General features: G+C 34.9%; 89 protein-coding genes and 3 pseudogenes (2 of these 92 only partly in view). 39 read left to right on the top strand and 53 right to left on the bottom strand.

The window, feature by feature from the left end; translation table 11 throughout:
- A protein-coding gene (locus tag BW942_RS01265; RefSeq protein ID WP_001157561.1) for a 1-acyl-sn-glycerol-3-phosphate acyltransferase crosses the window boundary here: on the bottom strand, positions 1-764 show its 5' portion. Its footprint begins 382 nt before the window's first position; only the first 764 of its 1,146 coding nucleotides appear in the window; it begins with the start codon at positions 762-764; its stop codon lies beyond the left edge, outside the window.
- Positions 765-814: 50 nt separating this feature from the next.
- Positions 815-1,954, bottom strand: a complete 1,140-nt coding sequence (gene alr, locus BW942_RS01260) for an alanine racemase (protein WP_001982425.1) — start codon at positions 1,952-1,954, stop codon at positions 815-817.
- A 113-nt stretch (positions 1,955-2,067) separates the two neighbouring features.
- Between alr and BW942_RS01255 the strand changes: the two genes are divergently transcribed.
- The 6 genes and pseudogenes from BW942_RS01255 to BW942_RS20700 all read left to right on the top strand — a co-directional run.
- Positions 2,068-2,556: a DUF2505 family protein gene (locus BW942_RS01255; protein WP_000875950.1), complete on the top strand. Its 489-nt coding sequence runs from the start codon at positions 2,068-2,070 to the stop codon at positions 2,554-2,556.
- Between the two features lie 466 nt (positions 2,557-3,022).
- Complete coding sequence (gene speD, locus BW942_RS01250; protein WP_000992621.1) at positions 3,023-3,409, top strand: adenosylmethionine decarboxylase; 387 nt, start codon at positions 3,023-3,025, stop codon at positions 3,407-3,409.
- A 99-nt stretch (positions 3,410-3,508) separates the two neighbouring features.
- The gene (locus tag BW942_RS01245) at positions 3,509-4,375 is read left to right on the top strand and encodes an S-adenosylmethionine decarboxylase (RefSeq protein WP_000054152.1); all 867 of its coding nucleotides are present in this window, start codon (positions 3,509-3,511) and stop codon (positions 4,373-4,375) included.
- 9 nt (positions 4,376-4,384) lie between these two features.
- Complete coding sequence (speE, locus tag BW942_RS01240) at positions 4,385-5,227, top strand: polyamine aminopropyltransferase (protein ID WP_000424716.1); 843 nt, start codon at positions 4,385-4,387, stop codon at positions 5,225-5,227.
- A 23-nt stretch (positions 5,228-5,250) separates the two neighbouring features.
- Positions 5,251-6,066, top strand: coding sequence for an orotidine-5'-phosphate decarboxylase (gene pyrF / locus BW942_RS01235; RefSeq protein ID WP_002080039.1), 816 nt, complete (start codon positions 5,251-5,253; stop codon positions 6,064-6,066).
- A gap of 88 nt (positions 6,067-6,154) precedes the next feature.
- Positions 6,155-6,267 (top strand): annotated as a pseudogene (locus BW942_RS20700) (IS982 family transposase); the annotation flags it as partial.
- A gap of 30 nt (positions 6,268-6,297) precedes the next feature.
- Here BW942_RS20700 and BW942_RS01230 read toward each other — a convergent pair.
- Positions 6,298-7,485, bottom strand: coding sequence for an Lcl C-terminal domain-containing protein (locus BW942_RS01230; RefSeq protein WP_002084639.1), 1,188 nt, complete (start codon positions 7,483-7,485; stop codon positions 6,298-6,300).
- Between the two features lie 752 nt (positions 7,486-8,237).
- On the opposite strand from BW942_RS01230, the gene BW942_RS01225 reads away from it, so the two are divergent.
- From BW942_RS01225 to BW942_RS22195, 3 genes are all read left to right on the top strand, one after another.
- Positions 8,238-8,696 (top strand): YqaA family protein, encoded by a 459-nt coding sequence (locus BW942_RS01225; protein WP_000393936.1) that lies wholly within the window; start codon positions 8,238-8,240, stop codon positions 8,694-8,696.
- Positions 8,697-9,125: 429 nt separating this feature from the next.
- Complete coding sequence (locus tag BW942_RS01220) at positions 9,126-9,620, top strand: DUF2062 domain-containing protein (protein WP_001009545.1); 495 nt, start codon at positions 9,126-9,128, stop codon at positions 9,618-9,620.
- 109 nt (positions 9,621-9,729) lie between these two features.
- Positions 9,730-10,044, top strand: a complete 315-nt coding sequence (locus BW942_RS22195; RefSeq protein ID WP_000577097.1) for a hypothetical protein — start codon at positions 9,730-9,732, stop codon at positions 10,042-10,044.
- 605 nt (positions 10,045-10,649) lie between these two features.
- Here the strand turns inward: BW942_RS22195 and BW942_RS01210 are convergent.
- The 5 genes from BW942_RS01210 to BW942_RS01190 all read right to left on the bottom strand — a co-directional run bounded on the left by BW942_RS01210 (position 10,650) and on the right by BW942_RS01190 (position 14,361).
- Positions 10,650-11,423 (bottom strand): hypothetical protein, encoded by a 774-nt coding sequence (locus BW942_RS01210; protein WP_001031000.1) that lies wholly within the window; start codon positions 11,421-11,423, stop codon positions 10,650-10,652.
- Entirely contained in the window at positions 11,416-11,622 is a 207-nt protein-coding gene (locus BW942_RS01205) for a hypothetical protein (RefSeq protein ID WP_000266284.1), read from the bottom strand. The genes BW942_RS01210 and BW942_RS01205 overlap by 8 nt, the downstream gene beginning before the upstream one ends.
- A gap of 54 nt (positions 11,623-11,676) precedes the next feature.
- Positions 11,677-12,306, bottom strand: coding sequence for a hypothetical protein (locus tag BW942_RS01200; RefSeq protein WP_000779912.1), 630 nt, complete (start codon positions 12,304-12,306; stop codon positions 11,677-11,679).
- Positions 12,290-13,387 carry a KamA family radical SAM protein gene (locus BW942_RS01195; RefSeq protein ID WP_000103002.1) on the bottom strand — a complete coding sequence of 366 codons (1,098 nt, stop codon included), beginning with the start codon at positions 13,385-13,387 and terminating at the stop codon, positions 12,290-12,292. The genes BW942_RS01200 and BW942_RS01195 overlap by 17 nt, the downstream gene beginning before the upstream one ends.
- A 74-nt stretch (positions 13,388-13,461) precedes the next feature.
- Positions 13,462-14,361 carry a phosphate ABC transporter substrate-binding protein gene (locus tag BW942_RS01190; protein ID WP_000768212.1) on the bottom strand — a complete coding sequence of 300 codons (900 nt, stop codon included), beginning with the start codon at positions 14,359-14,361 and terminating at the stop codon, positions 13,462-13,464.
- A gap of 1,855 nt (positions 14,362-16,216) precedes the next feature.
- On the opposite strand from BW942_RS01190, the gene efp reads away from it, so the two are divergent.
- Genes efp through BW942_RS01160 form a run of 4 tightly spaced genes read left to right on the top strand, consistent with a single transcriptional unit; the run spans position 16,217 to position 18,801 of the window.
- On the top strand, positions 16,217-16,783 hold the full coding sequence (efp, locus tag BW942_RS01175; protein WP_000172195.1) for an elongation factor P: 567 nt from the start codon (positions 16,217-16,219) through the stop codon (positions 16,781-16,783).
- Between the two features lie 22 nt (positions 16,784-16,805).
- Complete coding sequence (locus BW942_RS01170) at positions 16,806-17,339, top strand: 1,2-dihydroxy-3-keto-5-methylthiopentene dioxygenase (RefSeq protein ID WP_000201440.1); 534 nt, start codon at positions 16,806-16,808, stop codon at positions 17,337-17,339.
- Between the two features lies 1 nt (position 17,340).
- Positions 17,341-18,090, top strand: coding sequence for a methylthioribulose 1-phosphate dehydratase (gene mtnB, locus BW942_RS01165; RefSeq protein WP_000111953.1), 750 nt, complete (start codon positions 17,341-17,343; stop codon positions 18,088-18,090).
- A gap of 12 nt (positions 18,091-18,102) precedes the next feature.
- Positions 18,103-18,801: an SDR family NAD(P)-dependent oxidoreductase gene (locus BW942_RS01160; protein WP_000093663.1), complete on the top strand. Its 699-nt coding sequence runs from the start codon at positions 18,103-18,105 to the stop codon at positions 18,799-18,801.
- Positions 18,802-18,804: 3 nt separating this feature from the next.
- Here the strand turns inward: BW942_RS01160 and BW942_RS01155 are convergent, their stop codons facing one another.
- The 20 genes from BW942_RS01155 to BW942_RS01060 form a co-directional block, all read right to left on the bottom strand.
- A complete protein-coding gene (locus BW942_RS01155) occupies positions 18,805-21,066 on the bottom strand; it encodes a histidine kinase N-terminal 7TM domain-containing protein (protein ID WP_229309473.1) in 2,262 nt (753 codons plus the stop codon).
- A gap of 54 nt (positions 21,067-21,120) precedes the next feature.
- Entirely contained in the window at positions 21,121-21,348 is a 228-nt protein-coding gene (locus BW942_RS21640; RefSeq protein WP_001052991.1) for a hypothetical protein, read from the bottom strand.
- A gap of 227 nt (positions 21,349-21,575) precedes the next feature.
- Entirely contained in the window at positions 21,576-21,923 is a 348-nt protein-coding gene (locus BW942_RS01150) for an LB_289 family protein (protein ID WP_001972568.1), read from the bottom strand.
- 217 nt (positions 21,924-22,140) lie between these two features.
- A complete protein-coding gene (locus BW942_RS01145; protein ID WP_001972581.1) occupies positions 22,141-22,572 on the bottom strand; it encodes an acyl-CoA thioesterase in 432 nt (143 codons plus the stop codon).
- A gap of 5 nt (positions 22,573-22,577) precedes the next feature.
- The gene (locus BW942_RS01140) at positions 22,578-23,306 is read right to left on the bottom strand and encodes a Yip1 family protein (protein WP_000033181.1); all 729 of its coding nucleotides are present in this window, start codon (positions 23,304-23,306) and stop codon (positions 22,578-22,580) included.
- A gap of 335 nt (positions 23,307-23,641) precedes the next feature.
- A complete protein-coding gene (locus BW942_RS01135) occupies positions 23,642-25,243 on the bottom strand; it encodes an FMN-binding glutamate synthase family protein (protein WP_001181593.1) in 1,602 nt (533 codons plus the stop codon).
- 62 nt (positions 25,244-25,305) lie between these two features.
- On the bottom strand, positions 25,306-26,100 hold the full coding sequence (locus BW942_RS01130; RefSeq protein ID WP_000667237.1) for a UDP-2,3-diacylglucosamine diphosphatase: 795 nt from the start codon (positions 26,098-26,100) through the stop codon (positions 25,306-25,308).
- A gap of 1,172 nt (positions 26,101-27,272) precedes the next feature.
- Positions 27,273-27,923, bottom strand: coding sequence for an energy transducer TonB (locus tag BW942_RS01120; protein WP_000776116.1), 651 nt, complete (start codon positions 27,921-27,923; stop codon positions 27,273-27,275).
- A 9-nt stretch (positions 27,924-27,932) separates the two neighbouring features.
- The gene (locus BW942_RS01115; protein WP_000919048.1) at positions 27,933-28,337 is read right to left on the bottom strand and encodes an ExbD/TolR family protein; all 405 of its coding nucleotides are present in this window, start codon (positions 28,335-28,337) and stop codon (positions 27,933-27,935) included.
- Between the two features lie 88 nt (positions 28,338-28,425).
- Complete coding sequence (locus BW942_RS01110) at positions 28,426-29,040, bottom strand: MotA/TolQ/ExbB proton channel family protein (protein ID WP_000177702.1); 615 nt, start codon at positions 29,038-29,040, stop codon at positions 28,426-28,428.
- A 78-nt stretch (positions 29,041-29,118) separates the two neighbouring features.
- Positions 29,119-29,634, bottom strand: coding sequence for a hypothetical protein (locus BW942_RS01105; RefSeq protein WP_000740026.1), 516 nt, complete (start codon positions 29,632-29,634; stop codon positions 29,119-29,121).
- The gene (locus BW942_RS01100; protein ID WP_000790264.1) at positions 29,634-32,294 is read right to left on the bottom strand and encodes a TonB-dependent receptor plug domain-containing protein; all 2,661 of its coding nucleotides are present in this window, start codon (positions 32,292-32,294) and stop codon (positions 29,634-29,636) included. The genes BW942_RS01105 and BW942_RS01100 overlap by 1 nt, the downstream gene beginning before the upstream one ends.
- Positions 32,295-32,302: 8 nt before the next feature.
- Positions 32,303-32,752: a hypothetical protein gene (locus tag BW942_RS01095; protein ID WP_000922522.1), complete on the bottom strand. Its 450-nt coding sequence runs from the start codon at positions 32,750-32,752 to the stop codon at positions 32,303-32,305.
- 1 nt (position 32,753) lies between these two features.
- Entirely contained in the window at positions 32,754-33,443 is a 690-nt protein-coding gene (locus BW942_RS01090) for a hypothetical protein (RefSeq protein ID WP_000477913.1), read from the bottom strand.
- Complete coding sequence (locus BW942_RS01085) at positions 33,359-33,628, bottom strand: hypothetical protein (protein WP_001982438.1); 270 nt, start codon at positions 33,626-33,628, stop codon at positions 33,359-33,361. The genes BW942_RS01090 and BW942_RS01085 overlap by 85 nt, the downstream gene beginning before the upstream one ends.
- Positions 33,600-33,977 carry an LIC20211 family lipoprotein gene (locus BW942_RS01080; RefSeq protein ID WP_000689175.1) on the bottom strand — a complete coding sequence of 126 codons (378 nt, stop codon included), beginning with the start codon at positions 33,975-33,977 and terminating at the stop codon, positions 33,600-33,602. Before BW942_RS01080 ends, BW942_RS01085 begins: the two co-directional genes overlap by 29 nt.
- A 1,091-nt stretch (positions 33,978-35,068) precedes the next feature.
- Positions 35,069-36,124: a methylmalonyl Co-A mutase-associated GTPase MeaB gene (gene meaB, locus BW942_RS01075; RefSeq protein WP_000094317.1), complete on the bottom strand. Its 1,056-nt coding sequence runs from the start codon at positions 36,122-36,124 to the stop codon at positions 35,069-35,071.
- Between the two features lie 12 nt (positions 36,125-36,136).
- Positions 36,137-38,335, bottom strand: a complete 2,199-nt coding sequence (gene scpA / locus BW942_RS01070) for a methylmalonyl-CoA mutase (protein WP_000828548.1) — start codon at positions 38,333-38,335, stop codon at positions 36,137-36,139.
- Positions 38,332-40,212 (bottom strand): methylmalonyl-CoA mutase family protein, encoded by a 1,881-nt coding sequence (locus tag BW942_RS01065; RefSeq protein WP_000013232.1) that lies wholly within the window; start codon positions 40,210-40,212, stop codon positions 38,332-38,334. Before BW942_RS01065 ends, scpA begins: the two co-directional genes overlap by 4 nt.
- Positions 40,213-40,303: 91 nt before the next feature.
- Positions 40,304-41,284 carry a TerC family protein gene (locus tag BW942_RS01060; protein WP_000345464.1) on the bottom strand — a complete coding sequence of 327 codons (981 nt, stop codon included), beginning with the start codon at positions 41,282-41,284 and terminating at the stop codon, positions 40,304-40,306.
- 87 nt (positions 41,285-41,371) lie between these two features.
- Between BW942_RS01060 and BW942_RS01055 the strand changes: the two genes are divergently transcribed.
- From BW942_RS01055 to BW942_RS01035, 4 genes are all read left to right on the top strand, one after another.
- Positions 41,372-41,998, top strand: a complete 627-nt coding sequence (locus tag BW942_RS01055; protein ID WP_000600787.1) for a lysoplasmalogenase — start codon at positions 41,372-41,374, stop codon at positions 41,996-41,998.
- Positions 41,999-42,060: 62 nt separating this feature from the next.
- On the top strand, positions 42,061-42,930 hold the full coding sequence (locus BW942_RS01050; protein WP_001022430.1) for a ferritin-like domain-containing protein: 870 nt from the start codon (positions 42,061-42,063) through the stop codon (positions 42,928-42,930).
- A 10-nt stretch (positions 42,931-42,940) separates the two neighbouring features.
- Positions 42,941-44,092 (top strand): aminotransferase class V-fold PLP-dependent enzyme, encoded by a 1,152-nt coding sequence (locus BW942_RS01045; RefSeq protein WP_001190664.1) that lies wholly within the window; start codon positions 42,941-42,943, stop codon positions 44,090-44,092.
- A gap of 891 nt (positions 44,093-44,983) precedes the next feature.
- Positions 44,984-45,934: a bile acid:sodium symporter family protein gene (locus BW942_RS01035; RefSeq protein ID WP_000448522.1), complete on the top strand. Its 951-nt coding sequence runs from the start codon at positions 44,984-44,986 to the stop codon at positions 45,932-45,934.
- Between the two features lie 567 nt (positions 45,935-46,501).
- Here the strand turns inward: BW942_RS01035 and BW942_RS01030 are convergent.
- Together BW942_RS01030 and BW942_RS01025 are read right to left on the bottom strand one after the other, a co-directional pair.
- Positions 46,502-47,620, bottom strand: a complete 1,119-nt coding sequence (locus tag BW942_RS01030; protein ID WP_011172450.1) for an alpha/beta hydrolase — start codon at positions 47,618-47,620, stop codon at positions 46,502-46,504.
- 782 nt (positions 47,621-48,402) lie between these two features.
- Positions 48,403-49,320, bottom strand: a complete 918-nt coding sequence (locus tag BW942_RS01025) for an esterase/lipase family protein (protein ID WP_000722918.1) — start codon at positions 49,318-49,320, stop codon at positions 48,403-48,405.
- Positions 49,321-49,371: 51 nt separating this feature from the next.
- On the opposite strand from BW942_RS01025, the gene BW942_RS01020 reads away from it, so the two are divergent.
- The 3 genes from BW942_RS01020 to BW942_RS01010 all read left to right on the top strand — a co-directional run bounded on the left by BW942_RS01020 (position 49,372) and on the right by BW942_RS01010 (position 52,643).
- Positions 49,372-49,779: a G protein-coupled receptor family protein gene (locus tag BW942_RS01020; protein WP_000850434.1), complete on the top strand. Its 408-nt coding sequence runs from the start codon at positions 49,372-49,374 to the stop codon at positions 49,777-49,779.
- The gene (locus tag BW942_RS01015; RefSeq protein ID WP_000377734.1) at positions 49,767-51,185 is read left to right on the top strand and encodes a UTP--glucose-1-phosphate uridylyltransferase; all 1,419 of its coding nucleotides are present in this window, start codon (positions 49,767-49,769) and stop codon (positions 51,183-51,185) included. Before BW942_RS01020 ends, BW942_RS01015 begins: the two co-directional genes overlap by 13 nt.
- Positions 51,186-51,290: 105 nt before the next feature.
- Entirely contained in the window at positions 51,291-52,643 is a 1,353-nt protein-coding gene (locus BW942_RS01010; protein ID WP_000214763.1) for an EAL domain-containing protein, read from the top strand.
- Positions 52,644-53,303: 660 nt separating this feature from the next.
- On the opposite strand, the gene BW942_RS01005 is transcribed toward BW942_RS01010, so the two are convergent.
- The 3 genes from BW942_RS01005 to BW942_RS00995 form a co-directional block, all read right to left on the bottom strand.
- Positions 53,304-55,703 (bottom strand): C1 family peptidase, encoded by a 2,400-nt coding sequence (locus tag BW942_RS01005; RefSeq protein WP_001221434.1) that lies wholly within the window; start codon positions 55,701-55,703, stop codon positions 53,304-53,306.
- Positions 55,704-55,715: 12 nt separating this feature from the next.
- The gene (locus BW942_RS01000; RefSeq protein ID WP_001049247.1) at positions 55,716-56,174 is read right to left on the bottom strand and encodes an LIC_20196 family exoprotein; all 459 of its coding nucleotides are present in this window, start codon (positions 56,172-56,174) and stop codon (positions 55,716-55,718) included.
- A gap of 328 nt (positions 56,175-56,502) precedes the next feature.
- A complete protein-coding gene (locus tag BW942_RS00995) occupies positions 56,503-57,792 on the bottom strand; it encodes an acetyl-CoA hydrolase/transferase family protein (RefSeq protein WP_001211392.1) in 1,290 nt (429 codons plus the stop codon).
- 512 nt (positions 57,793-58,304) lie between these two features.
- Here BW942_RS00995 and BW942_RS00990 point away from each other — a divergent pair.
- From BW942_RS00990 to BW942_RS00970, 4 genes and pseudogenes are all read left to right on the top strand, one after another.
- Positions 58,305-59,506 (top strand): annotated as a pseudogene (locus BW942_RS00990) (MFS transporter).
- 590 nt (positions 59,507-60,096) lie between these two features.
- Positions 60,097-60,975 carry a patatin-like phospholipase family protein gene (locus BW942_RS00980; RefSeq protein WP_000816747.1) on the top strand — a complete coding sequence of 293 codons (879 nt, stop codon included), beginning with the start codon at positions 60,097-60,099 and terminating at the stop codon, positions 60,973-60,975.
- 127 nt (positions 60,976-61,102) lie between these two features.
- Complete coding sequence (locus tag BW942_RS00975; RefSeq protein ID WP_000391771.1) at positions 61,103-63,067, top strand: glycoside hydrolase family 5 protein; 1,965 nt, start codon at positions 61,103-61,105, stop codon at positions 63,065-63,067.
- Positions 63,064-63,345, top strand: a complete 282-nt coding sequence (locus BW942_RS00970) for a TIGR04454 family lipoprotein (protein WP_000757100.1) — start codon at positions 63,064-63,066, stop codon at positions 63,343-63,345. The genes BW942_RS00975 and BW942_RS00970 overlap by 4 nt, the downstream gene beginning before the upstream one ends.
- Before the next feature lie 247 nt (positions 63,346-63,592).
- On the opposite strand, the gene BW942_RS00965 is transcribed toward BW942_RS00970, so the two are convergent.
- Together BW942_RS00965 and BW942_RS00955 are read right to left on the bottom strand one after the other, a co-directional pair.
- Positions 63,593-65,050, bottom strand: a complete 1,458-nt coding sequence (locus tag BW942_RS00965) for a CsgG/HfaB family protein (RefSeq protein WP_000925584.1) — start codon at positions 65,048-65,050, stop codon at positions 63,593-63,595.
- 263 nt (positions 65,051-65,313) lie between these two features.
- Positions 65,314-65,685, bottom strand: coding sequence for a hypothetical protein (locus BW942_RS00955; RefSeq protein ID WP_000491588.1), 372 nt, complete (start codon positions 65,683-65,685; stop codon positions 65,314-65,316).
- A 406-nt stretch (positions 65,686-66,091) separates the two neighbouring features.
- Between BW942_RS00955 and BW942_RS00950 the strand changes: the two genes are divergently transcribed.
- From BW942_RS00950 to BW942_RS00935, 4 genes are all read left to right on the top strand, one after another.
- Positions 66,092-67,480 (top strand): high affinity choline transporter 1, encoded by a 1,389-nt coding sequence (locus BW942_RS00950; RefSeq protein WP_000879800.1) that lies wholly within the window; start codon positions 66,092-66,094, stop codon positions 67,478-67,480.
- Between the two features lie 880 nt (positions 67,481-68,360).
- The gene (locus BW942_RS00945; RefSeq protein ID WP_001134756.1) at positions 68,361-69,365 is read left to right on the top strand and encodes a patatin-like phospholipase family protein; all 1,005 of its coding nucleotides are present in this window, start codon (positions 68,361-68,363) and stop codon (positions 69,363-69,365) included.
- Positions 69,366-69,647: 282 nt separating this feature from the next.
- The gene (locus tag BW942_RS00940; protein WP_001068355.1) at positions 69,648-70,055 is read left to right on the top strand and encodes a hypothetical protein; all 408 of its coding nucleotides are present in this window, start codon (positions 69,648-69,650) and stop codon (positions 70,053-70,055) included.
- A gap of 42 nt (positions 70,056-70,097) precedes the next feature.
- Positions 70,098-70,799 carry a FecR family protein gene (locus tag BW942_RS00935; protein ID WP_000723989.1) on the top strand — a complete coding sequence of 234 codons (702 nt, stop codon included), beginning with the start codon at positions 70,098-70,100 and terminating at the stop codon, positions 70,797-70,799.
- A 482-nt stretch (positions 70,800-71,281) separates the two neighbouring features.
- On the opposite strand, the gene BW942_RS00930 is transcribed toward BW942_RS00935, so the two are convergent.
- Complete coding sequence (locus tag BW942_RS00930) at positions 71,282-73,807, bottom strand: ATP-binding protein (RefSeq protein ID WP_000597511.1); 2,526 nt, start codon at positions 73,805-73,807, stop codon at positions 71,282-71,284.
- A gap of 531 nt (positions 73,808-74,338) precedes the next feature.
- On the opposite strand from BW942_RS00930, the gene BW942_RS00925 reads away from it, so the two are divergent.
- The gene (locus BW942_RS00925) at positions 74,339-75,913 is read left to right on the top strand and encodes a sensor domain-containing diguanylate cyclase (protein ID WP_001103844.1); all 1,575 of its coding nucleotides are present in this window, start codon (positions 74,339-74,341) and stop codon (positions 75,911-75,913) included.
- Between the two features lie 13 nt (positions 75,914-75,926).
- Here the strand turns inward: BW942_RS00925 and BW942_RS22190 are convergent.
- Positions 75,927-76,116: pseudogene (locus BW942_RS22190) on the bottom strand (hypothetical protein).
- Positions 76,117-76,207: 91 nt separating this feature from the next.
- Here BW942_RS22190 and BW942_RS00915 point away from each other — a divergent pair.
- The 3 genes from BW942_RS00915 (at position 76,208) to BW942_RS00900 (ending at position 81,951) form a co-directional block, all read left to right on the top strand.
- Positions 76,208-77,890 (top strand): sensor domain-containing diguanylate cyclase, encoded by a 1,683-nt coding sequence (locus tag BW942_RS00915; RefSeq protein WP_000739835.1) that lies wholly within the window; start codon positions 76,208-76,210, stop codon positions 77,888-77,890.
- A gap of 465 nt (positions 77,891-78,355) precedes the next feature.
- On the top strand, positions 78,356-80,074 hold the full coding sequence (locus BW942_RS00910; protein WP_000528391.1) for an EAL domain-containing protein: 1,719 nt from the start codon (positions 78,356-78,358) through the stop codon (positions 80,072-80,074).
- 1,475 nt (positions 80,075-81,549) lie between these two features.
- On the top strand, positions 81,550-81,951 hold the full coding sequence (locus BW942_RS00900) for a hypothetical protein (RefSeq protein ID WP_001070548.1): 402 nt from the start codon (positions 81,550-81,552) through the stop codon (positions 81,949-81,951).
- A gap of 1,909 nt (positions 81,952-83,860) precedes the next feature.
- Here BW942_RS00900 and BW942_RS00895 read toward each other — a convergent pair.
- The 3 genes from BW942_RS00895 to BW942_RS00880 all read right to left on the bottom strand — a co-directional run bounded on the left by BW942_RS00895 (position 83,861) and on the right by BW942_RS00880 (position 88,888).
- The gene (locus BW942_RS00895; protein ID WP_000995307.1) at positions 83,861-85,084 is read right to left on the bottom strand and encodes a helix-turn-helix domain-containing protein; all 1,224 of its coding nucleotides are present in this window, start codon (positions 85,082-85,084) and stop codon (positions 83,861-83,863) included.
- Between the two features lie 1,115 nt (positions 85,085-86,199).
- A complete protein-coding gene (locus tag BW942_RS00885) occupies positions 86,200-86,727 on the bottom strand; it encodes an Lcl C-terminal domain-containing protein (protein WP_000252094.1) in 528 nt (175 codons plus the stop codon).
- A 106-nt stretch (positions 86,728-86,833) separates the two neighbouring features.
- Positions 86,834-88,888 (bottom strand): putative Ig domain-containing protein, encoded by a 2,055-nt coding sequence (locus tag BW942_RS00880; protein WP_000791241.1) that lies wholly within the window; start codon positions 88,886-88,888, stop codon positions 86,834-86,836.
- A gap of 2,099 nt (positions 88,889-90,987) precedes the next feature.
- On the opposite strand from BW942_RS00880, the gene rpmG reads away from it, so the two are divergent.
- The 3 genes from rpmG (at position 90,988) to BW942_RS00865 (ending at position 95,029) form a co-directional block, all read left to right on the top strand.
- The gene (rpmG, locus tag BW942_RS00875; protein ID WP_001206796.1) at positions 90,988-91,152 is read left to right on the top strand and encodes a 50S ribosomal protein L33; all 165 of its coding nucleotides are present in this window, start codon (positions 90,988-90,990) and stop codon (positions 91,150-91,152) included.
- 17 nt (positions 91,153-91,169) lie between these two features.
- A complete protein-coding gene (locus BW942_RS00870) occupies positions 91,170-91,622 on the top strand; it encodes a TraR/DksA family transcriptional regulator (protein WP_000125527.1) in 453 nt (150 codons plus the stop codon).
- Between the two features lie 1,364 nt (positions 91,623-92,986).
- Positions 92,987-95,029: a hypothetical protein gene (locus BW942_RS00865; RefSeq protein WP_223809832.1), complete on the top strand. Its 2,043-nt coding sequence runs from the start codon at positions 92,987-92,989 to the stop codon at positions 95,027-95,029.
- Here BW942_RS00865 and BW942_RS00860 read toward each other — a convergent pair.
- The 3 genes from BW942_RS00860 to BW942_RS00850 all read right to left on the bottom strand — a co-directional run bounded on the left by BW942_RS00860 (position 95,012) and on the right by BW942_RS00850 (position 99,433).
- Complete coding sequence (locus BW942_RS00860; protein ID WP_000928216.1) at positions 95,012-96,403, bottom strand: PrsW family glutamic-type intramembrane protease; 1,392 nt, start codon at positions 96,401-96,403, stop codon at positions 95,012-95,014. The two genes, BW942_RS00865 and BW942_RS00860, sit on opposite strands and share 18 nt — an antisense overlap.
- A 44-nt stretch (positions 96,404-96,447) precedes the next feature.
- On the bottom strand, positions 96,448-98,544 hold the full coding sequence (locus BW942_RS00855; RefSeq protein WP_000721945.1) for an LruC domain-containing protein: 2,097 nt from the start codon (positions 98,542-98,544) through the stop codon (positions 96,448-96,450).
- A gap of 139 nt (positions 98,545-98,683) precedes the next feature.
- Positions 98,684-99,433 (bottom strand): ubiquinone/menaquinone biosynthesis methyltransferase, encoded by a 750-nt coding sequence (locus BW942_RS00850; RefSeq protein WP_000012765.1) that lies wholly within the window; start codon positions 99,431-99,433, stop codon positions 98,684-98,686.
- Between the two features lie 612 nt (positions 99,434-100,045).
- Here BW942_RS00850 and BW942_RS00840 point away from each other — a divergent pair.
- Both BW942_RS00840 and BW942_RS00835 read left to right on the top strand, forming a co-directional pair.
- Positions 100,046-100,573: a MotA/TolQ/ExbB proton channel family protein gene (locus BW942_RS00840; RefSeq protein WP_000453428.1), complete on the top strand. Its 528-nt coding sequence runs from the start codon at positions 100,046-100,048 to the stop codon at positions 100,571-100,573.
- Entirely contained in the window at positions 100,570-100,983 is a 414-nt protein-coding gene (locus tag BW942_RS00835; protein WP_000739913.1) for an ExbD/TolR family protein, read from the top strand. The genes BW942_RS00840 and BW942_RS00835 overlap by 4 nt, the downstream gene beginning before the upstream one ends.
- Positions 100,984-101,759: 776 nt before the next feature.
- Here the strand turns inward: BW942_RS00835 and BW942_RS00825 are convergent.
- The 9 genes from BW942_RS00825 to BW942_RS00780 form a co-directional block, all read right to left on the bottom strand.
- The gene (locus BW942_RS00825; RefSeq protein ID WP_001004759.1) at positions 101,760-102,104 is read right to left on the bottom strand and encodes a nucleotide pyrophosphohydrolase; all 345 of its coding nucleotides are present in this window, start codon (positions 102,102-102,104) and stop codon (positions 101,760-101,762) included.
- Positions 102,101-103,168: a DUF1574 domain-containing protein gene (locus BW942_RS00820; RefSeq protein ID WP_001982901.1), complete on the bottom strand. Its 1,068-nt coding sequence runs from the start codon at positions 103,166-103,168 to the stop codon at positions 102,101-102,103. Before BW942_RS00820 ends, BW942_RS00825 begins: the two co-directional genes overlap by 4 nt.
- Before the next feature lie 9 nt (positions 103,169-103,177).
- The gene (locus BW942_RS00815; protein WP_000578203.1) at positions 103,178-104,575 is read right to left on the bottom strand and encodes an MBOAT family O-acyltransferase; all 1,398 of its coding nucleotides are present in this window, start codon (positions 104,573-104,575) and stop codon (positions 103,178-103,180) included.
- A complete protein-coding gene (locus BW942_RS00810) occupies positions 104,572-105,732 on the bottom strand; it encodes an SGNH/GDSL hydrolase family protein (RefSeq protein WP_000666150.1) in 1,161 nt (386 codons plus the stop codon). Before BW942_RS00810 ends, BW942_RS00815 begins: the two co-directional genes overlap by 4 nt.
- Positions 105,733-105,746: 14 nt before the next feature.
- Complete coding sequence (locus BW942_RS00805; RefSeq protein ID WP_000898540.1) at positions 105,747-107,159, bottom strand: MBOAT family O-acyltransferase; 1,413 nt, start codon at positions 107,157-107,159, stop codon at positions 105,747-105,749.
- Positions 107,160-107,230: 71 nt separating this feature from the next.
- Positions 107,231-108,616, bottom strand: a complete 1,386-nt coding sequence (locus BW942_RS00800) for a hypothetical protein (protein ID WP_000632699.1) — start codon at positions 108,614-108,616, stop codon at positions 107,231-107,233.
- A 432-nt stretch (positions 108,617-109,048) separates the two neighbouring features.
- Positions 109,049-109,621: an LIC20162 family protein gene (locus tag BW942_RS00790; protein WP_000812265.1), complete on the bottom strand. Its 573-nt coding sequence runs from the start codon at positions 109,619-109,621 to the stop codon at positions 109,049-109,051.
- A 4-nt stretch (positions 109,622-109,625) separates the two neighbouring features.
- Positions 109,626-110,768: a glycosyltransferase family 4 protein gene (locus tag BW942_RS00785; protein WP_001122447.1), complete on the bottom strand. Its 1,143-nt coding sequence runs from the start codon at positions 110,766-110,768 to the stop codon at positions 109,626-109,628.
- A gap of 19 nt (positions 110,769-110,787) precedes the next feature.
- On the bottom strand, positions 110,788-112,233 hold the full coding sequence (locus BW942_RS00780) for a glycosyltransferase family 87 protein (RefSeq protein ID WP_001095794.1): 1,446 nt from the start codon (positions 112,231-112,233) through the stop codon (positions 110,788-110,790).
- A 195-nt stretch (positions 112,234-112,428) separates the two neighbouring features.
- On the opposite strand from BW942_RS00780, the gene queA reads away from it, so the two are divergent.
- Together queA and BW942_RS00770 are read left to right on the top strand one after the other, a co-directional pair.
- On the top strand, positions 112,429-113,487 hold the full coding sequence (gene queA / locus BW942_RS00775; RefSeq protein ID WP_000897626.1) for a tRNA preQ1(34) S-adenosylmethionine ribosyltransferase-isomerase QueA: 1,059 nt from the start codon (positions 112,429-112,431) through the stop codon (positions 113,485-113,487).
- Positions 113,488-113,512: 25 nt separating this feature from the next.
- The gene (locus tag BW942_RS00770) at positions 113,513-115,135 is read left to right on the top strand and encodes an AAA family ATPase (protein WP_000595826.1); all 1,623 of its coding nucleotides are present in this window, start codon (positions 113,513-113,515) and stop codon (positions 115,133-115,135) included.
- A gap of 11 nt (positions 115,136-115,146) precedes the next feature.
- On the opposite strand, the gene BW942_RS21350 is transcribed toward BW942_RS00770, so the two are convergent.
- Positions 115,147-115,343, bottom strand: partial view of a hypothetical protein gene (locus tag BW942_RS21350; RefSeq protein ID WP_001017780.1) — the 3' portion only. It continues 79 nt past the right edge of the window; the window shows 197 of its 276 coding nt (coding positions 80-276); the start codon falls outside the window, past its right edge; the stop codon is at positions 115,147-115,149.

Here is a 115,343-nt window from a genome sequence, read left to right as displayed (position 1 = left end):
TTTTTTCCTAATCTTTCTTTTACTATGCTAATTACCTCGTCGCTATTTATATTTTCGGGGATTTCAAAATTTTCTCCGTAAGCGATGTGGAGTTGTGTTTTTTTTGCAGAGATATAATCGTATGTAAGGGTGAACGAAATAAAATGAACGTCTTTAATTTTTGTGCGAATAAAATAGACCCCTTTTTTGATCTGATTCAGATAACCGTCATGGTTGTAGGTTCCTTCCGGAAATAAAAAAAGATTTCTACCGGAAGAGACTCTCTCGATTAAAGAGCTCCATTCTTGATCAACCATGTTTCTGAGTTCTCCGCTTTTTAGAAGTTCTCTAGCGTTGTCGCGAAATGGACGTTTGACGGGGAAACATCCGATGTATTTTAAGAAAATCGGAATTAGATTTGTTTTATCAATCATTCCTAAAATCAGTTTTAAAGTACCTTTAGGCCTAAATTCTTTGACTAAAAAATCTTTTTTAAGTATGTCTTCTCTTGCGGGAATTGCAAATTTAATTTTAGGTTGAACCACTCTATGGATTACTGAGAGAGCGGGAACATCCCCTTCTTCAACGTGATTTCCCATAATGACGGTAGGATAGGGAGCTCGTAGAATTTTATCATGATTGTTTTGAGAAAAGTATTCTTCGATAGAATCAAAAAAAATACCCGTAGTTTTATATACTATACCGATCAACCAGTTATAAGTATTTGTGGAATGAACGATTTGAGTCGTACCCGAATTTTTGTCGATAACTGAGTTCTCTTGCATGCAACCCTTGTAATTTTGGAATACAAGATAAACTAAGAAAGGAATCGTTTCTAGTCTACTACAATCCTGGGAATAGATTCGCTGATTCTGGTCATGACCTCGTAGTTAATGGTATGAGTTCTATCTGCTAAATCGTCTGCGGTGATAGATTCTTCTCCGTCTTGTCCTATAATCGTAACAATACTACCTACTTCCGCGCCAGGAATATGAGTAACGTCTAACATAGTCATATTCATACAAATACGACCGATAATTCGGGCTTTTTTACCAAGAACCAACATATCACCGTTGCTAGAAAGTTTTCGATCCAGACCTTCGTAATAACCAACAGGAACGATAGCAACTTTTGTAGGATACGAAGTTTGAAATGTGGAGCCGTAACCGATATAACTGTCTGCAGGATGATATTGGATATGAACGATTCTGGATTTCCAAGAAAGAATGGGGTTTAGTTGAAAGTTTTTATTTCCAGTAAGGTTTAAAGAGAGTCTGGTCTGAATACTAGGCCAAAGACCATACAAAGAGATACCGATTCGTACCATATCAAAATGAGCATTTGGAAACAACATCGTAGAAGCTGAGGCGCAGGCATGTCGGATTAAATGATTATAACCAAAGGACTTAGCAAGAAAAATTGCTTCTTCGAACTTTTGAGTCTGCATAAGAGAATATTTATGTTCTAATACGTCTTCCGTACTAGCAAAATGGGTGCAGATACCGCCAAGTGTAATTCCTACGTTCTTCAATTCGCTTAACGTCTGTTTTAAAGTTTCTCCGTGACTCCCTAACCTACCCATACCGGTATCAATTTTGAGATGAAGTTTAGGAGCGGGTAAAAAGGAAGAAAGTATACGAGCTGTTTCCGGTCTTGAAAAAACGATCCAGAAATTGGGATCAGATAACACGTTCTTTCTTTTTTCTGGATTTTGAATTTCTCCCATAATCAAAATTGGAATTTTAGAATCGATGTTACGGATAAGAAGCGCTTCTTCGATTGAGTTGACTCCGATGCGTGAAATCCCCGCTTCAATACAAAGTCTGGTCATAGGTTCGATACCGTGACCGTATGCGTTGGATTTTAAAATCGCGGTCAATGTAGAGTTGGGACGTAAAATGGATCGAAAGTTATCTAAATTGTTACTCAGAGAACGTTTCGAAATTTCAATCCAGGAAGAATAGGTATCTTTCATTGAACTACTACCAGAATTAATGTCTTGCAAATTCTTCCTATAGTTTTTTATTAACTGGATTGAAAAACAAAACGTTCCGGAAGGAATGTGCGAGAACTTATCAAGAGGTCCGGATGAAATATAAGGTAGTTCAACAATTTCCCGTCCCGTTGCAAAATCTGTTAAAAGCGAGAGAGGATCGATATAAATATTTAGATAAGTTTCCGGAATTAAAAAACGTAGAACTTATAGAAGAGAAAAAAGAAGGTAACTTAGTCTATCAAAAACGCAAAGTAAAACTTGCAGAGTCCATGCCAAAGGTGCTTGCAACACTATTGTCCGATCCATCTTTATTAGAAAATTCAACATTCAATTTAGAAACCAATACTCACGAGTTCACTTTAGCTCCTCCAGGAAACGAAAATATACTGAAGATCAGCGGGGTTTCCGTTTATAAGGAGTTAGGCCCTGACAAATCCGAAAGAAGTTACGATGTAGAAGTGAAGTCGGGAGTGTTTTTAATGGGCGCAGCGATTGAAGCGGTTATTGAAGAAGTACATAAACATTCTTTGGAAAAAGATAGGAATTCCATATCTGAATTTTTAAAATCATATCAAAGTTAAAAACACCAAGGTTTTGATCCGTTAAAACAGGGCGATTGCTCCCAAAATTTCATTGTAATCAAGGCTAACGACCTGAAATGCAATTATGAAAAGGTTTCCTTGAATTCTTTTGAGATGGGTTTTAACAAGATGAAACTTGAAACTAAAAAGAATCAAATTGGGTTTCTATAAAAGATCTTTAAGAATAAAATAAAAAGTGTTTCAAGAGGAAGCGAATATAAGAATCTCTTAAAGGTTATCATTGGGATACGTGAAGTAAAACCAATCACAAAGATTCGTTTTAGTCTTATGAAAGGTAGTTTGCATTACTTCCTTATAGAAGGTTTTTTCCTTCTTTTTGTAGGATTCTAGATCTAAATGAAGTCCAAAAAAATAAAATAAAATTTACAGTCAGAGTTGACAAAAAAATATAGTGAAAATCATTCTCGATTCTTAATCTAAATGTTCTTCTGGAGGTGTCTAGGAGTTGAACGCATTGGGAAAACATGTAATCGCCGAATTTTATGAATGCGATTATGAAACCATTAACAACCACGAATTAGTTGAGGACATCATGTTAAAGTCCGTTGACCTGTCAGGTGCCACGACGATTAAGTCGGTTTTTCATAGGTTCAGTCCGTATGGAGTGAGCGGCGTGGTTGTTGTTAGTGAATCCCATTTTGCGATTCATACCTGGCCCGAATACGGTTATTGTGCCGTGGACGTATTTACCTGTGGGGATCTCATTGATAATCAGGCTGCCCTGGATTATCTAAAAGAGAAATTTGGCTCGAAAAACGTTTCCGTTGTGGAAATGAAACGTGGTGTACTGAACTTAGGCGTAGACCTTCATCACAAGCCAGTTGGGAATTAAAGTCTCCACCCATAAATCCAAAATTATGATAAGCGGATCTATTTCTTCGCTTTTAGGCGGAGAGCACCCTTATTTTATAAACTTAGAGAGGTAAAGACGATGAGTCTGAAAACCAGAGAAACACAAAAATTAGTTACCCGTTTTTCTTATCTCAGAAATTCTCTTGAGATTCAAACTACCGATTCAGGAGAAACGTATCTCTCTACAAGAGAACCTATTCCTGTTGGAGAAGTTGTAGCCGTATGGGGAGGTAAGGCGGTTCATAAAGATGAACTGGCTGGCCTTTCTGGGTTATCTACTCCGCATCGTGTCAATCGAGACTTTTATTTAGTTTCTCCTTTGCACGATGATGGTATCGATTCGATCCATCTGATTCGACAAAAAGAGGATGCGAATTGTGGTTACCAGGGAGATATTACTTTGGTGGCACTAAGAGACATTGCTGCAGGAGAAGAGGTTTCTTTTCATCCTGCGATGCATTCTCCGGAGCTTGCGCTTTCAAAAGGAAAGAATTCAGACGCTTTTCGTACTCGATTTTATAAACATTTTCCGACCTATATCCAATCTCAGATAGATTCTAACGAAGAATTGAAAGTGCATCCTGCTTTTGTAGAAGGGGCTTGGGGACTTTTGACTTCGATTGATCTTGAATCTTGTAATCCTGCTTTAATTCGGGATGCAGATGCGATCAGACGTTATGTTTTGGAACTTTGCGATCTTATAGAGATGAAACGTTTTGGTGAAACTGTAGTAGTTCATTTCGGAGAAGATGAAAGAGTCGCAGGATATTCGATGTTTCAGTTAATTGAAACGTCTTGTATTTCGGCTCATTTTGCGAATGAGACGAATACTTCTTATATAGATATTTTCTCTTGTAAGTGTTATGATCCAAAGGTAGCTGCTGAGTTTACCCGTAAATTTTTTCAAGGTGATGCCATGAGACTCACCGTGACTAACCGTTTCTAAGGAAAGTTGATGGAACTTTGGTTAGACGAAGCATTAGAACTTAAAAACGGACGTGCGCTTAAAATCAAGGTAAAGGAGTTCCTGCATTCAAGGACCACTCCTTTTCAAAAAATAGACGTATTCGAATCTGTTGGTTTCGGAAGAATGTTCACTCTAGATGGAGTAGTCATGATGACCGAAGCGGATGAATTTGCGTATCATGAGATGATCGTTCATGTTCCTATGATGAGTCATCCAAATCCGGAAAAGGTTTTGGTGATTGGAGGTGGGGACGGAGGAACGGTTCGCGAGGTTCTCAAACACCCTTCGGTAAAAGAAGTTCATCTTTGTGAAATTGATAAGGGTGTAATCGATGTATGTTACGAGTATTTTCCTGAAATCGCAAACGCGATGAAAGATCCTCGCGTAAAACACGCCTATGAAGACGGGGCTAAATACGTAAAAGATTATCAGAATTATTTCGATTGTATCATGGTAGATTCTTCTGATCCGGTTGGTCCTGCAGAGGTTCTTTTTAAAAGACCATTCTATGAAACTATGGCTAACTGTTTAAAAGAAGGCGGAATTTGCACGACTCAAGGGGAAAGCTTTTACTATCACGGGTCGATTATTCGCGAACTATTTAATTTTATTCCAGAGATTTTTAAACATTGTGGTTACTACTACACAGTAGTTCCGACCTATCCTTCTGGGATCATTGGATTTACCTACTGTTCCAAAGGTCCTGATCCGTACACTGTAGTTCCTGATCCCCAAAGAGTTCCGCAGGGATTAAAGTATTATTCTGCAGAAATGCACAAAGCGGCGTTTGTACTTCCACAATTTGCGCAGAAACATATCGTTCGAAAATAAAATTTCTGTATTTGGGAGGGAAAATGAATTTCCAAAGTAAATTCCTAACCCGAAGCCAATCTTTAAAGTCTCTTCTTTGTGTTGGATTGGACCCTGACTTTGACAAACTCCCCGAAATTGTTAAACGAAGTCCAGAGCCACTTGTACAGTTTTGCAAGGAAATTATAAATGCAACCGCTTCCTACGCAGTTGCGTACAAACCGAATATCGCGTTTTTTGAAGTATTTGGCTCTTCCGGAATCAGACAGTTCGAAAAAGTAATTGGACATCTCAAAAGTAATTACCCTCAGATTCCGATCGTAGCTGACGTCAAACGAGGGGATCTAGACAATACTGCGAGACAATACGCGAAATATTATTTTGGAGATTTGCAGGTGGATAGCCTGACACTTTCTCCTTATATGGGTTTGGATTCGATTCGCCCTTTTTTAGAATATCAAGATTATCTTATATTCTGGCTTTGTTTAACTTCTAATCCTGATTCGGCTCAATTTCAAAAAAAAAGATTTTCCGAAACGGGACGTACTCTTTACGAAGAGGTTGTTTACGTAGCTAACTTGGTCGCTATCTCAAATTTAGGATTTGTTGTAGGTGCAACCAGTCCTTCCGAATTGGAAACACTTCGAACACAAAACCCGAATCGGATCTTTTTAATACCTGGTTTTGGCGCTCAGGGTGCAAAACTAGAAAATCTTTTACCAGTATGTGGACGTAACTCGTTGATTAATTCTTCGAGGGGGATTCATTTTGCATCTAACGGATCGGATTTTGCAGCACGTGCAGGCCAAGAAGCCGAAAAGATTCATAAGATGATGCAGACTCATTTTATTGGATTATAATATTCTTCGAAAGTTTTTAAAATTAGAGTCTGTTCTAAAATTACCGATCTATTATATGATTTCTTCAGATGTTTAAGGAAAAGCTTTTAATTGGGCCGTTAACCTATTAAGCAGTTAAGTTGTATTTTCCTTTTTTCCAAAAAACCTTCTTTGAATTTAAGATCTAAAGACAATTTCCAACTTTTAACTTCTTTAGGCTAAATTCACGTTAACTTATAAACAATAGCAAGATCAGAAGGTAGTTACACAACGGGCATGCAGATTACCAGACTTATCTGATGTAGCAACTATACCATTTCCAAAAGCGACAGCTATAGCTAAACTTTTATTGCTATCATATGTAGTAGAGGTCCAATATCCTGAAGGATTGGGTGTGTTTGGAAAAAAAGTAGTATCGATTGTGGGCAAAATCGGATTAGGGTCACTATAATCTATGATACTTAAAAGTTCGTTTATATTCGGTAACCTCCAAACTCTTCCCGGCACTAAAACTTTACCATTGCAGTTACCACGCGCCTGATTCCAATCTAAGCTCCCTATACCTCCAAACATACATCCTACTCCTCCTTGTCCTTCTGAACATTGAGCCCAAAGAAGTCCAGTATTTAGGTCTCGAATTGTCCCATCTCCTTGATCTACAAAAGAAGTTGCAGGCATCGCGTTTCCGGAAACACAACGCAAATAAATAGAGGTTGCTTGTGCTGTGCTAAGAATCCTTACGTCCATAGGTGGTGCAACTGAAAAGTCTATCGCCCAATTGTTGCCTGCTGCCCTAGCATCTATTGTGCTAGTCATATAAGGCCTTCCGGTAAATGTCCTAGAAGGAAAAAAAGCATTCTCAATATGAGGATTATTTGTGTAGTGAACGATAGATGCTAATTCTCTTACTGTAGGGATTCTCCAATTGGTTCTGCCAGCATATCCTTCTCCACTGTTGAGAGTATTCAACTCGGTACAACTTCCAGAAAGTCCTGCATTCGCATTTGCCCAGTTAATTGGAGCCGCAACACTACCAGAACAGTCTGAACCAGTCTGGCCTTGTGCACAGGCCTTCCAAGTAAGTCCATGCAAAGGATCGAATATAGTATAATCGGAAGTAAATTTACAGTGTTGGGTCGGTCCTACAAAACTGCGAGCATTTGGAACATTATTAAAATCTCCATCAGCGCCTGGCAGCCACAGTGCACAAGTTTGAACGGTTCCAGCTCCATTCCAACAAAGAGTTTGGCCAGTATCAAAGATTGCCCCTGGATTAAAAGGACCAGCAGGAGCAGGGCATTGGGAGTTATTTCCCTGATTTTCAGTAGAATTTACATTTTGCAAATACTGTAATATAAAGTAGGGCGGATCAAGAACGGCGGGGGACTTTATACAAAAACTGAAAAAAAGTAGGGCTATAAAAATAAAATACTTATACATAACTTTGTTTAATTGTCTATTTATTAAAGCTGGAAGAGTTCGAAAAATAGGATTCACTTTATAGTATGATCTATTTTTTTATTCATTCAGTTCAGATTTCTAAGATAAGTATTTTATTTTTAGGCTTATAAGATACGAAATTTAAAATTCAAAATTTTCAGATTATATTTTGATTTTGTAGTAAGTAGATTTTTGAAAACTAAAAGTGAATTTTAAGAAACTGTTTAAGTGTTTTTTATGAAAATTGGCCGTTTTTTGCTAAACCCTATACAATAGTAGAATACTGTAGGTTTGAAACAAATTCCGTTTAAAAGCAGAGATTTTAGTATTAGAGTTGTTGAAAAATTAATTCTCTATCTTGTTTCTGTTTCATGAAATGCTCGATTGAAGCAGTTTGCTAATTGCCGCTATAGAATTTTTCAATAATTCTATTTTATAGTTTTGAGTCGTAACTTGATTAAGCCAAGTTAATCTCTATCGTCTTCTAAAAAGACAATATTGGTTCCAAAACATTGAACGTTTTTAAATTAAGTATTTAACAATTGAAAGTACTTACGAACCTAAACTTATGTTCTTGTTCACAGTTAAATTTTTAAGAACAGACTTTTGAATTCGTATTCAATAAAAACTACTGCAGATGATATATTTGGTTTTTATTCTTCTATACAAGTATCTGTCGATAGAATTTTGATTCAAATCAAAGAGTTGGTAAATTACGAAATATTCAACTGTAAGTTGAAAGGATAGTTGTTTTGGAGTTTGAAGGAAATATTTGGAGAATTTTTTCTGAACTGATTGCCATGTATGGCGGTGTTGGTCTTGCGTTCGTCTCTTTTGTGTCGGCGACCATTCTTCCGTTTAGCTCCGAAGCTGCTTTGGTTCTTGCACTTGTTTCAGGACTCCCTACTTATGAGGCAGTTGTTTGGGCTTCATTTGGAAATTGTACCGCTTGTATCGTGAATTATTTTCTTGGTTATAGTTCGGAAACTCTTGTTCATAAAAAGCTGGAATCTTCATCAACGTTTCAAAGTCTGTATCAAAAAATAAAAATTTTTGGTTGGCCGGTTTTATTATTATCCTTTTTACCCGTTGTAGGTGATCCTATCACTATTCTTTCGGGTTTTTTTAGACAAAGATTATGGTTATTTGTAAGTATTGTGTTTACTTTACGAATTGTTCGTTACATTCTTTTAGCCATTCTTTTTGAATAGATCATAAAAGTTTGAATTTGGTGTTTCTGAAAAATTTATTTTACAACTGAAAAATAAAAAGAAATATGGAAACTCTTACAAATTTCGATTTTACAAAAATTTTTGTGATTCTTTTAAATTCACGTTATTTTAAATCGACTTGCGTATTTATGATCTGTAATTTAAACGAAGATATTACTTTTCCTTTATGTAGTTGTAGCTTTTATATATATACTATTTGATTCGTTTTATTATTCATAACTATATAATAAAGTACTTAATATTTTATATGGAGCTAGGGTTTTGTGTTAAAATTAACGGTACTCAATTTTATAGAGATCAGTATTAATTCCTAATTATATAGACCGTAATTTTGGAACAAATCTTAGTTTAAAAGCAAACCTTTCTTTGAATATTCTACTATATGGTTTTTGAGTCAGAGGCGGACATTTGAATTTTAAATTTTTTCGAATCCTAAAAGTTTTTTCTCCAAGAAATATAATCGAAGTTCTTAAAAAAGAACTGAAATCTGGAATTACTCCGGAAAAAATTTCATTAAGTATCGTTATTGGTGCAGGAATGGGTGTGTTTCCTTTAATTGGTACGACTATGGCTCTTTGTGGAATTTTAGGCGTGTTGTTTCGACTCAATCCGGTTGCAATTCAGTTGGCGAATTATCTCGTTTATCCTTTACAAATTATTTTGATCTTTCCGTTTTTAAAAACAGGTTCTATTGTTACCTCTACTCCTTTGGATTTAAGTTGGGCGGAACGTATTTCTTTGGATAACGTTTCCGTAATTGCGAAAGGAATATTCGATGTTGCTGCCTTTGCGGTATTAGGTTGGTTGATTTGGGTTCCGAGTGCTTCTATTGTTCTTTATTTTCTTCTTTTACCGTTTTTGAAAAAGATAAGTAAATTATTTTATTCTAAAAAAATTCAGTAAACTTCTATTAAATAAATTTTTTTGTAAAAACAAGATGCAGGAACCCTGTGTTTTTGATTTTTAGAGACAAACAATTCAATAGAATTTTTGAAAAAATCCATATCTACAAATGATTTTTCCCATTCGTTTTAATGAAAAAAACAGAAGAAAATTAATTTTTCAACAATCTAGCAAAAAGAGCATAAATAAGTTTCTAAAATTGCTAGTTCAATGTTATTCACGCGAATTCGTGGAGAAAATCTTGGTGAATAAGAAACTCAATACTACTTTTGATGAATTACATATAATAATTACTTTCGCATTAATTATATCAATCTCGCGTTATTCAAACATAACGTTCAAAAAATTCCATAAAGATAGTGTCATTTACTCAACGTGGGTTCGGTGTAATGAATTCATTTTTCTGATAAAAGTTGGAATTTGAACTTTACAGATCGATTCTTAAAATGTGGGAACTACCACATGAATATTCTTAGGTTAGAAAATTTATTTTAAATTTTAATACGGACAAATGCGACGTAATTTGTAGGAACTACTGCAAACTTAAATTTTACAGTGAAATTTTAAAATGTAGGAACTCATACTTTTAGAAAATTCTTTTTCATTTTTTACGCCAAACTCACGTTACTTACAATCTTTCTTTTGGTTCGAGGAGGGTCTGATTATTACGGCAAAGATACTAAAACTATTTATAGGTAAAATCAATAGAGTTGTTGAAAAATTCCATAGTGACGATTAACAAAACTGCTTCAATTGCCGGTTTCCATAAAATAGAAACAGATGGAGAATTAATTTTTCAACAATTCTATTATAAAGCCTTGTTTCAGTGCAAAATACTAGGTATTTTTTATAAAATTCTGGGTAGGTAAATTCACATTAGTTGAGTTATGAATTTTATCTGTCTTCCGTTTTGGTTTTTAGAAATAAGCAAAAATTTTTAATTTGGTAGTATATTTATATTCCCGAATATATTGTATTTATAATATATTTAGAAACAGTGGTGAAAAATAAAGAATTAAATCTTTGGTTCTAATAATTCAATTTAAGAATTTTAATTTCTTTTTCTTCAAACCGAATTGTGTCTTTGAGATTTTGAAATCTCTCTGCGGAAAAGGGATTTTGATGATTTCGGATTTCAGTTTTTAATTTTAAAATTTCTTCATATAGATTCAAAATTTCTAAAATATTTTCGTCTGCTTCCTTGTAGTAAAGTCCGCGTATCATAGCAATGAGTCGGGTGGGCACATCCGCGTAAACGATTTCTATCCAACTTAAGTCTTCTATCTCTTTGAAAACCCAACTTTGAAGATAAAGAGCAATCAGTCTTTCCATTCTTAGGATTTCTTCTTTTGTGTTTCTAGGAGAAATACTTTTGTAAAAACGGTATCTCTTTTTTAAATGTTTTACTCCGGTAATTGAATCTATTGTCTGAGTTTTGAGTTTTGCCCATTCTCGAGTAAGAAGAGGAAAGGAAGTTTTTCCAAAAAAGGGTTCTCCCAATTCGCATAAATGGGCCGCAGAAGGTTCGAAAACACGAAGTCTTGCCAAAAAAGAATCTATATCCGCAGTAACGAGTTGAACTGGAGCAATTTCTTCTAAAGGACTTAGGATTGCGTTGATTTCTCTTAAAAACGTACTCTTCAATTGATCACTTGGATCTGCCAAAAGAAAAAAGTTAAAATCGGACGAATCCTTAAAATCTCCTCTTTGTCTAGATCCATAAAAAAGAATTTCGAACGGTTTTAGGGAAAATACGGTTTGTAGATTTTGTTTGATCGACTCCATCTTTCCCTCTTTATTCAAAAAATAATTTCATTCTCGAAAGATTTTCTAGAATCGCTTCGTAAGCTTTATCTCTTTCCGTAGGGCTACGAAACGGCAGGGATTTGATATGGTTTAGATCGTTGTAAATGATCTCTATCGAATTGGAAGATTGGTTTTTTTTGATCGTGGATATATAATCCAGGTTGATGATTTCTGAATCTCCCAGTTTCAACCACATACTAGATCCTTGCAAAGGATAGAATACGGATCTGTACGGAATTGGTCAAGAAGACTAAAAAATTCTGAGCCCTTTACGGATATTTTCATGAAATTCTTTTCCAAGTAAGACAGGATTTTTTCCCGAATCGTTTTTAAAGTCCGTTTCAAACACAAAAATAAAGGATTCTTTTTGCCATTCCCATCGAATATAACAACTTTCATTATGAGTTCCGGTTAAAACGCTAGCCCTTGAGTCGTTTGGCATGGAAAAATATTGATATTGTTTGTTTTGAAGTGAATTCAATTCTTCTGCGGTTAAAATATGTTTGAAATCGATCTGATTGTCTTCCGTATAAGAGGATGCTTTGATCCTTCCAAATTGATTTTCAGAAGAACGGATCGTAAAATCGTAAAATAGACCTCTTGCAAATAGTTTCCCTGTTTCGTGTAAGATGATTCCTTCGGAAGTGTCATAGACCACGTCGTAATTAAGTCTTAGGTATCTAGGTGTTTCAATGGAGGAAGAAGCCCCTTGACTTTCCGGTGTTTTACAAACAAATAAAAATCCAAATAACAAAAACGACGAGATAAGTCGTTTGAAAAATAGGAAATAAATTTCTTTTGAATAAAGTAAGAATGGACTCAATATTTTTGCGTCTTGAAACACGCAGTAAAATTGATTTCGCTTAATAACTAATTTCATAAAGTTCATCCTGATAATTTCGAAATATATAAGAATGATCTGTTTTTTCCGCCAAATAAGAAGTGGGAAGAGGAACCTTACCTCCACCACCGGTCAAATCCACTACATACAAAGGAACCGATAGTCCGGAAATTCTCCCACGTATCTGTTTCATAATTTCCACACCTTTTTCTATCTCGACGCGAAAACTTCCGCTTCCCCATACCTCGTCACACTGATGTAGGTAATAAGGTTTGATTCCGATTGCGGTAAGTCCGTAAAACAGTTCCTTTAACGTTTCGGCGGAATCATTGATTCCCTTTAAAAGAACTCCTTGGTTCAAAACCATCGTGTTCCCTTCTTGAATAAGAAGAGAGATCCTTTCTCGAACAAGAGGGGTAATTTCTTTTGGATGATTAAAATGAGTGACTATATAAATTGGAAAGTGTCTTTTGAGAACAGCGCATAACGAAGAATCGATTCTCATTGGAAGAGTTACTGGGTATCTGGAATGAATTCTAACTTGATTGATATGTGGAATAGATTTTAATTCTTTTAGAAGATAATCCAACTTATCGTCAGAAAGATTCAAGGGATCTCCACCCGAAAGGATCACTTCTTTGATTTCTTTGTGAGACCAAAAATAATCTAAAGCCTGGTCCCAGTCTTCTTGGCCGGGAGTATGGGAAGATTTGCTAACTTTTCTTTTGCGAGTACAGAATCTACAATAAACCGCACATACATGGGAAAGATACCAAAGAACTCGATCCGGATATCTATGTGTGACTCCTTTGACCGGCATAAATGTTTCTTCGGATAGTGGGTCTTGTTTTTCAAAACCGTTACGAATCAACTCTTCTTGGTGTGGAACGATTTGAAGTCGGATTGGACAATTTGGATCTTTTGGGGCTGCGAGGCCGAGATAATATGGCGTGACGGAAAATTCAAAAAATTGAGAGCAGGCTTCGAAAGAGAGAATTTCTTTTTCCGAAAGTTCAAGAAATTCGGACAGGTGGGTTCGTGTTTTGATTCTGTTTTGAATCTGCCATTTCCAATTCAGCCATTTTGAAGTAGTTTCTAAACTGGATGAAAACGTAGACATGAAAAATTGACTCCGAATTTGATTCTACTAAAACCATCCTAGTATCGTTCGGAGAGTCAACTACGAACCGGATTCTACTTTTTGACTTCTACTTCTACGGTTGGGAGTGTTCCTCTTAAATATCCACTTTTTAGAATTGTCTTTTGTCCTTCTTCGCCCGTAACATACGTAATGAAGTCGTCTATTTTTTGACCGTGGTCGGAAAGATAAAATAAATAAAGTCCTCTGGAAAGTTCATACTTTCGATTATACACGTTTTCTATGCTAGGTACTACAAAAGGATCTTTACCGGAAAGAGAATATTCTAGAGCGCGTACTCTGCCTTTGTTTTCAAAAAGAGCGCTCCCCATTCCCATAAAACCGATCGCGTTTGGATTGGAATCAATTTCCGCTGCCATTGAGTCGTTATCTGAGACGATTTTAGCCATTTTTGAATATATTACATTTTTCCTTGTCTCAAAATTTTTACTTCCTAAGTCTTTTTGTTTGAGAACGTGGGTTTCAAAATAGGATGCGGTTCCAGATTTATCGTTTCTAATGATCACGTCTATTTTTCCGGGTTTACCTCCGATCTTGGACCAATCTGAAATTTCTCCCGAAAAAATTTTAGAAGCGATTTCCAAACTGATTTTACGGATCGGATTGGATGGATGAACGATGATGGCAATTCCATCATAGGCTATGGTAAGTGATTCAAACTTGCCTTTGGAATCAAATTCTTTGAGCTCTGTTTCGGTAAGTGGTCTACTGGCTGCAGCAATATCAGTTTTACCTTGAAATAATTTTTCAATACCTTCGATCGATCCACCACCTTGAACTACTACTTGGATTCCGGATTTCTTTCGAGTATATTCCAAGCCGATCATCTGAAGCATTACGTGCATCGTTTCCGAACCCGTGACGGTGATTGTTTCTTTGGGTTTACAATTTCCTATAAGAATAATTGCAACTAGGATTATAAACTTGAGTTTCATACTTTACGTTCCTGTGGGAAGTTGTCGGGGATACTGTTCTCGGTAGTAAAAAAGTCCATTACAATTCGAGTTTGAATTATTACAAATTCATACATTAGAATCTATGAGTTCTGTTTTAGGTAAATTCTGGCGCATTTTGAAAAAGTAAATTTTAATAGGGTTGTGCTTTTAGTTTTTATCTACGAATTGAACTATCGATAACTATGTAAAAAAGTACCAATGGTTTGACTCAGACCGGTTTTTGCGATAAAGATTTGTAGTATCTATTTATTACATAGATTTTAGTAAAAATAAATTTTTCGATATTTCAATTTGCTAAGTTTAACTTCAATTGCTTTCGTGTCTGATGAAATCAAACTTGTTCCAATTCCTACAGATTTTTTTAGACGTGGTAGTTTCCTACATTTTCAAAAGGGATTTGTAAAATTCAAATTTTATATTACTCAGAGCTATGTAATAAAATACCGATTTTTTTACATTGAAAACAGTTCTGCGATCAAATTGAATGATCTCAGTTTTATAAAAATTGGTAGTTTCCACAAATTCGATTCGTATTACGGATGTTACACATTCCAATCGTTCTAAAAATAAAGAAGCATGTGGGAGAAAATCACTCTAAAATTTAAAGACAACCAACCATATTTCATAAAGAATTTTTGCATGAAACATGTTCAATGACAATTATTCAATTAAAGAGTTCGTCCCAAATCCTATCGAACGATCCGATTGAGTTTCACAAAAATCTGGGAATTACTACGAAAATTGAACGAGATTAGAACTGCTCGAAAGTTACCAAATGCGACCTAATTTGTAGGAACTACTGCATTTGATTAAAAATTTTTAAAGAATCGGGTAAAACTCTTTGAGGTCTTAAGGCAAGCTCTAAAACTCATTTTATAAGATTCCCAGATTTAAATAGGCTAATTCAAGTTTTTTACTCAGAACTATGTAATAAAGTATCTAATAGAATTGTTGAAAAATGAATTTTCCATCTTGTTTCTGTTTCATGGAATGGTCGATTGAAGTAATTCTACTAATCGCTGCTATGGAATTTTTCAACAACTTTAATACTCTTGGTTGAAATAGGTTGGTAATAAAGATTTACGGTGTTTAATTTTATAAACATCAGTAAAAAAACGATTTTACAGACAAACAGTAAATCAACGTGAGTTTGACGTAAGGAACTCATGATTTTGAAAAAAGCTGAAATCTGAACTTTACAAATCGATTCTTTAAATGTAGGAACTACCACAATTTATAACAATTAAATCTGTCGCATTTAAGTGCGGGAACTATACTACAAATCACAATTTTACGAACAAATTTTAAAATTGTAGGAATTTATACTTTTAGAAAATTTTTTCTTACACTGAATGCACGTTAAATCAGTAAACGACTTCTGTGAGAATACCACCAGAAGGTTGAAGGGTAATTTTCTGAGAAGAGCAGCCGCTATTTTAGGATTTTATTATATTCTGAAAATTCATTTTGTGCTTATTTCTACGAAACAGGTCTCTCTGAAAACTTAGTATTTCACTCCTCTGAGGTTTTTTAAGTTCAAAATAATAGTCAGGTTGTTTCTTGAATTTCTCTGCGTGTTATTTGCACTGGATTGATGTCTGTACTGGGAGGGATGATAAATAGGCTATGTATTTTAAATATAAGACAGCTCGGAATTTTGGTTTGGCGGAATCTAGGATTCTTAAAGGTTTCGCTGTCCTCGTCGATTAATTCAGTGCCAGACTCTTTTAATTCAACATCTCGCTTTCTATGGGGCGCTCGACGGGTTCTTTTTCTTGACAATGGGTTCGTTTCTAAAGAAATAGAAGGAGGTAAATTATTCGTAGGAAATTCCATGACTCTTGGTATCACAGAAGTAAAAAAAGGTATGGTTCTCAAAGTAGAAGGGGATCTTTATTCGGTAGTTAAAACCGAGTTCGTAAACCCTGGAAAGGGATCTGCTTTTATCAGAACAAAACTCAAGAACCTCACCAGAAATAGTTCTATCGAACGTACTTTCAAAGCTGCAGAGAAATTAGAAAGTGTTGAGTTAGAAAAAAGAAATATGACCATCTGCTACACCGAAGGGGATGATATCATCTTCATGGACTCTAACGATTTCGAACAAATGCCGGTGTCTAAAGAATATGTAGAAGATATTCTTCCTTTCTTAAAAGAAGAAACACCTATGGAAGTTACATTCTACGAAGGAAAACCGATCGGAGTAATCCCACCAAATTTTTCCATTTTAGAAGTAACTTATGCAGAAGAAGGTCTGAAAGGAGATACTTCTGGTACGGCTCAAAAAAGAATTACTGTAGAAACCGGTGGAGAAATAAACGTTCCTATTTTTGTAAAACAAGGGGACGTTATCAAAATTGATCTGCGGGATCTCACCTATGTAGAAAGAGTCAGTAAATAACGTTCGTGGAGAATTATCTATTATGGCAACGATAGTAAGACAAAATGGTCTGACGCCAATTCAGGAAACAAATGAAGTAAAATCTTTTCTCAAGGAGAGAGGGATTGACTATGATCATTGGAAGGTGCCGCATAACGCGTCAAATCTGACAGATAAGGAAGTTTTGGTAGATACGGAAAAGGAAGAACTATTAAAAAAACTGGATGATCGATTTGAAACTCTAAAAGCAAAAGAGGGTTATCAATCTAGGGACTTGATCGTATTACATCCGAATGTTTCCGGATTGAATGAAATGCTCGCGAAGTTTGATAAAGTTCACTATCACACTGACGAAGAAGTTAGATACATCGTGGATGGATCGGGAGTTTTTGGCTTTGCATTTAAGGATGAAAAATTTTTAGTTCACGTATACAAGGACGATTTCATTTCCGTTCCAAGAAATACAAATCATTGGTTTTATCTGGATGATAAAAAAAGAATCAAAGCGGTTCGTTACTTTCAAGATATGAGCGGTTGGGTACCAAACTACGTGGAAGAAACCAATTCCCTGGACTGATATGTCCGTTAAAAAACAATTGGAAAGGCTCTCTGAATTGGGGGCATACTACCATAAAAACGGATGGATGCCTGGAACTGCCGGAAACTTATCCATTCGAATTCCCGAAGAATCCGGGTTCTGGGTCAGCGGAAGTGGGTTGGATAAAGACCTTCTCAACAAACGCAATTTTCTTTATGTCGATTTAGAATCGGGCAAACCGGTAGATTCCAAAAATGTAAAGGCGACTAAAGGACTAAAACCCAGCGCGGAAACCTCAATCCATAGGGCCGTATATCGAGCGTTAGACGAGGTTGGTTGTGGTTTACACGTTCATACTCTTGAATCGAATCTAATTTGTGCAAATACTTCTAAAAACGAACCAATTGCTTTATTTGAACTCCCGGCGATCGAAATTTTAAAAGCATACGGAATTTGGGAGGAAAATCCAAAGGTTTATGTTCCCATAATATATAATTTTCCGAATGTACAGGATATTTCCGATTGTTTGGAAAAATATCTAAAGGAATACAGGCCACACGTTCCATTTTGTATCATCGAAAAACACGGGATTACCGTTTGGGGTAAAGATGCGGTTCAGGCGAATCGAAATCTAGAAGCGACAGATTTTATTCTCAAATACATGACCTCTTGGAAAAGTTTTTCGTATTCGGGTGAACCGAGAAAACTTTCTGTTAGTGATGTATTGGAACAAGATCGTCGAGAGATATTTTCCGTCGAATTTCCGGTATATCCGGCTACTTTTTATTAAGCGGAGAATTTTTTGTCTTCTGAACAAGAAAACAAACTCATTCTCGTAGCCGGTGCAGGTTCGGGGATTGGAAAATCTGTATTAGAAAATCTGAATTTACTAAATCAGGCTGCAATCGGAGTTTCTAGGACCGGAGTGGTTTGGAAAACGAGTGAAGGGTTTCAATCCGGAAAGAATTTTCAATGTAATCTTTCCAGACAATCCGAGGTTCTTGAATTTGTAGAAGTTTTAAAAAAGCAAGTATCCTACTTAGGAGGGGTCTACTTTACTTTTGGGAGTGGGCTTTTTAAGTCCATAGAACAAATCGCATTAGAAGAATGGAATGCACATTTCGTTCTCAACCTAAATTCTCTATTTTTACTTACAAAGGAAATTCTTCCATTATTAAGATCTGGTTCCTTTTTATGTTATCTGTCTTCCACGGCGGGTTACCAAGGTTTTCCGAACTCGATTGCGTATTGTGCCAGCCGTCACGCGATTGCAGGTTTTGCAAAGGCTCTTCGAGAAGAATTAAAATCCAAGGGGATTCGAGTTATTACAGTCTATCCCGGAGCGGTTTATACGGATATATGGAAGGGTAGGGAAGGATTTGATCAGGACGATATGATTCCAGTGGATGATTTTGGAAAGTGGCTTGCAACGTTGTCTATTTTGCCGGATGTGGTATATCCGGATGAAATTAGACTGCTTCCTCGTAAAGGAATTTTATAATATTCATGTATTATTATTTTTTAATGGAATTCCTACTTTAAATACAGTTCTACCTGGAATAGAATCAAATGAGATTGTGCCGTTATGTTTTTCAACTACTTTAAGACAAATGTCCAAACCGAGACCGCTTCCTTCGCCTGGGGGTTTTGTGGTAAAAAAAGGATTAAAAATTTTGTCTCGAATCGATTCTGGAATACCTGGACCCGAGTCTTCTACTAAAATAACGGCAAAGTTATCTTCTTTATATCCCTGGATTTTTAGTTTACCGGAGTAAGTCATCGCCTGTACAGCGTTCATGATTAGATTTGTCCAAAGATGTAAAAGATCGTCTCGATAAATAGGAACGGGAGGTAGGTCTTCAAATTCTACGGAAAGTTCAACGCCGTGGCGGAATAAATTTTGGTAGAGTGTTAAAACGGTTTCTACATTTTCGCGTAAATTAGAATCTTCTAATACACTATTATTATCAAAATGTGCAAAACTTTTTAAGGCGTATAAAATTTTAGAAGATCTTTCCACTGCGGTCTGAATCGTTTGAGAGTTTCTTTCCGGTCCTAAAAGATTAGTGATCAATTCTAAAATGGAAACGGCTTCTTTATGTTTTAGAAGATCTATGTATTCTTTTTCTTTTCCATAAAGACCACATTCAAATGCGGCTTCGCAGAGTTCATTGGGAGCGGAAACAAATCCAAGATCTTCCAGATTTGCTCTAATTTCTTTAATGCGTTTTCTTCTTTCAATACCCAAAATCAAATCAGAATGTTGACCCGCGATTTCTATAATATCTATGATTTGGTTTCTGATTTTCTCAGAAAGTTTTCTTAAAAGTTGAAAATAGTCTTTAGATTTCTCTCGAAAAGATTTGGTATAATATTGAATGTTTTGATTTGAAGCTTGGATTGCACCTAACGGATTATTGATTTCGTGCGCGATTCCGGACACGAGTTGACCCAAGTCAGCGAGTTTTGCAGTTTGAACGAGTTGGGCTTGAGTTTTTTTAAGAGTCTCGATGATTTTTTCCAGTTCTTTTTTTTGATCTTCGATCATCTGATTCTTTTTAGTGATTTCTTCGTTTGCGGATTTTAAATTTGCAATTTCATTTTCCGCGTTGTAGACGTCGGTTAGATCTGCACCTGCAGATATGATATAATTCGTATTGGAATGATCGTCCTTAATTTCTCTGTTTTCCCATAGGATTACTTTACGTTCTTTGAATTTACTAATCCACTGCTCTTGAGCCTTAGGAATAAAATTGCTTCGAATCATTTTAAAATATTTTTTCTTAACGAATTCTCTTTTTCTAGGTTCAACAAAAATTTCCCAAAAAGTATGCCCGTGAACTTCTTTAAAACGATAGCCAAATGCGTTTTCACATGCTTTATTGAATCTGAGAATTCTTCCTTCTCTATCGAGTGCTAAAAAAAGAACCCGAGTGGAATCTAAAATCATATTCAAAAAGTTTTTTTCTTCGATTGCTCTTACTTCACCTAACTTGCGTTCTGTGATATTTCGTAGAGTGAGTATCCAAAAATCACTTGGTGTAGATCGATTGGAGAAATTCTTAAGAATTACTTCGTAATATCTAAGTTCTCCATTCATAAAAAGTCTAAGATCCGGAATGGAATCGATTTCCTTTAGTTTGTACTTTTCAATCAGGTAATCCAACTCCGGATAAATTTCTTTTAGGGTAACACCTGTAAAATTAAGTCGATTTAGAAATAACGCAACAGATGCTTCGTTGTAATCTAAAATCAAATTATTTTTGTCTAATATTAAAATTCCGTCTTGGATGAGATTAAAAACTTTATCCCTTGCGACAGGAATCAAATCCATCATCTTAAAATAAAAAATTCCGTATGCCCAAACGAGGGAAGTTATACAACCGGTAATTGGGAATACGTCCAGATGAGGATTGATGAACGGAAAAAGACCCGTAACCGTCATCAGTCCTCCTAAAAATGGAAATAAGATTCCGATTAAAAGCATAAACATTTGTGCTCTTTTAAAACCGTTAAAAGTTAAAAATTTCCAAATTAGAATCGTTATGACGATCGTTTGAATCAAAAGATAATAAGAAACTGAAAATTTCATCCAAGGACCGAAATCGTATGTGAGAACTTTCCAAGAAGTATTTGCAAGAAACTGAATGTTTTTACGTATTAATTCTGATTTGTATCCAGACCAGATAACAAATTCGTTTGAAATTGGAAATAGTAAAATAAAAAAGATTAAGGAAAGTCGATAAACAAAAGTGAGTCTAAGAATTAAAAAAGAAATGCCGATGATGGTGATGTCTCTTCCGATAAATTGAAAATTGTCTCAAAAAAGAATCCATTTTTCATTTCGCGAAACGATTTCGAAAAAGCTTCCAAATGAGTACAAAGCGAGTCCGGTAACAACGAGTAGAAATTCCTTACTTCCTTGAACCCTTCGATTTTTATACGCTATTAGCGAATTAATTCCAAAAACTATAAAAGAAAAACCAGAATAAAAAGCGAAAGCAGACCAGACGAGTTCCATGTTTTCATGTAGAGGTGGTAGATTCATTATCGCTATCGTTCGAGGTTCGATTTTTTGAATAAGTTTGTAGAGTAAGCGAAAATGATTGAAGTGAAAAGTAGAAAAATGAAGTCGTTTTAAAAATTAAAGTTTTTATTTTGTTTTTTAGATTATTTGAATGATTTTAAAGCAGAGGGTATAGTTGTAAAAAAATATAATATGTCGATTCTGTGAAATTGCAAGCGAGTAAAGTTGTTTATAGGAAGAAATCGGGATTAAACCTCGATTTCTTCCTCTGTTTCTTCGTTCATTAATTCTTTAAGTTCATTATACGCTTTTTCTTTTTCTTGAACCCCAGTTTTTTTGATGGCTTTTCGAAGTACATTTTCCCATTGTTTTGCAGGAAGATTTGCTTGAATATCTTCTAAAAGTTCTAAAACTGCGATGTCGTCTCCCGTATTGAAGATTTCCGTAGCGTCATAACGAAAAAGTGCCGAAAGTTCGTCGATATAAACCCCAACACTATTTCCTTTGCCGGAGGCTAATCTCTTTTCTTGAAGCTGAACCTTTTTTTCTGCTTTGCGGAGATCTCTTTCTCTTCTTTCCAGTTCGGTGCGTTTCATAGAAAAACCCTCAAGTATAGCTAATAAGCCAGTTTTTTCCGAGGACTTTTGATGTATAGGAGATTCCCCAAAAGCTCCCAGCATAAAATGTAAAAATACGATTACTCTCTTATTTATAGACGGGGCAAACGATCGTTTTAATAATAAGATACTTTCTTAACGTCTAAATTATAGGTTACTAGAGTCGTTATAGAGAAAATATTTTTAGTTGGAATCTTTAAGGAAAAATTTTTCTAAATCCATTTGGAAGAGCGCCTAATTTTCGAGTTGTATAATCCATAAATACAATTCCAGTCTTAGCTTCACAAATTACTCTGCCGTTGGCAGGACCGTCTGCGTGAGTCATTCTGTAGAAAATGTCACAACCTTTTGGATTGAAGTCGCCAGCGGTAATTTCTACTCGGACCTTATCTCGAAAAAATGCTTCTGCTTTATAAACAACTGCAATATCCGTCATGATGATTCCTAGTCCCTCTACATTGAGTTCGTTGTAATTATGTTCTAGAAAAAATCTAGCTCTTGCTTCGTGAAGTAAAGAGATTACTCTATCGTGGGCAAGATGATCGGCGAAGTTGACGTCGTAGATTCTTACGTCTAGATCTACAGACCAGATGAATTGATTTGGAAGTTCTAATTGAATTCTCGCCATGACTGTCATTCCTTTGTGTTTTTTGCTTTTTCCATTGCTTTTTGAATGATTCCTTCAACTGCTTCTGTTTCGGGTTCTATTTGAGATTGTTCTTCTTTTATAATTGGCTTATAGGAATTGATACCCTCTATAACCTTGTGGTTTTTTACGTATAAGTCCATTTTAGAATATTGAAGATACAATAGAATGAGTACAAATCCTGAAAGAATTGCCGCAGTTCTTTTGATGGGTGCTTGTAGATAACAAGTAAGAGCTAAATAAAATAAAAAAGGAATGTATGCAGTAAAAACAATTCCAATTCCAAGCCCAAGATACAAGTGAACATATCCTCCAAAACTTTGAAAAAATAATGCGGCCCAGAATGTGCTAAAGATTGCAGTGCTAGCTCTAAAATTTTTTTTCCAGTTGGTATTTCCTCCGCAGATCCAAGAAAAAAACATATAAATAAAACCTAAAATAGGAAAAACGATAATACTAGAAATTAAATACGCCAAGGGCATTTCTAAAAATAACAAAGTTAAAGGAGGATTTAAAAATTCTTTCGGAGTAAACAATGTCATTCCCAAGACAGCAACTATGTATAAAAACCCCATATATACTAAACAACGAAGGTATAGGGAAATTAGAGATTCTTCAGGAGTTTTAGAAAGATTTTTAAAATAGAAAGTTGGTTTTATCAAAACGTCTCTGGCTTCTTCGATTGTGTTTGTAAAAGAAAAGGAAAACTTGGACATGGATTTGTACGTTTCACACAGGTTTTTTTCTAGAAATCAATGTGGCAAGAGGAAAAGAAATTCAAGCTCCTAAATTGAGTTTAGAATTCATCTTAGAAGCACTTCGTTTTAAATATCACTGAAGTCTTTTTTAAAAACATTTTTGAAATGAGACTTTTCTTTAATCATCTTTTTCTACAAAATTATATTAGAGTTGTTAAAAAATTAATTTTTCATCTTGTTTCTGTTTCATAAAATGTTTAATCAAAGCAGTTTTGTAAATCAAGCGCTATGGAATTTTTCAACAACTCTATTGTATGTCCCGGTTGATAATTAAATTTTTAAAATGCAGAAACTCATACAGTTTTAGGATGTTCTTGTTTAGTAGTGCCTTGCATATATTCTTCCAAATAAGTATGATCCGTATAGTCCAACATTTTCGTAAAATGAACGTGATCTCTTTCATAACCTAAAATCGTTTCTAAGGTTTTAAAAATATTGAGTCCTGCACTAATTTCAATATCACTTCCTCTAAATTGAAGTGGGTGCTCGTATCCTGCTGCGTGTGTGACTGAAAGTACTTCTTTTCTGAGTCCTTTAATATAATTCGCGTTTCGCTCCGCTTTGAGTTCGATGTCTAGGCCAGCTTGTAGCCAGCGATTTTGGGTTGCGACTCCTGCCGGACAATGATCCGTATGACAACGTTGTGCTTGAATACAACCGATGGACATCATTGCTTCTCTTGCGACGTTGATCAAGTCACAACCCATTGCAAAGGCTACGATAGCTCTATCAGGAAATCCTAATTTACCACTTCCGATCCAAGCCATTCTTTCCGAAAGTTTTTCCTTTTGAAAGATCTGATAGACTCTTGCAAAACCTACTTTAAAAGGAAGAGAAACGTGATCTGCAAAAGCGAGAGGTGCGGCTCCGGTTCCACCTTCTCCGCCGTCGATCGTGATAAAGTCCGGGCCCTTGTTGGTTTGTTTCATCCTTTCGGCAAGTTCGTTCCAGAAATGGATTTCACCAATGGCGCTTTTAATCCCAACTGGAAGGCCGCTTGCGAAATGAAGTCTTTCGATAAAGTCGATCAGTTCGTTTACGTTTCCGAATTCAGAATGTGCGTTAGGAGAAACACAGTCTTTTCCTATGGGAACTCCTCGAATACTCGCGATTTGTTTTGTGACTTTTTTGCCGGGAAGAATTCCACCTTTACCCGGTTTGGCGCCTTGGGAAAGTTTTATTTCTATCATCCTTATTTGAGGATTCTCTTGGATTTTCTGACCAAACACTTCTAAAGAAAAATTTCCTTTTTCGTCTCTTGCGCCAAAGTATCCAGTTCCGATCTGCCAAACGATGTCTCCGCCTAACTTGTGATAGGGGCTAATTCCACCTTCGCCCGTATTTTGATAACAATGAGCCATCATCGCTCCTTTGTTAAGAGCGGAGACTGCGTTTTTTCCGAGAGATCCGTAGGACATAGCAGAAATATTTACGACGGAAGGAGGGCGAAACGGTTTTTTACGGTTATGAAATTCACCAATGACCTTAAGACAAGGAATCATGGAAGTATCGTTTTTAAGATGTTTTACTTTCGACTCCGGAAAAGGAAACGCGCTGTGTTTGATAATTGGGTAACCCGCTTCGTATAAAAGTTCCGTTGTTCCGAAACCGAAGTTATTATTCTGTTTTTTGGCGGTCGCATAAACCCAGGAACGTTCTGCTCGATTGAAAGGCATTTCCTCCTTATCGTTTGCAACCCAATATTGTCTGAGTTCGGGGCCGATCGTTTCAAATATATATCTGATTCTACCCACGAGAGGAAAGTTATGTTTGATTGCGTGTCTTCTTTGAAAGATGTCGTGTAGAAGCGCAAAAAAAAGATAAGTTCCAATTGTATAAAACAAGGAATACCAAGGATGTTCCGAAATAAATTGCAAGATCATAGAATTTTGCATCCGGTAATTCTGCACCTTTGGAAAGTGTTTCGCAAGAAATATTTTTATCAAAGAAAAGATTCTTATTTGTGTTTGTAGACGAACTCTTTAGAAAATTCTCCCCGTTTATTCATTTTGGCTCCGATAAAACGTGAACCGTCCTGTATGACAAAACTATTACTTTTTACCCAATCACCCGTATTGATGATTTTTAAATGAGGAACACATAGGAAGTCATGAGTATGTCCGGAAATTAAAACACGATTTCCTTGGTGTGTGATTTTTGAAAGTCGTTTGTAGTATCCTAGAATTTCTTCCGGTGTATTTGGATCCTGTCTATTTAGATGTTTTTGGTAAAAAGCTTCCGAAAAACGAAAAAGGTTTGGAATGAGTAGCGCAATTGTATGCAAAAAACGTAATAGAAAAATAGAACCGATCCATGTGAAACGGTTGTACTGTCCTTGATGTCCGTGAACGGCAATCAGTAGATCGTTTTCCGTTTTTTCGCATATGTTCCAGTTTCTTTCTTTAAGATATTTCTGGATTTTAGGAGGTAGATTCATTAAATACGAAGTGGAGTCATGATTTCCGACTATGTAAATTTTATTTCCACCAAACGCGGATAAGTTGTCTAATCTATCGAAAAGTTTATTGAATTTTTTTTTACTTCTTTTGAGTCTACGAGAAGCGCTAAAGAACCAATTTTCTATAATATCTCCCACGAGGTAGACGTTCTTGAAACGGACGTTTCTCTGATTTAAATGATCTAAAAATTGAAAAAGTTCTTTGTGTTTGTGGGATTTTATTTTTTTGTTGAGAAGGTAGTGAACATCCGAAAGAAAAATTCCATCATAAATTTTGTTCTTTTCAAATTTCATCAGTAGATCACTTTAAAATCAATCTGAATCGGAAAAGGACTTTAGTCAAACGATTCCGTATTTTACTTTAATCTTTTTAAAAATTGAATTTGAGTAGAATTTTTCGAAATGACAAAAATCATTTGTAACAGAAAATACAGATCTCTCTTCTGTAAAATCCAAAGTAGTTTATTTTAAAAAATTAAAATATTTCTACTCTAACAAAAAGTGTATGAGTTTTCGTAGATTACGTTTTTGATGATTTTATTTAGAATACTACAAAAGTGTATCAAAAATTTCCTACTGAAATAGTGTCGTTGCCTTGGTATTTTTATTCATCAAAATTTCCTTATGATGAGTGTATTTTAAAAGTCAAAAAGTAAGCTTTACGATTCTATAAAATTGAATACCGTAAATTTTTCTCGCAAGACACTCGGAACTTGTCTTAAAATCTCAAAGCGTGGGAACTATTACAAAGATTTGACGAGATTAGAATTACGTGAAAGTTTGCAAATTGCCAAATACAACCTAATTTGTAGGAACTACTGCAAACTTAAATTTTACAGTAAAATTTTCAAAATGTAGGAACTCATACTTTTAGAAAATTCTTTCTCGTTTTCTTGCGCTAAACTCACGTTGATTGATTAACTTTTTGAAGGAGATCCCACATTTTAAGTTTTGGAACAACTTCAGCATAAGTTTATATTTATACGTCTGAGTAGTAAGTAACTCTTACACTTTCAAAAGATGGAGTTCCCACATTTATTTTTAGATGTAGAAGTTCTCAAGAATTGTGTTTAATCTGGGATTATTGACTTTTTAAAATAACACTGAAATTCTAACGTTTGAAACAAATATTATTTTGATAAGGCAGAGCAATAAATAGAAAAACGCAGGTGTCCGCATGCTTTTTAGTACGATAGAATATTTTGATTTTTTAAATTAGACTGAGTTTAGTGCTACTAGGCTTAATTTAGCAGCTAAACGTCTATAACCAATTGAAACTAAAGACGAAATATTGTATTACGCTTCTTTCATACAATTTATTGGATTGGTTTTTTATTGTGTGGTTCTAAATTAAAAATTGGAAAGGCCAAAGAAAGTCAAATTTACAAACTAATTTGATTTACAGATTAGAAAATTCAATATAAATTATTGCCATTTCCTAAACAGTATATTAGGTTCTTTTAAAATTAGTCTTCTAGATTGAAAGAAATCGGAACTCGATGAGACATTTTGGTAGGTCTTCCTTGTACGTATCCTGGACTCCAACGAGCAAGTTTTACGATTTTAAGTGCTGCTTCATCAAAACCAAACCCGGCCTTGCCCGAGGCGATTTTAGCTCCTTGTAAATTTCCGTGTTCATCGATTTGAACAACGACGACAACTTGTTTGGAAACAATTCCTGCTGATTTGGCCTGAGCCGGAAAAAAATCTCTAAGATCAAAGTCGATAATCGGAGTAGGAGTTTTATCTCCGTTGTAGGAAAATAAATATCCGTCTTTATCTGTACCGTTTCCAGAAAGAGCATTTGGATTGAGATCTTCATCGATTGGATCTTCTGCGTTTTGGTTGGAACCTTCCACCCATTCTTGTTTTTCAACGGGAGCCGGAGAAGTTGTTCCACCGATCAATTCGGGAGGAATTTCTTCTAGATCTACTTCTACGTTTGTATCTAAATCTTCAGAAGAAATTTCTTCTTCCGGAAGATAGGTAGCAATGAAATAAGTTCCAATCGTCAAAGAATGTAAAATAAAAGAAACGATCAGACAAAAACGAAAGAGTCCGAATTTTAAAATTCTCTGTTTGATTTCAGGAATATTCACTACCATTTGCAATTTCATATGTTTCGCTTAACGTTTTACCGAAAGAGCAATTTTGGTGACTCCTGCTTTGCGGATTACTCCCATTGTTTCTGCAATTTGTCCATAGGGAAGGGAAGAATCTGCGGAAAGCGTTAGACGCATATTGGGCCTGATTTTAGAATCCCTTTCGAGATGTGCCTTTAACCTTTCTATAGATATGTCCGATCCTTCTAAAAGAATTTTTCCGTCTTTGGTCAAGGCTACTTGGACCGATTGGGCTACATTAGGGTCTGCGGCTGCAACCTTTGGAAGATTGATATTGATGGATTCTTTTTTTAAGAAGTTTGCCGTCACCATAAAGATTACCAGAAGAACTAAAATCACGTCCACCATCGGAGTGATGTTGATATTGCCTATTTCTTCTCCGTCGCCGGAGGGAGCAGAACCTGCCATATTTATGCTCTCCTTATCAGTTTTTATTCCTAACGGGTGCTAAGTTAAACTTTTTAATAAAATTAAGTTTTTATAATATTTCTTAAGTCTACTTCTTACGAGAAAGACTAGCAAGAAACTCTTTGGAAAGAATTTCTAAATTTGCCTGAATTACTTTTAGTTTACGAGTAAAATAATTATTTGCCATTACAACTGGAATGGCCACGCCTAAACCGGCTGCAGTTGCTAGAAGGGCGGTTGAAATGCTTCTCATTACGAATTCAGCCCCAGTACTTCCTAAGGTCCCTAAACCATAAAACGCTTTGATTACACCTAAAACCGTACCTAAAAGACCAATAAAAGGGGCGTTATTTCCTAACGTGTTTAAAATCGGAAGATGGTTTTCTAGTTCTATTCTTTCTCCGATGATTTTTCCTTCTTGTAATTCTGAAAGTGCTTCGTGACCGACCTCGTAATGTTCCGCTGAAAATTGAGAGAACTTTGCGTATATATTTCCGTGATTTTCGGAAGCGATTGACTTTACCGCAGAAAAATCACCTTTTCTGATTTCAGAAGTTAAAACCGGAAGAATTGCTTCCGTGTTTTTCAGATTTCTGCGAAAAATTAAAATTCTTTCAGTTCCTACCGCGAGAGCAACGATACTTGCAACGAGCATAACTACAAAAATGAAAGTCTCGCCGTATTCAACCAAAAACATTGTCATAATCTAAAATCCTCTAATATTCTTTATTTTCTAAAAGTGACATCAAAGTCACTCAGTTTTCCGATCATTTTATTTCATTTAAGGTCCCGAAACACTTGCACATGTTTTTGTACACCCAAACGTTCCCGTTGATAATCCCATAATTTGAGAACCTCCGTCTTCTCCACAGGTTCCCGCAGAATTTTTATTTACCCAATAAGAACGGTTACAATCCATAACACAGGCTTGTACTCTACTTGTATATTTTGCAAGTGTAGGAGAATGAATCAAAGCGTCACAATAACTTTGATACGTTTCTAACGAAGAATTTTCTCCACTGAATAAACTTACGATCATTTCTTCGGAAAGTGGGGTAGGTAGATCAGGAGCTTGGTTTAAACAAATTTGGGCAGCTTGCAAAGCATCTATGCAGGATCGAACTGGATCAGTAGGAGGTAAAAGTAAATACTGTAGTATTACTCTTTTCTCGTTATTTCGGTTGAAACCATCGTCTTCGTTGGGAAGGTTACAATTTAAAATGAGATGTAAAGAGATCAAAGTAAACGCAAAATTTTGAATCCGCCTTTTTATGGTTTCGAATGGATTTTTTTTCATTAAAATTTCACCTCGATTCCCATATTAAAGAAAGGAATAATCGCTCCTCCTGGTAAGGTAAGAGTTCCAAATGTAGGATTCGGTTTTGGGTTAGTCGCAGAATAAGGACGTGTAACATCAAAATTCTCTCCAGAAACGTTTTCTCTCATATATACGTTGATGATTTCCAGAAACGTATTTACATAACCCCATTCGTAATTTAAAAATTTGTCGATCCGAATATCAAATCTGTGATAATCTTTTAGACGTTTTGAATTGGTGTATTCTGCAAGATAAGGATTGTTGCCTGAAACGGGTATCCAAATCGTTTGGTTATTTGCAGGGTTGCTGAATTTTCCGCCGTCGTCTCCTACAATTGGAGTAATTGGTGTGGAGGTCATATAAGACCATCTTGCGCCAAATTGCCAGTCTTGACTGAATCTCCAGCCGAAAATTAAATTGATGATATGAGTACGATCGTAATCATATAAAGTTTCTTTGGAGTTAGGAAAGGTTTGAGCAACCAACCTTTGTTCGGAACCAGTAGCGACTTGCGTCATGATAGCATCAGGTTTATAAATATTAGGATTTCTGAATGTTTGAGACCAAGTGTAGGAAATCCAACCAAACCAATCCCTTTTTCCGGGAGCGGCAGTTTTGCGAATTACCAGTTCGTAACCTCTAGAATGTCCGGTTCCATTATTGGAATAACTGAGAGGTTTGTTTAGAATATAAGGTTGAGTGATCCTGCCGTACTGATCCGGATTGGTACCAATTGCTTCCGTGATATAAGGATCGGTGACGATCAAGTTAGAAAATTCCTGTTTAAAAACTTCGCCTTTGATTTGCCATTCGGAAGTCACTTGGTGATCGATCCCACCTCCGTATTTAAATGCTTTTTGAAATTTTAAATGAGGGTTTCCGCTTTGTTCTGAAAATCGAGTGTCCAACGGAAAGTTAAAATGATTTCCGGCGCCTCCAAAAACAGTGGTTCCTTTAAGTATACCTTGTTCAAACTTATAAGATATTTGTGCTTTTGGACCGAGTGCGCCATTTTTGATATAAGGAATATAATCGTATCTCGCTCCTGGTTCGATTAGTAGTCCGCCGAATTTGATTTTCATCGTGGTATAGGCGTTATAGTATTTACTTTGTACTCGGTTAGTATCCGGAACGGTTTTAAAATCCGGACTCGTAGTATCATAAGGATTTGGATCAGGATTATTTGGATCGGTTTGTTGAATTGTACTCCCGGTGGTTTTGTAATTTAAAAAACGAAGTTCGGAGCCGAATTCTAACGTAAAATGTTTGTTAGGTTCCCAAGATGCGTCTTGTCTGACTCCGTTATACGCTCCGCTACCTCTTTGTTTCGCTTTGATGGAGCCAAAAGAAACATTGAAATCTACAAACGGATCATAACTAATCAGTGTAATTCGATTATTGAATTTTTCGGAAGGTCTCCAAGTATAACGAAAAGCTTGAGTACGATACCCTTGACCTGCGGATAAATTTCCTCCAGCAAACCCCGCCAATTCATCTTTTGTTGGATCGTTTTGTCGTTTTGCGGGAGGATCCAAAGCAAAATCGTCTTTTGCGGTTAAGGAGTAAAAAGAGATCTGGTGTTCATCGTTAAAGTTATAAACCATCTTTACTTGAGAGTCTGTGTAACGTGGAAGACGTACTCCTTCCGGAAGAAGGCTACCTCCGGCAAGAGTTCCTAACGTTTCAAACGTTTTGTCGATATAACCAACTTTTACCGCGCCGAGTATATAACCCTTTCCGTTGGCAAAGGTAGTTTGATAATTTGCAGATGCGGCCCAAAGTGAAGTCAAAAAATTTCCACTGGAACGTTCCACCTTATCAGGAGATTCAATTTCGATAACACCTCCGAGCGCGTTGTTAAAATTCGCGGGAAGAACTCCGGTATAAACATCCATTGACTTGATTAAGTTTCCGTTGATCGTAGCAGTCAATCCGTCAAAGTGAAACGGGTATAAAATGGGTAGATCGTCGTAGAGATAAAGGTTTGTATTTGGATCGGCCCCGCGAAAAGAATAATTATTTGCACCACCACCGAACGCGGCAACCGGAACGACTCCCGGAATCGTTTCGATGGAACGAAGCGGTTCTCCAAACGTGCCGGGCATACGTTTGATTTCTTCAAAACGTAATTTTGTACGAGACATGAGTTGTTTTTCTTTTTCTCCGGTTACATTAATTGTACCTTTGGGTATACTCTCACTGGATTTGGTAGATTCATCCGTATAAAGAATTACAAGTGCTTCGCCTTCTCCTATTTCTTGACGAATTTCCTGAAATCCAACATCTCTTAAAATACGAAATGTGTATGTGCCTGAAGATGGAACCACAGCTTGGAAATAACCTTCTGAATCAGTCTGATAAAATTTTTTAGTTTCAGAAATTCGTACTGAAACGTTTGCATCACCTAAACTTTTACTACGGGAAAAAACACGTGCACGAAAAGAAACTTCTGCGAAAATCGGAGTTGTAATAAAAATAAAAAATAAAAAAGAAATTCGTTTCAACAACATTAAAGATGGTTCGTTTCGGCCAGGAGGAAACAACTTGTTGAATTGCAGAATGTTGAGCGTTTCACTTTTTATAAACTTTTTTGTCGGCTGGATGAAAAGAATAATCAATATGTTTCTAATATTTTTCATCGTTTGCCTTATTGTATTTTAGTTTTTACGAATACTTCTTGGAAATCTAAATACCATGGTATTTCGCCAATAGGTTCTTCTACATAAATCAGTACACAAGCAAAAGGATACGAAATAAAAGGACATTCTGATCTAGTAATCGCGATTGTACATAAATCCAAGTTTCTTTGTTGTATATCGTCTACGACGATTGGCATTGGAACAGGAATTGGGTTTCCACATTTGTTGCTCAAATAATTAGCTGCCGCATAAATTTGGCTCTGGGAATCACTTGCAGAAACTACTTCCGGTCTTACACAATTTTGAGAAAACGTCACCAATATAAAAACAAAGCCAAAAAGAATCTTTTGAAAACGTTTCCGTTTTTGTAGAAAATCGATCTGCGAGAAATCGGCCGCTTTATTCAAGTTCGATTCCTTTTTGGGTTTTGGGATTAGTTCTAAAGAATATTTTAACATACTAATCTTTCTTTTTGCCGCCTACCGAAATTCCGCTTGATGAAGAATCGGAAGAACGTTTTTCACCACTGACGGAAATACCTCCGGAAGAAGGATTCGAATCTTGTTTTTCATGTTGTGTTTGAAAATTTGATTTCGTCGTTGTTTCCGTTTCTTTCTTAAGCTGTTCTTCTAATCTTAATCTTTCGGATTCCTCTTTATTTCCAATCACTTTTCCTTTTACTTTGAGAACGGAAACAGTCCCTAAAGGAAACATAACGTGAGTTTCGTGCCAAACTTTGATATTCACAATGCTTCTTCCACCTGGAACTTTTTGAACTGCTTGACTCAGTGCATAATCGATGCTGATCGGATTTGTGATCGGGATGATTCCTAAAATGAAAAATGTGGAGGATTCTCCTTCTGATTCTTCTAAAATATCGTATCCAGAAGTTCGAATGATCGTAGCAGAATCGTAAAGAGCAGGCGCACGGACTCTTCCGCCCGGCTCAAATAAGGTGCCTCCCATACAATTTCCGAAAACAGAAAAAAATAAAATCACTAAAAAATGAAGCAAAAGAGAATAGTAATGTAAGGAGTGATATTTAATAGCGACTAAGGGTTGAATCATGGCCTTGCCCATAAATTTAAAGTATTTAAAAGAAGAAATTTTCGTGGGAGTTCCCATAAAAACTCTACTTGCAAGAAACATGATTTTATAATTAAAAAAAATTTACTAAACGTTAGGCTAGAAGTAAATTTTACAAACAATTGTAATGTTCTCAACAATTTGATTTCTCGATCTAGATAACTTGCAAATTTTATAATAAACCCTCTTGCTTTTTGTAAAAGAAAGAATGCCACTTTGTTATTTTCTTTTTTTGCCGCTTTGATCATTGGGCTGATCCTCGAATTTGATCGCTTCCGCATTGATATGTAGCCTATTGATTGTGATGAATAAAAGTATATATTTGTCTGTCCAATACCGGATATTGATCAAAGCGTCCGCTTCTTTTTCGGTTAACATAGAAGTGACTAACTTATCGATGGGTGGTTCGGAAAGTGGAAGTCCAACAATAGCTATGTCAAACGTGTTCCAAGTTTTATGTCCTTCCACGGGACTAATCACTTTGTATTTACGATCTGCGATGGGAATATTACTCGTTGCCATTCCGGCGGAGGATGTTGCACAATGGAATAATATTAAAGAAGCAAAAAATATAAATAGGATTTGAAAAATTTTCACGATAACTGCCTACAATTGCCTCTGATGGATTTCAGAGAAAAGTCTAAATTTGTAAAGTAATACTAGTTGTTATCTATATTTATATATACAAGAATTAATTTCTTGTTTTGGAAAAAAATCAAATTTGATTTTAAAACGGGTTCATTTTTTCACACTTGCGTCTGTTGTTTTGCAATAGAAGTACAATTAAAATTGAATGAAATATCTTGACCGTTTTATTACTAGGACATATAAAAATAATACTATGATAAACTTTGTTTCAAAAATTAGAATGTGAATTTCTTTAAAAAAGCTGACAATTCCAAATTAGACGCAATTTTTGCATCTTGTAAAATGTTCTATTAATTTTCGATACTGCTTTTATGTGTCTGGATAGTACGAATTAGTGGATACATTATTTAAGTTACATTAGCCAGAATACATAACGTTATTGAATGAATCGAAACCAATTCTAATATAACGTGAGTTGGGAGTAAGAATTCATGATTCTGAAAAAAGTTGAAATCTGAACTTTACAGATTGATTCTTTACTACTCGGACGCATGAAAATAGTACCAAGTTATTAACCATAACCAACCCCACAAGTTGGATAGGATTTTAGAATCAAAATGAACTCAACAGAACGGGCTTTCTATGGATCGCCGTTCTGGGCTCAAAAAGACACATTTTTCAAGTGTTCCGACAAGAATGAGTCTCTTTACTTGCAAAAAGTATGTTTTTCTGATAAAGAAAAACTGCCGCCTCCTACCACAAAGCTTAGGTCTCTATGACATGAGAACTCTTACAGATCACGATTTTACGAACAAATTCTAAAATTGTAGGAACTTATACGTTTAGAGATTTTTTCTTACGTCTCACTCACGTTAATTGAATACATCTGTAGTGTCACACAAAAGTGGCAGTATTTTTTTCAGGAAGTAATAAAAAAGAAATTTTAAAGAATTACAATATGATTGTTTGACATTTCTAAAAAGTTCTGTTTTTACAATTTAGTCTTTTATAAGATTGGCATTGTTGTGACACTATATTCTGAAAATGTATGAAAATACAAATAACCATCTAAATTCCAATCACCAAATAGGGTTCCCTTTTTATTTTAGGATCCGCTTTCTATATTCAAAAATCAATTTTTCGGCTGCTTGAAAAGAACTGATTTTGTGTTCACTCACTTTGGATTCCATGTCTAAATAAAGATCTTTCATTTTAGTATAAAAATCTCCCATTAGATTTTCGGAAACGGTTTCTTCTAACCAATACTTAGACTGATTAGTTCTTCTAATTTCAAAATGGCCATTTAATTTTAAAACTTTCTCATATTCTAATATTTGGTTCCAGATTTCTCCGATTCCTTCTCCCGAAAGAGAAGAACAAGTAAGCACTTTAGGAATCCAACTGCTTTCCTGTTTTGGAAAAAAATGAATCGCGGATTGGGTTTCAATTCTAGTTCGTTCTGCTCTTACCTTATTGTCTCCGTCCGCTTTTGTAATAGCAAATAGATCTGCCATTTCCATAATCCCTCGTTTGATTCCTTGTAGTTCATCCCCTGCGCCCGCGATGAGAAGTAGCAAGAATAGATCCACCATAGAATGTACAGCAGTTTCCGACTGACCAACTCCCACGGTTTCTACTAAAATCGTATCAAATCCAGCTGCTTCACAGAGATAAATCGTTTCTCTCGTTTTTCTAGCAACTCCACCTAAAGAATCACCGGAAGGAGAAGGGCGGATAAATGCAGATTCATTTTTAGAAAGTTCGGACATTCTGGTTTTATCGCCTAAAATACTTCCACCCGAAATCTGACTGGAAGGATCTATCGTCAATACGGCGAGTTTTTTACCTTGAGAGATCAAATACATTCCAAATGATTCGATGAATGTACTTTTACCCACACCCGGAATTCCGGTGATTCCGATTCGGATCGATTTACCGGAATGAGGGAGGCAAGAGTTTATAATCTTTTCTGCAAGTTCTTTGTGATCGGTGCGCGTGCTTTCGACGAGTGTAATCGCTCGGGCAAGCATCACTCTGTCACCGGAAAGAATTCCTTTTATGAATTCTTCTGCGGAAGGGAGCGTTCTATTAACTCTTCCTAAACGTTGTCGTATTTCGTTCAGAGGAGGGATCCCGTTTTGTTCTCCAGAACTCAAGGGGTATTTTCCTTAGGCGTTTACTTTCAAACTTTCTAAATCTTTGATGAGAAGCTCCAGAATATCTGCGGCTGCTTTGGAAATTTTAGTTCCAGGTCCGAAAATTCCAGTGACTCCCGCCTTATAAAGAATATCATAATCTTGTTGTGGAATCACTCCACCGGCAACGACCATGATGTCTTCTCTTCCTAATTTTTTTAGTTCCGCAATTACTTGAGGTACGAGTGTTTTGTGTCCCGCAGCTAAACTAGAAACTCCTAAAATGTGTACGTCGTTTTCTACGGCTTGTTTTGCTGCTTCTCCCGGAGTTTGAAAGAGAGGTCCTATATCTACGTCAAATCCCATGTCTGCAAAACTCGTAGAGATTACCTTGGCGCCTCGGTCATGTCCATCCTGTCCCATTTTGGCGATCATAATTCTAGGACGACGTCCTTCGAGAGTAGCAAACTTGTCCGAAAGTTCTTTGGCTCTTTTGAAATCTAAATCATCTTCTATTTCGGATGAATATACTCCCGAAATAGAACGGATCGTTGCTTGGTATCTTCCAAATACTTTTTCCATAGCGTATGAAATTTCACCTAACGTTGCTCGTTTACGTGCTGCGTCCACCGCAAGAGCGAGTAGATTTCCTTCTCCTCCTTCGGCGCATTTTGTAATTGCGTCTAACGCGTAGTTCACATCTGAGTTGTTTCTATTTTTCTTCAACTCTTGAAGTCTGCGGATCTGAGATTCACGAACTGCAGTATTATCAATATCTAATATATCCAAAGGTTTTTCTTCTACCGCCTTGTATCGATTGACTCCGACGATCACGTCTTTTCCAGAATCGATCTTAGCTTGTTTGCGCGCGGCTGCCTCTTCGATTCTCATTTTAGGAATCCCGGTTTCGATTGCCTTTGCAATTCCGCCTAACTTTTCTACTTCTTCGATCAATTCCCAGGCACGATGAGCCAGAGAATGGGTCAAAGATTCCACGTAATACGAACCTCCCCAAGGATCTACGACACGATGTATGTTCGTTTCTTCTTGAAGAAAGATCTGGGTATTTCTTGCAATTCTCGCGGAGAAATCGGTAGGAAGTGCGATTGCTTCATCCAGAGCATTTGTATGTAAGGATTGGGTGTGTCCTAAGGCAGCGGCTAAGGCTTCGATACAAGTTCGAGCAACGTTGTTGAAAGGATCTTGTTCGGTTAAACTCCAGCCCGAAGTTTGACAATGTGTTCTGAGCGCGAGGGACTTCAAGTTTTTCGGGTTGAACTGTTTTACTAGTTTGGCCCAAAGAAGACGTCCAGCGCGCATCTTTGCAATTTCCATAAAGTGATTCATCCCGATTGCCCAGAAAAAGGATAAACGAGGTGCGAACGTATCTACGTCCATTCCTGCTTTAATTCCAGTTCGGAGATATTCCAAACCGTCTGCGAGAGTGTAGGCGAGTTCTATGTCAGCGGTTGCTCCTGCTTCTTGCATGTGATAGCCTGAAATAGAGATCGAGTTGAACTTAGGCATAAAATCCGAAGTATATTTGAAAATGTCCGCGATGATCTTCATCGAAGGAGCGGGCGGATATATGTAAGTGTTCCGCACCATAAATTCTTTCAAAATATCATTTTGGATTGTGCCCGAAAGTTTATCTGCGCTGACTCCTTGTTCTTCTGCGGCTACAATATAAAATGCTAATATAGGAATTACGGCTCCGTTCATCGTCATCGAAACAGACATCTGATCCAAAGGAATCTGATCGAAAAGAATTTTCATATCGAGAATTGAATCTATCGCAACTCCTGCCTTGCCCACGTCACCTACCACACGTTCGTGATCGGAATCGTATCCTCTGTGAGTCGCTAAATCGAACGCGACAGAAAGACCTTTTTGCCCCGCGGCTAAGTTTCTACGATAGAATGCGTTCGATTCTTCCGCGGTGGAAAAACCTGCGTACTGACGAATGGTCCAAGGTTGTTGGACATACATCGTGGAATACGGTCCGCGCAAATACGGAGGAATTCCGGCCACAAAGTCTAGGTGTTCCATTTCGGCTATATCTTCCGAAGTATAAACCGGTTTGACCGGAATTTTTTCCGGAGTTAACCACAGAGTTTGCTCCATGGAACTAAACCCTAGATCACCGAGTGCGGATTTTTCCCAATCGGATTTAGAAACGGTTCCGTTTCTATGTGACGTATAACGTTTTGGATCAAAACTCGGACGTTTCATTGGATGCCCAGCCTTTTCTGAATAGACTTCAGAGTTTCTAAATGTTGGGATTTGACGTGAATGAAAAATTCAATCCCTTTGGATTTAAGATTATCGATTTGCTCCGTTGGATTTCCCGCTACAATCCCAAGTAAATTTGGATTCTGTTTTTTTAATATTCCAAAAATAGAATCTACAAAACCGAAAACTTCTTCGTCACTTGTGCAGAAAACTACGACGTCCGCGATCGTTTCTTTTAGGCTTTGTAGTACTTCTTGAGGTGTCGTATAACTTCCCGGATCTACTACTTTATAACCGGCGCAGGCCAAAAAGTTTTGAGAGAAAATGGCTCTCGCTTTTTTCATTTTGAGATCTCCCATAGGAAGAAGAAGAACGGTCGGGGTTTTACCAGACTTCTTTGCAAAGGTTTCGGTTTTTAAACGGATTTCTTCGATGTCGGCTCCGGCCCTAAATTCGAAAATTCTTTCACAAGTGGTTTCTCCTGTGACACTATCAATTTCACCTAACGTTTTATTTTGATTGAGTTCGGGAACACGATCTTCTCCGTTCGGGTATTGATTAGTTCCGAGAAGAATTTCTTTTCGATTCGCTAGATTTTCTTCCTTTTTCTTTCTGGAATCGGCGACTTTCTTTTGGATGATTCCTTTTTGAATGCCTTCTAAAAATCCTCCGATAGATTCTATCTCGCAAAAGATTTCCCAAGCCTTTTTGGTGATCGAATCGGTAAGAGATTCGAGATAATACGAACCCGCCGCTGGATCTACTACCTTATCTATATACGATTCGTGTTTCATCAAAAGTTGAATGTTACGAGCAATTCGAAGAGAAAAAGAATCGGAAGTTTTTAAGATAGAGTCATATGGAGAAACGTTGATTACCTCACAACCTCCGATTGCAGCTGACATAGCCTCGGTAGTTGCGCGGAGCATGTTCACGTTTGGATCATACGCGCTATAATTGTAACGGCAAGTATGTGCACTTAAAAATGCGTGAAGAGAAGATTCTACCTTGGGAGAAAATTCTTTCAGAATTTCTGCCCAGAGAATTCTTGCAGATCGAAACTTAGCGATTTCTAAAAAATAATCGGGGCCGATAGAAAATTCAAACATCAGTTGAGACGCAATTGTATCCACGTCCATTCCTGCCGTTTTAAGTTGTTGCACGTACTCGGCAGCAGCGGCTAACGTAAATGCAAGTTCCTCAGAAATCGTGGAGCCTGCATCTCGAAATGTGGAAGAATAAACCGACAAACCTCTGTAATGCGGCCAAGAAGATGCAAATGTTTCTAAAATCTCTTTTAAAACGGGAATCGAATGTTTTCCAGATCTACCGTGTTTGAGTAGAATTCTAAATGGATCGTATCCAAGTCCGCCTACGAGCACCTTATCTTTGGGAAGCCAAGAAAAAATTTCCGGAGAACGTTCTTCAGCAATAAAATGTAACGTTACCTGATCGAAAGGAAGCCCTTGGATCAACGTTTCTAAGTCTTTGGAAGAATTTACTGGAATCCCTTTTTGCGGAGAGGTTTTGTTTTCGATGATAAATCCGATCGCAGTGACTCCGTTAGATGCCGCTTCTTTTGCCAATTGATTGGCTTCGGAGATCGAATTAGAATCTAAGTCCTGACGAATGCTCCAGTCGGAAACAAGTTTACGAGTGGAGCGCGCAAAGGGGAAAGTTCCCGGAAGATTAGAGGTCAGCCATTGTTTGTCACCAATGTCTTCTTTGGTATATACGGGTTGGATTTTAAATCCTTCTGCGGTTTCCCAGATTAACTTTTTCTCAAAGTCTGCGCCTTTGAGATCTTTTTGGATGAGTGCAATCCAGGCTTCCCGATCGACGGGAGGGAAGTCGGTAAATAGCTTTTGATTGGCCATGTTTATTGTTCTCTAATTTTTGAGAGGATTTGGTTGAGGTCTCCTTCTAGGGAACCTTGTAATACTTTGGTGTAAAGTCAAAAACCCGTTTTTAATTCTCCTTTTTGATTTTGAGGTAATGAGGAACCGAAGCAAGAATTGAAATGGTAAGCGTTCCTAAAATAACTCCTAAAGAAATCAAAATCGGAATGTGGATTTCGCGTCCAAAAATATAGGGGGAAATGAGTGGAAGAAGTAGTTTGATTCCTACAAAGGCAAGAAGAATTGAAACTCCCTTTTTGAGAAAAATAAACAGTTCCATTACACCCGAAAGCATAAAAAATAAAGAACGAAGTCCTAAGATTGCAAATATATTTGATGTATAGACGATAAACGCATCCGTAGTGATTGAAAAAATTGCAGGGATAGAATCGAGTGCAAATAGAATATCGCTAAATTCCACGACCAATAGAGTCACGAAGGTGGAAGTAAAAAGATACTTTCCATGTTCTAAAACTACGAATTTTTCGGGATGATACACCTGGCTGAGCGGAAGAATTTTCTTTGTGAACTTGATTACTGAAGAAGATTCAGGATTAAAGTCTTCCTCTTCTTGGTGTGTGAACATTTTTACAGCCGTATATAAAAGAAGAATTCCGAACAAATATAAAATCCAGTGAAACTGAGAGATAAGTCCCGCGCCTATAAAAATCATGATTGCTCTAAAAATCAAAGCACCGATGATGCCCCATTTCAAAATCAAAGGCTGATATTGAGGTGTTACTCTAAAATTCTGAAAGATTATGATAAAAACAAAAAGGTTATCCACGGAAAGAGAATATTCCAAAAGATAACCGGCGATAAACTCAAGCGCCTTGGTTTTACCTCGGGTTGGGTCTTCTGGAGTTTGATCCATAAAGTAGATTAGAATACTGAATGAAATTGCAAGACTGAACCAAAAGAGAGACCAATAGACTGAATTTCTGAGAGGAATTTTATGAGCTCTTTTATTGAGAACGAATAGATCTAAATAGATGAGAAGGCCTAAAGCTAACGTAAATATGACGATTAAGATCCATTCTCCAAAATCCATAATCCCTCGTTCTTTTCTTGATTCTTTGATGACAAAAGTTCCCGTTCTTTACAAAATTACAATCGCAATTCCCATAAGAAGGTTCCTATGATTTTAATCTTATTTTGTATTGTATCTGTTGCTCATTTGCTCGTTTTGTATTTCGTGCCAGATAACGTTACTCTGAAGATAGGAAGTAAAATCGCACCGATTCTCGTTTTGATTTTTTTCTCTTTTTTAGAAGGGAATTGGAAAGGAAAAGGTGGAAAATTTATTTTTGCAGGTCTGATCTTTTCTTTATTTGGAGACGCATTTTTAGGCGTTCCTGGAAATTATTTCGTTTTTGGACTTGGTTCTTTTTTAATAGCACAGATATTGTATTCGGTAGGTTTTTCGGTCGGAAATCCGGTTCATATTATTCGAGCTGTTCCTTATTTAGTATTCGGGATTTCATTTTACATTTGGATTCTTCCTGGAATCGGAACTGCTTTGTATGTTCCTGTCGGAGTGTATATGATTGCAATTTGTGTGATGGGTTGGAGATCGGTTTCCAGAGAATGTTCTAAGTCTGAGTTCTGGAAATCTTTAGCAGGTTCTTTGCTTTTTATTTTATCGGATAGTCTTATCGCTACTAGAAAGTTTACTACGGTTCCGATTCCTTGGATTGGAGTTTGGATCATGTCGACTTACTACGCCGCTCAGTTTCTCATTTATGAATCTGTGGAAGAAAATTAAATAATTATTGATTCAGTCTGTAACTTAACTAAGATTGCAATGAAATCGGGAGGAATCTTATCATGAATATTAAACCTTTGAAAGAAACGACTTTTTTAGAAGCGGTTGCAGCTGCGATTCAGCACGAAAAGGATTACTTCGAATTTTATATGAGTACGTATGAAAAACTTCCTCCCGGAGATACGAAGGAACTTTTCGAAAGACTTGCGGAAGAAGTGGACGACCATATTAAATTCATTACGGAATTGTATGAACAAGCGGAGGGATCGGAACTTCCAAATCTAAAACAACTCGCTGCGATTCATAAATTCCACGATTCGACTCTTCAAAAACTGATGAACAAAGTGGAGAGAACTATTTCCGGTCCAGGAACTAAAGACGCGCACGAAGCGCTTGAGTTAGCGATTCGAGAAGCGGAGAACGCAGTTTCTTTTTACGAAAAACTTGCAAACAAGTTTGAAGATGTGAATATCAAATCTCTTTTTACAAAATTAAAAGATTATAATCAAAACTACCAATCTCTTCTGGAAACTGAGTTAAACGGTCTGGATCAATCTCAATCCGGTTCTGGACAAGGAACTTTTTTCTGGGATGAACAAGCGGAAGAAGTGGTAAAGGCAGAATCTAAGCCAGTAAAAACAACTTCTCCGTCTAAAAAGCCGAGTTCTGCTACAACTTCTACTCCCAAAACTACATCTGTTACAACTACTAAGGCGGCTGCGCCGAAACAGTCTGCGACAACTGTAACTGCCAAAAAAGTAGCTCCTAAAAAAACAGCGAGTAAATCAGTAGCGAAGAAAACAACTTCTAAGAAAAAGGTAGCTGTTAAAAAAGCGGTGGCAAAATCTAAAAAGCCCTTAAAAAAGAAGGTGGTAAAAAAAACCGCTCCTAAAAAGAAAACGTCCCCAAAAAAATCTAAGAAAAAAAGGTAAACAGTAAGGAATGCAATCGATCATCGATTGGAAGGAAATTCAAGATCTCTATCCTGTAAACCAAGAGATGATCTGGTTAAACAATTGTGGGACTACTCCCTGCAATGTACATACGATCCAAGCGATTGGGGAATATCTGGAAGGTTATTCTAAAAAAGGAGTTCTTACGGAGGTTCGTAAATACGCTTCCGTAAAACATTCCATTCGAAAAATCGTAGCGGGTCTCATCAATTGTGACGTAGAAGAACTTTGTATTATCCACAACACGAACGAGGGAATGAATTTTCTTTCCCTCGGATTTCAATTGAAAAGTGGGGATGAAATTCTACTCTTAGAAAACGAGTATCCCAGTAATATCTATCCTTGGGAACACTGGAAAGAAAAAGGAGTTGTGATTGGGTTTATCCCGATGGCATCTACCCCAGATCAATTTTTAGAAAATTTAAAATCTTCTATAAGTTCTAAAACTAAAATCGTAGCTTTATCGGCAGTTCATTGGTGTACTGGAATGCCATTTCCTTTAGAAGAGATAGGCGTTTTCTTAGATTCCAAAGGGATTGAATTCGTTTTAGATGGGGCTCAGGGGATCGGTCTGATTCCAGTGGATGTAAGAAAGATGAAGTTAAAATACATAGCGTTCCCCGCCTGGAAATGGCTTTTGGGTCCTCTCGGTTTGGGAATGTTATATATCCAACAAGACTGCATCGATACACTTTCATTTCCATTTAAGGGAACCGGGTCTGTAATTAACGATGAGGTTTATTTGCCCTATCGCGCTGAATTAAAATCCGGGGCGGATCGTTATGAAATTTCTACAGGGAATTTTATAGACTGGGTATATTTTCAATCCACACTTGAAATGCTTCAGAAAATAGGATTTCATTCCGTGATGGAAAGAATCTACGAACTTGCGGATTATCTATCTGAAGGAATGAAGGGAATTGGGTTTCAAATTGAACTTGATCATTTTCCTGACAATAGAACTGGAATTGTAGTAGGATATAAAGAAGGAATTCCTATGGATGAACTCGTTTCTTATCTTAAAAAAAATGAAGTGATGTGTGCACTTCGGTTAGGAAAGGTAAGATTTTCTCCGCATATCTATAATAAAAAAGATCAATTAGATCGAGTTGTAGAGTTACTGGGTTCTTTTTCATCTTGAGTTGGGGATTTGCTACTTAGAACGTCCCAAAACCTAAACACCGACCCTTAGGAAGGTGTTTGCTGAGTTTCACAAAATGTGGGAACTCTCACAAAAATTTAACAATATTAGAATTACTTGAAAGTTCACAAATTATCAAATGTGACGGTTTTTGTAGGAACTACTGTATTTTATTAAAAATTTCTAAAGAATTATCGCGCAAATTCTTTGAGGTTTTGGGACACGTTCTTAATGTGAATTCGGTTAACAATGCGAAGTAATTATATTGTGCTTTGCTGGGTGAATGTTGATCCATAAGGCTTTATATTCTAAAATTTTATAACACCCGTTCGTGTTTTAAGGAAACCTCTGTAAATTCAAAAAGAAGGATCGTATGTCAAATTTTTGCATCAAATCTTCGTTTTGCGGCTTGTCACAAAAATGAAAAACGGTTTTATAGAGAGGTTTTAACGTAAATTTGGTGTAAGAAATTAGGATAATATAAATTTTAAAGCGAATCTTTGTTTTAGAGTTAGAATTCTGGATTCTACTTAATTTACGTGGGTTTTCGGCATAAGGAATTATGATTCATTTTTCTGAAAGAAGCTGGAATCTAAACTTTGTAAATCTATTTTGAAAATGTAGGAACTATTACAAATCACGATTTGACGAACAAATTTTAAAATTGTAAAAGTTTATAATTTTAGAAAGTTCTTTCTCATTTTCTTACGGTCGAATTCACGTTACTTAAATTCTAAAATAGTAAAAAGGACAGATTTATAGTAGCAATGTAATCGGTGGGTTGTTAAACATTCAAAATTTTTAAATGTAGGAGCTACCACGTTTTATTAAAAATTCTCCAGGATAAGTTTTAGATTTAGTATTTTAAAAAAGGGTAATATTTAAATTTCAGTGGAAACTAAACTACAAAAAATCGGAGAAGTTGGTACACTTTTGTTTCCAGCTTGGGTCCTGATCGGGTCTATTCTTTCTTTTTTCTTTCCGCAATGGTTTACTTGGTTTACCGGGCCGGCAATTACATACGGTCTTGGTTTTACAATGTTAGGTATGGGAATTACACTTTTACCGAGGGACTTTAGAAATATATTTAAAACCCCAATTCCCGTTTTTATAGGAGTAGCATTACAATATACGGTGATGCCTGTTTCAGGTTGGGGGATCGGAGTCCTACTCGATCTTCCGATACCTCTTGCAACTGGACTTGTAGTGGTTTCCTGTTGTCCCGGAGGTGTTGCGTCTAACGTTATTACATATCTTGCAAAAGGAGATTTGGCGCTTTCGGTTTCTATGACTGCGTCTTCTACGATTCTTTCCGTGTTTATGACTCCATTACTTACACTTTTTTTGATAGGGAAAGGAATCGATGTATCTACAAGCGGGTTGTTTTTGGATACGTTTCAGGTAGTCATTTTTCCGATAGTTTTGGGAGTTTTATTGAATGTTTATTTTCCAGAAGTTTCTAAAAAGATTCAAGCCGTTTCACCGTTGGTAGCGGTATTTTTAATTACTATGATTGTATCTTCTATTTTAGGAGCCGGAAAAGAAAAGATTCTACAATCAGCTGGAATATTAATTTTTGCGGTTTTAAGTTTGCACATATCCGGTTTCTTTTTTGGTTATGTTATATCTTGGTTGTTCATCCGAAAACAGAAAATTTCTAGAACGATTTCGATCGAAGTAGGTATGCAAAATTCTGGTTTGGGAGTTGTTCTCTCTAGAAATAATTTTCCTGATCCTTTGGTTGCCATTCCTGCAGCAATTTCTAGCCTTGTTCATTCACTGATTGGAAGTCTACTTGCGGTTTTTTGGAGAAAATTGGAAAAGGAAACCACTATAAAATGAATTTGGATTTATAGTGGTTTCTTTTAATCTTATTTAGCGGCATTCATAGATATATAAGAATAATAAAATATTTTAATTATCTAAAATAATTATTTAATGTGAGTAAGAAAAATTTTTCTAAAAGTATGAGTTCCTACAATTTTAGAATTTGTTCGTAAAATCGTGATTTGTAGTAGTTCCCGCATCATTTTACAGACAAATTCAATTATTATAAATTGTGAGAATTCACACATTTAAAGAATCGATCTGTAAAGTTTAGATTCCAACTTTTTCAGAGTCATGAGCTTCTTACGCCGAACTCACATTATTTAATGTGAATTTGGCACAAGCAAATCCGACTGCTTGTGGCAGCCGGACCCGGATCTTTCGTTCTGGTCAACAAATTACATGCAGTAAACGTTATATCGTCTTTAGTTTAATTTATTATAGAATACGATTTGTCGGGCACCTAAAACGTGAACCGGAAAACTCAGCGGTGAATGCTTTTTTTAGAATCGGCATTTAAGAAGCGAGACGCTGAGTTTTCCCATATCAATCTTTTTTCGCATTATACCAAATTTATGTTATTTAGAATAATGGAATTAACAAACTAGGTTTTGAAAACGGAGTACCATGGACTGCTTCGGGATCTGAAATTGTTACCATCACTCCTATCTGACCTGGATCTAGATAATTTGCCAAGTTCTGAGTTTCTTGTTTAGTAAAAAATACGTCCTTATCTAACCAAACGACTTTTAGATTTTCTCCACTCCAGATTCCCCTTGTAACAGGTATACGAGGAACAGCGTTTTGTGTTTGCCCGCTAGGATCTAAACCTACGATGTTTGCAGCTGCACGATAAGGTTCTAATACATTCATAACTTCAACTTGAGCAGGTGTAGGGGCTCCGGTTACTGGTATTCCATTTACGGAATATTTAGTATTGATAAAAAAATCGTCCGGACTTTCTACAAATAAACCAATTACAAGAGGGGAGGAAGATAAGATTCTTTCTACTTTAAAATTCCATACAAAAGCTTTTGCTGACTGGTTATAGTTTGGATCGCCCATTGTTACGTCGCTTCCAGACCAAGGAAGAGGATATGGAATATCGCTCGCGATCAGTACGGTACTTGTAATTTTGTATTGTTTGAACAAACTAGAATTTTGATTTTTTAGTTTATTCTGTAGAAGTTGTACTACTAACCCACCAATACTATGACCTACAATTGTGTCGGGTAGATCCGGCCAAATCATTGTGGATGGCATGGTATCTAACAAAGCACGAGTTGCTTCTTCATAATTTTGGACCGTTAGTTCGCTTACATTCGAAGGATATGCGGCCGTACCCTTTGTCATTGTACTACCACCATGTCCAGGAAGATCCAAAATATAAACGTTATTCGCCTTTCCCTTTAAGATCAGTTGTTTTGCGAGCGGTTCAAAGATGGTACTAGTGTCTCCAAAACCGTGAACACACAATACGTTCTTAGCGCCTAGAGTTTCTATGAAAGATGTGTTACGATATTGAATTACATTTAATTTGTAGTTCGTTGTCATATTGCTGGCGTTTCGACCGACAACATTATACGTCAAAATCTTTTTCTCATAACTTATAGCGAAGGCTGATTGTGTTACTACAAGGGCAAACAATACAGAAAGTATCCCCCAGAGACTTCTAATTTTAAGCTTCAATTCATTCTTCATTGATAATTCTCCTGAATGTTGTTTTGTAGAATGAACTCTTAAACTATTGGTTAATTTTGGCAATATCCATCCAATATGAGTAATATTGGCGATATATTTTTAATAAAAACGAATTTAATTTTAAAAAGTCATATTAAATTCTATTTTTAAAACACTTTAAACATCAAATAACACGAGTTTGTCGCTTCTTAAATTTACTTTTCTAAAAAAAATTAGCTAATTTATCTGAACTACTTTTGTAACTTAGTGAGTAACACACTACTTTGTAGTTTGTAAATCTATAAGAAGAGAATTTGAATTCGATGTAAAAATTATAAAAAGTATGAGTTCTTATATTCTGAAATTTTAGTTTTTGAATAGATTTTAAGCCCGGCAAAAATTTTTACTGGATTCGAAAGTTACTTCCAAGATGTAATATTCATTTAAAATAAGAATTATATAAAAGAATTCTTATAAATTCATTAAATGTAAGTTTGTGAATAATTTTTTAAATATATTAGAATTTTATTAAGTTAAGAAAATTTTTGCAAGTTGCAATTTTATAAATCGATAGAGTTTTTGAAAAATTAATTTTCCATCTGTTTCCGTTGTATTACTCATAACTATATAATAAAATATCTAATATTTTGCATGGGATCAGTGTTTTATGATAAAATTAACGGTACTCAATTTTATAGAGATCAGTAAAATGGACAATTGAAGCAATTTTGCTTATTCCAATATGGAATTTTCGACAATTCTAATCTTTAAGATTTGGAAATTCCATTTTCTAAAAACTACAATTAACGTTTTTTGGGAGCATTTTTCTTTTTGTTAACAATTGTAGAGGATTGTTTTTTCGTTTTAGAAACGGAACGTTGTGTTTTAGAATTTCTTTTTGACAATGAACTTGTATTTTTTTCTTTGCCGGAACGATTTGTTTTAGAAGCATTTTTACTTTTTTGTTTTTTCAAAGATGTCTTTTTTGGATTTAAGGTTTTGGTTGATTGAGGTTGTAGCCTTGGGATTGGAATCGATTTCTTTTCTAATTCCTTAGAAGTAGTACTCGGATAGTGAAAGGCAAGAAATTCCAAAATAGTTCGAATATTCTCCGTTTTTCGAACTTGATTGTAATTACCAGGAATATCAAACCAAAGGTCTCTTCCTTCGCCGTAAACAGAAGAAGAAGCGGGAAGGAAAATAAATTCTTTCAAAGGAGAAAGTGGATGAAAACGATCCATAAACAGAAAAGTTTTAAATAGTTCTTTTAAATATTTAGAACCAAAATACAAACCGTTGATTGCTAGAAAATAACTTCCTCGAAACGGAGTTCCTAACGTGATTAGTCCTTTGATTTTTTGACGACTTCGATCCGGCAGCAACAGAGTGATCAATCCTCCCGTATTGTGAGCGAGTAAAACGGACTTCAAAGGAATCTGATCCATTTGTTTTGAAAGAACTTCTACCGCACTCGTAGTGTTGAATAAAAAAGAGGGTGTATTTAAAATTCTAGGTTTGTAACCTTTGGATTCTAATGCTTTACGTAGTTTAGAATAAAAAAATGGTCCGGAGAGATAACCGGTTACTATAAAAATATCTCCTCCGGAAAGATCAGAATCTTTATTAGAAGGAGACAAGGAAGAAATCAATGAAATCGTAAATTCAAAAATTTCAGAAAGAAAATAAAAAGACGTTCTAAGTACAGATAAGATTTTTTTCATGAGAATGGCTTGAAGTTATGGAGTGAAAAGACAAGACTGTCAGAGTCTTTCATGAAAACAAAGAAGCTGGTTCTTTCCTTATGGATTTTTTTAATCCTACCTTCCGTTGTCTATTCAAATATCCCGACCCATTCCGGTATGGAGAAAAATTTCAAAGAAACCTGGAGAAAATCTTTTCCAGTTCCTTATGCTAAAATTTTAAAAAGGGATCTAACGGGTAAGGGAGTTCTGGTCTACAAAAAAACTCCGTTAAAAATCGTTTATATTTATACATATCTTATTTTTCTTCCTTTATATAAAGAAAACGAAGAGCTTCCCCAGGAAATTCCAGGTAAAGGAAAAGAAGTAAGAGTGAAACTCTTTTATGAACCTTCGAACCCAGTTGAGAAATTCTGGATTGAATTCACCGAGTTCGACGAACAATACAACAGTAAATCGGTGGTACGATGGATTCGCTAAAATCGAAATCGGATGAACTCATCCAAAATAAAATGACTTCCGAAGGTTTATCTTCTGCTTTTATCCAAGACTTTTTGAAAAAAACCGATCTGGTTCGAAACGGAGAAACCGGAATGGTTCGCTGGGAAGAAGTAGGAGATCTAGATCCTAAAGCGGACGAGATTACTTTAGAACAAATTGAAAGTGAGAATGCTCCCGAGCCTTCGATTCTTAAAAACTTAGTCGTTATCAAACTCAATGGTGGACTTGGAACTTCTATGGGACTCTCCGGTCCTAAATCTTTAATTGAACTCAAAAATGGAATGTCCTTTTTAGAAATCGTTGCGAAACAATCTGAGGTCATTGAAAAAAAATATAATGTGTCTGTTCCTTTGATTCTAATGGACAGTTTTAATACACAAAAGGAAAGTCAAGAGGAGTTGAATCGGATCGGATTCCGTCAAAAATTTCCCACTTCTTTTTTACAACATAAAGTGCCTCGTCTTTTGAAAAAGGACCTAACACCTATTAGCTGCAAGAATCCGGATGAAGAATGGTGTCCTCCCGGTCACGGTGATATATGGATTTCTCTTTTGGAAACTGGGCTTTTAGACACTCTCATTCAAAACGGATACAAAATTGCTTTTGTATCCAACGGAGACAACTTAGGAGCTACGGTACATCCAGGAATTCTTTCCTATATGTTGAAAGAGAAACTGGAATTTTGTATGGAGATGACTCCTAAAACTCTTGCGGATAAAAAGGGCGGAGCGATCTACAAAAGAATGATTGCCGGAAGAGCGGAGAATTATCAACTCCTCGAAACGGCTCAGGTTCCACCCGAACACATGCACGAATTTGAAGGTTTAGGTAAGTTCAGGACTTTTTCAACAAACAATCTTTGGATCGATTTGGTTGCCCTTCGACAAAGAATTCTTCTCGGAAGTTTTGAACTTTCTCTGATAGTAAATCCAAAAACGATCGAAGGACAAGAAGTTCTACAGCTCGAAACTGCGATGGGTTCCGCGATCCGAAATTTTGAAAAGGTCAAAGGGATCATCATTCCTAGAGATAGATTTGCTCCTGTAAAAAAGTGCGAGGATTACCTCGCTCGTAGATCGGATGCGTATCACCTTTTAGAAAACTATTCTATTACCATGTCCGACAAAAGAAAAGAATCCGGGTTAGGCGAAATACTGATTTATCTGGATGAAAGATATTACAAAAAGATTGGAGACTTTAATCGACTTTTTCCAGAAATTCCTTCTTTAGAACTTTGTTCTTCTCTTACCGTTCAAGGAGAAGTTCTATTCGATCAAAAAATTTCCATCGTGGGAGAGGTTGTAATTCAAAATAACGAAACACTACCTCGGAGAATATCAGATTTAAAAACTAGAATTTTAGAGTCTGGAAAATATTCCTTTTAAGCTTTACAAAGAAAATCATTTATCGGATCTTTTATTTGAACTTGTTTAAACGTTCTGGTTCAAATGAAATAATCCGAAAAGATTTTTTGAATCACAAAGGCTAAAATGACAACTTATAAAAGTCCTAAGATCCTATCCTTTGACGAAGGTGAAATTGAACAATTCAAGAACATATTTATCAACGAAAATCGAGGAAAACCAATTGTTCTTCTTCGATTTCAAGATATAAAATCCTTATCCTTTCTCGATTTCCTACAACTCGTTCCTATCAAAATTTCTGAATTATATCCAGGAGCGGAAGGTCATTACACTTATTACTGTTATGGAGATAAAAAGAGCCTATTGATTGGAGTTGCTCCACTTCGAGTAAACGGTTCGAATGGTTTTTTAAATTTTGATTCTCTTCTTGGAAAATTGAGAGAGATATCGATCAAAAGTGGTTCTATGAATTTCGATTTTGGAATTGCAAGAACACAGTGTAATTATATTTCCTATGTGGATGAAATCTTTCATGAGTTGGAAGTTTCTTCTCTTAAAAACTTACAGGATAATCTAATTCGTTGGAGTTGGACTTATCTGAATCGAGTTAATGATTACTTTGCAGGAGAAAAAGCAGACGCTGTCATTCAACCGATCATTCATTATAATCATAAAACGCAAACATATTCTATGAAGGGTGGAGAAGTGTTTGTGGGCGGAGAAGCTTACGCTGGTTATGCGGATTTAATTCGAGATATTCCTCACGATCAAGATCTAAATCGAATCGAACTGTTAATATTAGAAAAGTTGACTATGTGTTGTAACGGAGCTCCCGGTCTTTTAAAATTTAATATTTCCCCTCAAACTCTCATTGATACTTTTGATACGGACGAAAAAGTAACACGCTTTCATAATCTTCTACTCGACCAAAATCTAAATCCATTTCTAGTAAGAATGGAATTGATCGAAAAACCGTACGAAGAAAAAGACGTTACTCTTAAAAATGTTTGTAAAAGATTTTGGAATTTTGGAATTAGTTTTGCGGCGGACGATTTTGGAGTCAAAAGCCAAAGCCATCAGATTGTTTTGGATTTAGGAGAGATGATCAAAGAGTTCAAACTAGATCCGATCAGTTTTAAATTCAAAGCAGATCAGGATCTTACCAAATTTTTAGATAACTTGGCGTTTATAGATTATTGTAGAAGGCTTTCGGACAATCGGGAAGCGATCATTACGGCGGAGGCTTTGGAAGACATTGATTCTTTGAACTTTTTACTTACGCATCAAGTTTACTATTTCCAAGCCAATCTTTTTTGTAAAAAGATTTCCATTAAAGAATATAAAGAAATTTTTAAGGATATGCAGGATCTTCCAGAGGCGGTAGTAAATCAGATTTTGACTTCTGAGGAACTTCTCTTACAGTTGAAAGAAAAAGGAAATATATTCGAACTTGCAAGGAAATTGGAACTCGTTCCATAGAAAATGTGAGTTTAGTTATAAGGACATATTTTTCACTAAACAAGAAACTCTAAAACCTGTTATACTCAAATAGTGAGACATTGAATTCTACAAAAATGTGGGAATTACCACAAGTCAGGATTTTAAGAATCAATCCTAAAATTGTAGGAACTCATACTTTTAGAAAATTGTTTTTTATCTTCTTATATTGAACTCACGTTAATTTATAGTTTTTTAGTGTTCTTTTGTTGTAGTAGTTCCCACAAATTTAGGTATTTGGCAATTTGCGAACTTTCGAGTAATTCTAACGTCGTTCAATTTTCGTTGTAGTTCCCACATTTTTATAAAGCGAAAGTGTCTCGCTTCTTGAACTCAATAAAATGCTTTTTACGGGTATTGTGTCGTGTTTTAGGATGCTCGGCAGATCTAGAGGCAAATATGAGATTCTTTAGAAAATCAATATATTCTAATTTTTTGATGAATTAAAAAACTCTATAAAATTCGAAAAGGGTAATCATTCCAAACGAATTTTTGTATAAAATTGCCCTTTTACGACTATCACAAAAATGAAAAAACTATTTTATAGAGATTCCCTAAAACTAAGAAATGTCCCAAACCAAATCGGTCATTAAAACAATTGTGTTTCTCCGATTTTTTAAAAGTTTGGGACAAAGATCTCAATTATTCTTTAAGAAAAGATAAATTAGATTTTTGATTTACGATCGACGGATCTTTCATCGTAACTGAAAGTGCGTCACCCGTTTTTTCGATCTCTATCTTAAATTTTCCGTCCTTGTCTATGATCGGAGATTCTTCTACATATTTACCTTCAAAGATCTTTTTCTTATTAAATTTGACCGTATAATTGACGTTATCCTGACTTTCGATTTCTAAAAGTACTTGGCTAACTCCGTTGTTACCATCCCATGCCATTGCGGTCCAAGGACCCTTGAATTTTTCAAGACTGGAATCTCCACCAAAGGTTCTTATTTTAGGAGCTACAACTGCCGTGGAAATTACAGCGGAGACTGGAAGTGAATTTCCACTTTCCCCTCCTAAATCGGTTTTAGAAGTTACAGAATAAAGAAATAAGGTTTCTTTTTCAGGCACTTCGGCCACGTAAGTGTTTTTATTTCCCGCAGAGCCTAGAAAAGTCCATTTTGATTCCCCTCTCTTCTTACGAAAAACATAATATTCTGATGCTTCTTTAACCGGGTCCCAAGTTATACTGATTTTGGCTTCTTTAACGTCTAAAACACCTTTGACGTTTTCTGGGGAAGAGAGTTTAACACCTCTTTGTTTATTTGGATCCGTATAACCGTAAGCAAAACTAGAAAAAGGTCCATTTTTACCTTCCGTATTGACCGCAGTCACAGAATAATACGCGTAACGTGCGGGAAGATTTTCATCGATAAATTCTTCCTTACCAGTCTCGGAAATTTTTTCCCAAGCTCCACCTCCGATCCAACCGGACTTAATATATCGAAATATTAGATATTTAGAAGCTCCAGAAACTTTCTGCCATTTTAGTTCTACTTTGTTTTGGTACGCACCTCGACTGGCGATTAACCCTAACGGTTTTGCAGGAGGAGTTTTAGGTTGAGAAGTAAAACCGCTCGCTGCATCCGAAGGTTCTCCTGTTTTGCCTCCTAGTTTTGCGGAAACAACGTAAATTTCTACAATCCCTTTTTTTGCTGCGGATGTATCTACGTAACTATTGATTTTAGAAGTTCCAATCGGACTGTATCTTTTCTGAGTTTTATTCCATTTAAAAATTTGATATTCGGAAGAAGCGTCCCCAGGTTCCCAAACGAGTTCGACTTTGTTATCGTATTGTCCTTGAGTTGCTTTGACTCCTAAAACTTTAGGAGGAGGTTTTAATTCCTCTGTTTTTGCAAATCCGATCACTTCTCCTTGGGACAAATCGGAAGCGGAAGAATCCGTCAAGGTTAGAATCTTATATTTATAAGCAAGGTTGGGTTGAACCCCATCGTCGTTAAAACTATTGGTACCAGACAATCCTATTTTTCCAAAGTTGGAATCTCCGGGGCCTTTTCTATGAATTTCATAACCGACCGCACCTGGAACAACTTCCCAATTGATCAAAACCTTATCTATAAAACTTCCTTGAGAAGCGGTGATAGAAGAGGGTGCTATAGGATTAGAATCGTTTGCAACTGAAGTAGGTTCGGGTGTATTGGAATCTGGCTTTCCTTGATCTATGACGGTTTCTACTTGATCGATCATTACAAAAGCGCCTTGGCAGATTTTAGTAAACCAACGATAGTCAATATACCCGTAGCCTTGGTCTCCCCAATCGGTTCCCCAAGAATTGATAAATTTGACTGCGTTTTTAGAATCGTCATAACCTACTAAGGCGATCGCGTGTCCTCCGTAGGTTTTGCCTAAACCTTCTTTATAAATTTGATCTCCTTTGAGATTAAAAAAATTCTCATAAACCAAAACCCCGGCAACGACAGGTTTGCCTTCCGAAAGTTGAGCTTTGACTTCGTTCATATCGGTAGTTTTTACTCTTAAGAATTCTTTCGCTTTGTATTTAGAAGCAGCTTCAATTGCAGCTTGAGAAGGACGGGTTCTATAATCTGCGGGATTGTAAGGCATAGTTTCCCAGGGAGCTGCTCCCATTTCCACCATAACTCTCATTGCGTCTGAAATTAAAGATCCGTTGTCTCTTCCACCGTTGATCTGGTTGTATATAAATGCGGGAGAAAAAATTTTACTGTAATTAGGAGCTCCTTGGGCGGTTCTGAGAGACCAATCCTTAGAACTTTTTCTTTCTATATATTCCTGAAAACTTTTAGTCGCGTAGGCAGTAGACCAAGCAACACAACTACCTTGTTCTCCTTGGTTTCCTACGGGAGGCATAGAAGGAGAAAGATCCACTTTGGAATCAAGTCCTCTGTGAGAAATCCCATAAGGATTTGTTTCTTTTAAAGAAGATAGAAGTTCAGAGGATTCCTGTTTCATTCCTAAAGAACGAAAGGAAGGTTGTGCAAAAATAGAAGTTTGGAAGTTTAGTAATAAAATAATAATTAAAATAGAATATTTTAAAATTCTCATATACTTTTCCTCTTAATTTCCTTTTTGGGATCGGACGACTTCTACAATCTCATTTTCTATCGCTCTGGAATATTCCTTAAATGCGAAAGGATGTGGTTCGTAAAGAACGATTAAGGAAGATTCATTGCCCTTGCTATCCTTGACCTTTTTTTGATTTAAAAACAAAATATAATCTCCTTCGGGAGGAGAAGCCTTGAGCCATTTACCTAAAAGTTCGGGAAAGATCATAAAACCGATTTCAAACTTAGGAGGAAGTTTTTCGGCGCCTTTCCAAGGTTTTAGGATTTCAATTGTCGCTGTGACCGAAATGGAAGTTTCCGAGATTTTTGTTTCTCGAACATTTGTAATTCTGGTCAACGCAATGTAGTCTGAATTTTTGACCTGGGTTTCCAACGTAGGGGGAGTTGGAACCGACAAAATTGGTAGGGTCAATAATAGGAAACCGATCCAGGAAAGCGCTTTCAAATTCATCTTTATCTCCGTTTGGCCGAAGCCAAAAATGAAGTATGAATTTTCAAATTCTCTCCGCAAGAAATTTTTTAAAACGAATATGTCTTTTACTGGGTTGAACCATTTTGTGTATCTAACGATTACTATTTTGCAATCAATCTAGGGATCTCTGTAAAATGAATTTTGATAGATAAAGGTCGTAAAACGGCGATTTCATGTAGAAATTTGATTTTAAAGGAGACTATTGAAGTAGACTTTAGGCGATCAATTGTAGTCAAAAGGTTGTGTTTAAGAAATAATTCTTCATAAAAAATATTGTTTTGGAATTTTATAGAAGTCTTTCTAATTTTTAAAAAATCCGAAAACGGGCCAATGCCTCTTTTTCTAGATTTTCTCTGTGATTTGGATGTGCGATTGAAATTAGTTCTTTGGCTCTTTGTCTTAAATTTTTTCCGTATAAATTTGCGATTCCGTATTCGGTTACGATAAAATGGACGTGAGCTCTGGTCGTTACTACGTTTGCTCCCGGTTTTAATAAAGAAACGATTCTAGATTCTCCTTTAGACGTGGTGGAAGGGAGGGCGATGATTGGTTTGCCTCCTTCGGAAAGCGAAGCTCCTCGGATAAAATCCATTTGACCTCCTACTCCGGAATACTGTCTTGTACCGATCGTATCTGCACAAACTTGACCGGTTAAATCTACTTCAACTGCGGAATTGATCGCTGTGACTTTTGGGTTTTTTCGGATCACATGAGGATCGTTGATATAACCAATATCTAACATTGAAACTTCTGGATTATCATCTATAAAATCATAAAGTTTTCTAGTTCCCATCACAAAGCCGGAAACAATTTTGCCAGGATGTTTTTTCTTGTGAATTCCTGTTATGATTCCTTTTTGAACGAGTTCCATCACGCCATCCGAAAACATTTCTGTATGGATTCCCAAATCCTTATGAGAAGTCAGACAAGTAAGTACTGCGTTTGGAATGGCTCCGATTCCCATTTGTAACGTGGCCTCGTCTTCGACTAAGCAGGCTACGTTTTTGCCGATGGCAAGTTCTATATCTGAAGGTTCTTCTGAAAAATGTTCGTGTAAGGGAAGGTGCCCTTCTACAAAAGAATGAATTTTATTTATAGGAATGATTCCGTCTCCATGAGTACGAGGCATGTTCACGTTTACTTGTGCGATGACTGTTTTTGCCGTTTCCGTCGCTGCTTTGCTAATATCGACCGAAACTCCGAGGGAACAAAATCCATGTTTGTCGGGAGGGGAAACTTGTATCAACGCGACGTCTATAGGAAGGATTCCTTTTCGAAATAAGGAAGGGCATTCACTTAAGAAAATTGGAATATAATCTCCTCTGCCTTCTTCGACTGCTTTTCGAGTGTTCGCTGCTACAAATAAAGAATTCGTAAAAAATTTTCCTTCCATACCAGGTTCTGCATAAGGAGCTTTACCTTCGGTGTGAAGATGGATCATTTCGACATTAGTCAGTTCGTTTGCGCGAGAGGTTAAGGCTTGGATTAAAAGAGTAGGTGCGGCAGCAACACTGTGGACAAAAACTCTTTGTCCTGATTTTACGGAAGAAACAGCCAAGTCTGCTGAAATGAATGGATTGTTGGTTTTAAATCTCAATTTTTTTCCTTACTATAAATGTAATCTAAACATGAATCGTGAAACTCAGCGAACGTCTCTATGGATCGGCCGTTCAGGAAAAATGTTTGCTGGTTTGTATGGGTGTTTTAGAAATTCAATAGTTTAACCAATCAGCAATCATTCGATCTGGGAATTGTATTGTTCTTAAAAAGATTCAGTTCTACCTTGAACTTTTCTATTTTTCTTTTTATAAAATCGAAATAACTTTCATAAGGTTTTCAATTTATTTTGTATTTTACTGATTCCTATTAAATTTGAGTATCATAAATTTTTTTTACAAAACCCTGTTTCAGTGCAAAATAATACTGGGTACTTTATTTTATAGTTCTGAGTAGTATCTGAATATTACAATAAACGTTTATTTTTGTAGTCCAGAATTCCCAGAATCGTGAAATTTTTTAGAGAATTTTCTAGAAAGAAATAGTGAAGTTCAATTCATTTTTGTTGTTTTTCTATCTACAGAAAATCTATATTTCACAAGTTTATCCAATATGTCTTCCCATCCTATTCGTAACATTCACGTAAAATCGGAGCCGATATTAATTTTCGTATTAGCATCGATTCAATTTACCCATATCCTGGATTTTGTAATTATGATGCCTCTGGGAAGTTATTTTCAAGAATCGTTTTATATCAATCCGAGAGAATTCTCATTTTTAATTTCTGCATATACATACAGTGCTTTTTGTGCAGGAATTGTAGGGGCTCTATTGATTGATCGATTCAATCGAAAGTCTGCGGCGATTTTTTTGTATTTTGGTTTTATTATTGGAACCGCTTTTTGTGCAGTCGCTAATTCTTATCATTTGCTTTTGGTTGCTAGAATCATTTCAGGTTCGTTCGGGGGAATTTTAAGCTCTGTCATTTTTGCGATTGTAGGAGACGTGATCGCTATGGATCGGAGGGGAAGGGCAATGGGTGCAATTATGGGAGCTTTTTCTGTTTCTTCGGTGATCGGAATTCCTTTAGGTTTAAAGGTGGCTGAATTTTATGGTTGGAACATGTCTTTTGCGGGAATCGTTCTTTTGAGTCTTCCTATTTTAGTTTTAATGTATTATCATCTACCTAGTATTCCTCCGTTTCAATCTACAGGAGAAGAAGATCCGGTTAAGGATTTTTTAAGAATTTTCACCTATAAAAGATATATGGCTTCTTATATGTTGATTATGTTTGTAATTCTTGGTGGTTTTACCGTAATTCCTTTTATTGCTCCTTATATGGAAAGAAATGTAGGAATTCCTAAAGAAAATATTTCTTGGATCTATTTTTTTGGAGGGCTCGTTACGTTTTTTTCTTCCAGAGGAGTTGGGATTGCCTCGGATAAAATTGGAAAGCACAAAGTATTCTATATTCTAGTTCCTTTATCTTGTATTCCTATTTTTATCATGACCAATTTAGGTCAAACGTATTGATTCTAACTACAACTTTTATGGTGATTGTATCTGGAAGATGGATTCCTGCTTTGGCGTTGATCACTTCCACGACGGAGCCAAGGGATCGAGGTCGTTTTATGACAGTAATCTCCGCATTACAAAACCTTGCTTCCGGTTTAGGGGCTACGATCGGAGGAAGTATTTTAGTGGCGGCGAGTCCTACTGCTCCTTATCAAAATTACGATATAGCTGGTTATTTGGCGATGGGATTTAATCTAATTGCGTTGATATTAATTTCCAAAGTAAAAGCGGTTTCTTGAATATGTTTGCGTAAAATTAGATTCAATGATCTAGATGTTAATAGAGTTGTTGAAAAATGAATTCTTCATCTTGTTTTTGTTTCATGAAATGGTTGAGTGAAGCAGTTCTGTGAATCGCCGCTATGGAATTTTTCAACAACTCTAATTTTGTTTTTAGTATTTATTTGTATTGTACAGCTTATAACCTTAAAATGTGGGAACTCATACATTTCGATTTGAGTTTTGTTTTGAAAATTGACTCAAAAAAACTACTCTGTTCTTGACATTTCAATGAGACAGAATATTTTGCTGCTACACGAAAGGAGGTGGTCTAGTGAATGATAGTTGTTGTAAACAATTGACCTGTGAGGTGGCTGAGCAATAGCCAGGGTACCACTTGCAATTCAGCCGTAGTTTGGTTATTGCAATCCAATCAGACCGCTGAACTTTCTGAGTTTCTAGAATTGGTCATTCTAAGAGCTTCCAATTTTCGACAGAAGGATGTCGATAAAACGATGCAGTCGCTCAGAAGGTTTCTCCTAAAAAATCTTTCTAACAAACATAAAACGAAAATCCTTCTCTTTTTTACGAGCCTTTGAGATTCAGGTAGAATGAAACGAGCCCTTATTTTATCCGGAGGTGGAGCCAGAGGCGCTTATCAAGCGGGTGTACTTCGGTATTTAGAAGAAATTCAATTCAAGCCAGATATTATTTGCGGAACTTCTGTAGGTGCGATCACTGCGACGGCGATGGGATGCGGAATGAATTCGGCAGAAATCACAAAGTTATGGAAATCCATTGAAGCTAAGAAAGTGATGCGCTATTCTATCTGGAACGATCTAGTAGATATCTTCGTTAAAAGTTATTCTCCTTTGACCGATACAACTCCTCTTAAAAACTTACTCTATTCTCATTTGGATTTTCGCAATTTGAGAAAAAATCCTACGGAAGTAATCATTACTGCTGTTAATATTCTCACAGCGGAACTTGTATTTTTTAGAAATAAGGAAATTGATATAGAACACGTAATGGCTTCTTCTGCGATTCCCATGTTTTTCCCTTGGCAGTATGTGGATGGAAAACCTCATTGGGACGGAGGTGTTATGGCAAATACGCCCATTTTACCCGCTGTAGAACGAGGAGCTACTGATATTGTTGTGGTACTTCTTTCTCCTGTTGGAGGAATTGATATGGGATTACCTAAAACAAGAAGAGAAGGTATAGAAAGAGTTTTTGAACTCTCACTGATCGGATCCTATCAAACCGTGATGTCCAATTTAAACTTTGAGAAAAAAAAGAGGAAGGGGAAGAAATCTAAACTTTCTTCTCTTTTATCTATTCCAAGTGCGGATCGACCCGAGCTCAAAATCAGAACGATTGGCCCTAGAACTTCTTTGGGATTTGGAAGTATTCTTAACTTTTCCCAAGTGCAAGCGGACTATCTGATCAGCCGTGGATACGAAGATGCAAGAATTCAATTCAGAGAATAGACGATTTGAATTGTGATCTTTAGAGCAATCGATTGAGAGTTTGTATTGGCTCTTTAAATTCAATGTTCTTTATGAATCAAAACATCATAAAAGCAAATAAATAAAGGAATTCAATTCGGGGAATATTATGGAAGAGTTATTCGTTAAAAACGGACATTTCGCCTCCAAAGAGGGAGCGATTTATCAATTACGCGGAGTTAATCTTTCCGGTTCCGCAAAACTTCCTTTAAAACCGGATGGTACCACACATTTCGATCAGACAACTACATTCGACAATCATAAAAATGTATCCTTTGTGGGAAGACCTTTAAAAGAAGATCAGGCGGAAGAACATTTCGACAGATTGAGAAAATGGGGATTTAATTTTTTGCGGTTTCTCATAACGTGGGAAGCGATTGAACACAAAGGTCCCGGAAAATACGACAATGAATATATAGACTATGTGGAAAGAATGGTTTCTCTTGCGGCAAAAAAGGGATTTTATCTTTTTATAGATCCTCATCAGGACGTATGGTCTCGATTTACTGGAGGTGACGGCGCTCCCGGTTGGACTTTGGAAGAATTAGGGATGAATATCTCCAAAATTCGAAACTCTGAAACGGCGATTGTTCACCACCACCAGGGAAAAAATTATAGAAGAATGTCCTGGCCTCTAAACTATCAAAAATACTCTTGTGCTACAATGTTCTCTTTATTTTTCGGAGGAAAAGAATTTGCACCGGACACAAAGATAGACGGAAGAAACGTTCAGGATTTTTTACAAGATCATTATATCGATTCTGTGCTTAAGATTGTTCGCAAACTTAAAAAATATAAAAATGTAATTGGCTTTGATACGTTAAACGAACCTTCTCCTGGATGGATCGGTAAAAAAAATCTGGGAGAATTTGACGGATTTGGATTTGGAAAAGTAGTAAAATCTTCTCCCTTTCAAGAAATGTATCTTTCCGAAGGACGTGCGGTTTCCGCGGCACAAGCGTATATGTTAGGTTTTTGGAGTTTGCCATTTGGTAAAGTACGATTGAATCCAGAAGGAGTTCCACTTTGGGAACGAGGACATCAATGTATCTGGAGAAATCACGGGGTTTGGGATTATGATCCGAATGGTGCTCCGATGATGTTAAAGCCGGAATATTTTTATAAGAAGAACGGAAGAAAATATGAATTCTATTCCGATTTTATGTATCCTTTTATTAAAAAATTTAAAGAAAGGGTACAAAAATTAGAAAATCGTTTTCATATCTTTATTGAAAGTGATCCTTCTAAACTCGAACTGGAATGGAAGGAAATTCCCAAAAAAAATCAAGGATCTGTAATCAACGCGACTCATTGGTACGATATATCGGTTCTTATGCTGAAACGTTATCTCCCTTGGTTTGGAGTACATGTATTTAAGCAAAAACCAATATTCGGAAAAGAAAATATAGACAATGCCTACGAGGAAACGATTCGTATGATCCGGGAAATGTCCGAGAAAAAAATGGGCAATTGTCCTACAGTAATCGGAGAAACCGGTATTCCTATGGACCTCAATCACAGAGTAGCTTATCTCAAAAATGATTACGGCGTGTTGGAAAAGGCTCTTGATCGAATTATGAAAGCAGTGGAAAAAAATTTCGTAAATCTGGCGTTATGGAATTATACTCCTGATCATACCCATAGTTTGGGAGATAGATGGAATGAAGAAGACTTATCTATCTATTCCCAAGATACGCCTTCTTCCTATGATGAAGACGGTGGGAGGGCGGTTCGGGCTTTTAGTCGTCCTTATCCAATACGAACCAAAGGTTTTCCTGTAGCCTTAACTTTTGATATGGAAAGGTCCTTATTTAAATATGCGTTTCGACAAGAAGGTGATTTGTTTCCGGAAACCGAAATTTTTATTCCGGAAATTCATTATAAAAAAGGGTTTGAGGTTTTAGTCAACGCTGGAACGTATCAATATGATTTTCGTAGCAGAGTATTAAAATTCAAAGGAGAAAAAGGAATTCTTGATTATGGAATAACCGTTTACCCGTCCAAAAAATCACTTTCCAGAGAACAAGATAGAACTAAAGTGGTTCCCAAGACTCAAAAGAGGAAGACTCAATGAAAAAAGTTCTTATGATTTCCCTAAGTGTAGCCGCGGTTCTTTCATTGACCGTAATGTGTGGAGGTGCTAAACATTCAGCTGAAGAATGTGCTCCTATTGTAGATGAAATGTTGACAAATCTAACTGCTGGACAAAAACCTGAAGACGCAGCAAACATCGCAACTATGAAAGCTACTCTAGTTCCAGTATTACAAAAAGAATGTATGTCTGGAAAATTTGATCTTACTTGTCTTAAATCCGCAAAAAGTATCCCAGCTATTCAGGCTTGTAAAAAATAAAATTTTTTCCTTTCGCACCTCGGTAAAATAACGAGGTGCAAAATTCCTTTCAAAACAACAATTTTTTTTTAAATGTGGGAAGAACTCCAGCAAATCACGATTTTACGAACAAATTCTAAAATTGTAGGGACTCATATTTTTAGAAAATTCTTTCTCGTTTTTTTACGTTGAACTCACGTTATTTAGAAATTATTTTCAAAATTCATGTTATTCTAATATATAGAAATCGATAGCGAATTTGAATGAATCATTTGCAAATACATTCGTTTTCCGAAAGAAATTTGATTCTAGAAGTTTTTTGGGCTGGATAAGGGTTTTTATCCACAATCACACAAATTTCTTTTGATAAAGACTGGAACAGACTTTTAAAATTCGTTTTGTATAATGTCGCTTCAGATGTTTTAGACCTACCCGCTGCTGAAATGAGTTTTCCAAGAAAGTCATCTAATTTCTTTTCTTTTTGCTCTGAGATATTTACAGAACTTAAGAAATCTTGAATTCTTAAAAAGATCATTTCTTTTTTATTTTCGTTTGTTTCTTTAAAATAGTGATTGGATAAAAAATCAAAAATAGAAAAAACTTTATTCGTTTCTGCAGAAGTATCAAATACGATATTTTTATATTTATCAAAAAATACAAGCGCTGTCAAATCCGAATCCAAAAACGCTTTAGAATCTTGTAAAGCGTATAAAATAGAAAGTACAATCTCTTCCTTACGTATGGCGACGGGTCTTCCTATTTTCTTTTGAATTCCCAACTCCATAATTTCGTCTGCTCTTTTTAGAATGAGTTGTTTATTTGTTTCGGATTGTATATTTAATAAATATACAATATATCTTGTTAGACCTCCGACGGGAACCCTCTGGATTACATCTTTTCCAGATAACCATTCTTCTTCATCTATACGCTTATCCAATTGAAAATAACGTAGGCTGTCCAAAACTCGATAATTTTCGTCTGGGTTTTGAAATTTTTTTAAAGAATCCATTAAGAAAATATTATATTCTTTTGAATCAATTTTATGACGAATAAAACTCGATAATATCAGGCCGTGAATTTTTCCACATTCTTCTTGAAAGGATACTTTCTTTGCTTTTTGAACGAGTTCTTGAATCTTAGACTCCGTAGATAAATCTTTTAAAAGAGTTTCTATTTCTAAGTTGCCAGGACATTTTTTTTCCGGTGTCGTTTGTTGAGAGGAATTTTGATTCGTTATTGAGTCTTGATTTTCTTGAGTGATTGTAGTATTAAAAGCATAAACGATTTCGCCCGTTACAACATGAATAAAACGTCCTGATATTTTAATTTCTTCTTGCGTTTGTATTTTTTGAATCGAATAAGATCCAGTAAGAATGAGATCAATCGGAATTATTTTTCCTAATTTTCTGGCTTGGTCAGAATCAAGAAGACCAGAATATTCTAATGAATGTTCTGTTAATAATTCTGCAAGTTTTGTTCTTTCGACTAAAATATTAGAAGAATCTTTTGATAATTCTACTATGAACAAATCGGAAATCATGGAATTGTATTTGTTTGTCTGTTTTTCGGAATGAATAAAGTCTATCACTCCGATTTTATAACTTTTTTTGTTTTTATTAAAATTTAGAATTACGGACTCAATAGGTGAACTTCCGGTTGTAGTGCATTGGATAACACATACAATTAGGAAAAGATAAGTAAATTTAAAAAAGCGTAATAAAAGCATTTATGCCATTGACCTCTTTACTTAGAAACTATTCTTAAACGTTTTCTGATTCAATTTGGAAATGATTTAACAATTTTCGATTTAAATAACGGGATTAAATCACTGTTTTGTGAATTGTATTTCTATTTTTTCACTTTGAAAAGTTTCTTTGAAAACATCAGAATTGTTTTCAAATTGGCGACAACTATTTTCTTAAAGAATACACTGCTAAAAGATGTAATCTCTCAAAAAAATGGAAACATTTTAAGGAAGCTAATTGTCTTTTATTCTTCCATTAAAAAAAATCCTTCTTCTTCCGAATAACATCCGTGTTCTCGGTATGGACCCGAAGTATAAAAGTGAATTTTTTGTGCGTATCGTCTGCCGATTTTCAAACAACTTAAACAAATGTCCCAGCGGATTGCCCAGTCACATTCTTCCCTTCGATAAGATGGAAAAACTCTCAACAAAGGTTTTGTTTCTGCAATGTCTTGAGGGTTTGTCTGAGAAAATAAAGGTTTAAAAAAAGTAACGTCTAACGGAATTACTACGATAAAGAATAAGACAAATATTCTTTTAATTTTGAATTTATTTTTAATGGAATGTTGTACTTGTATAGGTTTATTTGGAGGAGAATCTAAATCTTTGGAAAACATTCTTGTTTATATATCGAAAAAAATAGTGGGATTCGAAAGGGAAAATTTTTAAGAACTTTGTTTCAAAATTTTAAAATGTAGGATCTACTTCAAAGAAGTCAATAATTCCGATTAAATTCAATTTTTGAAAACTTCTCTATCTTTGATAAAATCGGTCATTAAGTTTAGCGTGAATTCAACATAACGCGAAAGGGATATTTTTCTATAGTTCTAAATTTAAGTTGATCTCTATAAAATAGGAAAAAAGTTTTAACATCAATTTTCTTTATGAAATTGGGATTTTATGATTGTTATTCGCTAGAAAATTCATTTTATAGAGGTTTCTTTTAAAGCGAACTTGTTTGTAACATAAGAATTGGTTGCTTTTCAGAGGGAAACATAAGAAAGGGGTAATCAAGGAAATTCGTTGCTCGCAATATCAGTTATTTTTTATCTCTTTACTACGATACTAATCGGGGCGGTTGCTTCTCGATTTGTAAGCGATTCAAAGGATTATGTACTCGCAGGTAGAAGGTTACCTTTGTTTCTTGCATCTTCCGCTTTGTTTGCGACTTGGTTCGGCTCTGAAACTTTACTTGGGGCTTCTTCTCGTTTTGTGGAAGATGGAATTCTAGGTGTTATAGAAGATCCGTTTGGCGCTGCCCTTTGTCTATTTCTTGTAGGTTTATTTTTTGCAAGACCCCTTTATAGAATGAACATACTTACTTTTGGAGACTTTTATAAAAATCGGTTTGGAAGAAGAGCCGAAATTTTATCGAGTGTATTTATGATTCCTTCCTATTTCGGTTGGATTGCCGCGCAGTTTGTTGCTTTAGGAATCATCTTTCATTCGTTAGCCGATATTCCCGTGTCTACCGGTATTATTGCGGGAGCCGGAGTCGTTTTGATTTATACTGTAATTGGAGGAATGTGGGCGATTTCTCTTACCGATTTTTTACAAACCGTTTTAATCGTATTAGGACTTTCTTATCTAGTTTGGGATCTAAGCTCTAAAGCGGGCGGAATCGAGAAGATACTCGCATCTACAAAACCTGGTTTTTTTAAATTTTTTCCTGAGATGAATGCTAAAAGTATTTTCGCATATATAGCGGCTTGGATGACGATTGGTTTAGGATCGATTCCACAACAAGATATTTTTCAAAGGGTAATGGCTTCTAAGTCTGAAAAAGTAGCCGTTTATTCTTCTTTATTAGGATCGTTTTTTTATTTAAGTGTGGCTTTTCTACCTTTGATTGCTGTGCTTTGTGCGAGAAAGATATATCCTGAAATTGCAAAAGAAGACGCACAGATGATTCTTCCCAAAACCGTACTAACCCACACTGGACTTTTTACTCAGATTTTGTTTTTTGGGGCTCTATTGTCCGCAGTGATGAGTACAGCCAGCGGAGCGATTCTTGCATCAGCCTCCGTATTGGGGGAAAATGTAATCCGCCCTTTTTTTAAAAAAACGAGTGAAAGAACCCTTCTTCGGTTGTTTAGACTTTCCGTGATAGCAATTACGTTAGTCTCTCTTTCAATGGCAAATACAAAAAGTAATATTTACGAATTAGTATCTCAGGCGTCTGCTTTGAGTCTTGTTTCTTTGTTTATCCCTCTTGTCGCCGGGCTTTTTCGAAAAAATTCTACTTCTACCGGAGCTATATTTTCTATGATTGTAGGATTTTGTACATGGTTTTTATGTAATATACTTTCATTAGAAATACCAGCTTCGATCCCAGGCTTAATTTCTAGCTGGATAGCTTTATATTTGGGAGATTGGATGGAACATAGAGGTTATATTCAAAAAAGCCAATGATTCCGAGTTAAGTGCAGTTTTTCATCTTTGCAGAATAAGCCTCTAATTTTTGAGATTATTTTTATGAGCCTGAGTGATAAATTGCCAATAAAAATATAATAAAAACAAAATGTTCTAATATAACTTGTTTTTAATTTAATATGAGTCCGGTATAATGTGAAAGGAGTTGATGCGAGGAAGCTCAGCAGAACGCTTCTCTATGATTGCGTTCTAAATTGAAGCTAAAGAAGATTGTTGTATAATGTTTACTATATACAATTTATTGACCAGAGCTGAAAGCCCGGTCCGGCTTGCCGTAGGGAACCCAGATTTTTTTATGTCGAACTCAGGTTAATTAATATGAGTTCCGTAAGGAAGAAATTTGACTACTGAAAATTCTATTCATTCGTGTTTGAAATTGAGTTCAAATTAAAATGTATTCGATTTATTTAAAATACTTTTTATAAATCAAATGAATCTAAACTCAAACTCGTAAAAGTCCTCTACTGTTCACTATAAAGTTGAGTAGCCGTAAATATTCTGACTAAGTGTTATTTAATGTAAGTTTGATATAATCCAATCCGAAGTTGACTAAGATAGAGGAATTCAGTAGAACGTTCTTTCAAACTCAGCAAAACGCTCCCCTGCGGATCGCGTTCTATAACAAATTGAATTCAGGAAAAGATTTTGTTTTTAAGTGAATGCTCAATTTGTTAATCGAAGTTAAAAGAGTGGTCTAACAATGCCGGATTTGCCAAACTTTCTTATGCAGAATTTATGTTATTGAAGTGTAAACGATTGAGTACTTTATTATATAGTCTTAGTGGCAAAATAAAATAATTTCTTTCCATAAAAGTAAATGAGATCTGAAAATGGTAAAAATATAAATTCGGAGAAATGAATGCCGCCCATTTTAGACGATTCTGTCGCCTTTGAAAAAAAACAGGAACCTCAAAAACGATTGGGAGAAGTATTCCAAGGTCTTTGGTTGGAAAATGAAATTTGTTTTGCGATCGCCGGAGGTGGATGTAAGGCTTTTTATGGATTGGGTTTTGGGCATGAGATCAAATCTTGGGGTTTAAAGTTTAAGGAAGTGTCGGGAGTCTCTGCCGGTGCCGCGATGGTACTCTGTTTAATTTGTGGAGACGAGGAGGAATGTGTTGCTTTCTTTGAAAATATAGTTCGAAAAAATCCAGCTAACTTTTATTGGAGCCGACTTTTTAAAGGAGAAAGAGCTTTCCCGCATGAAGAGATGTATCGAAAAACGATTCGATTTGGTATGGATTTTCAAAAAATCATTCAATCTGGGGTTAAGGTATATATTCACACTTTGAGGGCGATCCCAAAGGAAGATTCTCTAAAAAATAAATTTAGATTGGCAAGATTAATTGCAGAAACCGCAAAAGCTTTTTTAGAGGACGAAAGAGATAGAAAACGCGGTTTAAATACGGAAAGGATGCAAAGAGTACTCAGAAATTGGAATATGAAGGAAGTCTTATTTACGGAAAAAGATTTCGACAATGAACAAACGGTAGAGCAAATTATTCTCAACTCCTCATCTGTTCCTCCGGTTGTTTCGGTTCAAACTCTTGAAAGAGAATATTATTTCGATGGCGGACTTACCAACAATTTACTTTTGGAAGCGTTCCCTCCTGATAAAAAGACGATCGGAATTTATTATGAACCTACTACGATTGTGGGAAAAGATCCAAAACTTTTAGAAAGATGTTATTTACAAACTCCTTCAGAGCCTTTACCGATTACTTCTTTCGATTATACGGATCCAGTTGGAGTTAGAAAAGCCTATGAACTTGGAAGAAGAGATGCTCGGGTTAATAAACATAAAATTTTCGAATACCTAAAAAAAGATTGGGTAAAAACTTTTTCTTCTTTAAAATTGAAATAATTGTTATTTAGACACTATTTTTTATTCCATTGGTCTTAAAATTAAATTTTTGCATTAAATCGTTGTTCTGCGGTTCTCATCAAATTAAAAATTCATTTTATTGAAATTTCCAAAAATAAAAACATTGCCCTCATATTATAAATTTCACAAACGTAGTTAGGCTCTGAAATATAAGATTTAAAGCTACATTTTGTTTTTTTGTAGTAAAAAAATCGATCCATAAGAGTTGTAAAATAAGTAGTAAGTCAATTGGTTCAAAAAATAAAATTAGGACAATAGAATATGAATCCGATCGTTCAAAACATCATTGCTTTGGTCGCGGGAGCCGTTTTTGGTAGCATCGTAAACATGGGAATTATCATGGTCAGTGGGCATATCATTCCTCCTCCTACTGGGGTAGATGTGACTACAATGGAAGGACTGAGGTCATCCCTACATTTATTCGAACCTAAACATTTTATTTTACCGTTTTTAGCTCATGCACTTGGTACTTTTGCTGGGGCGTTGTTGACTGCAAAGGTAAGTTTCAATCACAAGGTTAAGCTTGCTATGGGAATTGGATTCCTTTTTCTAATCGGTGGAATTGCAAATGTAATGATGCTGCCTTCACCTTTATGGTTTACCGTCTTAGATTTAGTGGGTGCATATTTACCTATGGGTTATCTGGCAGGAACCTTGTTGCGAAAATAAACCTCATATAGAAGATCGTTTAAAATTCGGAGTACAAAATTTATGAAAAAAATATCTATATTATTTGTTTTAGTGGGTCTGATCGTCTTAAGTTTTCATTGTAAAGAAAATAAATCAGATCAAACCAAAGGAAGAATTGCGTTTCTAAAAGGCGAAATTTCCGTTCAAAGAGGAGAACAAAAGTTCAAGGCGATTGTCTCTCAAGAGATTTTAAACGGAGATGTAATTTTGACTGGACCTAAATCGGTCGCTACTCTTGTTTTTGGAGAGAATTCGACTGTAATAGAAGTTCAGTCGGATTCTAAATTTCAAGTAAAGGAATCATCGGATGAAAAAAACTTTTTTCAGGATAAAGGAAGCTCTTGGATTTTAACAAATAAATTATTAAAAGGAGAAAAAATGAATCTTCATACTCCTACTACGACTGCCGGTGTGAGAGGAACTAAATTTTACACTTCGGTTTACGGAGATATGACGTTTACTTGTCATTGTGAAGGGCGGATAGAATTAGAAAATCATCAAAATCACTCTAAAAAAATTAATGATGCGGATTATTTATCCGTAGCCAAAGGAGATAAAACGATTTATATTACTCCGAGTGATTTACAAAAATTGAATGTTCCTTACTTGCATAATCATAGTGAAATTGAAAATTCTCTTGTGGGAGCGCAAAATAAAATGACTCCAGAACAATTTCAGATTATTTATGAATTGGCAAAAAAGAAATTAGAATCTATTGAATAGAAAAATCTAAGCTCAGTCTCAAAACATTTATAATTGAGCTTTCTATAAGACTCGGTTCAAGAATGTGCGCGTTTCAAAAAGTATAAGTTATAAAAACTTACCGAGTCGTTTTGGGGTGATTTAAATTAGTACGAGTTCTGTGTGAGGAAATGAGAAAGAATTTTCTGAAAGTATGAGTTTCTACAGTTTTAGGGTTTATTCGTAACATCGTAATTTGTGATAGTTCCTACAAATTACGTCTATAGTGATTTACAGATTTTTGGATAAGATCACTTAAAAACTATAACAGAATGTTCAATATCTTGTATTGAAATAGAGCCTTGTAATTAAGATCCCACGGTATTCAATTTTATAAAAATTTGTAAGAGTTATAGTACACACATTTTATTTTACCGAAAAAAAGTAGGTTAATCTATTGTCTTTGGAATGGGTATATTATAATTAAAAGAAATTATAATATTTAAATATCTTTTTGAATATTATCAATGAATTACGAGCCATTTATAGATCATTTGTTCTATATCTTTTTTGTAATAAGGTTTTCCTAAAAAATCAGACATTCCCGCTTGTCTACATTTGATTTTATCTTCTTGAAGAACGTCTGCAGTTACTGCGATGATTACAGGTTTAGGAGAAATCATGGGATCCGTCAAAATAAAGTTAGAAGCACTGATCCCATCCAAATGAGGCATGTTTATATCCATAAAAATCAAATCGAATCTTGAAACTCTGACCTTTGTGATCGCTTCTAAGCCATCTTTGGCCAACTCAAATTTGATCTTGAGCTTTTTAAGAATACCAGATAAAAGAAAAATGTTGGTAGAATCGTCTTCGGCGATTAAAATAAAAGTGTCCGGAGATAAAGAAGAAAGATCTGTGATTTCTGGAAGATAAGTTGAATGATCCTTGGAAACAAATTCGGATAATAAAACCGTAAACTCAAACGTGGAACCTTTAGATTTGTTTTGAGATACATGAATTTTACCGTTCATCAATTCGACTAGTTTTTTAGAAATTGCAAGGCCTAAACCAGTTCCACCGTATTTTCTTGAAATGCTCGAATCGAGTTGAAAAAATTTTTGAAATAACAAATCAATTTTTTCTCTAGGAATTCCAATTCCAGAGTCTATTACCTGAATCTTATATTCGATTTTTGTTTCTATCTTTTCAGAAAACGCACGAATTTGAATTTTACCAGAATCGGTAAATTTAACCGCATTTGAAATCAGATTGGAAAGAACTTGTGTAATCCTACGTTTGTCTCCCACAGATTTGTCTATAAAATCGGGAGAATAATCAACCGATAAAACAAGACCTTTTTGAGTTGCTTGATAAAGAAAAATACCTATTGTTTCTTCTACGGTTTCTTTCCAGTAAAATTCGTGTAGTTCTAAATTTATTTTATCCTCTTCTAATTTAGAAAAATCTAAAATATCGTTGATAATCTTAAGAAGATTCTCTCCGCTTTTTTGAATCAAATTTCGAATATACTGTTGATTCTCGTCTAGAGGAGTCGATTTAAATTGTTCGATCAAACCGATGATACCGTTAAGAGGAGTTCTAATTTCATGGCTCATAGAGGCTAAAAATTGAGATTTAACCTTATTTGCAAATTCGGCATCATCGCGCGCTTTGAGTAATTCTCTCGTTCTGGATTGAACCTGAAATTCTAAGTTTGTATTTTGTAATTCTTTCAGTGCAAGTAATTCGTTGTGAGTTTCGATATTTTCTTGTAAAGTTGATTTTAACTCCAGCGCCAAATCTTCTGAATGATTAAAAGCTTGTGTGAGCTGTTGGGCTAACACTCCAGCTTGGAAAAAAATAAAAACGGTTATTCCAATATAGGAAATGTAACCGGTCGAAATATATCCTAACGTGAAAAGAATATCGTTTAATACTACTGTAGAAAAAATGAGATATGCGATTAGAATAAGAGTAGCACCTTTTCGTTTCATTTTATGCGCTTTAAATAGATATGTGGTTAAGCCCAAGGGCAGAAAAGAAATTAAGACAAAGATAATACTAAAGAATTCAGTAAAAACTCGAACAGGCAAAGCTAATGTAAAACTCGAACAACCAAAAACTCCAATTGCCGAGTTAATAAAAAAAGAAGAAACTTCCTCCGGAAATAAAGATTTGATAAACATACACATAAAGATTCCAATTGATAGAACCGTAAAATATATAAAACGAATGTAAAAATCAAAATCTATATCAGGAAAGAATATTATAAAAGCGTGATCTTCAACGCTAAGCTGACGGATCCCCATTGAAATACAAAAAAGTCCAAAAAATAAATATTCCTTCGAACGTGTTCTAAAAAGGAATAAAACCAAATGATAAAATCCAATTAAAGCTACAGATGCAAAACTTGCGATGTCCATCATGAGATGGCTCACTTGAGTATTTCTGATGATTTCCCATTTACCTAAATAAATAGGTTGCCAAAAACCATGATTTTGATGATTGAAATTCGAAACCCAAATGACGATCGTCATTTGGTTGTTTTGTGGACCAATTTCTGTCCTGTCTGGTTTGAGTTTTGGAGTCATGGTATTGAAGTCCGTTCCCAAAACACCAATTTGTGCAACGGATTTATTGTTTATAAAAATTTGAAATGCAGATAAGATTTCGGTCCATCGAATACCATAAGAATCGTGAAAAGAGGTTGGTAAAATTACTTTTAATCGATACGTAGCCTTACCAAAAGGAGATAAATTTTTTCCGGGAATATTATAAAATTTCCAATAAGCAGGAACTGGATAAAATCCGTTACAATTTTCTTTCCATTGAGATTCTTCTGCATTTGGCGGAATCCATTGATCCCAACAAAATTCCCAATTTCCTTTTAGATTAATCGATTCAATATTAGGATTCCAAGTAGATAAATCAATGACACCATTAGAAGCAATAGGATTGTTTTGTTTAAATTGAGAACAGTTCAATAAAAAAGTAAGAAAAGAAATTAGAATGAAAAATATGCAGGAAATACGCAAAGACTTTATCATTTTTGACAATAATTCCTTTTTAATGGTAAGGTGAATTATGGCAAAAAATCCCGATGATTGCGATTCAATTTTAAAAATATTCAAAAAATCTGATTCAAAGTTTTCTTGATAGGGAAATATTTTTCTGTTTCATCATATCAAAATTTAAACTGACTTGTGGAAAGGCCAGTTCAAACGCGTGACTTAGGATGAATCACTGTATAGTAGAAAATTATTTAGAACTATAAAACAAAAATACCTAAGATTTTAACCTCTAAACTCTAAATCCGGATTTGTATGAAAATGAATAAAACTCTATTCTTAGGGATTAGGTAATCCCGGCTTAAGTTCTATTTTTTAAAAATCGTTCGTTTTTTGTATTACCAAACTAACTAGGAAAAATGACGTTTTTGAGGATTTTGTTTTATTCCCAATATCCAAAAGTATTCTTAAAATATAGAATGGTACTTTTTAATCAAAATCAAATTCAATAAACATTTGCGAAGAATCAAATTCTATAAGATTCTGTATTCGAGAAGAGCCTGAACTGAAATGAACGTATATCAACAAAACGAATCAAGGATACAAAAAAAGAAGATTCTTATGGTCTTAGCCGTTATCCCGATTTTGATGATTGGAACGTTTGTTTACGAAGTAAAACAGATACAAAGTGAAATTCATCGTGTCGTATGGATGAGAGCGAGAGTAACTCAGGATTATATTCGAAGGATCAGTAATCAAACCAGGGCTCTAAAACTTTCAATCTCTCATTCTATGGACTATTATGAAGATTCTATTTTAGATAAACGTGTGCTTCACAAATTTAAGAAATACTCCAGTTTAAAAATTTTTGGAAATAGAAATCAGATAAAAACAAATTCTTCTACTTCTGAATTTTTAGCAACTTCCGCTTCTATAACTCCGTTTTTTTTAAGAGAAGTAGAAGCTGCTTTGGGACTCGGTGGGCAATTTGAAACCTTGGTAGAAACAGAAACACAAAGTGAAGTGGTTTGGGCCTATTATTTATCTGCACAGAAGTTTCTTTATTTTGCGCCTACATTGAAGCCGTATAAAGATATTTTTAATGAAGGTCTTTATCAAAGACCTTTTTGGGTTCAGGCAACTCCTAAAACGAATCCTCAGCGTAAACAAGTCATATCGGAGCTTTACAATGATATTGGTGGACAAGGATTAATGATCACTATTTCCGAACCAGTATATTTTAGAGATCAATTTATTGGAGTCGCAGCAATTGATATAGGTCTTGATGCAATGCGTAGAGTTTTAGCTGTAGGCGATTGTATAGGGGAAAGTATTCTTATAGATGAAAATAATAAGATCATCGCAAAGGAATCTTGGATTGATATAAATGATTCAACGATTCAACTCCCAAGTGGACCTTCGGAAAAAATTTTTTTACAAGAAGGATACTATTGGGCTTTTTTCGAAATCAAAGATCAAGAAGTGCGATTGGTACATCGAATTTCGGCGGTAGAATTTTTATTTTCGGTTATCTTAAATCTACTTCCATTTTGGGGGTTGATATGCACTCTCGGGATCGTTTCCATTTTATACATAAAATTGAAAGCGTCTATGGAACAGGTTTCAAAAATGATTCATACAGATCCTCTGACTGGAATTGCAAACCGACGCGGCTTTTTAAAACTTACACAAAAGTCTTTGGTGACGATTCATCGTCACGGACAATCGTGGACGATTTTGATGATCGATATAGATCATTTTAAACAAGTAAACGATCGGTTTGGACATGATACCGGGGATAGAATTCTAATTAAGGTTTCTCAAATACTAAGCGCTAATATACGTCAAACTGATGTGGTATGTCGTTGGGGTGGAGAGGAATTTGCAGTTTTTCTTTTTGGGGTTACTCCGGAAGATTCAATAAATATTGCAGAACACCTTCGTAAAGAAGTTGAAAGTAAGGTTGTACTTAAAGATGGAAAACCGGTCACTCTAAGTATTGGAATTTCTGAAGGAAAAAGCGGAAAGAGTAGTGGTAGTGGTTTAGAAAATGCGTTTGCTTGCGCTGATCAAGCATTGTATCAAGCAAAAACTTTGGGAAGAAATCGGGTTTGTGTATTTGATACTACAACGGAAATGTTTTAAGCCAAGTTTATAATTATTTAATATTATATCTTTTCTTGTTATAAAACGAAATTATTTCTGTAATTTTTAATAAAATAATTCTAACCCAATATAAAGATTTTATAAAATTACTATCGTTAGAAAAAGAACACAAAGGTTTATAACGATCATAAACTCTATAATCGAGAAACTATTGCAATCATAAAAGATTTTGTTTTTGTCAAATTGCTGTCTTTTTATCATCTTTACACCCTAAAATTTGAAGATTCATTTACGTTTTACAATATAAATTCTCAAATTTGATTTTGATAATTGATGAAAAAGAATTTGGATTTCCTTTTCGATGGAACCTATGTCATCTTTCCACTAAGCGATTTGTTTATCGAGGTGATCCAATTGCAATTCAAGACTCAGATTAATTCACAAATCGAAAATGTAAGAGTCAAAAAGAGAATCATCTTTTCGCTTTTAGCAATTATTCTAATATTCATGTTTCTTTTTCTGATTTATGAAAACTTCAGAATGGAAAAAGAAATCGATCGAGTTGTCGGTATGAGAGCTCGTGTGATGAAAGACTATATCCGTAAAGTTGGATCACAAACGAGAGCCTTGGGGTTGTCTATTACAGATTATTTAACTTTTTATGAAAATACGCCTATAAACCCAGATCTCATTAAAAAATTTAAAAATTATCCGAACTTAAACAGATTTGGAATTCCTCATATCAGTCGGGAAAATCAAGAAGGCTCAGGTCCAGACGCGGGCACTTTAACTGCAGTAGGTTCCGTTCATAAATTGAATCCTTCACTTCTCAAAGAGATAGAAGCAGCTTTAAATTTAAGAGGTCAATTTGAGTCCTTAACTGAGAAACAAAGTGAAGTAGTTTGGGCTTACTACTTATCAGAACGCAAATTTTTATATATTACTCCAAAGTTTAAAGATGAGAATTATTATTTTACGGATGATCTTTATGCGGAACCTTATTGGACCCAAGCGAATCCAATCGCCAACCCAGCCGGACGTCAGATCATCACGGATCTGTATGAAGATATTGCCGGGAAGGGTTTGATGATTTCGGTTTCTGAGCCAGTTTATGTAAAAGGAAAATTTATGGGGGTTGCGGCAATCGATATAGGCTTAGATGCAATGCAAAGAATATTAGAGAGCGGTGATTGTATTGGAAGAAGTATGCTCATAGATGAAAATGGAAAAATTGTCGCTAAACCAGACAACTTCGCTTTAAATGATAGATTACCTTCTTCCGTATTTTCCTCGATATTAGAATCTAAGAAATCTTTTTTTCTACAAAAAGGAAGTTTTTGGATTGGAGTCAAAATTAAGGAAGAAGAAATTTGGTTGGTCCATGAAATTCAAATTTTTGAATATATAATTTATATTATAAAGAATCTTTTGCCTTTTTGGGTGCTTACATTTACTTTCTTTATTGTTCTAGTGTTGTATGTCAAGTTACGTTCTTCGATGAACCAAGTATCTAAATTAATTCATACAGATCCATTAACTGGCATTTGGAATCGGAGGGGTTTCTTAAAGTTGACTCAACGATCTATTGCTCTTGAAAATCGTCATAAAAATGAGTGGGCAATTTTAATGATTGATATTGATCATTTCAAACAGGTAAACGATAGGTTTGGACATGACGCTGGCGATAAAACTTTGATAAGAGTGGCACAAATACTCAGTCGTTCGATTCGACAAACAGATGTGGTTTGTCGTTGGGGTGGAGAAGAGTTCGCAATCTTTTTGTGTGGAGTTGGTCAAGAAATTTCTATAAACATCGCTGAAGAATTACGTAAGGAAGTAGAAAATCAAATTCGATTAAAAGATGGAAATCCTGTCACTCTGAGTATTGGGGTTTCCGGAGGGAAACAGAATTTGGAAGAAGCTTTTACAAACGCCGACCAAGCGTTGTATCAAGCAAAAACTTCCGGAAGAAATCGGGTATGTGCTTTTAACTTTTTGCAATCGAGTTTAAAATAACTAAATCTAATTTAAATTGTGGAATACTTTTGAAGTTTCAGAGTTTATTTTCTCAATTCAAATTATAACTCTACAAAAAATTAAAATGGCGAATTTCTTTTTAATTTTAAATCCAAATTAAAAATATTCTAAGTTTTTAATGCACAGTTGATTAAAAAAGAATTTTTAAAATCAATGTTAGTTGATAGAAACTTCCGTATTGTAAAGATTGAATAATTAGGCCTGATGGTGAGCGATCATAGAATTCTGAATTTGAAAGAAGAGAAGTATTTAGTTTAAAATCAAAATTGTTGGATCATTCTATTCTACTTTTACTAAGAACCTGTCCCAAAAGCTGGAGAACCCTTCGAACGCTAATATAAGCGAGGCGTTGAGTTACCCAGTTTGATCTTTCTAATTACAATTAGGCTTTTGGGACACTCTCTAAAGTGAATGAGATGAAATTTAAAATAAAGATGAACCATTATGGGAAACAGTGAATTCGTTCAAAATACAAGTTTGAACATCAAACCGGTCATATTGATCGTAGATGATGAAGTTATCATACTCGGAAGCATCAAGTATGCGATTCAACTCAGTTTCGGCAATCGTTTCGACATAGAAATGGCGGAGGATGCTGATTCTGCGATGGAAATTCTGGCAAGATGTAAGTCAGAACAGATAGACGTTCCTCTCGTGATTTGTGATCAAGTATTGCGAGGAAAAAGTGGGGACGAATTACTGATTCAAATTCATCAGGAATATCCTCAGATCTATAAAGTGATGCTCACTGGTTATGCATCGGCAAAAAGTCTCGGAAATGCTCTTAACAAAGCAAATCTTTATCGATACCTTACTAAACCTTGGGATTCTGAAGACTTGATTCTTACCATTTCCGAAGCGGTAAAGGCTTACTTTCAAAATCGAAAAGTTGCGGAACTCAGTTCTAAATTAGAAGAAACGTATTTATTTAACCGAGAAACCTTATTTCCAAACTTTGAAAACTTAAAACGAAGAATTGATCGAAGATTAATTGAAAACGAAAATTCCATTCTTGCACTCATTCGTATCGAGTCATTCGGTTCCATTGCGGAAAATTTTGGAATTGAAACATATCGTAAGATGTTATTCGAATTTTTATCCGTACTTGATTGTTTTATAGGTGGTTATAATGGAGAAATCTTTCATATTTACGATAATATGATTGCGGTTCTTACAAAAATTGAAGAGGACCGATTCTATTCTTTACTCAGTGCCGTTCGAATCTTTTTAAGATCGGAATGTATCGAAGTAGATGGAATTTCTTTTCAAGTTAAGATTTCTATTGGAGTTTCTTCTGATCAGTCAGATGTATATGATAAAGCAAGACTTGCAATGATGACTGCGAGTAACAATTCTTCTGTAGAATATATACCATATTCGGAAACTACAAACAAAGTCGATCGAATTTATGCAAATCTAAAATTGGGTAAAAAATTCAACTCGGCTCTCAATGCTGGAAGTATCATTCCTTATTTTCAAGGAATTTATGATAATAAGCTCAATCGAATTACAAAGTACGAATGTTTAGCGAGAATTATGGAAGGAGATCAAATTTACAATCCGGCAATGTTCATTCCAATCGCAAAATCTACCGGAATTATTCGATTGCTTACTCCTTTGATGGTAGAGAAAACTTTTAAGTATTTCTCAAAACATCCAGAATATTCTTTTTCTATTAATATTTCTGAATCCGATTTAGATAAAAAAAGTTTTCCTCTTTGGATAATGAATCGATTATTACACTATAGAATTTCTCCGGATCGTGTTATCTTTGAAATTTTGGAAAACGACCATTGGAACGGTTCTTCTAACTCTACTCGTTCTCTACAAGAGTTGAAAGAAATAGGTTGTAAAATCGCTATCGACGACTTTGGGGTAGAACGTTCTAACTTTGAAAGATTAATAGAAATTCAACCGGACTTTATAAAAATAGACGGTAAATTTATACAAGGAATTCATGAAAATCAAACTTCATACAGATTAGCTGCAGCGATCACCGAAATGGCGCATACAATCGGAGCCAAAGTAGTGGCTGAATTTGTATCTAATGAAGAAGAATTAGAAGCGGTAAAATCTTTGAGTATAGATTATTCACAAGGTTATTATTTGATGGAACCAGCAGAAGACATCATTTATACGGAGACTGTTTTAAATTTAGCTTAATCTTTTTTATATTTTTATAAACTAAAAGTATAAATTCTGAGCCCAATTTCTATAGGCAAATAAAAAGAAATCATATAAAAATACTATTAGAGTTTTGAGACGAATCTTCGTTTAAGAAACTGAATTCTGAGCACTTGTATATAAAGTTCTGAATAAAATCAAATTTCTGCTTTTAAAAACTAGAAAATTAAGTACAAATTAATTAAACGTGAATTCAGCGTTAAGTAACTATGATTCTGAAAAAAGTTGGAATCTGAACTTTACAGATCAATTCTTTAAATGTGGGAACTCCTACAATTTATAAAATAGAAGTTTATAACACTTGAATCTGTCGTATTAATTGTGGGAACTACTGCAAATTACGATTTTACGACAAATTCTAAAATTGTAGGAACTCATACTTTTAGACAATTCTTTCTCATTTTCTTACAACCAAGCTCACATTAATTAAGAATCATTTTTACATTCCGTTAAATAACGTGAGTTTCAATATAACCAATGCGAAAACGATTGTAGTAAAAATGCCAACATTATATACGACAAGAAGGAGCAACATTGAGTTCAATTTTATGGTTGCTCACCTTTTTAGCTATGAAATTCACGAGTTGCGATACCCCTCGTTTCATTAAGAAAAGCTTGTTCTAAAATCGTTCAATGTGGGAGCTACTACGAAAATTTAACGACATTAGGAACTACTCAAAAGTTCACAAATTGCCAAATACCTCAAAAAATTTTACACGATCATTCTTTAGAAATTTTTAATAAAATTCAGTAGTTCCTACAAATTAAGTCGCATTGGGACAAACTCTAAGTTTTTTATTCGCTCAGATTTTTCCTACATTGAATTCATGTTAAATAGTAAAAACTCAGAGTATAGTAACGTGTGACCTATCGTTTTTTCACTCAAAAAAGCCTTTATAATAAAAATTTAACAGCACTAAATTTGTTTTATAGAAATAGTGAATTTCCACTATAAAACAAACCCTTTTCGCCAAACTCGCGTTATACTATAAAAAAATGATGGCTTTTAATTTTTTCAATAACTACTCAAATACTCCGTATGAAGTTCTGAGTAGTTATTCATAAAATCATTTTATGGATTTCTATATCAATTCTGATTTGTAAACCCAGATTTAAATTTAGAAACCTCTACAAATCTAAAAGATTCAATTCTGCACAAAATCGTCGTTTGGCGATTCCAAGTTTAATAGTTCAATTTATAGATTAAAAGATTTCTTCAATTTAATATTTAATCATATTATAAGTTAAAGAATATGAATAATTAAAAACTATAAAAAATATCTAAATACCAAAATAGTTAAAGATAACGCTAATTAGAATGAAGAAATACAAGTATGCGTATTTTAATTTCATAATCCATACTATAAGCTGCAAAGCTTTATCTTTATAATGATATATACTTTTTAAAAATAACATAAAGAATATTTTTTCAAAAACCTTGGGGGTTAGGAAAAATGAATCAAGCTATAATGATTGATCACGAATCAAAAGAAATACAAGTTAATACAATTCGTTATAAACTTTTAGTAATCGAATTTACAGGTATAGTTAATTATGAAACTCTAAAAGGAACGCCTGCTCAATTGAGTTCTATTTTCTATGAAATGGAAGGTATATTGGTGTTAGATATCAGGAAAGTAATAAATCTAAATTCTGAGTTTGTGCGTGCTTTTACAGGAATTTTACATGTGATTTCCGAAAGATTTGCTAGATACTTTATTATAACAGAAGATCAAAAAATTTATAATTGGATTATGAATTACAATCAATTAAGAGATGTCAAACCAGTGATGAATTTTAATGAAATAGGAAAGTCTTTGGAGCTAGATTCTTTAATTCAACAATTTGAATTTTAGAAATGGAATAAGTATTTAATAATATAATTTTATTCATCTTATATTCTGAAGAGATCTCTTTTGGGAGATGAGTTATGATAATAGATGTAGAAGGGAACTCACTCTATTACACTCGTCTATCTGGCTTTGTTTGTAATATAACTGGGCCAGGTAGACAATTTTAAAATTTTCTTTCTAAATAGAGTTTATAAAAAAATATCTGCAATTTCCTTAATAAAATAATTTTAGTAAATACGAATTTACTAATAAATAAATTCTTCCCTATAATACTTCATTACATATTTTTTGAATATAATTCATTTGGCATTTATCCTAAATACCCACCCATAGGTGTTTGCTGAGCTTTTCGAACAACCCTTGGGATTGAGTTTCACAAAAATGTGAGAACTACTACGAAGATTTAACGATATTAGAATTGTTGGGAAAGTTTGCAAATTGCCAACTAATTTGTAGGAACTACTCCATTTTATTAAAAATTTCTAAAGAATGATCGAGTGAAATTCTTTGAGATTTTTGGGACAAGTTCAGGCTCTTCTATAGTTAGATTTAAAATTACTTATTTTACTTGCAAATGAGTAAATTAAATGTGTGTTGATCTAATAAAGTGCTATGATATGTTTTTTAATTTGAGTAAGCGATTGGAATGTTGTTATCAATAGTTCTTCTTTCAAATATTGATTTCAATTTATAACTAGGGGAGATGTAAAACTAAAATTTCTTTATACTTACTTATAAATAAAGTTAGCGCGAATTTATAGGAATTCGCGAATCATTAATTTAGCTCCTATATCTCCATAAACAAAGCACTGAGTCTATTTGGCTAATTTGCATTCGTTAGCCAGATAGATTTTTTTTCGTTTCAATTTAGAGAAACTCTGGGATTCACGATAATCATCTATAATAATTAGAATATATATCAAAGCTTGTCCCGAAACCTAAACACCGACCTGCAGAGCGACAATAGAAGTGATGGATTGAGTTTAAGGAGGTCGTTTGCTGAGTTACTTTGAGTACGTATCCATAGAAGTGAAACGCTGAGTTCCATAAAATGTAGAAACTACTCCATTTTATTAAAAATTTCTAAAGAATTAATCGCGTAAAATTTTTTGAGGTTTTGGAACAAGTTCTAAGGTCATTAAAAAGTTAATTTTCTTTTATGAAAGCTTTATTATATATTTCTGAAAATGTTTAAAAAATTTCATATATTACTGATCTCCATAAAATTGAGTACCGTTAATTTTATTACAAAACACTGATTCCATGCAAAATATTAGGTACTTTATATATAGTTATGAGTAATAAACGATTGTATCCATTAGTTATACTATTTAATTAGAATGTCTAAAGTTTGATTTCTAAAATGGGATTGTCTTAAAGTATATTATGATTATATAATAAATTCTCCAATACTTGTGATGAAAACAGAATTTTGTAATAAAAATTTATAATACCCAATTTTATAAGATCAGTAGTAAAAGTCTATTACAAGACTTAAAAGAAATTATCTTGAACCTTTCATAAAATGTTTCCACAGATAAGTATATTTTTTGAACAAGGGTAATTAAGTTTGGTTCTTGAATTCGACGATTCAAAAAAGGTTGTTTTTGTGTGAAGTGTTCTGGTTTTTAAAAATTAAAAAGTATGGGAATAATCGTATTCTTTTATAAGAAAATTTAATTCTATAAAAGTTTGTTATTAATAATCTGAACTTACAAGTTACTTAAAACTATAAAATTAAGTGGCCAAAATTCAGTTCTCATATTTCTTAAGGTTTAATCATTGATTCTTACTAATTACTAGAATAAGATTGAATGAACTTTGAGACAACCCCATTTGAGACTGATAAGGTTTTCACTTCATCTTATGGGATCTTTATAATAAAATAAAGTTTTAAATTAAATCGATGTTATTATACTACTACAGTATCGAACTTATTCGATTCTAAATTTTTGTTCAGAATTTCAGCCTTTTGTAAATTTATAGATATTTTAAAATGTTCATAATTAGATCCATTTAACTGGATCGCATTTTTTCTGAGTCCTTTGGGAGAACATCCGGTCCATTTTTTACAAGCTCTATGAAAGGATGTATAGGAATTAAATCCACATTCAAAAGCAATATCTAATAGGTTCATATTCTTTTTTTCTACAAGGAATTGGATTGCATCGTTCATTCTATTTTGATTTATAAAATCTGAAAATCCCATATTTTTATATTTGTTCAGATAAAAAGAAGCTTGGTGTAAACTGACACCTAAATAGGCGGAAAGATCAATTAAACGAATACTGTCATCCGCATAAAGTTTCTCCCTAATAAAACCATTAATCCTTTCTTCTGCCCGTTTTAGATCGTCTTCCTTAAGAAGATTTTTTTCTTCTAAGGGTTCTATAAATTCCAAAATTTCATCTTCCAACATAGAATATGGTTGCTCTATAATTTCTTGAGTTTCCGAGTTTAAACTTAATACTAAGTTTTGTGAAGTTGTTGCTTCATTTTGAGCTTTTATTTTTCTCTTTAAAAGATAAAGAGTGAAAATAAAAAACGCATAAAAATAGTATGAAATACTATTCCATTCAACATTATAAAAAGCGGTTCCAATAAAATTTCCCAGAACTCCAAATCCAATCCCTCCCAAGATAGGAAACAGGAAATAGTATTCTTTTTTATAGGGACGGGAAAAAATTAAGTAACCTGATTCCAATAAAGTATAAATACAAATACCGAGACAGAAAAGTTCTCCTGTAATCATCATGGAAAATGGTTTTTCAAAATACATTAAGAATGCAAAAGAAAGGATCATTGCCGTTATCGCGTTTCTAAGGATATAACGGTAAGATATTTGTATCTCAAAAATTCCTAGTATAATAAGTCGAAGTAATAGAAAGGAATAAATTGAAATTCCACAAATTATAGAAATCAATTTGAACTTATATAAATCTCCCGGCGTCAAAATCTCTGGAATAGTTCGATTCCAGATTATTAAATAAAGGCCGAAGAAAATTAGAAATGTAGAAAAAATATTTTTCTCAAACCATTTTTGTAAGAAAGACTTTAAAGAAATCTTATGTTCAAAATTTGATAGAATTTTAGAATTATAGATACGGTTTAAAAAATTCTCAATGTAAGCATTCATAAAAGACAAACTCTTTAATATTATGGGATTTGAATATTGAATCTTCAAATAGGAAACTTTTAATTTGATTTCCTTTTTCTTCTAACTTGTTCATCTTTTTCATTTGGATCGTTATTTTCAGTTATTTCTCATCGTAAAGAGTGAAATATATAATTTAAGAATCGATTTACAATTATAAGGTATCGAAATGAATAACTGCATTCTTTGCAAAATCCAAGTTTTACTTAAGTATGGTGAAATCATATAAATACAAATAGCTTTCTATAACTTGTGAATCATTTGGATTTACAAAGTATCAAAGTCGTTCCTTAAGAAAGGCTTCTATTAGCCATGTCTTTTAAGGGGTGGTATAAGTAAACTAAAAAATCGAAAATCGAATAGATTTGTTTAATCTGAAATTATGTTTTGATTCAATTTAAGTTTAGAAGAATTTTAAACCGAAGTGAATTAGAATGTTGTGAGCGGGTAGTTTGATTGACTTTTCTCCTCTGAATTGTTCAAAAAGGATGATAGTGGGAAAATTGATTTAGGTAGAATTACTAATCAAACTTGTCTTTGCGTATTCTAAAAAAGTTCACAAGTATTCAGGAAGTGTTAACCTTTTTACATTGAAAATAAATGACAGTAGAAAGTGTATTTAAAATCTGGATTCGTAGACTTAATAAAACTGACCCGTACACGTGAGTTATTTGTGTCGAAGACAAAGTTGAAAATTGTTAATAGTTGTTCTTTAAAAAAGTGCTCAAGGACGAATAACGCAAATAAACTCTGTGCTCAAAAGACAAGATTTAAAGACAAAATCACTGGAAAGAATGAAAAAACTATATAAAAACGCGGTGAAAATGAAACGAAACCATAAGAAAAGCTCAAAACACAAAGTTAATTATTTTGCAATAAATTAGACCAATCCTCAATCATAGATCAATTATCGAAAAGATAGGCTGAGAAAATTTTAAAAATAATTGATAATATTATAATGTACTAAATAATTTTAAAAAGGCTCTCTTGTTAGATCTCATACATATAGAAATGTATTTTGTTAGACGACGCTTGTAAGTAAATCAATGCAATGGAAAGCGAGATTATGTTTATCAATCTCGCTTAAAAAGAAACAATCAAGGAGGAGAGGCAACACAACGAACATAGTATGCTGTACTTTTTGCTGTTGTTCCAGAAGTGTATCCGGACATAAAATTAATTGCCCAAGCTTGACTAGCTAGAAGTCTATAAGTACTAGATGTCCAATAGTATTGAGAAACCGTTCCTGGAAAAATAGCAGTATTAATTACCGGAGATGTGCCAAAGGAGTGATCTATAATACTTCTTAACTCGGTAATATTTGGTAATCTCCAAACTTTCCCAGCGAGGTTGAGATTATTACAAAAGTTAATAGCATTTAACCATGAATATTGGGTTGTACCGCCGGTTGTACATGTGAAATCAGTAAGATCATTAGTTGTACATTTTTGCCAAATTAGTGCGTTTCCGACGTCTGTGATAGTTCCATTGCCATTATCTACTAAGGGGACTCCAAAAATAGGTATTGTAGCAAATCCCAAAAATAATAATATGATAATGGTAAATTGTCGGACCAAAAACGATCTTATATTTTTGAATTTCTTTTGAACTGTATTTCTAACCATATTCAACTCCTAAAACCAAAAGTTTGAAAGGAATTTAAAATATTCCTTCATTAAATTTTGTTATATCTTATACTATTTCCTAATATCGCGTGTATTTCCTTAATACTTACGGAGAAACACAGCGTAAGTATGTTCCTGCAATGTTCGTTTGAGTTGCATTTGTTCCTGCATCCCCAAAATTCAGGACTAAAGTATATCCTGCGGTAGGTAAATAAGGTGTAGAACTCCAGTAATAACGATTTGACAACGTTCCTGGAAAAACTGCAGTAAAGGTTCTTGGATTTGCCGTTGCATCGAAGTTAGCTAATGTTTCTAACTCAGAGATTATAGGCACTCTCCAGTTTGTGCGATTCGCATATCCTGTACCTGCATTCAAATTATTACACGCTGTAATCGCAGTAGCCAAATTAAACAAATTGTCCGATCCTGTCGTACAAGTAGCACCTGATCGTCCTTCATGACAAGTCTTCCAAACAAGTCCAGTATTATTGTCTATAGTAATGTATTCGGTTGTATTGACAGTTTGATTGGTAAAAGATGGGTTGGTTCCTTTTTGTAATTTTCCATCTTGACCAGCGGATGAAGCAGTCACACAAGTTGCATCTATAGTTCCAGTCGCGTCCCAACAATTTGTCTGCATGGTCTTCATCGGAGGTGTTCCAAAAATCATAATACTAATTGTAGTATTTGTATTTCCAGAAGAGTTACTCGCTGTGATCGTATAATTTGCAGAAGCTTGAAATACAGTTGGCGTTCCGGAGATAGCACAAGTTGTAGCATTCAGAGTAAGTCCCCCTGGTAAAGCTACATTCGGATTACAACTAGTAACTGTTCCAGTAACTGTAGGTGTCGCGGCTCCTGCAACTCCTTTATAAAAAACTAAAGCACTTGGTGTATAAGCAAGTCCAGTTGGAGGAGCAGGATTCACTGTAATTGATATAGTAGTGTTTGTACTACCGTAAGCATTGCTTGCAGTAATGGTGTAATTTGTAGCAGATTGAGTTGTAGTTGGCGTTCCGGAGATAGCACAAGTAGTTCCGTTGATTCCTAAACCAGCGGGTAAAGGGATATCTGAATTACAACTTGTTACAGTTCCCGTAACGGAAGGAGTAGCAGTAGTAATTGTTGCACCTTGTGTGAAAGTAAACGGCGTTCCCGCATAACTTAGAGCAGATGGAGGTGCTAAATTTACTGTAATTGTTATTGGAAAACTAATACTTCCAGAAGCATTACTAGCCGTAATATTATAATGGGTTGCAGGTTGAATTGTATTTGGGGTTCCGGAAATCACGCAAGTAGTTGTCCCAAGTGTAAGCCCAGCAGGTAAAGGAATGTCTGAATTACATGCAGTAACTGTGCCGGTATAAGTGGGGTGGATGGCTGCGATTGTTGCGTCTTGGGTAAAAACAAAAGGGCTACCTGCATAATTCAAAGCGGATGGAGGAGCTATATTGACTGTAATTGTTATAATAGTGCTTGTACTTCCAAAAGCATTACTTGCAGTAATGGTGTAATTAGTTGGACCTTGGGTTGTACTCGGAGATCCAGAAAGAGAACAATTTGTCGTTCCCAAAGAAAGTCCTGTAGGTAAAGGAATATCAGAAGTACAATTTGTGATTGTTCCCGTATAGTTTGGAACGATAGGAGCAAATCCGGGCATAGCACCTGCAGTAAAAGTAAAGGTAGGTGTTGCAAAATTCAAAGCAGCTGGTGGATTTGCATTCACAGTGATTACAATTGTGGCGCTTTTACTTTGAGAAAGGTTGGAGGCAGTAATTGTGTAGTTTGTAGCTGGTTGGTTAATTGTTGGAGTCCCTGTAATGGTACAAGTTCCACTTATAACAAGCCCTGTTGGTAGAGTAGGGTTGGATGAACATTGTTCGATCGATCCACTGATGCTGGGTTGAATCGGGTCGATGGGAAGATCTTTTGTAAGCACATAAGGACTTAGGGAGTAATTAACCGAAACTGAATCATTTATAGAGGCAGACTGTAATAGATTATTCGTAGGTCCAAAAAGAATTCCTTTAAAGCTAGTGGAACCGTTTCCTCCGATACAACCACCAAGGGTTAGGAGAATAATAAAGATGAAGAAATTAGGAAAAATTTTTCTATCTAACAATTCTTTTGATTTTTTGAATTGGCCTTTCTTATTTTTCATAAAATTCCCTACCTTTTAAAAACTCTTCACAATTCAAAATGTAAATTACTTTGTAATAAGAAGCAGTTGTTTGCTGGATATCGAACTTCAAAGTGTTTCAACTTTTTATTGTTAAAGAAAACTTAAAATTCGCCGAATATCATTCATTTCTATTTTTCGATCTATTGCATGGTAGCTAATTTGAATCGAATCCAACAACAAACTTTTTCTCTTGGGTATATAAATTATCTCAAAATCGAAATTAGTTCCGATCGTGTTATAACGTGAAGAGTTTTTAATAGGCTCTTAGACTTTGTGTATTTTAGAACAAAAATTGTGCACAAATTATTCAAATAGAATTGAAGCAAGTTCTAATGTAAAAGGTTTATAATGCGATGGAAAAGAGTTTATCCGGCTTTAAATTCGAATGTATAAAAATAAAGCAAAATGACAACTAACGTTCCTATTTGTTGCTATCTAATACAATGTAACTTTACCGTAATATAGAGTAAAAAAGAGTTCTATTTAAAGATCAGAAATTGTAATCGTTGTTAACTTTTTATAGTATTGATTCTTTACTTTAAAGCCCATAAATTTTAAGCTAAATCGCCGTTTAGAGGCAGAATTTGGGTATTTCTGAATAATAGAAATATTATGATTTTGAAATAAATTTCTGTTTAAAATCTACATTATGCACTGCAGATTGATTTCTAAAATGTAGGAACTACCCGCAAATCACGATTTTACGAACAAATTCTTAAATTGTAGGAACTACTACTTTTAGAAAATTCTTTCTCTTTGGTCGAATTCCACGTTAAAATAGGTTCTGCGATAAAATGTTAAGTATAGAAAATGAGTAAGTTCATCCTAGTTTTTTTCAGAAATGTGGATCATGATCAAAACTCAGTTTTATTCTAGAAAAAATTGAATACTTCTTCCGTTTATATAATTCGGGACGTAAGCACTTTTGCATGATTTTATACTTAAATTCTGAAAGTTCTAATTATGACCGATAGAAATCATTGTTTAAATGTGCGACTGAATTATTTTCAAATCAATTCATCTCAAAATACCAACGAATATAAACTTTTAAAGAACTTTATCTACAAGAATAAACTTAGGTTTGCTATATGCTATTTTTGAAAAATTTTACATCTTGCAAATTCGATCGTTAATTTTGGTACCGTTCTTTATACTCCGCTTATAGTAATATAATAAAGTACCCAATATTTTGCACTGAAATAGTGTTTTACAATAAAAATCAACAGTACTCAATTTTATAGAGATCAGTAGTACAAAGTTCAAATTCAAAAATAAGATCTTAAAAACGATTCAAAATCTATCGTGCTATAAAAATGCACGAAAATGATACTATGAAATTGTTCAGAGATTAGAACAGGGAAACCCACTTTCAAAAAAGCCAATAATGAGCTTTGAGTAGAACTTAAAAATGTAGTAACTCATGTGAGATGTTTCATTCATAACGATTAAAGTTATTAAAAGTCTATATTACTGCTTCGAAACTAAATACAAATTACTCAATATCTTATTTCTAAACGTAGATTGTCAAAAATTCAGTGGACTCAAACTTTATAGAAATCAGTAAATGGACTCAGTTTGTGGAACTGCTACATTTTATTGAAAGGATTTAAGATAAGTAATTCTGTTCTATACAATAAATCTTGAATTTGATTACTATCAAAACGGTAGATTTAGAGTTATTGAAAAATCATATCTGTGATTAACGAAACGCTTTATTGATTCGTTTTTAGTAGAAAAAAACAAAAGAAAGCTAATTTTTTAACAATTTTATTATAGAAATTAAATTTTTAAGCCTAATCTTTGATTTTGAATTGGCATAAAGATTGAATTGTTTGCTGAATTTGAAATTCCAAATTTTTTAAAAACTATGGGAATCGATCTCTCTATAGATCTTACTTAAGCTAGAGAAAATTATTTCTTTTTTAAGGATTTTACTTAATCCTCCTTGATTTTTAAGCCCTTTCCCATTTTATAGCACAATGAGTAACCTCTAGTAGCGACTTTGGAACTTAATTTCTAAATTTTCAGAAAAATTGGACTACTGATGAGGAATCTATTGAAATCGAGACATTAGCGCCATGAGAGAAATTATTAAGCTCGTTTGTCAGGAGCCGGGATGTTCTAAGGGAAAAAGCACCTATCTTCTTACCAAGAACAAAAAGGCTAAAACTGAAAAATTAGTTACAAAAAAATTCTGCAAATTTTGTAGAAAACACACCGAATACAAGGAAACTAAGGTCTAAAATTTCCAGGTAACAGGATGACTGCAAAAAAATCAGCTCCGGCATACGATAAAAAAGTTCTCCAAGAAATTTCTGAACTTCTTCATGAGAAAAAAAATGCTCTCTTGGAAAAGTATGCCCATTGGGAAGATAATAGTAAACCGTCTGGCCTTAAAGAAATGGGTGATATTGCGGATATTGCATCCGAAATTAACGAAGAAACTCTAAGTTCTGTTCTTTCCGAAGCTGAGATAGAAACTATTCGAGAAATTGATGCAGCGTTGGAGAAAATTGAAGAGGGGACTTATGGTGTTTGCGAAGGAACAGGTAAAAAGATTCCTATCGCACGTCTCAAAGCAATTCCTTGGACTCGTTATACTGTCGAATACGCAGAAACTCTTTCTAAAAGCAAAGGTTTTTCTCGTAAGAATACTGGGAGTCTTACCGGTGCTTATAAAATCCCATCCGATATGGATTCGATGGATGATTAAATTTTCTTTTGTTTTTTATGATTAGATTTTTTTTATAGGTTGTAGGGTTCTTAAAAACTTACCTATAAATAAAGATTAAAAATTTTTAGATTTAACACTTCTCTTTTCCTATCAAACTTCAAATATTTGTTTGAGTAATCTTTCGTCAGAACTTATCCAAAAAATTTAAAATGTGGGAACTCATACAACTTGCACCCAATTCGCGTTCACTAAGAACGATTTTAAAATCTTAAAGATAAAATGAATGTGGAAACTCCCATGTTTTTACTGATTTCTATAAATTGAATACCTTAAATTTTTATCATAGACCCATTTTAGAACAAATATTGAATGCTCTAACGAATATAACGTCAATTCGGTATAACTTGAAAGGAGCGGATGCGAGAAAACTCAGCGTCTCGTTTCTATGTATGCTCGAAGTAACTTAGAGCGTCTCACTCCCCTGAATGCTGATCCTTAGAGAAGGTATTCGCTGAGTTTTCTGGTCGTGTTTTAGGTGCTCGAAGTTAACTCAACGTCTCACCTTAAACTCAATGCATCGCTTCTGAGATCGTTCGACAGATCACGTTCTATAATCAATTGAAATTAAGAATTGTCCCAAAACTATCCAATGTGGGAACTGCTACGAAAATTTAACGACATTAAGAACTATTTGAAAGTTCACAAATTGCCAATGCGACTTAATTTGTAGGAATTACTGCATTTTATTAAAAATTTCTAAAGAATGATCGTGTAAAATTTTTGAGGTCTTTGGACAAGCTCTGATATGGCGCTCCCAACCGGAGCCGTAAATATTTTTTCGCATTTTTTTATCATCCAATATTAACTCGTTAGAGAAAAGCATTCGCGACGATTGACCAGAGCTTAGGAAGTCCGGTGGTTGTCTGTAGCAAGCTGGATTTGCCCAAATTTTCTTATGTCGAATTCACGTTAATACATGAGTAGTCTTTAAGAACTACAAGATTAATGTGAATCCGATGTAAAAAAATGAGAAAGAATTTTATAAAAGCCATATCAAAAATATCTTAGAAGAATCGAAATCTGCATTTTAAGCCAGGATTGAGATAGATTCTAAAAGAATGAGTTTCTACATTTTAGAATTTGCTCGTAAAATCGTGATTTGTGGTAGGTAGTTCCTATATTTTAGGAATTGATCTGTAAAGTTCAGATCTAATTTTTTTCAGAAAAATGAATCATGGTTAAACTCACGTTAAGATTATCTCCAAAATGTAGGACTCCTATTGTTAGAAAATTTTCTTATACCGAACCGCGTTGCTTAAGAAGTCATTTTTTCGACCGTTTTTAGATTGAAATCTGGATCTTTTTCAAAATCCTCTTTATTCGTGCCTGGATTATTCCATAAACTGAAGCCACTTAGAACTCCCACATTTTTTGGCCTTATCCTCTGTTCCATTATTTCCTATCTTTTGTTTCGAAGTTTTCTTTTTGTAAGAGAAACGGAAGGAGCGGGAATAATAGCGATTGGAACAATCCAATTTCTTTTCGGATTGATTCCCAATCTATATCATCGTAAGCCGGGAAGGATATTTACGATGGCGGGTGCTCTTGTTTTACCTGGATTGCTATATGATAAAACGGTAATATTTGGTTCCCTGAGTGGTTTATTTGCTGGCGCTATTTTAGGGATTTTTTTAAGACAATATATTTCTACTTTTCATTCACAAACTGTAAACGAAGAAGACCCTATATTCCGTTTTTTTTATATCAATCGACCTTATAAATCTTCTCTACCGTTTTATCAAAATCCTAAAGTAGGAGTTTTGATTTTCTGTTTGTTACTTCTTATAGAACGTTTTTTTACCTATTTTAATGCACCTCCTTTTAAGGGTTTCGGCATTTTAGATATGACTTATCTTCCCGGAATTAGCTCTAGATATGCTTTTGGTCTGAGTTTGGACTTTTTAGGATCTTGGGTGCTTGTAATACTTTATTTTTTAGCGGAAGAATCTTCTTCTCACGAAAGCGATTCCCCTGTTAAGTATTGGAGGCAAGGGCTTTTTGCGGGAGTATTTTTGAATATTCTATTATTCTTAATTCAAGGATTTTTACAAGGTTCGGTAATTCCGTTTACTCCTATTATAGAGGGCTCTGATTCGATTTCTGGTTTTCTTGCAGATTCAAAATCTCTCAATTGGTTTTTCCCTCTTTGGATCGCGTATTTTTTTTACTACCTTAACTCCAAAAATTGGCGTTTCCCTACAAAAATCGTTTTGAGCATTGGGCTTTTATTTCCTTTTTTAGTCTTAGGAAAATATTTTAGTGCAGGTTCCTGGATCTTACTTTTTACTCTTTTGACATACTGTTATTCCATTATTAACTTTCCTAAAATTCGAAATCGTTGGTGGAAACTATCTTATATCCCGATTTGTGTGATCGTATGGATTATTTTTGTAGTTTTGATTTTGTGGATCGGATCATTTTCTTGGTCGTTTGAATCTTGGCAGGAACTTCATCAAACTTGGATCAAGTGTTTTCGTAATCCTGGAGGGGGTATCCTTCGTTTTCTGGATCTTTATGGGGGAGAAGGGTGGCTTCAAACTAGATCCGCTTGGAATTGGACAAAACAATCGATTTTGTTAGGCAATGGAGCTGGTAGTTTTGTACTCAACTGGGTTGATTCTAGATCTTCCAATCCAATTCCAGCTGGGGGAATGAGAGAATTGGGACTTTCTTCTTTCTTATTTTTATTACACGACGGTGGGATTTTTCTAATTCTCATTTTTTTAGGTTGGATAGGTTTAGAAATTGCGTTACGCGATCATTGGAAGGTTTTGATTTTACTTTTGCCGATCTCTATCTTTTTTATGCCTTGGACCGGAAGCAGTGGGGCTGTTGCCTTTTTTTGTCTTTGGTTAATCACTTCCTCTTCTGCTCAAACAAGGCAACTACACAGAGCTTTTGGAGGTGGATTTAATCTTCTCTCTTTATTTTTAGGCACTTTCTTTTTATTTTATTCTTTAATTAAAATTGCCCCAAATTTATGGGGCCCTGAGTTCCGTTATGCGGAATTGAAGTCTTACCAACTTATGGCTAAGAAACAAGGTTTGATTCAAAACGGAATTCGTTATCATGAATTTTCTTCCGGCGCGACCTGGGTATTAGCGAGTAAAGCTCCACTTAGTTTAAGAGCTTTTGTCCCAGAAGGAAAAAATTTTTCTAAAAAAGATAAGATTCATATTCGTTGGTCTTTTTTGGGGCCAGACTGGGTTGAAATTCAATCCAAAACGTTACCGTTATTTGCGAATGTAAGTTCGATTGGACTAACCGTTCCAGGCAATGCCAAATATTTAAAAGCGGAAATTCTTCCTGGTTCCTTCTTTGAAACGTCTATGAATGAATTTGCCATTTCTGCCGAAGATTTTGACAACCTAAATAGAGTGAGATGATTCGATAGGATGTAAAATCTGATGAATTAGATTTTGAAACTGTTGTTTGGTTCTGACTAGTAATCTCCAAAATAAAAGTCTCCAAGGTGGGGTTACAAAAATAAAAACGGCTCCGGGTTCGAACTCAGGATCGTCCTCTCTCACGTTTAACCAAACAGGGATTGCAAGAATATTAGAAAATTCTTTACCTGCTACGTAAAAAGTTACGTAAACTCTATCTCCAATTATTAGATTTTTTTCAACCGGAGAATAAAATCCCTTTCCGGATAGAGAATATGCCAATGAATGATACTCTCTTTCTTCTTGAACAATCGTAACTGCTATAAATAGAGGAATCTTGAGAATTCTCTCTCTAAAAAACTTTGGATTGAGAATTCCTCTAAAAAGTATCAGTACACTTAACCAGATCGGATAAACTAAAAAAAGTCCTATGAATTCGGAAGTTCGAATGCCCCCAAGAAGGAGTGGTATTAATTCCGGAAATGTTGAATAAATAAAATATAATAAAGTTGGAATTAAGAATAGAAATACAGATACAAAAACTTTTACTTTGGAAAGTTGTCTGAATAATGGAATTGATTCTACTTTTTGAGCCTGACTTTGGCTAGAACGCATCCAGGAATCGTACCGCGTAAATCTAGAAATTACTGTATAATCGTCTCGAAATAATCCAATGGATTGAAGGACTTCGATAGGGAGTATGTTTTGAGAAATTGTAAGAAGATATTCTAAAACAAAAAAACCAATCGCAAGTATAAAGGGAAGTAAGACGACTAGATCTCCGTCCATGAGTAAAATGTAATTAAAGGTTCCATGTAAAAGGAAACATCCAAATAAACTATAATAAATTCCTAAAAAATTAAAAGAAGAAGGTCTTGAATGATAGTATTGCATTACCGCAAATCCGTAGATTCCCGCTGTAAATGTATGGATCGGAAGGGAAGTGACCGCTCTTAAAAATAAAGGCCAGAAGTCCACAGTAGTAGAATAAAGAAAATTTTCTAAAAGCCCAAAAGAAGCACCTAATGTAAGCCCGAAATAGATTCCGTCGGAAGTGTTATAAACCGATTTAAGTCCTCTAAAATACCATAGGACGACGATAAGTTTTGGCACTTCCTCTAAAAGAGAACTCCCTGGAAAAGCTCTTTCAAAATATGAGTTTTTGTCTATATACTGTTTTGCTAATATTTCTGGAAAGATGGCTAGTCCTACGGTTAAAACTCCGCAAAAAATAGCAGATAAATCAAAACTCTTTCGATTTGGATGGTAGTATGTGTTCCGGTAAAAAAACCAGTAAAACCCGGCAGCGAAAAGCGTCGTTACGAATTTCAAAAAAGAGGTTAAGAGTTCTTCAAATCCTAAATAAAGGAGCATATTCCTTTAAAATATCGGAATATACTCCTTTTTTTGTTAATCGATTAAGCTTGAGAAAGAGTTCTTCTTTTCAAAATATACGCTACTGCTGCTCCTGCGCCGATCAATAAAATTGCTATAAGAATCGCGTTCTTTTTCATGGAGCGGAGCAAGAATCCCATCAATTCGGAATCCTCGTCCGGAACCGGGAATACCTTTGCTTGATTGGTGATATGTTTATACCAATCTTTGTAAGAGGTTCCATTAGACGCCACCCAAAGATTGAATTCTTTATAGCCGGTTTGTGCGTCCTTACGAATGTCCAAACCTTCATACGGATATTTCCAAGCTCCTGGAACTAAAATTGCCCAGGGAAAATTGTTAGAATCTAAATATTTATCTGTTCCGTTTGCATTTTTATAAAGTCCCGGAAAATGAATTTCTTTTCCGGTATTGATCACTTTGATAAAGATGTCGTACGGATAACTTCCAAGTGCGGTTTTTTTAACAGGAGAATTAAATACGATTTCGATCGTTGCTATATATCCAGGTTTATATACTCCTCCCGGATTTACGTTTGGATTGGATGTAGTTTTATTGGATTCTTCGTGGATTTGGATTCCTAGATTTAGATCCGATGAAGAGACCGTTTTTGTAGTTAAATCTGTAACTATTTTACCGTCTTCTCTTACCACTTTTCTAGAGAACGTAGCTCCCACCGCTACCGGAAGTTTTAAAAAGAAAGTATGTTTGTATCCTGCGCCTCGTGCCACGTGTTGGTAGGTTCCCCTCAGTCTAATTACGTCTCCCGCTGCATTTAAGTCTTCTTCGTTATGAATGTGAAGTACATAATCATTTAAGTCTGCGTCTCCCGCACTTGGATATAAATCCTCATACGCTACGGTACTGACTCCTTCTGCTGGAATTCGTATTAAAGAAGAACGAGTTGGATCTTGAGGATATGTATCTAATGTGTCTGGAACCCCGTCCTTGTCCGTATCTGTTGGTACAGCTGCGACTGGAAGTAAAACCTCATATTTGATCTCTCGATTGATTCCGACTACATTGATCAAATTGATTACGTTTGAGATGGATTCTCCTGCCGCCGTAATCTCTAGAGTGATTTGTCCTAATGCGGTTTCTACGGTGATCGTTCCAGAAACTTTTCCTATGTTGTTTGAAATTCCTTGGAATAAGATATGTCCTTCGTTGTCTGAAACAATCACTGTGGCTCCAGAGATAGGTTTAGATTGTTTATCCGTTACGACTAAATTTAGAGGAATCGTCTGTACAGTGTTATACGTAAAAGGAATACTTCCTATTTGGTCGTTTACTGTAATTATACCTGTAATTTCTTGAGAAGGAGTAGAGGGATTTGAAGAGCCATTATTCGAACCCGTTCCTGTGTTTGTATCACTTCCGGAAGAAGAGCTGGAACCTGCATTGGAACCAGAGGACGATCCAGAATCGGAATTAGAACCTACATTTGTACTTCCAGAATTTGTGCTTGTATCACTTCCGGAAGAAGAACCGGAACCTGCATTGGAACCGGATGATCCAGAATCGGAATTAGAACCTACGTTTGTGCCTCCAGAATTTGTGTTTGTATCACCTCCGGAAGAAGAACTGGAACCTGTATTGGAACCGGATGACCCAGAATCAGAATTAGAACCTACATTTATACTTCCAGAATTTGCGTTTGTATCACCTCCGGAAGAAGAACTGGAACCTGTATTGGAACCAGAGGATGATCCAGAATCGGAATTAGAACCTACACTTGTGCTTCCAGAATTGGAATTACTGTTGTTCGATCCTGAATTAGAATTTGAACCAGACGAAGAAGAGTTATTTGAACTTCCGGCAGAAGAAGAGTTGTTTCCTGAAGTTTGAGAATTGGTAGTAGCATTTGAGGAGGAATCGCTATTGTTATTTGGAAGTAGTACACCGCTCGAATTATTTCCGCTTCCAGTATTATCCACAATCACTACACTTCCTCCGTTGGAAGCTGTCGCGGTTCCGGTACTAGATTCGGATTTAGCTGTAGATGCACCCGCGTCTTGATTGAGTAAAGTTAGAAATGGAAGTAATATTCCTTTTTTCTTATGACTGCAACCGAAGACTGCAAAGCTTAAAGCAATCAATAATATTAGAATTTTCTTCATAACCCTATATCCCTTTTTTATAATTAGAATAAAAGACGAAGAGTACTCAACGTTCAATACTATTCGAGGAGGGAATTATAGGGGATTTTTTAATTTCAAGAAAGATTTTTTTTGACTTTGACTGTATTTTAAATTAATTTCATGTTTTTTCAGAAGGTTTTTTTGCGACGTGTAGCACTACATTCCCAAAAACAAAATTCTTATATTGTACTCTTTGAAAACCTTCTTTTTCAAGAATCAACTGTAAAGTTTCCTGATCTGGATAGGAAAGAGAAGAAACAGGTAGATAATCAAACATTTCATTTTTTCCTCCCCAAAGAATATAACCTAAAATCGGAACGATTTTAAAAAAATAAAAATCCGCGATCCAACGAATCCAAGGATTTTTGACTTTTCCTACGTCTAAATTAAGAAACATTCCTCCCGGTTTTAAAACCCGAAAGATTTCTCCGATTGCTTTTGAGAGATTATCTACATTACGAAGACCAAATCCAATGGAAACCACATCGAATTGAGAATTTTGAAATTGGATCAGTTTCGTAGCGTCTCCAAGTTCAAAATGCACTCTACCTTTTTGAGCTTGTTTTTTAAGTCTAGTCTTTGCTATTTCCAACATATTTTCCGAAAAGTCTACACAGGTTACATGATCTACGAAAGAAGAATTTTCCAAACGTAATGAGATATCTCCGGTTCCACAACAAAGGTCTAGTACATGCAAGTGACCGGAAAAATTATTTTCGATTTCCCGCACCAAGTGATTTTTCCAAACCCGATGAAGTAAAAAACTATTCCAATCGTTGAACCGATCGTATTTTTTTGCGATTTTATTAAAATTTTCACGAACAAACCCAGCCTTGAAATTGGCCTGAGGCATTTGAAATCCAGACATACGGTTAATGAAATGGTTTGTCTATGTTTGGCAAGTGAGTTTTTACGATGAAGACGTGCGGATAGGAATTCTAAATGAATTTCGAGTTATGCGGGACTACTTTAAGTTTTGATTTGTAGAGTTTCTAACAATTCATAACAAATTTTAAAATAGTAGGGACTATTACATTTTGTTGCGAATTTATGAACGGATTGTAAAAAATTTATTTCTAAGCTTTACTACTCGAATGTATGAAAATAGTACCAGAAAATAATGGCGATTTTACAAAGAGGCAGAAATTTTCAAAAAATTATATCAACTTGAAATCGTTGTCTTTTTTGTATGAGATCCCAAGTTTTGAAAGTGGTTTAAGAATGGTATTGTTTGTATGCGTCCGAGTAGTAAACGTTGCTATACAAATCAAAAACGTAAGAAACAATCCATCTGGCAACGAAATCGTTTTATCGATCCTTATAAAATTAAATACCATAAATTTTATTGTAAAACTATGTTTCAACGTAAAATACTGAGAACTTTATTATATAACTCTGAGTAGGAAATAGGTTTTGCGTTAGGATTGAAATGACAAAGAAAAAGGAAATAAGAATCTGCCTTTAGATTCGGGGGATTTTTGTGGAAGTTTTATTGGCAAAAGGTACTTGGGTTTCGGTTCTCATTTTAATCGTAAGTTTTATCAATCTAGGACTTTTTATCCGGGTTCGAACCTTTCTTCCGGTTCTTAAAAGAAAAATCCTATTTAAACTTCAAGGTAATAGTCCAAGCGGAGAGAAACGAAATATAGATTTAAAATTTCTACTCGAAGACCCGGAAGAATTTTTTATCAGAGAATTTTTCGTTCCAGAAACGATGATTTCTTGGATTCGAAATCTAGCAGGAATTGCTACTATGCTTGGACTTCTCGGAACGGTAATTGGAATTTCAGTAGCTTTTGAAGAAATGAAAAATGCAGGTTCGGTCAGTTTGGAAATTTTCTCGGAAGGAATTAGGCTCGCTTTAAATACTACGATTCAAGGTCTTTGTGTTTCGATCCCTTCTATTTTAGGGTTTCAATATTTGAAAGTTATACTTCATAAAACGGAAATAGAACTGAAATCCTCAGTCGATTCTGAAAACGAAAATTCGATTAAAACTTTAGAATGAAAAAAAATCTTCAAAAAAGAAAACGTCTTTTGGAAAATGAAGATTCCACCCTCGACATGACGAGTATGTTAGATGTGGTTTTTATTCTTTTAATTTTTGCGATGGTGGCGATGAGTTTTCAAAAAGAAGTTCACTCCTTGCCTGTGAATCTTCCTAAAGGTAAAACGGAATCGAACGGTAGCGGAATTAAAAAGGAAATATTTCTTTTAAAGGATGGCAATATTCGTTATACGAAACAGTACTTTTCGGAAAATACTTGGATACAATTCATTTCCCAGGGTGAATTTAAAAATCAAATCGTTTGGATTTACGGTGATGAAAAAGTAGATTACGGTAAATTTGTATTTGTGATAAATAGTTTAAAAAATTCTAATTTAAAAGAACTGCATCTTGCAGTTAAAAAAGAATAGTCTCCATTTTTTAAAAAATCAATTTTAAAATTTTTCAATAACAAATATAAAATCGCGGCGTTTGAGCAGCTTACTAAGGCATGCAGTTTTTTATAAATCGCTTTCTAAGAACAAGAGATGTGTCTTAAATGAATATTAGAACTTCTGCTTTTTCTAATTTAACATGAATTACTACTCGAACGTATGAATAGAATACTTGTGTTAGGTTGTTTCAAAAATTTGAATATTTTGGTCTTGCTTTAAAATGCCGTAAATCCCGAATTTGCGTTATTTTTTAAGTACCACTATTTTTTCGTAAATTAGGCCGTTAATAACTCGGTACTATTTTCATGCGTTCGAGTAGTAACTCAAAAAAAACGATGCGAGGGAACTCAAACCATCGCGCTCAAACTTAGCTCCTCGCTTCTTGAATGCCGATGATCCTTAGAAGGGCATTTGCTGAGTTTTCTGGATCGTTCGATGGATCGCGTTCTATAATAAATTGGAATAGAGATGATTGTTGTATTATGTTTACTATATAAATTGATTGACCAGAACTGAGTCTGGCTTTGCCATAGGCAAGCTGGATTTGCCCTGGTTTTTTTAAGTCGAGTTTACCGATTTTAAAAGCTGAACTTTGCAGATCGATTCTTTAAATGTGGGAACTACCACAAAATTTAGATTTATCTGTAAAATAATGTGTGGGAACTCTCACAAATTACGATTTTACGAACAAATTTTAAAATAGTAGGGACTCATACTTTTAGAAAATTTTTCTTACGCCAAACTCACATTACTTAAGTTTGAAGTTTTGGATTTTCCTTGTGACGATTTTTATCTCTTTCTGTATTTTTCTTTAAAGTGGTGTGTAATGCGTCTTCTAAAGAAATTCCCATTTGATTGGCTAGGCAGACCAATACAAATAAAATGTCTCCCATTTCCTTGGAAATTCCTTCTGGATCTTCCCCTTTTTTAAAAGATTGATCTCCGTATTTTCTGGCAATTAGTCTTGAAAATTCTCCTACTTCTTCCATGAGAATTGCAAGATTGGTTAGTTCTGAAAAATATCGAACTCCAAATTCGGAAATCCATTGATCTACTTTTTTCTGAGCTTGATTGAAAGTGAGTTCGTTTTCGTTCATTTTTGTATATCCAATTGATCTACTAAAATTTCAGTCGGTTCTAAGTAACATCCTCCGCTTAAATGATGGGGATCTATATACTTCTTACATTTTACTTGAGCGCGAAATTCATTCATATCGAGTGAAACTACATTCTTAAATTCTAATATTTCTTTACGAATGTTTTCCCAAATAGAATAAAACTCTGCAGATTTTACTCTAGTTTCTAGACCCTCATACAATAGTGGGGACCAAAGAATCACTTTGATGCCGTTTTTCTCTGCGGTTTTTAAAAATTGGAACAGAAATTTTTTCTGAATTAAAGAAAGACTAATATAACGATAGGTTTCGTTATAATACTTTATCGCTTCTTCTTCTAATTTTTCTGGAGGAGTATTGGTCAATAATACGTTTGGAATTCCTCCGTTGAACTTATCCGATTCGGTCATGAGAAGATTTCGAACCGCAAGAATCGTTTCCTTGGAATTAGGATCTTTGATTCTTCCCATTGCTTCTTTAAATCTAGGAGGGAATACAGTGGTTCTAAAAACCCTGGATCTTAAAAATGTATCCCAGTCGTTTGTAGAAAACCAATTCGCATAACGCAGAAAATACGAAAGATCATAAGAATAACGTAATGGATAACGGTTACAGAAGTCAGTCATTGAATCCGGATAAAATTCTAAAACCGCGTAATCCGGTTTGATTCCGGAGGAAAGTATTTTCTCCAAGTTGTAGTTATGATACGAAAAAGGTGCGGAAGGTGCGGAAAAATTATACACGATTAAATCTGATCTTTTTTTACGCATAACATCGAGCGAGAATTCTCCCATGTGTGAGGTCCCAAAAAAGATTAGTGTTTTTTGGTTTTCTTTGGAGGTAGATTTTTCTTTAATTAAGGCGGAGAGCACTCTGTCTTTCATTTCATAAAAGTAATATTCTGCCCCTGCTTCTGTATAAGGGCGAACTAATTGAGAGGATAAAAAACGATCCAAAGAAAGTGCAAAAATAAAAAATAAAAGAGGGACTGTTAATAGTTTTTTACGAAACAAAGGAACCAGATTCGATCGTTTTAGGATATTCATCATTCCCTCTTAAAATTGAAAATAGATAAAGTCCTGACTCTTGCCCGCGTAATTGGAAAGAAGTAGAACTAATAAAATTAGAAAAATGGAAATTAGAATTTTTCGATATTTAAAATAAAACCGAGGCCACTTTTCAAAATATTCTAATGTATGGAGTAAAATTCCCCCGATCAAAAATGGGATTAGCAGAGAACTTTTTAATATTGATTTTGTAGGTTCGACGATCCACGGAATCCCATAATAAAGAACGTGCCAAGCATCTGAGATAGATTGAGCACGAAAAAAAACGGCTCCTATCATAAAAATTGAATATACGAAAAAAGCACGCACGAACCACCATATAAACCCTTTTTCGGGTAATTTTGGAACGCCGATCTTTTCCATCAATCGATCTATTACCAACCAAAAACCGTGCCAAAATCCCCACACTACATAAGTCCAACTGGCTCCGTGCCAAAAACCACCTAACGTAAACGTAGTGATTAAATTCAAATAAACCCTAGGTTCTGAAGTTCTGGAACCACCTAACGGAATATAAATATAATCTCTAAGCCAAGTGGCGAGTGTGATGTGCCACCTTCTCCATAGATCTTGAACGTTTTGTCCGAAAAAAGGTGCGCGAAAATTTACTGGAATATTAAAACCTAAAAGAAAAGCACAACCTCTGGCTATATCTGTATAACCACTAAAGTCGCAATAGACTTGCCAGGTAAATCCCTGTGCCGCCCAAAAAAGAGAATTACCGTCGTACTCAGAAGGGTTTCTATATACTGGATCTATCAAAGCAGAGATATTGTCCGCGACTAAAATTTTTTTTGCAACTCCGAGTCCCAAAAGATACAAACCGGCGTAAACATAAGAAGGTTTAATTTTTATTTTATCCAAGATTGGAAAAAAATCTTGGTGTCTCATGATCGGACCGGCTACCAACTGTGGAAAAAATAGAATAAAAAGTACAAATCGAAAAAAACCACAATTTTCAATGATCTTTCCACGATAAACATCCACTACAAACGCGATGATCTGAAACGTATAAAAACTGATTGCAAGCGGTAGAATGATTTGAAAGCCGAAGGTTTTTTGGTCTAAAAATTTCCAACCAGTCCAAGTGTAAAAATTATCTGTAAAAAAATAAAAGTATTTAAATATTCCCAGATTGATCAGATCTAAAACTACGATTGTTCTTAAAATAAATACACTCTTCTTTTTAAATAAGCTTTGAATTGCCAAATAATTAATATAAAGAATCCCTAATAAATGAAAAAGAAAAGGAACGCTCCAAGTAGCATAAAAAATTAAAGAAGCAATTACAATCACCCATTCCCTATATTTTTTCCCGTTATAACTCCAATAGATAATATAAACACAAAAAAAGAACAGAAGAAATAAAGTGGAGGTAAAGATCATTTGGTTTCCTTTTCCAGAATTGCTTTGAAATCTTTCGCAAATGTGAATGTTAATTTTTTCATTCCAATCGAATTGAGATGAATTAGATCGTAATAGTAATTCCCGTTATCCGGACCGTCCAACATGTCCTGATAATCAAGTAGTGGAACCGGATTAGAAGGATGAATTCTTCTTAGTTCTCTTTTCCAAACTTCGTTTCTTTCTGTAAGCCTCCACTTTTGTATGAGTTGACTGTAAGGTGCTACTACTCCGATTATTTGTATATCTTGACCGTTTTCTTTTCCGATCCTTCTAATTTCGTCGTGTAAAATCTTAAGACGGTCGAAATACTGTTTTGTAACTTTGTCTTCTTCTGCATGCGTCACTATATGATTTGCAATAATGCAAGTATCAAAGATTGCCTTTTTATGAAATCGATCCGAACCTTTTGGAATTGGCTGGCCGTTGGCAGGGTTGGTCTTTTCTATACAATCGGAAATATCTTGAATAGGATACATGCTGATTCTTTCTAGATATGAATTCTCATAGTCCCAAGGATTTGGATTTTCTATTTTAAAACGTTTTCCTATATCTTTGATTCTTTTAGAAGGACTTAAGATTAGATCTTGAACGTCTCTTCTGTAAGCGATAGACTTCAAAGTGATGTAAATAAGATCATTCACATTCACTTGGTAACCGAAATCGTAAATTCTAGGATATACTTCCAGACGATTAAATTCGGAAATCATCGCAAGAGTAGGTAGGTTCAAAATTTTTTGACCAACCCAAGGAGTTGTTATTTCAAATACATGAATTACTGTTTTTACATTTTTGAAATGAGGAAGAGTTTTTAAAATGGCCAGATCTTGTACGATCAACTCGGTTCCTGGAATTGCAATAGACTGAACTTTTTTTCCTAAAGAAGAAAGTTCCTGATTCAAAATTGGAATGGACAAACCTTGATATGCGACCGATGTTCCTACAACTAAAACGTCGGGATCAAATTCCTTTTGTTTTTCAAGAACGTGATCTGTAATTCTAGAAACGTTAGCCGCGTATGAATTCTTTTTTAAAAAAGGTCTATAACAACCAAACTGCATTACGATTTCGAGTCCAACTAGAATCAAAACCGGAATCCAAAACTTAGAATCTTTGATAAATGCAATATATTCTTTCATATTGGATTTTTATCCTAAAAAGCAAAGTAAAGAAAACTCTGGCTTTCCGTAATTCCGAAAATCAAAATCATAAATACGTTTGCGAGAAAGAAAAGTATGAATTTCCATCTACTTTGAACAATTTTTTCTATATTATTTTTTGCGAATAGATAAGACGCTATAAAACAAATTAATAATAGAATACCATACGTATAATTAGAATATCCTTTGATTCCTACAAATCCGTTCGGTCCTAAAAAGAGTAAAGACTTCATCATAGGAATTGCTTTTTCCATTGTTTCTGCTCGGAACATGATAAATCCAAACGTTAGGCAAAACATCGTAAAAATTCTAGCACAAATATCATATACAATTCCTCCTTTCTCGTTTAAAAAAGTAGCAATTCTTGTTTTGGAATATTCTCTATGTGCAAGAATCATAATTCCCTGCCAAAGCCCCCAGCTGATAAAATGATACGCGGCTCCGTGCCAAACTCCTGCAAAAAACCAAGTGATAAATATGTTTCTATAGGTGAAAAGCGCACTTCCTCTAGATCCACCGAGAGGAATGAAGATATAATCCCGAATCCAAGTGGAAAATGATATATGCCAACGAGACCAGTGATCCGTTATGTTTCTTGCAACCATTGGAAAATTGAAATTAGGATCAAACTTATATCCAAAAAGGCGAGCTACACCGATGGCGATGTCAGTATAACCTGCAAAGTCAAAATAAATCTGCCAACCAAATGCAAGAGCTCCTGTCCAGATTTCAATCGGATTGAGAGTTGTATAGTTTGCAAAAGTAGAATCTACCACTTTTGCTAGATTGTCTGCAAAAACAATCTTACGAGTAAACCCAATCAAAATCTGACAGAACGCGATTTGAATGTCTTCTTTTTGAACTAAAAGAGGAAGTTCTAAATCTCTAAAGAACGTTTGTGCACGGACAATCGGTCCAGCGACCAGTTGAGGAAAAAAAGAAACATAAAGAGCAAAATCTAAAAAAGATCTTTTGGCTTCTATTTGTCTTCGATATACGTCAATCGTATAACTCAAGGATTGGAACGTATAAAATGAAATTCCAACTGGAAGTACTATATCATAATATGCGAATTTAAATCCTGCTGTAGGAGTAAGATCGTTTACTACTCCTAAAAGAAAATTCGTATATTTAAAATAGGCGAGTAGTCCTAAATTAGTAGCAAGAGATAACAAAAGCCAAAGTTTTCTTTTTTTAGTATCTATAGTTGTTTGAATTTTGAGAGAAACAAAATAATCAATAACGATTGAATAGAGTAAAAGAAGGATAAATTCTTTTCTCCAAGACATATAAAAATAAAAACTTGCGCCGAGTAGAAAAATTCTTTGGATTTTTCCTTTCAATAGATGATTGAGAATGAGTACGATCGGAAAAAAAAGTAGAAAATGAAGAGAGTTAAAAAGCATTTTCGTCTAAATCAAGCTTTGGAATATCTGAAGAGCAGTTTTTCAAAATAGAATATACTTACAACTTCAATTTACAGGCTTGGAGTTTTAGAATCCATATCGAAAATACTGGTTTTTTCCGATTCAGCAGGATAAATTTTTTCGGGAAGAATCGATTCTAGTTTGAATTCAATTCCCTGTATATAACTTACAGTTTTTTTCTTAGAACGTGGAAATGTAGAAAAGGAGAAATTGATTAGAAATAAAAGAAGACACCAAATAAAGAGTATCGAATGATAAATCGCTCTACTTCCAAATGAGAACGTCTCAAACTCGATGGATTTTAAAGTCAGACCTGCAAGAAGAATCATACCTATCGAAGTTCCCACCCAAAACTCGAAGAAATAACCTTCCCACCATGTATAAAATAAAATGGAAGGTATAAGCCAAAACAAAAGTAGAATGGTCTCGATTTGAAATCGTTTCCAGATATTTTTAAAATTGAAAAAAAATGTACAAAAAATCAAAATCCAAAAGGTAAGATTTAGATTATAAGGTAAAGATTCTCTTTGTTCCCAAGAATGTAGGCGGACTCTCAAACCATTTTTGACTCCTTCAAAATTGAGAAACGCATCTCCGATTCCTCGATAAAAATTCATCACATAATTTTTTGCTTCTGGAGAATTCCCCCATTTGTCTTTAGTCGCATATAAAAAAAGCCAGTTCGCAAAATTTCTTTCGCTGTCTAAAGGAGAAGAAAGATTTCTATTCAATAAAATAAAACCAACGTAGAGATAAGAAAGGGTTAGAATTCCAATCAGTAAAAAACAGTAGATAAGCGTATAACGTAACTTTTGAGTAAGTTCAAAATTTTTTCCTTTCCAAGTCTGAGAGAATAAAATAGAAATCGGGACCAACGGTAAAAATAAAATATCCGATTGATGAAAATAAACTCCAAAAAGTTGAATTGTAAAAAGGGTGATCAAAGAAATCGGGGAATGTCCTTTTTTGGTAAAATAAACACAAAACAGATACAAAGCCGCGATCAAACAGGAGTGGATCAATGGGGTATCGTTATGTTGTGCGTAGAACCAAAATCCTTGAGAAAAATGGACGGCTAAACCTAATACGATTGCGCCTAACGTATCCGAATAGATTTTACGATACATATAAATAAAGCAAAAAAGAAAAAGTAGTGCAGAAATTAAAATTCGTAGACGAAGTCCAAACATTACAGAATCTTTTCCGAACCATTCTCTCCAAAGTTTAAGATATAGATAACCACTACTTTCAAAACCTAGATGGTGAGGATTGTAAAAAATTCTCCAGATAAGATCGGAATTGATATTGTAGGCGTATACAATTGCGTCCCAATCGTAATGTCTCGAAAGAAAACGAAGATCGAAAAGAAAAACTACAAATAGAAAACAAATTAAAAAGCTAAAAAAAATTTTATTTTGTAAGGCTCGTGTTATCATCAAACATCCATTAAACGTATGTCTCTTGAAGTTGTGCTAATAGGTTCTTGTCAAATCTCAAAATATGGAAACTATTACAGCTTTTAATGGTAGAGAAAAGTTTATAAACAATCCAAAGACGACGTAATCCGTAGCAGGAACTAACATACAATTGATAATTGGATTTCTTTTCAGTTTTTGGGTTAATTCTAAAGGTAATTTCATCGGATTTAATTTTTATATAAGGTAGTTTCGTTTTTGTAATTTTCACTAAATTAAAAATTTATTTAATAGAAGTTGTTGAAACATGAAATTCTACATCTGTTCTCATTTTATGAAAACGGTCAATTGTAGTAGTTTTGTTAATCCCAACTATGGAATTTTTCAACAACTCTAATATAGATTGTCGATAAAAATTTCCGAATGGACTCGATTCAAATAAATTCCCATATTTTAATATTCAAATAATCCTCGGATTAGATTTCCGTTTTGACTCGGAAAAAAAAATGGAGAATAAAGAGTTTTAAAATCGGGAGAAACGATAACGATTCTTTCCAAACCTAAAAATCCTCTTAATAAACCGGTTTTATGTATAACTTGAATTCCATTTTGTTTTCGATTCCACTGAAAGACATTCTTGTCGAAAAAAAACTTTCTTTCCAGAAATAGGAAATCTCCTTTCAGAAATAAAACGGTAAAACATGTTCTACCAATAAAACGAATCCAATCTAAAATAAAACCAAGTCCTATATAACCGAAAATGATAACACCAACTGCTATATATAACCTTTGGTCTTGTAGAATCGGAAGGTTTAAAACCTTTGGAATCAATAGAAAATCGGTAAACTTTTGAAGATAAATAGCGGAAATTTCCACCGCAAAATAACAACCGTATAACACTCCAAAGACGATTAAAGTAACAAATACTGGAGGGATCGGATTGATTTTGAGACGAATCGGAGTTTCCACTTGGTTTGAGTTCAGTGATTCCCAGCCGGAGTAAATTTTTTTTTCATTCTGCTTCATGTTTCTAACGATGTAATTCCTTTCTATGTTTCCAAAGATCAATTAAACCTTCTTCGATTTTTTTTGCAGTCTGATCCCAGGTCCACTGAGACGCATCCCAAACGGAAGGTCTTTTCAGTTTTTTATTAGGTAATTGCAATAAAGAAGAAACCCAAGAATCTACACTCAAAGGTTCCGCAAATAAATCTACGTCTCTTTCTAAAATTTCATGGAACACAGGAATATCAGAAGCGATGCAGATTTTTCCTTCTCGAAGAGCCTCTATTAAAGGAAGTCCAAAACCTTCATGGGTCGAAGGAAATAAAAACGCAGAACATTTTTGATACAACCAAGCAAGAACTTCGTCTACCGGATTCTCTACAAAAAAAATTCCTTTGGATTCTAAGTTGCCTTCTTTTAAAAGTTTTGTCAGACCTTCTGATTTCCAGCCTAAACGACCGGCGATTACAAGTGAAAAGGGATAAGAAGAATTTTGTTCTTTTAGTTTTAGATAAGCGTTGATCAAAGTGTTCAAATTTTTTCTAGGTTCCAAAGTTCCAATGGTAAATAAAAATTTTTCAGGAAGTTTTTGAAGTGGTTCTTGAAAAGTAGGAAAAGATTCTACTCCGGGATAAACTACTTTCAATTTCGAACTTAGATTTGATTTAAATTTTAAAATATCATGACGTGTATTTTCGGAAAGACAGAATATAAGATCAGCACGATTTAACGTTTTAGGAGAAAGAATTTTATGCTGCCAAAAGTTTGAGGTTGTCATCGTTTTTGGAGCGGCACGAAAGTTGAGATCATGATAATTGACCGCGGTTAACGCGCCACCGCAGATTAGAGGGAGCAACTGAAGAGTTCCCCAAAAAATATCCAATCGATCCTTACTGATTCTTTTTGGAACCGTGCAGTTAAGCCAAATAATCCCTGGAAATTTGCCGGTCATAAAAAATCTGGAATTTGGATTGGAAAGTATATCATAAAATACTGTATGAATCGGTTTATTAGAATAGAGATAGTATTCTAAAGGAGAATCGTTTCGAATCAATCTTCTTAGAACTTCAGCAAGGTATCTGGAGTTTCCCGTAATTCCATAGGCCAAAGGACGAACATCCACTCCTACCCTAGGTTTGTATTTAAGTTCATTGGTTTGAATTGGCATTGTAAATCGGTTATCAATTTTAATTTTTTTCTGAAGTTGAATACTTCAGAGAAAATAAAAGTAAAACATATTGAAAAATTGCAAAATACAAAAGATAAGAAGCCATCATTAATTTTTCTTCTAAACCGTTACCTAAAATCGAACGGTTAAAAAGAAGAATTAAAACTGAGCTTGCTATAAAATAAAAAGACACTTTATCTTTTTCAAATATAAGTTTTATGGAATTTATAATTCTTTTTGGAAGAGGATTGGAACTTGTTTTCCAAAAAGGAAGAACCGAATGTTCTGTAAAAGACCAAATCCGATCGAGTAAAATCCCGGAAGGATATAAAAGAAAAACGAAAGAGTGTATCCAAGAAATTCCGCTAAATACAATTGAAAAAACAAACAGACAACCCAGAGTCAATTCTACATTACGTTTTGTAAATACTTTCCAAAAAAACGGAATTACGAGGACTAAAGAAAATATATAATACATTCCTTTAACAACTAATTCATTCAATTCTTGGAGAGGATACCCAAATCGAGATTGGTTTAGAACGTCTGCATAATTTAAAAAATATTTTGCAAGAGTTGCGTTCAAACTTTGGTTATTTTTCCAGGCCCTAAACAGAGGCGATTTTAAATAATTATCTAAAATCAATTGTTTCCAAGTTAAAGTCATCTCAATCGTAAACGAAGGCGCATACAAACAAGGAAGTAAAATCCAAAATAGAACGAATACAAACGTATAAAAAATTGCCCAGTAACGTTTTTGCATTAGAAAAAAGAGAAGAAAGGCTCCCGGAGTCAGTTTGATTACGATTGCGAGAGAAAGTAAAAAACCGGATAACCAATTTTTGTTGGTATGAACCGAAGTCAAAATCAAAAAGATTAGAATCAAGCTGACCTGGTTGTTGTTTTGGTGATTTTCTAAAAATTTCAAATTAAGAATACAAAGAGCAATGATAAAAAGTAAATTTCCTTTTCGATGAAAGCGAATGGAAAGAATATACAGAGAACCTAACAAAGCCAGAAAATTCAACGTAAGAAAAATTGCAGACGCAATTCCATACGGAAACAGAGAAATCGGAATGAGCAAAAAAGCAAACGTAGGCGGATAGATATAAGAACCTACCCCTTCCATCATATCTTTCAGTTGTAGAAAAACTTTTGGAGTAAAAATCTCTTCAATTTTAATTTCGCCCGATCGAAGTTTTGCAAGAATTACTTCGATTTGATCTAAGTTGTATAAATTGTTTTCTTGAGTGAATCGGATCGAAGCATTATAATAGTCCCGAAAATCAGATCTGTTTTCGGATTTGAATATACCGTTGATAAAGAAGAGAGAAAAAAATAAAACGGTTCCTGCAACAATCCAGTTTCTCAATTGCATTCTGAAACACTTTTCAATTCCGTTAGAAAAGCCAATCAATAAAAAATCATCCATTTTCTTTTCTGCTTTGTTTCTAAAAGGAGTATTCAACTATGGGCCGACTCGTGAAGCAGATTTATCTCTCACTTCTGTATACAAAACCTCTATCAAATTGTTTTTTATTAAAACGGGTCTCTAAAATAAAATTTAACTTAAAAATGGTTTTGAGCCATATTTGAAAAAAATTTCTTGAGATAGCTTTTAATCTAAAAAATTTAGCAACGTTACACCGCTCATTCAAAAAAGATGTTATTTAAAGACCTCAAAGAATTCGAGTTTATATTGTCCGAAGAAAGGATTGCACGTTATCCGGTAGCCAATCGGGATGAAAGTAGACTGATGGTCTTGGATGTAAATACGGGGACAATTTCGAGTGAACCTTCCTTTAAAAATGTGATTTCTTATTTAAAAGAGGGGGATCTACTAGTTGCCAATCATACCAAAGTAAGTAAACGTAGGGTTTATCTTAGATCTAAAACTAAAGCCAGAATTCACGAAGCCATGTTTCTGGAAGAAAAAGAATCACTTTGGAAATGTAAAATTAGAAACTCTAAAAAATTAAAGATGGGAGAACAACTCTGCGATGAAAAAACAAAGCAGATTTTATTCACGATAGAAAGAAAAGAAGAAGAATTTGTATTTCTAAAACCCAAGCACTCGCTTCAAGAAGAGGATTTTCAACAAATCGGAGAGATTCCAATTCCTCCCTATCTCAAAAGAAACGCAGATTCTGAAGACGAAATCAGATACCAAACTCTGTTTGCAAAAACACCTGGTTCGGTAGCTGCGCCAACCGCAGGTTTGCATTTTTCGGAAAATATATTCAAAACTTTGAAAGAAAAAAAAATACAATTCTGCACTTTAGAACTCAAGGTAGGGTATGGGACTTTTCAACCACTTACGGAAGAAAATTTTCAAAATCAAAAATTACATAGGGAAGATTTTTTTTTAGAAGAATCGAGTGCACAAATGTTGAATCTCGCTAAAAAAGAAAGAAGAAGAATTTTTTCAATCGGAACCACTACTTTGAGAGCGCTCGAATCTGCTTACGATCCGGTTACCAATACCTTTTGTTCCGGTCCAGGAGTTACGGAGCTTTTTATTCTTCCAGAAAATAGATTACAAAGTTGTCAAGGTCTTATCACAAACTTTCATCTTCCGGGTTCCAGTTTGCTTTTATTAGTTTCCGCATTTGCAGGAAAAGAATTGATTTTAAAAGCGTATCAAAAAGCGATCCAAGAAAAATTTAGATTTTACTCTTATGGAGATGCAATGTTGATTTTAGGAATAGAATTGATTCCTTAAAGAACTTGGTGGAGAATCGTTTTTAGTGATTAAAAGAATAACTTCCAATCAATCTGCGATCAAACTTCATGCAGGAAAACAAAAAGCTAAAAACGGCCTTCCTGATTTTTTAGCTTTTCATAGAGAAGAACTTAGTTCTTTACCGAAAGCACTGGAAAATCCTGGAATTTTTTCCAATATTCTAATCACGGGACCTGGATTAGAATCTAATCTTACCTTATTACAAGAATATATTTCCGGTCTGAAAAAAAATATCAAAGTTATCTGTGATCCTCATCCTGGATTTTTGACTCTCGCAGGATTTCCGGGAAATACGGAATATCGACCTGGTAAAATGGCCGAAGCGGACGGAGGTTATCTTTTATTGCCGATGCGAGCTCTTACGGAAGATTCTAATTTATACTTTTTAGTCAAAGAAGTATTACAAACTGGTAAAATAGATTTTTTAACGTTACCCGAAATGACTGGTTCTAAGGAGATGAATCGTTTTCATCCTTCGGTTGATACTCGTTTTCGACTCATTTTAGCAGGAGAAGAAGGAGAGGTAGATTTTATCTCCGGAATCGATCCTGATTTTTACGATAGTTTTTCTTTTAAGATTCATCTACCATATGAAGCAGTGATGAAGACTAAAAAAAATCTTCAGCTTTTTGGTGGACTGATTCATTCCTGGGAAAAACCAGGGTATCCGGAATTTGATTCATCCGCAGTAGACGCATTACTCGAAATCGGACTGAGATGGAATGACAGTAGAACAAGACTTTCTCTTTCTTTTGCGGAACTTAGGACATTTGTAGGAGAACTTTTAGTACTCTATAGAAAAGAAAAAAAGCCAATTACTAGAGTTCAAGTAGAATCGGCGATTGAATCTATAGAGAAAAGAATCGCTGTCTACAAAAGAAGATATCTAGAAAGTGTAAGAGAAGGTTTGAATACGATTCAACTCAAAGGAAAAAAGACTGGGAGAATCAACGGTCTTTCCGTGATATTACTCCATTCTTCTTTAGCAGACTTTGGTCAGGTCAACCAAGTATCGGCAAGAGTCGCACTTGGCTCCGGAAATTTTATCAATATAGAAAGAGAAGTCAATCTTTCCGGAGACTTACACGATAAGGGAGTTTTTATATTACAATCTTATATTAAAGGAATGTTCTCTCATATACAATCTTTCGGTTTAGATGCTTCCATTCTTTTCGAACAGAACTATTCTCCAATTGACGGAGACTCTGCAAGTTGTGCTGAACTTCTTGCGATCCTTTCTGCGCTTGCCGGTCTTGAAATTCCTTGTAATATTGCAGTGACCGGGGCGCTTTCCCAATATGGAGAAATTCTTCCGGTTGGTTCAGTAAATACAAAAATCTCAGCTTGGTACGAAATAATTCAGATTGTAGGAAACTCGAGGGATAAATATTCGGTTTATATACCCACTGCCAATTTGCGGGATTTGAACTTACCTTCTCCTATTCGTAAGGCTATGGACAAGGGGAAGTTTCAGATTTTTACTTGTTCTCATGTAGAAGAATTGATTCCGGAAGTTTTTGGAATACCAGCCGGAAAATTTGGCAAAAATGGAAAATATCCGTCCGGGAGTTTGTTCCATTTAATAGAGGAGAGAATCGACCGGAAAAAAGAAGAAGAACATATATAGAGACCATTAATCTACGCCGTAATAATGCGACAAAATCCTGAAAAAATTTCTTTCCTAAACATGGAAAAAATTTCAAACTGTAGAGAAAAAGACTTATTTTTGAAATATTGTTTATTTGTTTTTATACAGTCCAAATCAAACAGATTTTGAGAGGAGAATTTTTTTATCCGAATAACTTTTTCGGGATTATTCCGTGGAATGGGATCTA

This window comes from Leptospira interrogans, assembly GCF_900156205.1.
In the GTDB taxonomy this organism is placed as follows: Bacteria; Spirochaetota; Leptospiria; order Leptospirales; family Leptospiraceae; genus Leptospira; species Leptospira interrogans.
This window is presented reverse-complemented; position numbering and strand designations above follow the sequence as displayed.

Excerpts from the sequence above, each read along its gene's own strand:
- efp (WP_000172195.1), top strand. The coding sequence starts at position 16,217 with ATGACTCTTGGTATCACAGAAGTAAAAAAAGGTATGGTTCTCAAAGTA.
- BW942_RS00940 (WP_001068355.1), top strand. The coding sequence starts at position 69,648 with ATGAATCCGATCGTTCAAAACATCATTGCTTTGGTCGCGGGAGCCGTT.
- BW942_RS01045 (WP_001190664.1), top strand. The coding sequence starts at position 42,941 with ATGCAATCGATCATCGATTGGAAGGAAATTCAAGATCTCTATCCTGTA.
- BW942_RS00975 (WP_000391771.1), top strand. The coding sequence starts at position 61,103 with ATGGAAGAGTTATTCGTTAAAAACGGACATTTCGCCTCCAAAGAGGGA.
- BW942_RS01060 (WP_000345464.1), bottom strand. The coding sequence starts at position 41,284 with ATGGATTTTGGAGAATGGATCTTAATCGTCATATTTACGTTAGCTTTA.
- BW942_RS01200 (WP_000779912.1), bottom strand. The coding sequence starts at position 12,306 with ATGAAATTAGTTATTAAGCGAAATCAATTTTACTGCGTGTTTCAAGAC.
- BW942_RS00915 (WP_000739835.1), top strand. The coding sequence starts at position 76,208 with ATGAAAAAGAATTTGGATTTCCTTTTCGATGGAACCTATGTCATCTTT.
- BW942_RS21640 (WP_001052991.1), bottom strand. The coding sequence starts at position 21,348 with ATGAATCTACCACCTCTACATGAAAACATGGAACTCGTCTGGTCTGCT.
- alr (WP_001982425.1), bottom strand. The coding sequence starts at position 1,954 with ATGAAAGATACCTATTCTTCCTGGATTGAAATTTCGAAACGTTCTCTG.
- BW942_RS01105 (WP_000740026.1), bottom strand. The coding sequence starts at position 29,634 with ATGAAAAAAAATCCATTCGAAACCATAAAAAGGCGGATTCAAAATTTT.
- BW942_RS01000 (WP_001049247.1), bottom strand. The coding sequence starts at position 56,174 with ATGAATTTGAAAGCGCTTTCCTGGATCGGTTTCCTATTATTGACCCTA.
- BW942_RS00785 (WP_001122447.1), bottom strand. The coding sequence starts at position 110,768 with ATGCCAATTCAAACCAATGAACTTAAATACAAACCTAGGGTAGGAGTG.
- BW942_RS00790 (WP_000812265.1), bottom strand. The coding sequence starts at position 109,621 with ATGAAGCAGAATGAAAAAAAAATTTACTCCGGCTGGGAATCACTGAAC.
- BW942_RS00970 (WP_000757100.1), top strand. The coding sequence starts at position 63,064 with ATGAAAAAAGTTCTTATGATTTCCCTAAGTGTAGCCGCGGTTCTTTCA.
- BW942_RS00850 (WP_000012765.1), bottom strand. The coding sequence starts at position 99,433 with ATGTCTGGATTTCAAATGCCTCAGGCCAATTTCAAGGCTGGGTTTGTT.
- BW942_RS00930 (WP_000597511.1), bottom strand. The coding sequence starts at position 73,807 with ATGATAAAGTCTTTGCGTATTTCCTGCATATTTTTCATTCTAATTTCT.
- rpmG (WP_001206796.1), top strand. The coding sequence starts at position 90,988 with ATGAGAGAAATTATTAAGCTCGTTTGTCAGGAGCCGGGATGTTCTAAG.
- BW942_RS01130 (WP_000667237.1), bottom strand. The coding sequence starts at position 26,100 with ATGAAATTTGAAAAGAACAAAATTTATGATGGAATTTTTCTTTCGGAT.
- BW942_RS01150 (WP_001972568.1), bottom strand. The coding sequence starts at position 21,923 with ATGAAACGCACCGAACTGGAAAGAAGAGAAAGAGATCTCCGCAAAGCA.
- BW942_RS01170 (WP_000201440.1), top strand. The coding sequence starts at position 16,806 with ATGGCAACGATAGTAAGACAAAATGGTCTGACGCCAATTCAGGAAACA.
- BW942_RS00965 (WP_000925584.1), bottom strand. The coding sequence starts at position 65,050 with ATGCTTTTATTACGCTTTTTTAAATTTACTTATCTTTTCCTAATTGTA.
- scpA (WP_000828548.1), bottom strand. The coding sequence starts at position 38,335 with ATGAAACGTCCGAGTTTTGATCCAAAACGTTATACGTCACATAGAAAC.
- BW942_RS00820 (WP_001982901.1), bottom strand. The coding sequence starts at position 103,168 with ATGAATATCCTAAAACGATCGAATCTGGTTCCTTTGTTTCGTAAAAAA.
- BW942_RS00885 (WP_000252094.1), bottom strand. The coding sequence starts at position 86,727 with ATGGTTAGAAATACAGTTCAAAAGAAATTCAAAAATATAAGATCGTTT.
- BW942_RS00900 (WP_001070548.1), top strand. The coding sequence starts at position 81,550 with ATGAATCAAGCTATAATGATTGATCACGAATCAAAAGAAATACAAGTT.
- BW942_RS01005 (WP_001221434.1), bottom strand. The coding sequence starts at position 55,703 with ATGAGAATTTTAAAATATTCTATTTTAATTATTATTTTATTACTAAAC.
- BW942_RS00955 (WP_000491588.1), bottom strand. The coding sequence starts at position 65,685 with ATGTTTTCCAAAGATTTAGATTCTCCTCCAAATAAACCTATACAAGTA.
- BW942_RS01010 (WP_000214763.1), top strand. The coding sequence starts at position 51,291 with ATGACAACTTATAAAAGTCCTAAGATCCTATCCTTTGACGAAGGTGAA.
- BW942_RS00935 (WP_000723989.1), top strand. The coding sequence starts at position 70,098 with ATGAAAAAAATATCTATATTATTTGTTTTAGTGGGTCTGATCGTCTTA.
- BW942_RS00805 (WP_000898540.1), bottom strand. The coding sequence starts at position 107,159 with ATGCTTTTTAACTCTCTTCATTTTCTACTTTTTTTTCCGATCGTACTC.
- pyrF (WP_002080039.1), top strand. The coding sequence starts at position 5,251 with ATGAATTTCCAAAGTAAATTCCTAACCCGAAGCCAATCTTTAAAGTCT.
- BW942_RS00910 (WP_000528391.1), top strand. The coding sequence starts at position 78,356 with ATGGGAAACAGTGAATTCGTTCAAAATACAAGTTTGAACATCAAACCG.
- BW942_RS00880 (WP_000791241.1), bottom strand. The coding sequence starts at position 88,888 with ATGAAAAATAAGAAAGGCCAATTCAAAAAATCAAAAGAATTGTTAGAT.
- BW942_RS00855 (WP_000721945.1), bottom strand. The coding sequence starts at position 98,544 with ATGAAGAAAATTCTAATATTATTGATTGCTTTAAGCTTTGCAGTCTTC.
- BW942_RS00980 (WP_000816747.1), top strand. The coding sequence starts at position 60,097 with ATGAAACGAGCCCTTATTTTATCCGGAGGTGGAGCCAGAGGCGCTTAT.
- BW942_RS00825 (WP_001004759.1), bottom strand. The coding sequence starts at position 102,104 with ATGAACGAAAACGAACTCACTTTCAATCAAGCTCAGAAAAAAGTAGAT.
- BW942_RS01020 (WP_000850434.1), top strand. The coding sequence starts at position 49,372 with ATGAAAACAAAGAAGCTGGTTCTTTCCTTATGGATTTTTTTAATCCTA.
- queA (WP_000897626.1), top strand. The coding sequence starts at position 112,429 with ATGTTATTTAAAGACCTCAAAGAATTCGAGTTTATATTGTCCGAAGAA.
- BW942_RS00870 (WP_000125527.1), top strand. The coding sequence starts at position 91,170 with ATGACTGCAAAAAAATCAGCTCCGGCATACGATAAAAAAGTTCTCCAA.
- BW942_RS01055 (WP_000600787.1), top strand. The coding sequence starts at position 41,372 with ATGATTTTAATCTTATTTTGTATTGTATCTGTTGCTCATTTGCTCGTT.
- BW942_RS01090 (WP_000477913.1), bottom strand. The coding sequence starts at position 33,443 with ATGTTTCTTGCAAGTAGAGTTTTTATGGGAACTCCCACGAAAATTTCT.
- BW942_RS00945 (WP_001134756.1), top strand. The coding sequence starts at position 68,361 with ATGCCGCCCATTTTAGACGATTCTGTCGCCTTTGAAAAAAAACAGGAA.
- BW942_RS01190 (WP_000768212.1), bottom strand. The coding sequence starts at position 14,361 with ATGAAACTCAAGTTTATAATCCTAGTTGCAATTATTCTTATAGGAAAT.
- BW942_RS00895 (WP_000995307.1), bottom strand. The coding sequence starts at position 85,084 with ATGAATGCTTACATTGAGAATTTTTTAAACCGTATCTATAATTCTAAA.
- BW942_RS01095 (WP_000922522.1), bottom strand. The coding sequence starts at position 32,752 with ATGTTAAAATATTCTTTAGAACTAATCCCAAAACCCAAAAAGGAATCG.
- speE (WP_000424716.1), top strand. The coding sequence starts at position 4,385 with ATGGAACTTTGGTTAGACGAAGCATTAGAACTTAAAAACGGACGTGCG.
- BW942_RS00925 (WP_001103844.1), top strand. The coding sequence starts at position 74,339 with ATGAACGTATATCAACAAAACGAATCAAGGATACAAAAAAAGAAGATT.
- BW942_RS01100 (WP_000790264.1), bottom strand. The coding sequence starts at position 32,294 with ATGAAAAATATTAGAAACATATTGATTATTCTTTTCATCCAGCCGACA.
- BW942_RS01230 (WP_002084639.1), bottom strand. The coding sequence starts at position 7,485 with ATGTATAAGTATTTTATTTTTATAGCCCTACTTTTTTTCAGTTTTTGT.
- BW942_RS01205 (WP_000266284.1), bottom strand. The coding sequence starts at position 11,622 with ATGTGGTTGAAACTGGGAGATTCAGAAATCATCAACCTGGATTATATA.
- BW942_RS01030 (WP_011172450.1), bottom strand. The coding sequence starts at position 47,620 with ATGAAGAATGAATTGAAGCTTAAAATTAGAAGTCTCTGGGGGATACTT.
- BW942_RS00860 (WP_000928216.1), bottom strand. The coding sequence starts at position 96,403 with ATGCTCCTTTATTTAGGATTTGAAGAACTCTTAACCTCTTTTTTGAAA.
- BW942_RS01140 (WP_000033181.1), bottom strand. The coding sequence starts at position 23,306 with ATGTCCAAGTTTTCCTTTTCTTTTACAAACACAATCGAAGAAGCCAGA.
- BW942_RS01050 (WP_001022430.1), top strand. The coding sequence starts at position 42,061 with ATGAATATTAAACCTTTGAAAGAAACGACTTTTTTAGAAGCGGTTGCA.
- BW942_RS01025 (WP_000722918.1), bottom strand. The coding sequence starts at position 49,320 with ATGAAAAAAATCTTATCTGTACTTAGAACGTCTTTTTATTTTCTTTCT.
- mtnB (WP_000111953.1), top strand. The coding sequence starts at position 17,341 with ATGTCCGTTAAAAAACAATTGGAAAGGCTCTCTGAATTGGGGGCATAC.
- BW942_RS01065 (WP_000013232.1), bottom strand. The coding sequence starts at position 40,212 with ATGGCCAATCAAAAGCTATTTACCGACTTCCCTCCCGTCGATCGGGAA.
- BW942_RS01085 (WP_001982438.1), bottom strand. The coding sequence starts at position 33,628 with ATGATCAAAGCGGCAAAAAAAGAAAATAACAAAGTGGCATTCTTTCTT.
- BW942_RS01255 (WP_000875950.1), top strand. The coding sequence starts at position 2,068 with ATGAAATATAAGGTAGTTCAACAATTTCCCGTCCCGTTGCAAAATCTG.
- BW942_RS01115 (WP_000919048.1), bottom strand. The coding sequence starts at position 28,337 with ATGGCAGGTTCTGCTCCCTCCGGCGACGGAGAAGAAATAGGCAATATC.
- BW942_RS01015 (WP_000377734.1), top strand. The coding sequence starts at position 49,767 with ATGGATTCGCTAAAATCGAAATCGGATGAACTCATCCAAAATAAAATG.
- BW942_RS00800 (WP_000632699.1), bottom strand. The coding sequence starts at position 108,616 with ATGATAACACGAGCCTTACAAAATAAAATTTTTTTTAGCTTTTTAATT.
- BW942_RS00810 (WP_000666150.1), bottom strand. The coding sequence starts at position 105,732 with ATGAAAGAATATATTGCATTTATCAAAGATTCTAAGTTTTGGATTCCG.
- BW942_RS01245 (WP_000054152.1), top strand. The coding sequence starts at position 3,509 with ATGAGTCTGAAAACCAGAGAAACACAAAAATTAGTTACCCGTTTTTCT.
- BW942_RS01195 (WP_000103002.1), bottom strand. The coding sequence starts at position 13,387 with ATGTCTACGTTTTCATCCAGTTTAGAAACTACTTCAAAATGGCTGAAT.
- BW942_RS01120 (WP_000776116.1), bottom strand. The coding sequence starts at position 27,923 with ATGAAATTGCAAATGGTAGTGAATATTCCTGAAATCAAACAGAGAATT.
- BW942_RS00815 (WP_000578203.1), bottom strand. The coding sequence starts at position 104,575 with ATGATCTTTACCTCCACTTTATTTCTTCTGTTCTTTTTTTGTGTTTAT.
- BW942_RS01135 (WP_001181593.1), bottom strand. The coding sequence starts at position 25,243 with ATGCAAAATTCTATGATCTTGCAATTTATTTCGGAACATCCTTGGTAT.
- BW942_RS00835 (WP_000739913.1), top strand. The coding sequence starts at position 100,570 with ATGAAAAAAAATCTTCAAAAAAGAAAACGTCTTTTGGAAAATGAAGAT.
- BW942_RS22195 (WP_000577097.1), top strand. The coding sequence starts at position 9,730 with ATGATTTTTCCCATTCGTTTTAATGAAAAAAACAGAAGAAAATTAATT.
- BW942_RS01110 (WP_000177702.1), bottom strand. The coding sequence starts at position 29,040 with ATGACAATGTTTTTGGTTGAATACGGCGAGACTTTCATTTTTGTAGTT.
- BW942_RS01145 (WP_001972581.1), bottom strand. The coding sequence starts at position 22,572 with ATGGCGAGAATTCAATTAGAACTTCCAAATCAATTCATCTGGTCTGTA.